Below are 114,301 nucleotides of genomic sequence, written 5' to 3'. Positions count from 1 at the left end.
GCCGGCTACGACACCAGGATCGACCCGGGCACCGCCCGCCTCTCCGGCGGCCAGCTCCAACGCCTCGCCATCGCCCGCGCGATCCTGCGCGACGCCCCGGTCCTGGTCCTCGACGAACCGACCACCGGCCTCGACGCGATCGCCGCCCGCCGGGTGGTGAAGCCCCTGCGCCGCCTGATGGCCGGCCGCACCACCATCATGATCACCCACGACCTCAACCTCGCCCCCGACGCCGACCGCATCCTGGTCGTCGACGGCGGCCGGATCGTGGAGACGGGCCGCCACGAGGAGCTGCTCGCGTGGGGCGGGGCGTACTCCCGTCTCCACCGTTCGCAGAACAACGCGGTGATGGACACAGGGGAGTTGAGGCTGCCGCTGTTCGCGCAGGAGCCGGTGCCCGTGCCAGTGCAGGCTGCCTACGGTGCCTACGGGTATGACGGGTACGCCGACTATGGAGTACCCGTGGGATACGAGTACGGGACGGTCCCGACCACCCTCTCCGACGGCCGCCCTCTATTCCGCGACGAGGTGCCCTGGCCCGGCATCTGATCATGAGGGCCGCGTCCAGCATTCAGGACAGTTCCATAATGGGTTTTCACGCCTGACGAGGTCCACTACCCTGGACTCGACAGTGCACCATGATGGACGTACCCCGAACTGCCGAGCCGAGCCCCAGGACCGCCCGTGACCACCCCCAGCACAGCCACCACCTCTTCCGCGCCCGCATCAGTGTCCGGCGAAGCGACCGCGCACCGCCGTGGCTCCCTCGGCCCCGTGGGCCTGGTGCTGGCGGGCGGTGTCTCCGTGCAGTTCGGGGCCGCGCTCGCGGTGAATCTGATGCCGAGGGCGGGCGCGCTCGGTGTAGTGACCCTGCGCCTGCTCGCGGCGGCCGTCGTCCTCCTCGTGATCTGCCGCCCCCGCCTGCGCGGCCACTCCCGCACCGACTGGGGCACGGTGATCGTCTTCGGCGTCACCATGGGCGCGATGAACGGCCTCTTCTACCAGGCCGCGGCCCGCATCCCGCTGGGCGCGGCGGTCACCCTCGAAGTCCTGGGCCCCCTGGCGCTGTCCGTCTTCGCCTCCCGCCGGGCGATCAACTTCGTCTGGGCCGGGCTGGCCCTGGCCGGCGTCTTCCTGCTGGGCGGCGGAGGCTTCGGCGACCTCGACCTGGCCGGAGTCGCCTTCGCGCTGGGCGCGGGCGCGATGTGGGCGACGTACATCATCTTCAGCGCACGGACGGGCCGACGGTTCCCGCAGGCGGACGGATTGGCGCTGGCCATGGGGGTGGCGGCGCTGCTGATGCTGCCGCTCGGGGTCGCGGAATCGGGGGCAAAACTCCTGGACCCGGTGACGATCGCGCTCGGCTCGGCGGTGGCGATCATGTCCTCGGTCCTCCCCTACACCCTCGAACTCCTCGCCCTCCGCCGCCTCCCCGCCTCCACCTTCGCCATCCTCATGAGCCTCGAACCGGCCCTCGCGGCCACGGCGGGATTCCTCATCCTGAACCAGGCGCTGTCCGCGGTGCAGGCGGCCGCGATCGCGCTGGTGGTGGTGGCGAGCATGGGGGCGGTGCGGACGCAGGTGGGGCGGCGGGGGAAGGTGCCGCTGCCGGTGGAGTAGGCCGCCCTCGGCGGGAGCCCGCCGGAATCAATCGGCGACCTTCTCCCACACCGACACATGCCGCCGGCTCTCACTCGTGAACGGCGTCCGCGCCCAGTCCTCCCACCGGTCCCGCAACCGCATCCCGGCCAGCCGGGCCATCAGATCCAACTCGGCGGGCCACACGTACCGGAACGGGACGGACAAGTAGGAGGCGCGCCCGTCCCCGTCGATCCTGACGTGGTGCGAACTCATCGCCTGGGTGCCGACGTCGTACGTGTCGAACCCGAGCCGGCGCTCGCCCACATGGAACGGCACCGTGTCCTGCCCGGGCGGCAGCCGCCGCAGATCGGGAACCATCACCTCTACGACGAAGCAGCCGCCCGGCACCAGATGCTCGGCGGCGTTGCGGAAGCAGTCCACCTGGGCGTCCTGGGTCGTCAGGTTCATGAGCGTGTTGAACACGAGGTAGGCGACCGCGAATTCGCCGTCCACGGTACTGGTCGCGAAGTCCCCGATCGTCACCCCGATCTCCGCGCCCCCGGGCTTCTCCCGCAGCCGCGCCACCATCGCCCGGGACAGATCGATCCCGTGCACCTCGACACCCCGCCGCGCCAACGGCAACGCGATACGGCCGGTCCCGACCCCGAACTCCAAGGCCCGCCCGCCCCCGGCCAGCCCCACCAGCACATCCACGGCCGGCTCCACCGTGTCCGCCTCGAACATCTCCGCCGACGACTCGTCGTACGCCGCCGCCACGGACTCCCCGAAGTAACCGTCGTCATAGACCATCGGGGGACGGTACTGCGGGGCAAGGCGGGGATGCGCGCGAATTTCGCGGCAGGGCCTGGCCGTTCAGCCCCGCGGTGCGACGCGGATACGGTTCCCGTCAGGATCGGCGGCGAGGAAGGTCAGCCCGAACCCCGCGTCATGCGGCTCGCGCAGGATCGTGACCCCCTTCGAATTCCACTGCTCGAAGATCGTGTTGAGCTCGTCGGGTCCACCGCCGATGGCCAGACACACCTCACTGGTGCGCGGGACGTCCGGTGACAGATCCTCGAACTGGCCGGACCACAGACCGAGGTCGGCGCCTGGCCCGAGGGCGAAGGTGATGTATCCCGACGTCTCGAACGAGGGGCTCATGCCGAGGAGTTCGCCGTAGAAGCGGGCTGCGGCGGGAGCGTCGTTCACGTAGACGATGGACACGACGGATCTGGTCATGGTTGTTCCTTCTCGCAGGTCGGAGGTATGCAGCCACCAGCCTGACCGGGATATGCGCCGCATCCTGTCGCGATTCCCGGAGAAAATCGGGGTGTGACCCCGGATCGCTTCTTCAGCCTGATGCTGCTCCTCGAATCGAGGGACGCCGTGACCACACAGGAACTCGCCTCGGCGCTCGGGGTGTCCCTTCGCACCATCACCCGAGACCTGAACTGGCTCCGCGACGCCGGTCTGCCGGTGACCGCACACCGGGGCCGCCTCGGAGGCGTGACCATGCTGCCGGGGTCCGGACTCGACCTCACGCGCCTCACTCCGGGCGAGCGTGATCACCTGTCGCTCACCGGGCTGGACGAGAAGCAGCGTGCGGAGCTCGACGCATCGGCCGAAACTCGCCGCGCGCTCGCCAAGATCGCCGCCGCACAGCCACGCCGAGTCCTTGAACTCCTGCCGCTCACCGACGTGGTGCACGTGGACAGCCGTCCCTGGCGTCAGACACGAGCTTCCGGCACGACCCCGGCTTCGCTGATCGGCCCGGTGCGGCGAGGCCGCCGGCTACGGATCGAGTACGACAGCCCACGCGAGCCACGCCCGCGCGACCTGGTCGTGGATCCCTACGGGCTGTTCGCCAAGGCCGGCAACTGGTACCTCGTCGCCGACCGTGCCCGAGTGCCACGGATGTACCGACTCGAACGGATCACGACGTGGAAGGAAGTCGACCAGCCACGACGGATCCGCGAGAACCAGACCCTGGCAACCGTCGCCGCAGCGCTCGTTGACCAGTGGGAGCGCAGCCATGCGATAGAGGTCAGCGCCACCATCGACCAGGCCCAGTTCGAGCGGGCGCAACGGATCTTCGGCCTACGACTCGTCCCGGACGACCAGGAAGAATCCGCCCCCGGCCGCAAGGTGACGATCCGCTTCCCGCATCTGGAGGACGTGCGAGCACTACTGCCGTTCGGAAGCGCCATCACCGTGCACGGCCCCACCGAAGCGAGGGCTCACCTCCGCGACCTCGCCACGGATCTTGCCCGTCACTATGCGCCGTCACCAACGTCCTGACGCATACCGCGAACGAAGGCGGTGAAGGCGACAGGGGTGAGGGCGAGGACCCCGGCCGAGGGGTTCTTGGAATCGCGGACGGCTATGTGGGGGGTGAGGTCGGCGACCTCGATGCACTGACCTCCGGTGTCTCCGCTGTAAGAGGACTTGTGCCAGGTGGCGGAGCCGAGGGGCGCGCACTCGACGCAGTCGCCCCCGGTGTCCCCGCTGTACGACGACTTACGCCAGGTCGCGCCCGTCAGGTTCCGGTTGGTTGCCATACCGCTCCTCCATCACACGGGCGATCAGAGCCGCCGAGTCGTCAACGGAGAGCGCGGCGGCCTGTAGATGATCGTAACGGACCGAACCCTCCTTGACGGCTTCCGGATTGGCCGTCATGTGCCCCTGCACGAAGTCCTCGGTGTAGACGATGTCGGGGTCGTTGGCGAAGCGCAGAAGGTTGAAGGAACCCATCAGGCCCGTGTGCGCTCCCGCGCTGAACGGGAGGATCTGGATCTCCAGCCACCGCCGCTTCTGCATCGCCAGGATGTGCGCCAGTTGCTCGCGCATGACCTCCCGGCCACCCACCCCCTGATGCAGCACCGCCTCACTCAACACCACCCACATCACGGGCGGTTCGTCCCGATCCAGGATCCGCTGGCGGTCCAGCCGAGCTGCGACCTTGCCGTCGATGTTGCCTTCGTCCCGCGTGCCGAGCACCGCGCGAGCGTACGCGGGTGTCTGGAGCAGGCCGTACACCAACTGGGCCTGAAAACTGGAGATGTAGGCCGCCTTCGCCTCCATGTCCGCATACGGCTGAAACCAGTTCGGCAACTGACTCCGCAGCACCAGCCCAACCAGCCGAGAGAACGTCCCGTCCGTCCCCAACCCCGCGTCAACCCGTTCGGAGAACTCCCGCGTAGGCACCTTCAGCGTCGTCTCGATCTGCCCGATCAGTGATCCCGAACAGAAGACGATCGAGCCCAGTTGCGCCAGCGTCAGCCCCGCCGCCTCCCGATGCCGGCGCAGCTCATACCCGTAGTAATCCAACGGCGACGCGCTGGGGTCGAGCTCCCGCATGTTGGCCACAGTCACCACCACCTCCCATCACCGAGCGTAGCCAAGACGTCGCGCACCGGTACTTGAGTTGTGGAAAATCAAATCAATACAAGCACGCTTGATTGTTTCTGGCGTCGCTGCCATGCTCCTCCCATGGCCGACCCCACGCCCGTCATCGACGACCTGCGCGCGGAGAGCGAGGAACTCGACGCGCTCGTGGCCGAGTTGCCCGCGGAACGCTGGGCGCTCGCGACCCCCGCCCCCGGCTGGACCGTCGCTCACCAGATCGCGCATCTCGCCTGGACCGATCACCACTCCGTGCTGGCCGTGACCGACCGGGAGGCCTTCTCCCGTGAGGTCGAGAAGGCCCTGGCCGAACCCGGCGACTTCGTCGACAACGGGGCGGAGGAGGGGGCCGGGAAGGCACCGGCGCAGTTGCTCGCGGACTGGCGGGCAGGGCGTGAGGCCTTGGACAACGCCTTGCGCGCCGCTCCCGACGGTGCCCGATTCCCCTGGTACGGGCCGCCCATGGCCACCGCCTCCATGGCCACCGCCCGCCTCATGGAGACCTGGGCCCATGGCGGAGATGTCGCCGAGGCGCTCGGTGTCGACCGCACCCCCACCGACCGGCTCCGGCACATCGTCCGGCTCGGCGTCCGGACTCGGGACTACGCGTTCGGCGTGAATGGAGCGCAGCCGCCGTTCGAGGAGTTCCGGATCGAACTCGTCGCGCCCTCGGGGGACTTGTGGGTCTACGGCCCCGAGGACGCCACCGACCGCGTCACCGGCCCCGCCCTCGACTTCTGCCTCCTCGTCACCCAGCGTGCCCACCGCACCGACCTCGCCCTGCACGCCGACGGCCCCGACGCCGACCGCTGGCTCGACCTCGCCCAGGCCTTCGCAGGGCCGCCAGGACCCGGCCGCGCCCCGAAGGGTTCCTCCCCGAAGGGAACCGGCCAGTGACTGCGCCTGAGGTTCGCCCTCTCCGCATAGGCAACGCCTCCGGCTTCTACGGCGACCGTTTCGACGCCCTGCGCGAGATGCTCACCGGCGGCGAACTGGACGTCCTCACCGGCGACTACCTCGCCGAACTGACCATGCTGATCCTGGGACGGGACCGGCTCAAGGACCCGTCCGGCGGCTACGCCCGTACCTTCCTGCGCCAGTTGGAGGAGTGCCTCGGCCTCGTCCACGAGCGCGGGGTGAAGATCGTCAGCAATGCCGGTGGGCTCAATCCGGCCGGACTCGCGGTCCGAGTAAGGGAGTTGGCCGACCGGCTCGGCATCCCCGTTCGTGTCGCCCACGTCGAGGGCGACGACCTCACCGCCGCCCACCCCGGCAGCCTCGCCGCCCACGCCTACCTCGGCGGCTTCGGTATCGCCGAGTGCCTGCGGCAGGGCGCGGACATCGTCGTCACCGGGCGTGTGACGGACGCGGCCCTGGTCACCGGTCCCGCCGCCGCCCACTTCGGCTGGCAGCCGGGGGAGTACGACCGCCTCGCGGGCGCCGTCGTCGCCGGGCACGTGCTGGAGTGCGGGACCCAGGCCACCGGCGGCAACTACGCCTTCTTCGCCGAGAAGTTCGCCAAGGCTCCCGGAGACCTCCGACGCCCCGGCTTCCCCCTCGCCGAGATCCACGAGGACGGCACCTGCGTCATCACGAAACACCCCGGCACCGGCGGCCTCGTCGACGTCGGCACGGTGACCGCCCAGTTGTTGTACGAGACCCAGGGCGCCCGGTACCTCGGCCCCGACGTCACCGCTCGTCTCGACACCATCTCCCTCACCCAGGACGGCCCGGACCGCGTCCGCGTCGACGGCGTGCGCGGCGAGGCCCCGCCGCCCACCCTCAAGGTCGGCCTCAACCGCCTCGGCGGCTTCCGCAACGAGGTCGCCTTCGTCCTCACCGGCCTCGACATCGAGGCCAAGGCCGCCCTCGTGCGCGAGCAGATGGAGCCCGCGCTCGCCAAAGTCGCCGACGCACGCTGGGAGTTGGCCCGCACCGACCGCCCCGACGCCGACACCGAGGAGACGGCCAGCGCACTGCTGCGGCTCGTCGTACGGGATCCGGAGGAGCGGGCGGTCGGACGTGCGCTGAGCGGGGCGGCGGTGGAACTGGCCCTCGCGAGCTACCCCGGCTTCCATGTCCTCGTCCCGCCCGGAAAGGGCTCGCCCTACGGGGTCTTCGAGGATGCGTACGTTCCCCAGGGCGACGTAGCCCACGTGGCGGTGCTCCCCGACGGGCGACGGATCCCGGTGGCACCGGCCCCCGAAACCGTCGTACTGGAAGAGCCGCCGCAGCCCCCGCTCCCCGAACCGCCGCCCCCGACCCCCACCCGCCGCGCCCCCCTCGGCCTCGTCGCCGGCGCCCGCAGTGGTGACAAGGGTGGGAACGCCAACGTCGGTGTGTGGGTGCGGACCGACGAGGCCTGGCAGTGGCTCGCGCACACCCTCACCGTCGAGCGGTTCCGCGAACTGCTGCCGGAGACCGCCGACTTGACCGTCGTGCGGCACCCGCTCCCCAATCTCCGCGCCCTGAACTTCGTCGTCGAGGGAATCCTCGGCGCGGGCGTCGCCGCCCAGCACCGCTTCGATCCGCAGGCCAAGGCCCTCGGCGAGTGGCTGCGCTCCCGCCACCTGGACATTCCGGAGGCCCTCCTGTGACGGTCATCGACTCCTCTCTGGACATCAACAGCCCCGACTACCGCGCCAATCGCGAGGCCCTCCTCGCCAAGCTCGCCGACCTCGACGCCGAGCACGCGAAGGCGTTGGCCGGTGGCGGGCCCAAGTACGTCGAACGGCACCGCAAGCGCGGCAAGTTGCTCGCGCGGGAGCGCATCGAGCTGCTGCTCGATCCGGACACGCCCTTCCTTGAGTTGTCGCCGTTGGCCGCCTGGGGCAGCGACTACGCCGTCGGCGCCTCGCTCGTCACCGGGATCGGGGTCGTCGAGGGCGTGGAGTGCCTGATCACCGCCAACGACCCGACCGTGCGCGGCGGAGCCAGCAATCCCTGGTCGCTGAAGAAGGCCCTCCGGGCGAACGACATCGCGCTCGCCAACCGGCTGCCCTGCATCAGCCTGGTGGAGTCCGGCGGGGCCGATCTGCCGTCCCAGAAGGAGATCTTCATCCCCGGGGGCGCCATCTTCCGTGATCTGACCCGGCTTTCGGCCGCCGGTATCCCGACCGTCGCCGTCGTCTTCGGGAACTCCACCGCCGGCGGCGCCTACATCCCCGGCATGTCCGACCACGTCATCATGGTCAAGGAGCGCGCCAAGGTCTTCCTCGGCGGCCCGCCCCTCGTCAAGATGGCGACCGGCGAGGAGAGCGACGACGAGTCGCTGGGCGGCGCCGAGATGCACGCGCGCGTGTCGGGGCTCGCGGACTACTTCGCCGTCGACGAGCAGGACGCGCTGCGCCAGGCACGGCGCGTGGTGGCCCGCCTCAACCACCGCAAGGCGTACGAGGATCCCGGTCCGGCCGCGCCGCCCAAGTACGACGAGGAAGAGCTGCTCGGCGTCGTACCGGGCGATCTGCGGGTCCCCTTCGACCCGCGCGAGGTCGTCGCCAGGATCGTCGACGGCTCGGACTTCGACGAGTTCAAGCCGCTGTACGGGACGAGCCTGGTGACCGGGTGGGCGACCCTGCACGGCTATCCCGTCGGCATCCTCGCCAACGCGCAGGGGGTGCTGTTCAGCCAGGAGTCCCAAAAGGCCGCGCAGTTCATCCAGTTGGCCAACCAGCGCGACATCCCGCTCCTCTTCCTGCACAACACCACCGGCTACATGGTCGGCAAGGAGTACGAGCAGGGCGGCATCATCAAGCATGGCGCGATGATGATCAACGCGGTCAGCAACAGCCGCGTACCGCATCTCTCCGTGCTGATGGGCGCCTCGTACGGGGCCGGGCACTACGGCATGTGCGGGCGGGCGTACGACCCGCGCTTCCTCTTCGCCTGGCCCAGCGCCAAGTCCGCCGTCATGGGCCCGCAGCAGCTCGCCGGCGTCCTGTCGATCGTCGCCCGCCAGTCCGCGGTCGCGAAGGGCCAGCCCTACGACGACGACGCGGACGCGGCCCTGCGCGCCATGGTCGAGCAGCAGATCGAGTCCGAGTCGCTGCCGATGTTCCTGTCCGGGCGGCTGTACGACGACGGCGTCATCGACCCGCGCGACACCCGAACCGTCCTCGGCCTGTGCCTGTCCGCCCTCCACACCGCGCCCTACGAGGGCGCGCGCGGTGGCTTCGGCGTCTTCCGGATGTGAGGTCCCAGTGAGTGATTCCATCGCTTCCGTCCTGGTGGCGAACCGGGGCGAGATCGCCTGCCGGATCTTCCGCACCTGCCGTGAACTCGGCATCCGCACGGTCGCCGTGCACTCCGACGCGGACGAGAACGCGCTCCACGCACGCGTGGCCGACGCGGCCGTACGGCTGCCGGGGTCCACACCCACGGAGACGTACCTGCGCGGCGAGTTGATCGTGAAGGCGGCCGTCGCGGCGGGCGCCGACGCCGTGCACCCCGGCTACGGCTTCCTCTCCGAGAACGCCGACTTCGCACGCGCCGTCCTGGACGCGGGACTTGTGTGGATCGGGCCGCCCCCCGAGGCCATCGAGGCGATGGCCTCCAAGACTCGCGCCAAGCAACTGATGGGCCTGGAGCCGCTCAAGGAGGTCACCGAGGCCGACCTGCCCGTCCTGGTCAAGGCGGCCGCGGGCGGTGGCGGACGCGGTATGCGGATCGTCCGCGAACTGGCCGCCCTGGACGAGGAGTTGGCCGCCGCCCGCGCGGAGGCCCTGAGCGCCTTCGGCGACGGTGAGGTCTTCGTCGAGCCCTACGTGGAGGACGGCCGCCACGTCGAGGTGCAGATCCTCGCCGACACCCACGGCACGGTGTGGGCCCTCGGTACCCGGGACTGCTCCCTCCAGCGCCGCCACCAGAAGGTGATCGAGGAGGCCCCGGCACCGGGCCTCTCCGAGGAACAGACGCGGGAACTGCACGAGTTGGCGGTACGCGCCGCCCGCGCGGTCGCCTACGAGGGCGCCGGAACGGTCGAGTTCCTGGTCGCTCCCGACGGCAAGGCCCACTTCCTGGAGATGAACACCCGCCTCCAGGTCGAACACCCGGTGACGGAGGCCGTGTTCGGAGTGGACCTGGTGGCCCTGCAACTACGAGTCGCCGAGGGCGAGCCCCTCGAAACCACCCCACCCCCCGCCCGCGGCCACGCCATCGAGGCCCGCCTCTACGCCGAGGACCCGGCCCACGACTGGACCCCGCAGACCGGCACCCTGCACCGCCTCGCCGTACCGGACTCCGTCCGCCTCGACACCGGCTACACCGACGGCGACGACATCGGCGTCCACTACGACCCCATGCTCGCCAAGGTCGTCGCCCACGCACCCACACGCACGGAGGCCGTCCGCAGACTCGCCGGCGCCCTGGAGAACACGGCCGTCCACGGCCCGGTCACCAACCGCGACCTCCTCGTACGCTCCCTGCGCCACAAGGAGTTCACGACCGCGCAGATGGACACGGGCTTCTACGACCGCCACCTCACGTCACTCACGGAGCCCACACCCGACCCGCACGCCCCTTTGGCCGCCGCCCTCGCCGACGCCCACGGCCGCTCCCGCTTCGGCGGCGGCTGGCGCAACCTCGCGTCACAGCCCCAGATCAAGCGATACGCGATGAACGGCACCGAGCACGAGGTCCACTACCGCCACACGAGGGAGGGCCTGAGCGCGGACGGGGTGCGGGTGGTACATGCCGACGCCGACCTCGTAGTCCTCGAAGTGGACGGTGTGCGGCGGAAGTTCGAGGTCGCGAGGTACGGCGACCAGGTCTACGTGAACACGACCGCGCTGACCGCTCTACCCCGCTTCCCCCTCCCGACCACCCAACTGGCCCCCGGCTCCCTGCTGGCCCCCATGCCGGGCACGGTGGTCAAGGTCGCCGAGGGGTTGGAGGTAGGGGCAACGGTCCAGGCGGGCGAGCCGATTCTGTGGCTGGAGGCAATGAAGATGCAGCACAAGATCGAGGCCCCGGTCACAGGAACACTGACGGCTCTACACGCCGTGACGGGCCAACAGGTAGAGCCAGGCTCTCTATTGGCAGTAGTGCAGCCAACTTAGGGGCGCGGGGAACTGCGCGACCAGCCACACACAACCCGCACCCCGAAGGAATCGGAATGACCCACATAGAATCCGAAGAACACAAGGCCCTCCGAAACGCCGTCGCCGCCTTCGGCAAACGCTACGGCCGCGACTACATGACGGACATCATCGACTCCGGCGGCTACCCCAAAGAACTCTGGCTGGAAGCAGCCAAGTTGGGCTACCTCGGCGTCAACCTCCCCGAGGAATACGGAGGCGGCGGCGGAGGCATAGCGGAACTCTCAATCGTCCTCGAAGAGCTCGGCACCGCAGGCGCCCCCCTCCTCATGATGATCGTCTCCCCGGCAATCTGCGGCACGGTGATCGCCCGCTTCGGCACAGCGGACCAAAAACAGGAGTGGCTCCCCGCGCTGGCGGACGGCACCCGCACCATGGCCTTCGGCATCACCGAACCCGACGCCGGCTCCAACAGCCACCGCATCACCACCACCGCCCGCCGCGACCCGGACACCGGCGACTGGTTCCTCACCGGCCGCAAGGTCTTCGTCTCGGGCGTCGACATCGCGGACGCGACCCTGATCGTCGGCCGGACGGAGGACGCCCGCACGGGCAACCTCAAGCCCTGCCTCTTCATCGTCCCGCGGGACGCGCCCGGCTTCACGCGCCGGAAGATCGACATGGAACTGCACGGCGCGGAGAAGCAGTTCGAGCTCGCCCTGGACGACGTACGACTGCCCGCCGAGGCGCTCGTCGGCGACGAGGACGCGGGCCTGCTGCAACTGTTCGCCGGGCTCAACCCCGAGCGGATCATGACCGCCGCGTTCGCGATCGGCATGGGCCGCTACGCCCTCGCACGTGCCGTCGAGTACGCGCGCGAGCGTGCCGTCTGGAAGACCCCCATCGGCGCCCACCAGGCCATCGCGCACCCCCTCGCCCAGGCGCACATCGATCTCGAACTCGCCCGCCTGATGATGCAGAAGGCCGCCCACCTCTACGACGCCGGGGACGACGTCGGCGCGGGGGAGGCCGCCAACATGGCGAAGTACGCGGCCGGAGAGGCCTGTGTGCGGGCGGTCGACCAGGCCGTGCACACCCTCGGCGGCAACGGCCTCACCCGTGAATTCGGGCTCGCCACATTGATAACCGCCTCGCGCGTGGCTCGTATTGCTCCGGTGAGCCGGGAGATGATTCTCAACTACGTCTCCCATCAGACCCTGGGCCTGCCCAAGTCGTACTGATCCGGCACGACGACGTGCGAGGAGGAACCGTGTTCCGCAGCGAGTACGCAGACGTAACCCCCGTAGAACTCCCCATCCACGAGGCGGTGTTGGGTGGGGCCACCGGGTTCGGTGACGCGCCCGCCCTGATCGACGGCACGGACGGCACCACGCTCTCGTACGAGCAACTGGACCGGTTCCACCGGCGGATCGCCGCCGCGCTCGTGGAGACGGGCGTGCGCAAGGGTGATGTGATCGCGCTGCACAGCCCGAACACGGTGGCCTTCCCGACCGCCTTCTACGGGGCCACGCGCGCGGGGGCGTCGGTCACCACCGTGCACCCGCTGTCCACGCCCGAGGAGTTCGGCAAGCAGCTGACGGACTCGGCGGCCCGCTGGATCATCACCGTGTCACCGCTCCTGGAGACCGCTCGCCGGGCCGCCGAACTCGCGGGCGGGGTCGAGGAGATCCTGGTCTGCGACAGCGCGCCCGGGCACCGCTCGCTCATCGACATGCTGGCGTCCACCGCCCCCGAGCCGGAGGTCGACATCGACCCGGTGCAGGACGTGGCCGCCCTCCCGTACTCCTCGGGGACGACCGGGATACCCAAGGGCGTCATGCTGACCCATCGTCAGATCGCCACGAATCTGGCCCAGATGGACCCGCTCGTCCCGACCGGGCCCGGCCAACGCATCCTCGCGGTTCTGCCGTTTTTCCACATCTACGGTTTGACCGCCCTCATGAACGCGCCCCTGCGCCGGGGCGCCACGGTCGTCGTGCTGCCCCGCTTCACCCTTGACAGCTTCCTCGCGGCGATCCAGAACCACCGCATCACCGGCCTGTACGTGGCCCCGCCGATCGTCCTGGCCCTGGCCAAGCACCCGTTGGTCGAGCAGTACGACCTGTCGTCGCTGCGGTACATCATCAGCGCCGCCGCCCCGCTGGACGCCAAGCTCGCCGCCGCCTGCGCGCAGCGGCTCGGCCTGCCGCCCGTCGGCCAGGCCTACGGCATGACCGAGCTGTCCCCGGGCACGCACATCGTCCCCCTCGACGCCATGCACGCGGCCCCGCCCGGCACGGTCGGCAAGCTCGTCGCCGGCACCGAGATGCGGATCGTCACCCTCGACGACCCCGACAAGGACCTCGACATCGGCGAGCCCGGCGAGATCCTCATCCGCGGCCCCCAGGTCATGAAGGGCTACCTCGGCCGCCCCGACGACACCGCCGCGATGATCGACGCGGACGGCTGGCTGCACACCGGCGACGTCGGCCATGTCGACGCCGACGGCTGGCTGTTCGTCGTCGACCGGGTCAAGGAGCTCATCAAGTACAAGGGCTTCCAGGTGGCACCCGCGGAACTGGAGGCCCTGCTGCTCACCCACCTCGGCATCGCCGACGCGGCGGTCGTCGGCCGCTACAACGACGACGGCAACGAGGTCCCGCACGCCTACGTCGTCCGCCAGGAAGCCGCCCTCGACCTCTCCGAAGGAGAGGTGATGATGTACGTCGCCGAACGCGTCGCCCCCTACAAGCGCGTCCGCAACGTCACCTTCATCAAGGAGGTCCCGCGGGCCGCCTCCGGCAAGATCCTGCGCCGCGAACTCAGGGAGCGCCTGTGACACTGATCGGACGGACACGCGCGCGTGGCGTCGAGACCCTCACGCTCGACTCCCCGGCCAACCGCAACGCCCTGTCGGCCGCCCTGGTGGGCGAGTTGGCGGACGCGCTGACGGACTGCGCCAAGGACGCCGAGGTGCGCGCGATCGTCCTCACCCACACCGGCAACACCTTCAGCGCGGGCGCCGACCTCAAGGACCCGCCGCACCCGGACGCCCTGGTGGGCCTGCTCCGGCAGCTCGTCGAGCTGCCCAAGCCGGTCGTGGCCAGGGTCACGGGACACGTGCGTGCGGGTGGCCTCGGCCTTCTCGGCGCCTGTGACATCGCGGCGGCCTCGACCGCGTCGACGTTCGCGTTCACCGAGGTGCGGATCGGCGTGGCCCCCGCGGTCATCTCCCTGCCGCTGCTGCCCCGCACCGACCCCCGCGCACTCGCCCGCTACTACCTGACCGGCGAGCGCTTCGACGCCCCCGAGGCCGCCCGCATCGGCCTGCTGACCGCGGCGGGCGAGGACGTGGACGTCGTACTGGAACCCGTCCTTGACGGTCTGCGGCGGTCCTCGCCGCAGGGTCTGGCCGAGACGAAACGGCTGCTCACGGCTAGGGTGCTGGAGACGTTCGACCGGGACGCGGCCGAGCTCACCGCGCTCTCGGCCCGGCTGTTCGCCTCCCCGCAGGCCCGCGAGGGGATGACGGCCTTCCTGGAACGACGGGATCCCGCGTGGGTGGATCCGGCATGGACGGATCCCGCGGGGACGGACTCCTCAGGGACGGTGTGAGCACGCGATGGGTGTGAGTACGGCGGAACGCGACCGCGCTCCCAAGCAGGACCGCAGCCGGGCCACCCGGCAGCGGCTCCTGGAGGCCGCCGTGGCCTGTCTCGCCGAGTACGGCTGGGCGGGCTCGACGGTCTCGGTGGTCGCCGAACGCGCCGGCGTCTCCCGCGGCGCCGCCCAGCACCACTTCCCGACTCGCGAGGACCTCTTCACGGCGGCCGTCGAGTACGTCGCAGAGGAACGCTCCACGGCCCTGCGCGCGCTGTTCCCGGAGGGCGCGGGCGAAGACCGGCGGGTGGTCGTGTCGGCCCTCGTCGACCTCTACACGGGCCCCCTCTTCCGGGCCGCCCTGCACCTGTGGGTCGCCGCCTCCGACGAGGAGCAGCTGCGCCCGCGGGTGACGGAGCTGGAGGCCCGCGTCGGCCGCGAGACCCACCGCATCGCCGTCGAGCTGCTGAACGCCGACGAGTCCAGGCCGGGCGTGCGCGAGACCGTCCAGGGCCTCCTCGACATGGCCCGCGGCCTGGGCCTGGCCAACCTGCTCACGGACGACGGGCCGCGCCGCGACCGCGTGGTGGCCCAGTGGGCGGCCCTGCTGGATGAGGCGCTGGGCTGAGCGGCCCTGCTGCCCGGTCCCGTTGTCAGTGGCGGGAGTTACGTTTCAGACATGTCGTCACGGACTGAGCCGCTCCACCCGCCAGCCGCCGGCCGGCTCGGCCGTGTACCGCAGCCGGTCGTGCAGCCGGTTCTCGCGGCCCTGCCAGAACTCCACCGACCGCGGGGCCACCCGGAAGCCGCCCCAGTCCGGCGGGACGGGCACCTGCTCGCCCTCGGGGTAGCGGGCGACGAGCTCGGCGTAGGAGGCGTCGAGCTCCGCGCGGGAGGCGATGACGCTGGACTGCGCGCTGGCCCAGGCACCGAGCTGGGAGCCGTGCGGGCGGGTGCGGAAGTACGCGGCTGTCTCGTCGCGGCCGGTGCGCCGGGCCACACCCGAGACGATGACCTGGCGGGCCATCGGATGCCACGGGAAGAGCAACGAGACGTACGGATTCTCGGCGAGGTCGGTCGCCTTGCGGGAGCCGTAGTTCGTGTAGAAGACGAAGCCCTGCTCGTCGAAGTGCTTGAGCAGCACCGTACGGGAGCCGATCCGGCCCCCGGCGTCCGCCGTGGAGACGACCATGGCGTTCGGTTCGAAGAGCTGCGCCTCGGTCGCGGCCTGCTGGAACCAGCGGGCGAACTGCTCCACCGGGGTGGCGGCCAGGTCGGCCTCGGCGATGCCCTCGGCGCGGTACTGCTTGCGCATCGTGGAGGGATCGAGGGGGACGGCGTCTCGGTCGGTCACCTTGTCATCCTGCCGTATCGCGGGTGCCGTCCGACGAGGTGTCCACGACAGTCGAGTGGCACTCAGTGCCGCAGGGGCTCCCCAAAGGTGGCACTCCGGGATATCGTGCTGATGCCGTTCCGGTTGGGTGACCACCAGCCGCACGGGGCATCACCAGGACGGCCACACGGGCCGCGAGTCGGGACCGACCGCGGATCCACCGGCCGAGTCGCAGTTTCCACCGTATGACACATGGTCTTCCCACCCCATAACACCATCTGTCGCACACATCACGAGGAGCCGCCTGATGTCCGACTTCGACACCTCCTTTGTGCCTGGACTTGAGGGAGTCGTCGCGTTCGAGACGGAGATCGCCGAACCGGACAAGGAGGGCGGCGCTCTGCGGTACCGGGGCGTCGACATCGAGGATCTGGTCGGCCACGTCTCGTTCGGCAACGTCTGGGGCCTGCTCGTCGACGGCGCCTTCAACCCCGGCCTGCCGCCCGCCGAGCCCTTCCCGATCCCCGTGCACTCCGGTGACATCCGGGTGGACGTCCAGTCCGCGCTGGCCATGCTCGCGCCCGTGTGGGGCCTCAAGCCGCTGCTCGACATCGACGAGCAGCAGGCCCGCGACGACCTCGCCAGGGCCGCCGTCATGGCCCTGTCCTACGTCGCCCAGTCGGCCCGCGGCCAGGGCCGGCCCATGGTGCCGCAGAGCGAGATCGACAAGGCGCAGTCCGTCGTGGAGCGGTTCATGATCCGCTGGCGGGGCGAGCCGGACCCCAAGCACGTGGCCGCCGTCGACGCCTACTGGACCTCCGCCGCCGAGCACGGCATGAACGCGTCCACCTTCACCGCCCGCGTGATCGCCTCCACCGGCGCCGACGTCGCCGCCGCCCTCTCCGGCGCCGTGGGCGCGATGTCCGGCCCGCTGCACGGCGGCGCCCCCTCCCGCGTCCTCGGCATGATCGAGGAGATCGAGCGGACCGGCGACGCCGAGGCGTACGTCAAGCAGGCCCTCGACAAGGGCGAGCGCCTGATGGGCTTCGGCCACCGCGTCTACCGCGCCGAGGACCCCCGCGCGCGCGTGCTGCGCCGCACCGCCCGTGAGCTGGGCGCCCCGCGCTTCGAGATCGCCGAGGCCCTGGAGAAGGCGGCCCTGGCCGAGCTGCACGCCCGCCGCCCGGACCGCGTCCTCGCCACCAACGTCGAGTTCTGGGCGGCCATCGTCCTGGACTTCGCGGAGGTCCCGGCCCACATGTTCACGTCGATGTTCACCTGCGCCCGCACCGCGGGCTGGTCGGCGCACATCCTGGAGCAGAAGCGCACCGGCCGCCTCGTACGGCCGTCCGCGCGGTACATCGGCCCCGGCACCCGCAATCCGCAGGAGATCGAGGGGTACGGCGACATCGCGAACTGACCGACACCGCAACGGAGTTCACGCGGGGGTCAGGAGCCCCGCGTGATGCCGTTCCGCCACCAGCGGGTGCGCCCGCAGCTTGCCCTTCAGCTCGTGGTGGCCGTACTCGGCGAAGAGCGGGTTCGCCGGGTCGGCGGTCACGCCCGGGGCGGCGGAGGCGTACGGGAACGGGAGCGGGTCGATGCGGGCGTCCAGGCGCGGGTTGTAGAAGAACGGCACGGAGAACCGCTCGGCGGCGCCGGGCGGAGACACCACCCGGTGGTCGGTGGCGATCAGATATCCGTCGGTCGCCACCTCCAGCAGCTCACCCAGGTTGACCACGAACGCCGGCTCCAGCGGCGGCACATCGTGGTTCTGCATCAGCAGGGTCAGAAAGCCGTGGTCCTTGTGGGCCCCCGCGCGACGCCCGACTCCGCCACTGCCCGGGTACCGGTACCGCACGAGCTTCAGATGCGGGTGCGCGTGCTCGCCGAGCACCGGGTCGTAGAAGTCGCCGGGCGCCCCGATCGCGGTGAGCAGTTCGCGCAGCAGCCGCCGGGCGACCCCACTCAGCCGGTCGATCCAGGCCAGCGCTGCGGTACGGAGTTCGGGGAGGGCGGCGGGCCACTGGTTTGGGCCCTGCAGCCACCAGTAGGCGGGCTCGCCCGTCACCGGCACGCGGACGGGCCGCTCGGCGCCTATGTCCAACCGGTCCCGCGTATAGCCGCGGAAGTGGGGCGAGTTGACCTTGTCGAGGGCGAGCCGGTCGGCCTCGGGCAGCCGGAAGAAGGCGCGCGTGGCCCGGAGGAGCGCGTCGGTCTCGGCGGCAGTGACCCCGTGCCCGACGAGCTGGAAGAAGCCCACGTCATGGGCGGCGCTGTGCAGTTGGGCGTGGAGCAGCGCCCGGGCCTGGGGGCCGCGATCGGCGGCGGAGAGGTCGATGATCGGGAGCTGGTCGTAGGACGGAGCCGTCGCGGGGTGCGTCATGAGAGGCGTCATGAGATGCGTCCGAAAGGAGAAGAACGAGCGAGCGGGGGCTGGGTCAGGCGGAGCGCCGACAGCCCGTACTGGTGACGCGCACGTAGTCCACGTGCCGACGTCGAACAAGTATCGGAAGCATTGGCCCAGACTACTGCGAGCCGAACGATCCGTACCCCGCGCGGACTTACCACCGGGGACTCCGTCAGGAACGCGGACGGACCCTGCGGACGAACCGTGTAGACGAACCGTCAGGAACGCAGACGACCCGCGAGCTCGGGTCCCCCGCCTGGCGGCGGAGGAGCCGGCCGGACGTACCGGCGAGCTCGCGGGTCGGGTGACTGCACTGGATTGGGCCGGCCGCGTGTATCTCGCACACGCTGGTCCGGCACCGCACAGGGTGGGGTGCTGGGCCGCTAGCCCGCAGCCACCTCGCGCGTCCGGGTTTCACTCATGTACCCGATCACCTCCTTTCATGCGTGGGCCACACACTAGGAACCGATCGAGGACCGTTCAACCGATTTAACGCAAAGGCGTGCGCCTACGATCACCGCATGAATCGAAGTGACCCATCGGGGCCGGTCGTGGCCGCGTACGCCGCCGTGTTCGAGAAGCTGTCCGCCGCCACCACGGGCCGCACACGCCGCGGCCCCGACGGGACGGTCCTGGCGGTCTCCGGTGCGCGGATCGCCTCACTGAACGCGATCATCAGCCCGTCCCCGGACCCGAGCGCCGACGAGATAGCCGCCCTGGCGGCCTCCGAGAGCCCCTGGGAGCTGCCCTGGAGCATCCACGTCCGCGGGGTGCCGACCCCGCCCGTCACCGCGCTGGCGGCCCGCCACGGCCTGACCCGCTTCACCCGGGAGCCCCTCATGGTGCGCCACCCCGACCAGGGCCTCCCGCCGGAGCCGGACATCGACTCCCTGGTCGTGCGGCCCGTGGCGGGCGACGAACTCGGTCTCTACGCCAGGACCCTCGCGGACGGCTTCGAGGTACCGCGCGACCTGTTCGACCTGCTCACCGACCCGGCGCTGGCGAAGGTCGACGGCATGACGTTCTACCTGGCGGAACTGGACGGCGTACCGGTGGGCACGGGCATGGCGGCCGTCTCCGGCGACCTGACGGGCCTCTTCAACATCACCACCCTCCCGGCCCACCGCAAGCGCGGCTACGGCCGGGCCATCACCCTGGCAATGGTCCGCGCGGGCTTCACCGCCGGAGCCACCACCGCCTACCTCTACGCCAGCGAGATGGGCGAGCCCGTGTACAAGGCCGCCGGCTTCCGCGCCGAGGAGTACCTGACGGTGATCACCGGTGAGTGATCTCCGTATCGAGACCGTGCGCGGCGACGCCATGCTGGAGCAGTGGCGGCACGTCCACAACGTGATCGTGCCGCCGGCCGCGATGGACCTGGCCGACGCGCGGGAGCGGTCGGAGCGGTATCTGCTGGAGAACGCCTACGTCGGGGACGTCCTCGTCGGGTGCTCCACCGTGCGGCCGCCGGAGGAGGCGGGCGGCACGGCGACCGTCATCGCGCGCGTGCTGCCCGAGCACCGGCGACGCGGCTACGGGACGGTCCTGTACGAGAAGGGACTGGCCCACGCGCGCGTGCTGGGCGCCGGGGCGGTCGAGACGTGTGTGCTCGCCGTGAACGAGGACGGGCTGCGGTTCGCCGCGGCGCGTGGTTTCGTCGAGTTGGAACAGTACGTACTGGATGGGATGTCGGATGTGTGGATCGACCTGAGACTGGGGTAGGCGCAGCCGGACAGCGGCGTACAACGATTCTCTCAATCTTGGGGAACTCGGTGTGGGCTGCGTCACGTTGAAGTTAGATGATTGCGAGTGAGCGAACCGGCGCGCCGTACGTGCGGACGCAGCTTGGCAGGGGGTCCAGGTGAGTGCTTCCCGGCGTAGTGGGGCCACCGACGAACTCGGGCCCGATGAGCCCGAGCGGGCCGGCCCCGTGGGCCCAGACGGCTCGGACCTGCTCGCGGCGCTGCTGGACGGCATGGACGCGGCACTCTGCGCCTTCGACGCGGACGGTGTCGTCACCCACTGGAACCGCGAGGCGGAGCGGATCCTGGGCTGGACCGCGGCCGAGGCCGTGGGCCGGCACGGGTTCGCCGGCTGGGCCGTGCGCAGCGCCGACGCCGAGGAGGTCGAGGCGCGGCTGATGTCCGCCATGGAGGCCCCGGGCCGCCAGGTGCACGAGTTCGCGCTGCTGACCAAGGACGGCGGGCGCGTGCTGGTGCGCACCCAGTCCGCCGCCGTGCGTGGCCCCGACGGGAAGCCCGCCGGGGTGTACTGCGCCTTCAGCGAGGTGCACACCCAGATCGACCTGGAGCGGTCCATCGCGCTCAGCGAGGCCCTCTTCGAGGACGCCTCCTGGGGCGTCGTGCTCGTCGACGCCGACCTGCGTCCCGCCGTGCTCAACGCGCACGCGGCCCGCTCGCTCGGCATCGGCCGCACCTCCGCGCTCGGCCGCCCCCTCGGCGAACTGCTCGCCCAGGGCGTCGAGGAGCTGGAGAGCGCCCTCACCCATGTGCTCGCGGAGGGCGCGCCGCCCGCGCCCGCCGAGATCTGGGTCGGCGTGCGCACCCCCGAGGGCGAGCAGCGCCGGTGCTGGCGCTGCGGCTTCGTCCGGCTGGCCTCGCCGCTCGCCGAGGAGCCGGTGCCGCTGGGCGTCGCCTGGCTCTTCCAGGACGTCACCGAGACCAAGCAGGGCGAACAGGAGGCGGCCCAACTGCGCTTCCGCACGAACCAGTTGCACCGCGCCGCCCGGGCCGCCGCCGAGTGCGAGGACCCCGCCGAGGCGGCCACCGTCCATCTCGACTTCGCGCTCGCCGGCTTCGCCGACCACGCCCTGATCGACCGGGTGGCGGGCGGTTCGCTCGCCGACGGCGAGACGGCGGCGGCCCTGCGCCTTGTCCGGGTCGCGGCCACGCCCTCCGGGGCGCCCGGGCCCAGCCTGCTGACCGGGCGGGCCGGGCTGCCGGTGCGGTACGCGCAGGGGCACCCCGCGCTGCAGTGCGTGGAGCGGACCGGGTCGGTGCGGGCCAGCGTGGGCGCGGTGCCGCCCGAGCAGGCCCGCGAGTGGGCGGCGGCCCGCCAGTGGCCCACGGACGCGGTGCACGCCCTGTGCGCGGTCCTGCGCAGCCGGGGCCGCACCCTGGGCGTCGTGACGTTCCTGCGCGGCGGCGCCCGCAGCCAGTTCGAGCGCGCGGACGCGGTGTACGCGGAGGACGTGGCGGTCCGGATCGCGGTGGCACTGGACCTGGCGGGGGCGACGGAGAAGACGTAGCGCGCGGGCCCCTGCCCCCAGACCCCGTATCCCCGAGACCCCGTACCCGCGGCCGCGTACCGCCTCTACCGCTGGTAGAAGATCCGGTCCGCGTACTCCTTGAAGACCCGCCCGTTCCACTCGTGGCCGCCGTCCACGTTGCCCGACCGCAGCAGCGGGGGTTCGATGCCGCGGTCGGCCAGGGTCGCGGCGGTGGTGGCCATGACGGACTGGAGGATCGCCGAGGTGACGACCGTGGAGGCGGGGGCGAAGGGCGCCGGGATGGTGTCGAGGGTGAGTTCCGCGTCGCCGATCGAGATCTTCGAGTCGAGCACGACATCGCAGTGGTCGCGCAGATAGGTGCCGGAGACGTGCCGGGACCGGGTCTCGGACGCGTACGCCACCGAGGTCAGGCCGATGACCTTCACACCGAGGGCGCGCGCGTTCATGGCCATCTCGACCGGGAGGGCGTTGCGCCCCGAGAGGGAGATGATCACCAGGGCGTCGCCCGCGCGGACCGGCGAGGTGTCCAGGACGGCGCTCGCGAGACCGTCCACCCGCTCCAGCGCGGAGCCCAGCGTGGCCGGCATCACGTCCACGCCGACCGCGCCCGGGACGGCGAGCAGGTTCATCAGGGCGAGCCCACCGGCCCGGTAGACGACGTCCTGCGCCGCGAGCGAGGAGTGCCCTGCGCCGAAAGCGAACAGGCGACCGCCCGTCGCGACGGTGTCGGCGAGCAGCGTGCCGGCCGCGGCGATGCTCTCCGCCTCCTCTTCCCGCACCCGTCGCAACAGGCCGATCGCGGCGTCGAGGAACTGGTCGGCCGGTGTGCCGTCGCTCATGCGGGTCCTTCCGGGGCGCCATGGGGCGGTCTGTGTCGCGGATCACGGTGCGGTCTGGACCAGTGCCCTGTCAATACGGCGGTGAGGCACCGGCGGGACGGTGGTGCAGCGCTCGTCGCCGCACAGGCGACGTACCTGTGCGAATGTCGACGCAGACACCGCGGTGCCCCGCGTAACGCCTTGGTTTCAACGGCGCGGCACGGTTGTCAGTGCTATGCGTCAGAATTGAATCCAGGGCCAGCGCACGCGCCGGGAAGCCGTGGCGCTTCCGGCAGATCTCATCGAGGGGCACGTATGTCCGGACTGATCGACACCACGGAGATGTATCTCCGCACCATCCTCGAGCTGGAGGAGGAAGGTGTGGTCCCCATGCGCGCCCGGATCGCCGAGCGGCTGGACCAGAGCGGACCGACCGTCAGCCAGACCGTGGCGCGCATGGAGCGTGACGGACTGGTGTCCGTCGCCACCGACCGCCACCTGGAGCTGACGGACGAGGGCCGCAGGCTGGCCACGCGCGTGATGCGCAAGCACCGGCTGGCGGAGTGTCTGCTGGTCGACGTGATCGGCCTGGAGTGGGAGCAGGTGCACGCCGAGGCCTGCCGCTGGGAGCACGTGATGAGCGAGGCGGTGGAGCGCCGCGTCCTGGAGCTGCTGCGCCACCCCACCGAGTCGCCGTACGGCAACCCGATCCCGGGCCTGGAGGAGCTGGGCGAGAAGGACGGCGCCGACCCGTTCCTGGACGAGGGCATGGTCTCGCTGGCCGACCTCGACCCCGGCCTGGACGGCAAGACGGTCGTGGTGCGCCGGATCGGCGAGCCCATCCAGACCGACGCCCAGCTCATGTACACGCTGCGTCGGGCGGGCGTGCAGCCCGGCTCGGTGGTGAGCGTGACGGAGTCGGCGGGCGGAGTGCTGGTGGGCAGCGGTGGAGAGGCCGCCGAACTGGAGGCGGACGTCGCCTCGCACGTGTTCGTCGCCAAGCGCTGAGCGAGCGCCGAGCAAGCGGCGAACAGGCACCGAGCGAGCGCCGAGAGCGTTTTCCCGCGTCAACTGCCGTGATACGGATGGCAGTTGCGAGGCTCCAAGATTCAGTCCGTCGAATCGCAGCGCTCGGACGTTTCGCGTGCAAGGCTGTCGCGTGAGGCATATGACCTGAGGGGGCGGGAAGATGTGCCGGAGACGTGCGGAGGGCCCCGGCGCCTTACGGCGCCGGGGCCTGTCCTCCCCTGTGCTGACCCGGAGCCCCGAGCTCCCAGGGTCAATCCCCTCGGACCGTTTTCCCCGAGTGGTCCGCCTCCCGCTCAAGATCTCCCCTCGGCAGCGGCGATCATTCCTTGAGGGGGGTCACTCAAACGAGGGGTGTTGCTCACGGAGAGAGTAATTTCGAATGCCCATTCGATACTCTGCGAGTGACGCGAAACGCGGAATGTGCGCTTCAGGAGTGAGCGCGGAAAGGCAGCTGCACGGCAAGGCAGGACACGGTGCACAGGGCCGACGGCTCGTTCGGTCCGAGCGGAGCTAGGGGGGTGCCAGGACCAATGGCGCGGCGCATCGACGTGACCGGAGCGGGCGGCGTACGCCTCGCGGCCTGGGAGTTCGGCGACCCTCCCAAGACCGACCCGGCCAAGCTCGTACCTGACCAGCCCGGCCCCCTGGACCGACCCGGTTTCCCGGAGCGGACCGGCGAGGCGGCCGGCGCCGAGGACACACCAGGCGTGCTCTTACTGCACGGCCTGATGGGCCGCGCCTCGCACTGGGCGTCCACCGCCCGCTGGCTCTCCGGACGCCATCGCGCCGTCGCGCTCGACCAGCGCGGCCACGGCCAGAGCGACAAGCCCCCACAGGCCTCCTTCACCCGCGAGGCATACGTCGAGGACGCGGAGGCCGCTCTCGAACAGCTCGGCCTCACCCCGGTCGTCCTGGTCGGCCACGCGATGGGCGCGCTGACCGCCTGGCAGCTCGCCGCCAAGCGGCCCGACCTGGTCCGGGGCGTGGTCATCTGCGACATGCGGGCCTCCGCACTCGGCGCGGCCTCGCAGCGGGAGTGGGCGGACTGGTTCAGGGCGTGGCCGATGCCGTTCGCCACGCTGGCCGACGTACGCAAGTGGTTCGGCGAGGACGACCCCTGGGTGGAGCGGCCCAATCCCGCGCGCGGCGAGTTCTACGCCGAGGTCATGCACGAGTGCGCCGACGGCTGGCGGCCCGTCTTCGACCCCGACCAGATGCTCAAGACCCGGGAGACCTGGGTGTACGACGCGCACTGGGAGGAGCTGGCGCAGGTGCGGTGTCCCGCGCTGGTCGTGCGCGGGCTGGACGGGGAGCTGGGCCGCGCCGAGGCGCAGGAGATGGTGCGGGTGCTGCCGCGCGGGGAGTACGCGGAGGTGGCCGACGCCGGGCATCTGGTCCACTACGACCAGCCCGAGGCCTGGCGGGCGGCCATCGAACCGTTCCTGGACGCGGTGCTCACCGTCTGAGACGGGACGCCCGGAGCAGGCGTCGGGAAACGGATACGCCCGCGATACGACCGCCCGTCTTCAATGAGGGCATGGACAACAGCACCTCCCTGCCGACCCGGGCTCCGCTCCCGGCCCCGGTCCCGCCCCGTCGTACGCGCGGGACGGTGATCGTCGCTCTCGCGGTCCTCGGCGTGGCGGCGCTCGCCGTGTTCGGCCCGCTGCGCGTGGTGCTGCGGATGCTGTCCATGCCGCTGCACTCACGGGAGTCGTTCGTCTGGTTCGGCACGTTCAACGGCATCGCCCTCATCACGGTGATCGCGCTGCCGCTCGCCGCGCTGACGGCGTGGGCGCTGGCCCACCGCCGCGCCGCCGCCGGCGTCCCGTCGCCGTGGCGGAAGTCGCTGGCCGAGGTCGGCATGGTCTACGGGACCGTGCCGTGGGTCTGGATGATCCTGCTGCCGGGCGACGAGAACGGCGCCGTCCTGAGCCTCGTACCGCTGCGGGACCTGGCCACGATGGACCGGGGCCAGATCATCGGCAACCTGCTGGTCTTCGCGGCCCTGGGCTTCCTCGCCCCGCTGCGGTTCACGGCACTCGCGTCGGTCTGGCGGGTCCTGGCGCTCGGGGCGGCCTGCTCGGTCCTGGTCGAGACCGCGCAGTACGTCCTGCGCCTGGACCGGGTGTCCTCCGTGGACGACGTGCTGCTCAACGCGGCCGGCGCCGGGCTGGCCGCGCTGGCGTCACGACCGTGGTGGCGTGCATGACCGTGGTGGCGTGTACGACCGCGGTGGCGTGTACGACCGCGGTGGCGCGCGACGCCCGAACCTTCGTAGAACTCAAGGACGTGCCGGGTTCGCATACGTCGGCGATATCCCGTACTGCCTAGGCTGCGGGTATGCGTGTGCTAGTCGTGGAGGACGAGCCCTACCTGGCCGAGGCCGTCCGTGACGGGCTCCGGCTGGAAGCGATCGCCGCGGACATCGCCGGCGACGGAGACCTGGCCCTGGAGCTGCTGAGCATCAACTCCTACGATCTCGCGGTCCTTGACCGGGACATCCCCGGGCCCTCCGGCGACGAGATCGCCCGCCGGATCGTCGCCTCCGGCAGCGGCATCCCGATCCTCATGCTGACCGCCGCCGACCGGATCGACGACAAGGCCTCCGGGTTCGAACTCGGCGCTGACGACTACCTCACCAAACCGTTCGAGCTGCGCGAACTCGTCATGCGGCTGCGGGCGTTGGACCGCCGGCGCGCGTACGCCCGGCCGCCGGTCAGCGAGATCGCGGGCCTGCGTCTCGACCCCTTCCGCCGGGAGGTCTCCCGCGACGGACGCCATGTCGCCCTCACCCGCAAGCAGTTCGCCGTGCTCGAAGTCCTCGTCGCCGCCGAGGGCGGTGTCATCAGCGCCGAGGAACTGCTGACCCGGGCCTGGGACGAGAACGCCAACCCCTTCACCAACGCCGTCCGCATCACCGTCTCCGCCCTGCGCAAACGACTCGGCGAACCCTGGCTCATCGCGACGGTGCCCGGCGTCGGCTACCGCATCGACACCGGCACGGACACACCCGAACACCCCGACGGCATCGACGAATAGCCCCCGGTCGGGTCAGCCCTTGCTCACCGCCGACAGGATCTCCGGCAGCCGGGCCGCCGTCCGAGGAGCCGCAAGCCGCAGACCCGACCACGTGAGGACCGCTCCGTAGACCGCGCCCAGCGGCAGCAGCACCCAGCTCCACCGGTCACCGCTCTCGATCACGTTCAGGGCGATGGTCGCGACGATGACGGGGGCGCACAGCAGCGCCGAGGCGATCATGCCGCCGAAGATGGAGATCCAGGCGATGCTGGACTGGCCGGGGGCCACGTTCTTGTAGCCGTCCTGCGGGATGGAGTACGGGAACCTGGCGGAGGTCCACGCGCCGGTCGCCAGCATCGCGCCGAGCAGCGCGAAGGACAGGCCCAGCACCTCGGGCAGCCGCGGCCAGTCGCCGAGCATCGCGGTCGTCACGACGGTCACGAGGGTGGCGTACGGCAGGGTGATCACCAGCAACGCCAGTGCCCGGGCGCGCAGTTCGTCGTAGGCGTCGCGCGCGGAGGAGATGGTCGTGGCGACCATCCAGAACGCGGACGTGTCCTGCCCGAACTGGTTGTACATCTGGATGCCGAGCATCCCCGCCGCGAAGCAGGCGAAGTAGATCGAGCCGGTGCCCTGCAGCGCGTTGAAGACCGGCACGATCAGCCCGATCGCCAGCGAAGTCACCCACGCGGCCTTGGTCTTGGGGTCCCGCCACACATACCGCAGACTGCGCTCCATGACCGTCCCGGTGCGCCCGGCGGGCAGCAGCCGGGCGAGGCCGCCGGAGGTGGTGCGCTCGCGGCTCACGGACTCGGCGGTCTGCAGGGTGGAGCCGTCGGGCGCGGTCATCAGCCGGGTCAGATGCCGCGACCAGACCCCGAGCAGCAGCACCAACGCGGCCGCGCTGAGCGCGAGTTGGGCGACCGCGACCCCGTACGAACCCTTGCTCACCGAGTCCACCGCGCCGATCGCCGACGCGGGCGGCACCCACCGCAGCACGTCGGCCACCGGGTCGAGCTGCGCGAGCCCGGACGAACCGAGCTGCTGCGCACCGAAGTTGACCAACTGCGCGCCGATCGCGATGACCAGCCCGCTCAGCACCGCCAGATCCCGGCCCTTGCGGCTGGTCAGCAGCCGGATGTTGGCGACGGCCACGGTCCGCGCGAGGGCCACGCAGACCAGCAGCGCGAGGCAGAGCGCGACCACCCCGACGACGTACGCCGCCGCGCCGTGCGCGACCGCGATCACCGAACCGGCCAGCAGACAGAGCGTGAACAGCGGCCCGATGCCGACCAGGGAGGCCGCGAGCAGCGCCCGCACCAACGGCCGGGGCCGCAGCGGCAGCATCACGAGCCGGGTCGGGTCGAGGGTCTCGTCGCCGCCGGGGAAGAACAGCGGCATCACCGCCCAGCCCAGCGCCAGTACGGCGATCAGCAGCACGACCAGCGACTCGGCGTGCGCGTGCCCGCGCAGCGCGATCAGCCCGATCAGTTGCAGCGCCCCGAAGAGCAGCACGACGACGGCGGACGCGATGTACGCGGCCCGCCGCCCACCGGACTGCCGCAGCCCGTTGCGCAACAGGGACAGCTTCAGCCGGACGAAGACGGGCGTGATGTCGACCGGTACGAGCGGAGCCGGTGCGGGCGCTGCCGGTGCGAGCGGGGCCGTCATCGCGCCCCGCCCCCCAGCCAGTCGAGGTCGGATCCCGCGTCCCGGCCACCCGCGCCGACGAGTTCGAGGAACGCCTCCTGCAACGAGGGGGCGTCGCCGCGGACCTCGGCGAGGGTGCCGTGCGCGCGGATGCGGCCTGCTGCCATCACGGCCACCCAGTCGCACAGGGACTCGACCAGCTCCATGACGTGGGAGGAGAAGACCACGGTGGCGCCGGAGCCCGTGTACCGCTCCAGGACCCGGCGGATGGTCTGCGCGGAGACCGGGTCGACGCCCTCGAACGGCTCGTCGAGAAAGAGCACTTCGGGGTTGTGGAGGAGCGCGGCGGCGAGCCCGATCTTCTTGCGCATACCGGTCGAGTAGTCGACGACGAGCTTGTGTTGCGCGCCCGCCAGGTCGAGCACGTCGAGGAGCTGCGTGGCCCGCTTGTCCACCTCACCACCGGGCAGCCCCCGCAACCGCCCGCTGTACGCCAGCAGTTCCCGCCCCGACAGCCGCTCGAACAGCCGCAACCCCTCGGGCAACACCCCGATCCGAGCCTTGACGGCGACGGGGTCGCGCCAGACGTCGTGGCCGACGACCTCGATACTGCCCTGGTCGGGCCGCAGCAACCCCGTGACCATGGACAGGGTCGTGGTCTTCCCGGCCCCGTTCGGCCCGACCAGCCCGATGAACTTCCCCGCGGGCAGCTCCAGATCAATCCCGGCAACAGCAACTTGCTGCCCGAACCGCTTCCAGAGCCCACGCACACTTACAGCCGACGTCATGAAGCCAACCTAGGGGGGCGCGGGGCTGTAACGATATGCGGCTCCGCCGCGTGGGCGCGCCCAGCCACATTCGATCTGTGGCCGCCAAACTACCGATCCCGCCCACACGCATAGGCGAGAGGCGACGCCAGTTCCTCGGCATCAGGCAGCCACCGATTAGCCGCCGTCGGCCGGCAGGCCCACTGCACGGCCCCCCGAGACCCGAACCGCGTAGGAGGCGCAGCCACATACGCCCCTTCCCCGAGCACCGTCAGATCAAGAGACGAGGGAGACCACCCGAGCTTGCGCAGCAGATCCGGAATCTTCACCGACGCCCCCGGCAGAACGAAGAACTGCATCCGACGATCAGGCGTCAACGTGACAGGACCCAGCGTCAACTCCATGCGCTCCATCCGGGCCAGCGCGAGAAACCCCGCGGTCTCCGGGACGGAAATCGCGTCGAAGGTCCGCCCCGTGGGCAGCAGGATCGAAGCCGTCGGCTGCTTCTGCCACATCCGCCGGGCGACGGTCGCGCTGCCCGTCGCCTGCGTCGCCCAGTCCTCACGCGCCGGATGCGCGCCGGGGGCGGCGCACGCCGCGTCGCCGCAGGAGCAGCGCTGCACCCCGTCGACGGCTTCCAGCCAGGCGCCGGGGAAGACGTCCCAGTGGCGCTCCTCGGCGTAGCGTACGGCGGTCTCCAGCAGCGATTCCCCGCGCTGCTTCGGAATCTGAGCGGCTTCGGTGCCCGCGATCGTCTCTTCCACGGTGAACACAACTCCCGCACCCACCTGGAGTTACGGGCGTAGCGCGCGCGGGGGAGGGGCATCGATTCCGCAACTGGGGCGCATGGATGCACGTGAGGGGGCGCGCGGGAGGAACCACGGCGTGGGCTGGGTAGCCAGGAGTGGGGGGTCGGCTGATGCCTTTACCCCGGCAATCCTCGCATGTCTCGCATTGTCGGTATGTCCGCGGGGCATTGATCTTCACGGCCGGATCTTTTCGCTCCAGAGGTTCGCAGGGGGTTACGCCATGGCCGCAAGGCCTCTCGTCGCGCGACAGCCGAACGAACGGTTGCAGGCGCTCATCCAGGAGGCGGGGTGCTCGAACGCCGGGCTCGCCCGCCGGGTCAACATGTGCGGCGCGGAGCACGGGCTCGACCTGCGCTACGACAAGACGTCCGTCGCCCGCTGGCTGCGCGGGCAGCAGCCGCGGGGCCGCGCGCCGGCGATCATCGCGGAGGCGCTGGGCCGCAAGCTCGGCCGTACGGTCACGATCGACGAGATCGGCATGGCCAACGGCAAGAACCTCGCGTCCGGCGTCGGGCTCCAGTTCTCCCCGACCGTCCTGGGCGCCATCGAGCAGGTCTGCGAGCTGTGGCGCAGTGACGTGGGCCGCCGGGACTTCCTGTCCGGCTCCTCGGTCGCCGCGTCCGCGCTGGTCGAGCCCAGCCGCGACTGGCTGATCTCCTCGCCGGACTCCCAGGTGGCCCGCTCGGCGGGACCTCGCGTGGGCCAGTCCGACGTGGCGGCCGTGCGCGCGATGACCCAGGCGCTGGTCGACCTCGACCACCAGTACGGCAGCGGGCATGTGCGCCCGGTCGTCGTGCACTACCTCAACAGCGTCGTCTCCGGGCTGCTCGCCGGGTCCTACCGGGAGGCGGTCGGGCGCGATCTGTTCGCCGCGGTGGCCCGACTGACCGAGCTGGCCGGGTACATGGCGATCGACACCGGCCAACCGGGCCTGGCCCAGCGGTACTACATCCAGGCACTGCGGCTCGCCCAGGCGGCGGGCGACCGCGGCTACGGCGGTTACGTCCTCGCCGCGTCCATGAGCCATCTCGCCGCGCAGCTCGGAAACCCGCGGGAGATCGCGCAGTTGGCGCGGGCGGCGCAGGAGGGGGCGCGTGGTCGGGTCACCCCGCGCGCGGAGGCGATGTTCTACGCGGCGGAGGCCCGTGGGCACGCGTTGATGGGCGACGCGCGGGCGGCCCAGGCGGCGTCCGGGCGGGCGGTCTCGGCGCTGGAGTCGGCGGATCCCGCGTCCGGCGACGACCCGGCGTGGATCACGCACTTCGACGAGGCGTACCTGGCCGACGAGTTGGCGCACTGCCACCGCGACCTCGGCCAGGCCGAGGCGGCGGCCCGGCGCGCGGAGGAAGCGCTGGCCGGCCTCCCGGAGACGAAGGCACGCCGACGGGCCATCGGCTACGTGTTGTTGGCCACCGCGCAGGTGCAGCAGCGGGAGATCGAACAGGCCTGCAACACCGGCCTGAAGGCCGTCGAGCTGCTCGAATCCGTCCGCTCCAACCGGGGCGCCGAGTACCTGGAGGACTTCCAGCAGCGCCTGGAGCCGTACCAAGAAGAGCCGGTGGTGCGGGAGTTCGGGGCCCGGATGGAGCTGCAGGCGGCGGCCTGAGCGAGGTTGACGCGGAACCGGCCGATGCGTGAATGCGCGGGGAACGGCCGGTTGACGCGCAGGAGTGAGCAGCGGGTGGACAGATGCCACGGCCTGTACAGGCCCGCTGTTAGTGCTGTCACAGGTAAGGAGGTTGAGGCCTGAGCTGCGTGGCACCCGGCTCGGGGGACCCGGTAGCGTGAGCCGATGATTCCGAAGGTCCCCCATTCGTAGGAGTCCCGGTGACGCAGAGTGGACAGGGCGAGGAGCCCTCGGCGCGGCAGCCGCGCGAAGGCATCGTGCTGCCCTCCGACGGCGGAGAGCCCTTGCTCCCGGGCATGGCGGGCATGGCGACCCCCATCCCACCGGGCCCACGCACCGGTTCCTACGGGGACCGCCAGGGCGGGACCTACGGCACCCAGCAGGACGGCTCCTACGGCGCTCAGCAGGGCAATTCCTACGGCGACCGGTCCGGCGGTTCCTACGGCGGCGACCAGCCGTCCGGCCCGTACGGCGACCGGCAGGGCGGCTCGTACCCCGGTCAGCAGCCCGGCCCGTACGGCGACCGCCAGGCCGGGACCTACGGCGACCAGCAGCCCGGGAGCTACGGCACCGAGCCGGGCGGTTCCTACGGCGAGCAGCAGGCCGGGAGTTACGGCGAGCAGCAGGCCAGGGCCTACGGAGACCAGCAGAGCGGCCCCTACCCGGGCCAGCAGCCCGGCCCGTACGGCGGTCAGCAGAACGGCTCCTACTCCGGTGGCCAGCAGCCGAACGGGCCGATACCGGCCTCGGCGCCGCCCAGCGGCCAGGCCTGGGGCACCCCTTGGGGCCCCGACCAGCACCAGCACCAGCCCCCGGCTCCGACGCAGGCGCAGGACCAGGGCTGGGCGACCCCGCCGGCCCAGACGTGGGGCTCCCCGGACCAGCACCAGCAGCCGACCCCCGACCCCTGGGGCACGCAGGACCAGACACCCGGCGCGCAGCCCCTCCCGGAGGCCGACGCCCCGAACCCGTCCTACGGCACCCCCGCCCCGGACGCCTACGGCTACGGCACCTCGAACCCGAGCGCGCCCCTGCCCCCGGCCGCGGGCGGCCCGTACGGCGCTCCGGAGCCCGGCTCCGCCGTGGTCCCGTCCGCTCCCGGCGCCTTCGCCGCGCCCCTCCCGCCCGCCGTCGACGAGGGAGCCACCCAGCTCATCCCGCCGGTGCCCGCCGCGGGCACCCCCGGTGGGGACGAGGGGGCCACACAGTTCATCCCGCCCGTACCGGCCGCGCCCCTGAACAACGAAGGGGCGACCCAGCTCCTGCCCCCGGTGGGGCCGGGAGCGCTGCCGCCCGAGGTGGGCGGGCCCGGACAGGGCGAGGAGACCCGGTTCCTGGGACGGCCGCCGCAGGCGCAGGCCGGGGCCGGGCCGTTGCCGCCCGCCGCCGATCCCGACGCGCAGGCCACGCAGTACATCCCGCCGGTCACCGACCAGCACCCCGGCGCCGCGTACGGCGAGCGGCAGCCGCCCGCCGAGTTCGACAACCTCTTCCGCAGCGGACCCGGCGGTGCGCAGCCCGCGCCGGCCACGCAGCACCTGCCGCGCTTCACCCAGCCCCAGGCGCAGCCGCCGAGGTCCCCGGCACAGCCGTATGCGCAGCCCGGCGGTCCGGGTTACGGCCAGCAGCCGCCCCAGAACGGGTACGACCAGAACTCCTACGAACCGCAGGAGCCGGGCCGCGGCGGGCGTTCGCGCTCCCGTGTGCCGCTCATCGCCGCCGTGGGCATCGGCATCGTCGTGCTCGGCGTCGGCGCGGGCGCGCTGCTCGGGGGCGGCGGGGGCGACGACTCCAAGGACAAGAACCAGACCGTCTCGGCGACGGCGCCCGTGACCGACGACGGTTCCGGCTCACCGGCTGCCGATCCGGCGAAGGCGCAGGCGGTGGCCCTGGACAAGCTGCTGTCCGACAGCGGCGACAGCCGGGCCTCGGTGATCAAGGCCGTGGCCGACGTGAAGGGCTGCGACAACCTGGGCCAGGCCGCCTCGAACCTGCGGGACGCGGCCAAGCAGCGCACCCAGCTGGTCACCCGGCTCTCCGGTCTGTCTGTCGACAAGCTGGCCGGCCACAGCGAACTGACCACCGCCCTCACTCAGGCCTGGCAGGCGTCCGCGTCGGCGGACAACCACTACGCGGCCTGGGCCGACCAGGCCGCCGGCAAGAAGGGCTGCCGCAAGGGCCAGGCCCGCACCACCGGCCAGACCGCGGCGGGCAACCGCGCGAGCGGCACCGCCAGCGCCCAGAAGGCCAAGGCCGCGCAGCTGTGGAACGCGATCGCGAAGACGTACGGCCTGACCCAGCGCCAGCCGACCCAGCTGTAACAACAGGCAACCCCGGAGGGTCAGTTCACCTCGGCGGTCTGCAGGGTCTTCGTGACGTCGAGGAAGCCCTTGCGGGCCGCGACGAGCTGGCCCTTGCGGACCACCTGGAGGGTCACGTCGGCGTTGACCATCCGGGAGAAGCCGATCGTGGCCAGCTTGCCCTGGAAGCCCCACTTCAGCGTCGGCGTGAGCCCGCCGGTCTCCACCTTCAGCCCGTTGTTCAGAGCCCGGCGGATGGTTTCTGCGCTCACCTCGCCGCCGTCCAGAGACTCCACGACGGCCTTGAGGACGGTGTACGCGATCCAGGTCGTCTGCACCCCGGCGTCCGCCGCGTCGATGCGGTTGTCGCCGAAGGCCTCCTCGCTGATGACCTTCTTCATCGGGTCCCAGAGCTTGTCGGTGGCCGCCGGGTACCAGCTGGTGATGTACGACCCCTCGTACGGACTCGACGCGCCACCCGACTCGTTGATCACCGTCTGGTCGACGTTGCCGAGCGTGGCCGCGGTGCTCACGGCGGGGTACTGGTCGCGGGAGCGCCGGTAGGAGTCCATGAAGGTGCCGGTCCGGTCGCCGAGCGTGGGTATCACGCACCCCTTCTTCTCGGGGTCGTCGCTCGCCGATTCCAGGGCCCGCTCGGCCGGCGTCGAGTACTCGGTGGTGTCGTCCGCCGCGCGCTGGTCGATCGCGACCGCGTGCTTGTTCCACGTCAGGCCCGAGTCGAGCATGGGGGCCAGTTCGTCGCCCGCGATGGTGTCGGGGCGTACGAGCACCACGGGACCGCAGCCGGCGGCCAGTTCCTTGCCGAGACCGGCGAGCAGGGCCGGCTGGCCGCCGTTGACCGGGTAGGACAGCGGGCTGGTGAACTCCGCGTTGGTGATGCCGTAGCCGCCTATGTAGGGGATTCCGGCGCCTTCGAGGGTGGGGAGGTAGGAGTCGCCGTACTGGCTGTAGGAGCCGACGACCGCGACGACGTTCCGCTTGACGGCGACCCGGGCGCACTTCGCGGCGGCCACGCTGTCGTTGTGCTCGTTGCAGGTGAGGACCTTGAGCTTGCGGCCATTGATCCCGCCCTTGGAGTTGATCCAGCGGGCGTAGGCCTGCGCGAAGGCGGGCATGCCGGGCTTGTTGGTCGCCTTGGTGTCGGAGGGCGCCCAGGTCATGACGGTGATCGAGTCGTCCCCGGCCGCCGCGGTGCCGGGGATGACCCCGCAGCCGACGGCGAGCGACGCACACGCGACCAGGGCCCCCGCCACGCGGGCGGTTCTCGTGCCGGCCCCGTTGAACCTGGGGAGGAAGGTGCTGCGGTTGCGTCGACTGCCGGTCATGTCGCACACGCTTCCGGGACCCCGCCAATGCCCGGGTGACCCAGGGTTAGCGAGTGGTGACCTGGAGGTGAATTACGGGGGTCGGTGAGGGGCCGCGCGGTAAGAACGTACGATCGGTGACCGTGCAAGGTTCGGAGAACTCTTCCCGTCGCGGCCGTCGCTCATCCACCATGGGCGACATGCCACAGAACGACATGCCGTGGTGGCGCTGGCGCAGCAATGTGCGTTCCGCGCTGCACATGCTCTCCGATCCGGCCTTCCAGCAGAACGTCTGGCTCGCCGGCGTCGACGGATACGGTGACGTCACCGACGCCGTGTACCGCCTGGTCGAGGACACCTGGCTGGACAACTGGTCCGCCGAGAAATACGTCGGCACGATCTTCCGGGACTCCCAGGAGGCGGCCCTCGTCGACACCGCCGTGCTCCGGGTGCTGCGGATCATGCACCAGGTCGGCCCGGACGCCCACGTCTCGGCGTACGTCGAGCACCAGGCCTGGCCGGACGCGGTACGGGCGGCACGGGACGCGCACGTACGGCTGGCGATGGCCGACGGCGACGACCCGGACGTACCACCGCGCACGCTGGAGGTACTGCGGATCATGACGAGGTCCGCGTAGCGGACAGCTCGACTGGGCGCCGGGCCGGGTGTGGGACCCTGTCCTGCATGAATGAGCAGTCCAGCCGAGCCGCGGTCGCGTCCGACCAGTACGTCCTCACCCTCTCGTGCCCCGACAAACAGGGCATCGTGCACGCCGTGTCGAGCTATCTCTTCATGACCGGCTGCAACATCGAGGACAGTCAGCAGTTCGGCGACCACGACACGGGTCTGTTCTTCATGCGCGTCCACTTCTCGGCCGAGGCTCCGGTGACCGTGGAGAAGCTGCGGGCCAGTTTCGCCGCGATCGGCGACTCCTTCCACATGGACTGGCAGCTCAACCGGGCCGACGAGAAGATGCGCATCGTCCTCATGGTCAGCAAGTTCGGGCACTGCCTGAACGACCTGCTGTTCCGCGCCCGTACGGGGGCCCTGCCGGTGGAGATCGCGGCGGTCGTCTCCAACCACACGGACTTCGCGGAGCTGGTGGGGTCGTACAACATCCCCTTCCACCACATCCCCGTCACCAAGGACACCAAGGCGGACGCGGAGGCGCGGCTGCTGGCTCTGGTGCGTGAGCAGAACGTCGAACTGGTGGTGCTGGCCCGCTATATGCAGGTGTTGTCGGACGACCTCTGCAAGCAGCTCAACGGCCAGATCATCAACATCCACCACTCCTTCCTGCCGAGCTTCAAGGGCGCGAAGCCGTATCACCAGGCGCATGCGCGGGGCGTGAAGCTGATCGGGGCGACGGCGCATTACGTGACCGCGGATCTTGATGAGGGACCGATCATCGAGCAGGAAGTCGAGCGGGTCGGGCATGAGGTGACGCCGGATCAGTTGGTGGCGGTGGGGCGGGATGTGGAGTGCGGCGCGTTGGCACGGGCCGTCAAGTGGCATGCGGAACGCCGGATTCTGCTCAACGGGCGTCGGACGGTGGTCTTCGCCTAGTGGGGTGGGCGGTTCTGGTGGATGGGCGGCTGCGGGTGGTTCGTGGCTGGTCGCGCAGTTCCCCGCGCCCCTTAAAAGCAGGTCGGTTCGCTGCACGTCCCTGTTTTTAGGGGCGCGGGGAACTGCGCGACCAGCCCCCACGCACCCGCAGCCGCCCCCCTACATCCGGCTCAACGACGCGGCAGCGAACAGCACATCCCTGATCGCCTCACGATCCCCGAGCTGCCCAGCCGCCGCCTCCGCCGGAGGCACATGCCCCGCCGCGAGGTGGCAGAACTCCACCCCGTCCAACGCGATATGAGCCACCTCCTCCCCGGCGGAGCCAGCCGCGGAGCCAGTCGCGGAGCCGACCGGGCCGTCCAGCGGGATCAACCACTCCCCACCCCCCGACCCCTCGATCTCCAACCTCAACGTCCGGCCGACCTTCCCCGCGCCGCCCGAGGGACGCCTCGCTGCGAGGGCAACCGGCAGCATCCGCGCCGCAAGGTCGATCATCCGGTTCAGGTGCCGCCCGGACGGCGGCCCGTACGGATAGTCCACCGCCTCCGCGATGTCCTCCGCATGGACCCAGCACTCAAACGCCCGGTCGAGCATCGCGTCATGCAGCGGCAGCGCGAAGTCCCCGTAGGAGACGGCGAGTTTGGCCGAACCGGAGTCCGAGCCGCCGGCGAAGGACACCGTGCGGACCAGGTCGTGGCTCTGCTCCCGCCACGGTGTCCGGACGGACCGCGTCGGCGGGAAGTGCGAGGTCTGCCAGTACGTCTCCGTACGGGCGGCCGGCGCGCGCGTGGTCGTCTTCACGTCGGCCAGCGGGTCGTCGAGGCCGAGCGCGAGGGCGACCAGGCCGTCGACGGACAGCAGGTGGGCGATGACTCCGGCGACGGTCGTACGACGGCTCGCCGGGCCCTCCCCGTCGAACCAGCGCAGCCGTACCGGCGCGTGCCATTCGGCGTCCCCTATGTCCTGGAGCAGTGCGTCCAGCCGGGCCGTCTCGGCGTCGTACGGGGCCGCCCACTCCGGCACCGGGATGCGCGGCGGGCGCCGGTCCAGGCAGCCCTCCAGGACGCGGGTGCGCAGGGCCGGGTCCAGGTCGAGGCTCTCCGGCGGATGCAGCAGCCCGACCGCCTCGCGCAGCCGCAGCGCCTCCTCCGCGCAGCTTCCGCAGTCGCCGAGGTGTTCCTCGACGGCCGTGGCCTCCGCGGTCGAGCACGCGGCCAGCGCCCACGCCCCGAGCAGCGACTTCAGCACGGGGTGGGCCAGTACGAGCGCCGCCGGGACGGGCGGGTTCTCCTCGGCGGACAGGGTCGGCAGGGGCCGCTCGCCGTCCTCGACGGAGGCGCGGGGCGTGGGTATGCGGGGCGACGGGGCGGGCGAGGGGGACCGGTCGGCGCCGGTGCCGCCGGGGCCGTTCCCGCCGGTCGGGCCGCCCCGGCCGGGCTGTCGGTCATCCTCCGGCCGCTCCTCCTCGTCCCCGTCGTCGGAACGGAACGCGTCGCTCACACCGCACCCCCGTACTCCGGCGGAGCCGCGGCCGTGCCGGCGTCGTGGGCGGTGGACAGGAGCTGGAGGCCCAGGCGGAGCCGGCGGCGGGCCTCGTCCTCGGTGACGCCGAGGTCGACGGCGGTCTGGCGGTAGTCCCGGCGCTGGAAATAGGCCAGGTCCAGGGCGGCGCGCAGCGGGGCGGGCATGGACGTGACGATGTAGTCGGCGCGGGCGGCGACGGCCGCGCGGCGCACCTTGCGCTCCAGCTCCTCGGTCGAGCCACCGCCGCCCTCGGCCAGCGCCGCGGTCTCGGTGGCGCGCAGCCGCTGCACGGCGAGGCGGTGGGTGAGGGCGGCGACCCAGGAGCGCAGGGGGCCCTGCTTGGGGTCGTAGGACTCGGGGTGTTCCCAGACGTGGGCGAAGACCTCGCGGGTGATGCCGTCGGCCGCGACCTCGTCGCCGAGGACCCGGTGGGCGAGGCCGTGCACGAGGGAGGCGAACCGGTCGTAGAGCTCGCCGAGGGCGGCCGCCTCACCGCGTGCGAGCCGCTGCTGCATCTTGCGGTCCCAGCGGGGCGGTGCGTCCTTCTTCGTCATGCGGCCCCCTCACCTGACCGTGTGTGTGCCCAGCCTGCGTCCACTGCCACCTCGAATGTAGTCGGCACGTCTGAGAGCGCACGCCCCTTTGATGCAATGCGCGCCCCCTGAGGGGTCGCAGGTGGTAGTGGACCTTCGTCTTCCGTTCCACATCCGATCGAACAGGATCGAAGTCGACAAAAACAAGCCTCTTTCGTTCGCTTCCCGTTTCTTCTGCCGTGTTTCAGGGAACGGCCGGTGGGCAGCCGCGCTGCAGGGAAGCGAAGGTGTGGCTTCCGTTTGCGGGGGGTACGGCGAGCGAAAGGCGTGGTGGTGGCGTTCTACGTGATCGACGACGAGCAGGGCGACTGGACCGTGCTCCAGGTCTCCGGCGAACTGGACCTGGTGACCTCGCCCGCGCTGCGCCAGCGGGTGCACGACGCGGTGGCCGAGGGCCGGCACAGCCTGGTCCTGGACCTCTCCGAGGTGTTCTTCTGCGACTCCAGCGGCGTCGGCGTGCTGATCGCCGCCCGCCGTCTCATCCGCTCCTGCCAGGGCCGGCTGCGGCTGATACTGCCCGCTCGCGGGGCGGCCGACGGCTCGCACGTCAACCGCGTCCTGGGCGCCCTCGGCGTCCGCCGGCTCTTCGACGTGTACGTCGACGTGGAGGCGGCCGTCACCGCGGAGGCGGACCCCCTGTCGGCGTGACCCGGCTCACCCGCGGCCCGCACTTTGCCACATCGTTGTCCCAAAATTCCCCCGGTCTTGGCACAAGCGCCGCTTTCCCGCTCCCCGGGACACCTTGCCGTCGTACGCTCCGTACCGATGCACCCGACGTGACGTGAGGCGGCACGAAAAGACATGGTCAGCAGCGAGTACGAGCGCAGGATCGCCGCCCGGTTCGCCGTCTTCGACCAGGACGGCAACGGCTACATCGACCGAGCGGACTTCAGTACGGCGGCCAAGGCGCTGCTCGCCGAGTTCGGCACGGCGGCCCGGTCCGACAAGGGCCAGGACCTGTACGCCGGCGCGGAGGCGTTCTGGCAGGGCATGGCCGGCATAGCGGACCGGGACGGCGACCAGCGCATCACGCGCGACGAGTTCGTGAACGGCGCGGTCAAGCGCCTGCGCGACACCCCCGACCGCTTCGCCGAGATCGCCCGCCCCTTCCTGCACGCGGCCCTCGCGGTCGCCGACACGGACGGCGACGGCGCGGTCACGGTCGACGACACCGCGCGCGTACTTCGGGTCCTCGGGGCGAGCGAGGACATCGCCCAGGTCGCCGCCGCCAGCCTCGACACCGACGGCGACGGCAAGATCGGCGAGGCCGAGATCGTGCCCGCCTTCGCCCGCTACTTCACGGTCCCCGAATAGCGTTCTCGGAGCTTGTACTTGAGGACCTTGCGCAGGGTCTCGTTGCGCGGAAGGGCGTCCACGATCTCCAGCTGCTCCGGCAGCTTGTGCACGGACAACCCTTCCGCGCGCAGATAGGCCGTCACAGCGGACAAGGTCAACTCACCTGCCCCCGGCGGCTGTTCGACCACCGCGCAGACCCGCTCCCCGCGCTCGGCGTCCGGCAGCCCTACGACGGCCACGTCCCCGACGTCCGGATGCGCGGCCAGCAGATCCTCGATCTCCTTCGCGGAGATGTTCTCGCCCTTGCGGATGATCACGTCCTTGAGCCGCCCGGTGAGGATCAGATGCCCGCTGTCGGTCACGGTCCCCAGGTCCCCGGTGCGGAGAAACCCGTCCGCGTCGAAGGCCTCCGCGGTCTGCGCCGGGTCCAAGTACCCCTGGCACACCGCCTCCCCGCGCAGCCGCACCTCCCCGCCCTCGGCGATCCGTATCTCCATCCCCTCCGGCGGCCGTCCCTCGGTCGTGGCGAGGTTCTCGGTCGTGTCCTCCGGGTCGCCCATGGTGATCATCGGAACCTCGGTCATGCCGTATCCGTGGGTGAGTTGGACGCCCATCTCCCGTACGACGGAGTGGTAGACCTCCGGCGGCTTGGGAGCGCCACCGCCCGCGAGCAGCCGTAGCGAAGGGATGACCTTCGTCTCCGGCTGTTTGCGCTGCTCGGCGAGGAACATGGAGTAGAAGGCCGTCGACCCGCCGGCCACCGTCACCCCGTGCTTGCGGTAGCCCTCCAGCGCGTCCGGCAGCGCGAACTGCTCGAACATGACGGCCGGGAAGCCGTACAGCAGCAGCATCACCGTGTAGTCGGGCCCCGCGATGTGCGCGAAGGGGAAGGCCATCGAGCCCACGTCGTCCGTCGTCAGGCGCAGCGCGTGCGCGAGGCACGAGCCGCCCGCGATCAGTGAACGGTCCGTGTGCAGCACGCCTTTGGGATCGGAGGTGGTGCCGGAGGTCCAGTAGATCCAGCGCACGGTGGTGCCGTCGGCGGGCGGCGGGGGGAGCACGTCCGGCTCGCCGTCCGGGAGTTGGGCATCGTCGTACGCCTCGAAGATCCCCTTGGCGCCGAGTCGCCGTGCCAGCGCGGTGTGGTCGTAGCCGCGCCAGGTGCCCGGCACGGCGAAGAACTCCGCCTTCGACTCCCGTAGCGCGAAGGCGACTTCGCGGTCCCGGTAGAACGGGATGATCGGCGTCTGCACGGCTCCCAGGCGGGCCAGCGCGAAGGAGAGCAGGGCCGTCTCGATCCGGGTCGGCAGCTGCCAGGCGACCACCGTGCCGGGGCGTACGCCCATGTCGTACAGCCCGGCCGCCACCCGCTCGGAACGGTCGCGCAACTCGCCGAAGGTCAGGGCGCGGTCGTCCTGGAGGAAGACCGGGCGGTCGGGGGTCAAGTCGGCGCGGCGGGAGACCAGTTCCCACAGGGTGCGGGAGGAACTCAGGGCGTGTGGCGTCTCGTTCATGGTCCCCCTCCTTGGCTGACGACTCGTCAGGTGACATGCTATCTGACGGGTCATCAGATAAGTACCGTCCCGGCGGAGGGGAACCCATGACCACCGAACTGCCCCGCATCATCAGCGTCGACGATCACGTGATCGAACCCGCGCACCTCTTCGAGACCTGGCTGCCGCAGAAGTACCGGGACCGCGGCCCCCAGCCGCTCACCGCGGGCATCGGCGAACTCGCCTACGTGGCGGGCAAGTACCAGATCACGATGGACCCGGACGGACCGCCCACCGACTGGTGGATCTACGAGGACCTCAAGTTCCCGTACAAGCGCAACATCGCCGCCGTCGGGTTCGACCGGGACGAGATGACCCTGGAAGGCATCACCCGCGAGGAGATGCGGCGCGGCTGCTGGGACCCCAAGGCGCGGCTCGCGGACATGGACCTCAACCACGTCGAGGGCTCCCTCTGCTTCCCGACCTTCCCCCGCTTCTGCGGCCAGACCTTCGCCGAGGCGCACGACAAGGAGGTCGCGCTCGCCTGCGTGCGCGCCTACAACGACTGGATGGTCGAGGAGTGGTGCGGCGACAGCGGCGGCCGGCTCATCCCGCTCTGTCTGATCCCGTTGTGGGACGTGGAGTTGGCGGTCGAGGAGATCCGCCGCAACGCGGCCCGCGGGGTCCGTGCGGTCACCTTCTCCGAGATCCCCACCTACCTCGGGCTGCCGTCCATCCACTCCGGCTACTGGGACCCGTTCTTCGCGGTCTGCCAGGAGACGGGGACGGTCGTCAACATGCACATCGGCAGCAGCTCCCAGATGCCCGCAGCCTCGCCGGACGCGCCTCCCGCCGTACAGGCCTCGCTCTCCTTCAACAACGCGATGGCCTCGATGATGGACTTCCTCTTCAGCGGGGTCCTGGTGAAATTCCCGACCCTCAAACTCGCCTACAGCGAAGGGCAGATGGGCTGGATCCCGTACGCCCTGGAGCGCGCCGACGACGTGTGGGAGGAACACCGCGCGTGGGGCGGGGTGCGGGACATCGTCCCCGATCCGCCGTCGACGTACTACTACCGGCAGATGTTCTGCTGCTTCTTCCGCGACAAGCACGGGGTCGCTTCGCTGGACGTGGTGGGGCGGGACAACGCGACCTTCGAGACCGACTACCCGCACGTCGACTCGACCTTCCCGCACACCAAGGAGGTCGCCCTCGACCACGTCAAGGGCCTCGACGACGAGACGGTCTACAAGCTGATGCGGGGGAACGCGATCCGCATGCTGGGCCTGGACCTCGACCGCTGATGGACCTCTCGTACACGCCCGAGGAGGAGGACTTCCGGGCCCGGCTGCGGGAGTGGCTGGCGAAGGTCCTGCCGACGCTCGGCCCGAAGCCGTCCCCGGACGACTGGCCCGGCCGCCGCGCCTACGACCTCGGCTGGCAGCGGATGTTGTACGACGCCGGGTACGCGGACGTCCACTGGGACGCGTCCCCTACCACCCGGCTGATCTTCCTGGAGGAGACCGAGCAGGCGGGCGCGCCCTACGTGGGCGCCAACTTCGTCGGCCTGCTGCACGCCGGGCCGACCATCGCCGCGGAGGGGACGCCCGAGCAGCGGGAGCGCTGGCTGCCGCCGGTGCTGCGCGGCGAGGAGGTCTGGTGCCAGGGCTTCAGCGAACCGGGCGCCGGCTCCGACCTCGCGTCCCTGCGTACGCGTGCGGTGCGGGACGGCGACGAGTACGTGGTGACCGGCTCCAAGATCTGGACCTCGCACGCCGAAGTCGCCGACTGGTGCGAGCTGTTGGTGCGGACGGATGCGGAGGCGCCGAAGCATCGGGGGATCAGCTGGCTTGCGATGCCGATGGACGCGGCGGGGATCACGGTACGGCCGTTGCGGACGCTTGCCGGGTCTGCCGAGTTCGCCGAGGTGTTCCTCGACGAGGTGCGGGTGCCTGTCGGCAACCGGGTGGGGGACGAGAACGACGGGTGGCGCGTGACGATGGTGACGCTGTCGTTCGAGCGCGGGACGGCTTTTGTGGGTGAGGTCGTTGCCTGTCGGCGGGTGTTGGGGGAGTTGGCTCGCGAGGCGCGGCGGAATGGGCGTTGGGATGATCCCGTACTTCGGCGGCAACTGGGGCGGTTGAACGCCGAGTTCCGGGCGTTGTGGAGGTTGACGCAGTGGAATGTCAGTGAGTCGGAGGCGAGTGGGGGAGTGCCGGGGGTCGGGGGGTCGGTCTTCAAGTTGCGGTACTCGCATGCGCGTCAGGAGTTGTACGACGTGGCGGCGGAGGTTTTGGGGGTGGAGTCGCTGGATCTGGAGCGGGGTTGGGTGCTGGATCGGTTGTCGTCGTTGTCGTACACGATCGCGGCCGGGACCTCGCAGATTCAGCGGAGCATCGTGGCTGAGCGGATTCTTGGGTTGCCGAAGGGGAGGTGAGTGGTGCGGTTTCAACTGACCGTTGAGCAGCGGGCATTGCAGGCTGCTGTGCGGGATGTGGTCGGTCGTTCGTCGTCTGCGGGTGTGTGGGGGCTGGTCGCGCCCCGCGGCGGAGCCGCTGATGTACACAGCCCCGCGCCCCTAGAAGCTCCTCGACTGGACCGGGGTTTCTGGCGCGCCCTCGGTGACCTTGGGTTGTTCTCTCTGCGGTTGGCCGAAGCTGACGGTGGTGCCGGACTCGGGCTGCCCGAAGCCGTGTTGGCGTTCGAAGAGGTCGGGTCGGCGCTGGTGCCTGGGCCGTTGATCGCCACGCATCTTGCTGCCGGGGTGGTGCCTGGGGCCGCCACCGGAGAGACCGTGGTCGCCGCTGCTGATGGGCGGCTCGTGGAGTGGCTCGACGAGGCCGATGTCGTGCGGGCGGGGGCCGAGGGGGCCGTGGCGTTGCGGTCGGTGGATCCGTTGACGCCGTTGCATCGGGTGCCGGCTCCGGCGCGTACCGATCCCGTCGCCGTGCTGCTCACCGCCGCCGAGCAGCTCGGTACCGCCACGCGTGTGTGTGAGCTGGCGGTGCAACACGCCCGGACCCGGGAGCAGTTCGGGCAGCCCATCGGTGCGTTCCAGGCCGTCAAGCATCTGTGCGCGGGGCTGCTGGTGCGGGCCGAGGTGGCCCGGGCGGCGGTCTACGCGGCGGCGGTGACCGCCGACCGGGGCGACATCGCCGCGGCCCGGCTGCTCGCCGACGAGGCCGCCGTGCAGGGCGGCCGAGACTGCCTTCAGGTGCACGGCGGTATGGGCTTCACCTGGGAGTCGGAGGTGCACCTGCATCTGAAGCGGGCGTGGGTGCGGGCCCAGCGTGGTGGCGGGGGAAGCGAGAGCGAGGAGTTGCTCGCGGCGGAGCTGGTGGCCTGAGGGGTGCCGGCCCGCGAAGTCCGCGGGACCGCTCCCATTCCTGTCGCGGATCGTGGCACCCGAGGATCACGGATCGAATCACAGAGCGTTGATATCGGGTTGTGTCCTATGTGTGACTCGTCACGGCCCGGAGTCGGGTGTCAGCTCCGGTACCTTGTGTGAGATGCGAGTGGTTCCGAGCATGAGCCATGCCGGTGTTGCCTCTGGGGCGACTCCGGACCAGGCGGTGCGCGCCGCTGCTCGCGAGGCGGGAGAGGCCGACACCCCCGCCTGTTCGACTTCCCATGGCGAGCGTCGCACAGTATGCCGCACGGGTACTCCTTCGCGCTGGAATATGCCCGAAGCGCTTGTTGGGGTGACGGAACGTCAACCATGCTGTCTCGCAAGGGATTCACGTTCCGTGACCCTTGCTCTGGCCACTGTTCTGGCCATTGTTCTGGCCATGCAGAAAATGGCTACGATCGTGGCCCTCGTCGCGGCGCGTGCGTGGCGTGGGGTCATGTGTCCGCCGGTTCGGATGGTGTGAGCGGTGCAGGTGCTTCAAGTGCAGCTGGAGATCCGGCCCGACCCCGCCGAGGTGGGGCGCGCCCGGCGCTGGGCACGTTCCCGCCTGGCGGGGTCCGGCATAGCGGCCGACGAGTCGCTCGCCGAGACGTTGATCCTGCTCGTCTCCGAGCTGGTCACCAACGCCGTGGTGCACACCGGCTGTCCGGCCGTCCTGCGGCTGTCGCTGCCCCTGGCCGCGGCCGACTCGGCCACCGTCCGCCTGGAGGTGGCCGACGCCAGCGACCGGGCCCCGGTGCCCCGCTGCGTGGACGGCGACGCGACCGGCGGCCGGGGCCTGGCCCTCGTCGACGGACTCGCCGACCGCTGGGGCTGGAGCCCCGAGGGCGGTGGCAAGCGCATCTGGTGCGAGCTCGACCGATGTACCGAGCCCCGGGAGACCGCGACGGCGTACGGCGGTGGCGTGTCGACGTACGAGGTGCTGGCTTTCGACGTCGTGTGATCCCCCGGGGTGAGGCGATGCGCCGGGACGTGCTTCTGTGCGCGCCCACGGCAAAGAGGGCGTAAGTGACATATCCCCTAAGGGCTGTTGACGCGTCGTGACCGTCTGATCACGCTGGTGGTCAGCGATTCGCCGCGAGGGGACGGCGAGGGTTTCGTGACGGGGAGCCCTCGGCGAGTGTGGGTCGTGGTGCGGCGTCGGGCGGGAGCGCCGGAGTCGGGCCGGCGGCGCGATCGAGGGGTGGGGGGAAGACGCGCCGCCGGCCGATGGCTCTCCCGTGGTTCTTCGGCGGTTCTCCCGTGGTCCTTTCGCGGCTCTTCGGAGTCGTTCACAGGATGGCGACCGGTGCCACCGGAGTGCCCGTCGCGCCGACGAAGGGCTCCGGCATCGCGGACAGCAGGAACGCGTACCGGCCCGCTTCTCCACAGGCTGTGGACAACTCTTCGAGATTCCAGTTCTGGCCCTGCAACATGCCCATCTCCACCAGGTCCAGCGCGTGCACGGGCAGCCACAGGTCCTCGATCTCGGGCGGAAAGATCTCGAACGTCAGCGTGTCATTGGCGACGGCGGCGACATCCCGCGCATGGAACCACTCCGGCGTACGGACCGACAGACCGGGCGAGGGATAGCCGTACGCCTCCTTGTTCCCGGCGAGATAGACCTGCACCTGCCCGGTGCGTACGAGGACGATGTCGCCGGCGCGCACGCGGGTGCCGGCGAGTTCCTCGGCGGCCTCCAGATCCTCCGGCGTGACCGCGTGCCCGCCCTCCAGTCGGCGCACCCCGCGTGCGCGGGCCACGTCGAGGAGCACGCCCCGCGAGACGATGTGCCGCGCCTTGTCGATGCCGCTGAACTCGGCGCCGCCGTGCGGGGTGATGGTGGCGGCGGGGCGGCCGTTGTAGAGCCGGCCCGAGTGCGAGGCGTGGGTCAGCGCGTCCCAGTGGGTGCCCGCCTGCAGGCCCATCGTCACGGCGTCGTCGCTGCACGCGATCGTGCCGGGGCCGAACAGTTCCTGGTTGATCTGCACCATCGCGTGCAGCGGGTTGACCCGGCCCGGGATCATGCCGGTCTGTATGCCGTCCTGCTTGAGGGGGAGGGCGAGGGGGACGCGGCGGCCGGTGCGGACCGTTGCGGCGGCCTCCCGTACGACCTCGTCGGTGATCAGGTTGAGGGTGCCGATCTCGTCGTCCTGGCCCCAACGGCCCCAGTTGTTCACGCGCTTGGCTATGTCGTGGAACTCGGCCGGCAGTGACATCCGGTTCCTCCCGGGGCTTGTGTCCGTGCGTCCGACGCGACATAAAATCTAACGGTCCGTCAGAAACCGCGGGAAGGGGCCGGCGTGGGGAACTTCTTGGCAGGCAAGGTCGTCGCCGTGACCGGCGCCGGACGGGGCATCGGGCGGGCGGTCGCGCTGGCCGCGGCGGCCGAGGGCGCGAAGGTCGTCGTCAACGACTACGGCGTCTCCGTGGACGGCGCGTCCCCCGCGAGCGAGATCGCCTCGGCGGTGGTGAAGGAGATCGAGGCGGCGGGCGGCGAGGCCGTCGCGGTCGCCGACGACATCTCCACGATGGCGGGCGGGCAGCGGGTCGTGGACGTCGCGCTGGCGTCGTACGGGCGGATCGACGGGGTCGTGTGCGTCGCCGGGATTCTGCGGGAGCGGATGCTCTTCAACATGTCCGAGGAGGAGTGGGATCCGGTGATCGCCACGCATCTGAAGGGCACGTTCACTGTTTTCCGGGCGGCTTCCGCGGTGATGCGGCAGCAGCGGGCGGGGGTGCTGATCGGGTTCACCAGCGGGAATCATCAGGGGTCCGTTTCGCAGGCGAATTACAGCGCGGCGAAGGGCGGGATCATTTCGCTGGTGCGGAGCGCTGCGCTTGGGCTGCACAAGTATGGGGTGCGGGCCAATGCGGTGGCCCCTGTCGCGCGTACGCGGATGTCTGCCAACGTTCCTATGGAATTGGCGGAGATGGGGGAGCCGGAGGATGTGGCCGCGCTTGTTGTTTATCTGCTGTCGGAGCGGGCTGAAGGTGTGACCGGGCAGGTTTATACGGTGGCGGGGGCGAAGATTGCGGTGTGGGCGCAGCCGCGGGAGCTTCGCGCTGCGTATGCCTCCGGCGGGTGGACGCCGGAAAAGATTGCGGAGTTTCTGCCTGGGTCTGTGGGGGTGGATCCGATGCCGATGCTTTTGCGGTTGGAGGAGATGGAGAGGGCTGCGCGGGATGGGGCTCGGCCTAACGCCTGATAGCTCGGGGGGTGTTGTGGGTTTTGCGGGTGCGGGTGGAGTGTGGCTGGTCGCGCAGTTCCCCGCGCCCCTAAGTAGGCATAGGCAACCGGCGTCTTGAGGAGAACCTCGTGGAGTTCGGGTTCAGTGGTGAGGATGAGGCGTTTCGGGTTGAGGCCCGGGCTTGGCTTGCTGAGCATGTCGATGTCGGGCAGGAGCGTCGAGACTGGGAACGGGAACTCGGTAAGGCCGGGTGGATTGGGCTCGGTTGGTCTGAGTCCGGGTATGGGAATCGGGTTGCCAGTCTGACTCAGCAGGTTGCTTGGGCTGAGGAGTATGCGCGGTCGGGGGCCGCGCCTCGGTCTGGGCATATTGGGGAGAATTTGTTGGGGCCGACTCTGCTTGCTCATGGCAGTGAGGAGCAGAAGGGGCGGTTTTTGCCGGCCGTGGCGGCCGGGGACGAGTTGTGGTGTCAGGGGTACAGCGAGCCGGGGGCCGGGTCGGATCTGGCCGGGGTGCGGACTCGGGGGGAGCGGGACGGGAGTGGGGGATTTCGCGTCACCGGGCAGAAGATCTGGACCTCGCTCGCGCATGAAGCCGACTGGTGTTTTGTGCTGGCGCGGACTGAGGTGGGGTCCACGCGGCATCACGGGCTGACTTTTCTGCTCGTGCCCATGGATCAGCCGGGGCGGATCGAGGTGCGGCCCATTCGGCAGATGACCGGGACGAGTGAGTTCAATGAGGTGTTTTTTGATGGGGCGGTGGCTCGGGCCGAGCATGTTGTGGGGGGTGAGGGGGGTGGGTGGAAAGTCGCCATGAGTCTGCTCGGGTTCGAGCGGGGGGTTTCCACGCTCGCCCAACAGGTCGGATTTGCCGAGGAGTTGGGGCGGGTGGTGCGGGAGGCCGTGGCTAGTGGGGCGGTGCGGGATGCCGTCGTGCGGGAGCGGTTGCTGCGGCTGTGGGGTGAGTTGCGGGTGATGCGGTGGAACGCCCTGCGGACGCTGGGGAGTTCGGGGGACGCCGGGGCGCCCAGCGTGGCCAAGCTGTTGTGGGCGGGGTGGCATCAGCGGCTGGGGGAGGTCGCGATGCTCGTACGGGGGGCCGGGGCGACGGTCGGACCGGGGGACTGGTCGGCGGCGGTGCCGTACGAACTCGACGTCTCGCAGCGGCAGTTCCTCTTCTCGCGGGCCGACACGATCTACGGCGGCTCGGATCAGATTCAGCGCACCATCATCGCCGAGCGGGTGCTCGGTCTGCCGAGAGAGCCCAAGGGGGTCGTGTGATGCGCGGTGTGGTGTTCGACGGCAAGCAGGTGGAGGTCGTGGACGACCTCGCCGTACGGGATCCGGGGCCCGGCGAGGTGCTGGTCGCGATCTCGGCGGCGGGGTTGTGCCACAGCGATCTGTCCGTGGTGGACGGGACCATCCCCTTTCCGGTGCCCGTGGTGCTTGGGCATGAAGGGGCCGGAGTGGTCGAGGCCGTGGGGGCCGGGGTCACGCATGTGGCGCCCGGCGATCATGTGTCCCTGTCGACGCTGGCCAACTGCGGTACCTGCGCCGAGTGCGACCGGGGGCGGCCGACCATGTGCCGGCAGGCGATCGGGCGGCCGGGGAAGCCGTTCACGCAGGGCGGGCGGTCGGTGTACCAGTTCGCGTCCAACTCGGCCTTCGCGGAACGGACCGTGGTGAAGGCCGTACAGGTGGTCCGTATCCCCAAGGACATTCCGCTGCCGTCCGCCGCGTTGATCGGGTGCGGGGTGCTGACCGGCGTGGGGGCCGTGCTCAATCGGGCCAAGGTGGACCGGGGCGAGTCGGTGCTCGTCATCGGGACCGGTGGGATCGGGCTCAATGTCATCCAAGGCGCCCGGATCGCGGGGGCGTTGCGGATCGTGGCGGTGGACGCGAACCCGGCGAAGGAGGCGGTGGCACGGCAGTTCGGGGCGACGGACTTCCTGACGTCCACGGAGGGTGTGAAGGATCTGCTGCCGACCGGGGCCGACCATGCCTTCGAGTGCGTCGGGCGGGTGGAGCTGATCCGCCAGGCGATCGACCTGCTGGACCGGCACGGGCAGGCGGTGCTGCTGGGGGTGCCACCGGCGAGCGCCGAGGCGTCCTTCCTCGTCTCGTCGATGTACCTGGACAAGTCCATCCTCGGCTGCCGGTACGGGTCTTCGCGGCCGCAGCGGGACATCGCGCTGTACGCCGAGCTGTACCGGGCCGGGCGGTTGCTGCTGGACGAACTGGTGACGGAGACGTATCCGGTCGAGGACTTCGAGAAGGCGCGGGCCGATGCGGAGGCGGGGCGGGTGGCTCGGGGGGTGCTCACGTTTTAGCGAAGTGGTGTGCGGCGGCGCGGAGTTGGCGGTGATTCTTACGAAGCCCGGACGTCGGGCCCTTCGTGGGTTATTTGCCCCCTTATATTCCTTGGGTGCGGCCTAGCGTTGCAGTCGTCCGGCGATGAGCGTGCCGGCTTCTGCTTTCGCATTTCGCACCGAGGAGTACTCACTCATGACTCTCGCCAAGGCTCGTGCTGCCCGCATCGTCCGCACGACAGGTGTGGGCGCTGTCGCCATCGCCGCCGCCGCTCTCTTCGCCGCTCCCTCCGCCAGTGCCGCCAGTGCCGCCGGAGGTTCCACCGTGTTCGTGCAGACCGACGACACGACCGCGAACACCGTCGTCGCCTACGAGCGCGCCGCCGACGGCACCCTCGACCAGAAGGGCGTCTTCCGCACCGGGGGCAAGGGCGGTGTGCTGGCCGGTACCGTCGTGGACCACCTGGCCTCGCAGGGGTCGCTCGCCTACGACCGGCGCCACCAGTTGCTCTACGCCGTCAACGCGGGCAGCGACACCGTGACCGTCTTCGCCGTGCACGGCACCCATCTGCGGCGGGTCCAGGAGATCTCCAGCGGTGGGAAGTTCCCGGTCAGCGTCACCTTCCACGGCAACCAGGTCTATGTCGCCAACGCGCTCGGCGGCGGTTCCGTGCAGGGCTTCGTGCGGACCGGCGAGCGGCTGGTCAAGGTGCCCTCCTGGCACCGTGAGCTCGGACTGGACGCGGCTGCCTCGGCCGTCGGGCAGATCTCCTTCACGCCCGACGGTTCCAAGCTCGTGGTCACCACCAAGGCCTCGGGGCAGAGCATCGACGTCTTCCCGGTCGGCGGGCGCGGCAGTCATGGTGGGCCGTCCGCGAAGCCCGTGGTGACCTCGCTGCCGGGGGCCGTGCCGTTCGGCTTCGACTTCGACTCCGCCGGGCGGATCCATGTGACGGAGGCCGGGACGAACTCGGTCGGCACCTTCGTCGTCGGCCGGGACGGGAAGTTGACGGCGAAGGGAACGGTGCCGACGGGCCAGACCGCCACCTGCTGGGCGGTCACCGCCGGAGGCTACGTGTACGCGTCCAACGCGGCCAGCGGCACGCTGTCCGGCTACCGGGTGGGCCCCCAGGGCAAGTTGACCGCGCTGGGCAACACGGCCACCGACGCCGGCACGGTGGACGCGGCGGCTTCCTCGGACGGCCGGTACCTCTACGTCCAGACCGGCGCCAAGGGCATCGTGGACGAGTTCCGGGTGAACGGGAACGGGTCGCTCACCGCGATCGGGTCGGTCGTGGTGCCGGGTGCCGTGGGCGGCGAGGGGATCGTCGCGGGCTGACGCAGGGGGACGGCGGCCGGGGCACGGGTCCGTTGGGGCGCGGGTTCGTTCAGGGTGCGGCGCCGACATCGCCGTAACTCTCGGACCCGCTGCCCTGGCTGCCCGTGCCCGTGCCGGTGCGGAATGTCCGGCGGTACGTCGTCGGTGTGACGCCGAGTGCCGCCTGGAGGTGCTGTCGCATGGACTGGGCCGTGCCGAAGCCCGCGTCCGTGGCGACCTGGTCGATGGACAGGTCGCTGGATTCCAGCAGGTGACGGGCGCGTTCGACGCGCTGCTGGGTGAGCCACTGGCCGGGGCTGACGCCGACCTCCTCGCGGAAGCGGCGGGTGAAGGTGCGTACCGACATCGCCTCCTGGTCCGCCATGTCGCGCAGTTGGATCGGCTCGTGCAGCCGGCCCAGCGCCCAGGCCCGGGCGGCCGTCGTGGTCGCCAACTGCGGGTCGGGGACCGGGCGGTGGATGTACTGCGCCTGACCGCCGTCGCGATGCGGCGGTACGACGGTGCGGCGGGCCACGTCGTTGGCGACCGCCGTGCCGAAGTCCCGGCGGACCATGTGCAGGCACAGGTCGATGCCGGCCGCGACGCCCGCCGAGGTCAGCACGTCGCCGTCGTCGATGAACAGCACGTCCGCGTCGACCTCGATCTGCGGGAAGAGGCGCTGGAAGCGGTCGGCGTCGGCCCAGTGCGTGGTCGCGGGGCGGCCGTCGAGGCGGCCGGCGGCGGCGAGGACGTACACACCCGTGCAGATCGAGGCGAGGCGGGTGCCGGGGCGGATGTGGGCGAGGGCGGCGGCCAGCTCCGGGGTGAGGACGCCCTCCTCGAAGACCGGGCCGAGCTCGTACGACGCCGGGACGATCACCGTGTCCGCGGTGGCCAGGGCCTCCGGTCCGTTCGGGACGTGGATGGCGAAGTCGGCGTCGGTGTCGACCGGGCCCGGCGGCCGGATCGAGCAGGTGACGACCTCGTACAGCAGTCGCCCCTCGGCGTCCCGGGGGCGGCCGAAGATGCGGTGCGGGATGCCCAGCTCGAAGGGGAGCAGGCCGTCGAGGGCGAGCACGACGACGCGGTGCGGGCGGAAGTCCGCTTCCTGGCGATACTCCGGTTCGGGTTGGGTCCCCGGGTCCCGGTGGTTCTCCGGCTGCTGGCTCATGGCCCGATCCTAGCGAATGCTGTCCCTCGGGCCAGTCGTCCGGAGCGGGCGGAGGCCGGAAGCTGTATGTCGTGACCCAGACAACCGAGGCGGGCGCCGCCGCAGAGGACACCCGACCGGGCAAGCCGATCAAGAAGCGCAACCGCATCCATCGTGCATGGTTCGTGGCGGCCGTCACCTTCGTGACGATCATCGGTGCCGCCGCGTTCCGTTCGCTCCCCGGCCTGCTCATCGACCCGCTGCACCAGGAGTTCGGCTGGTCGCGCGGCACGATCGGCGCGGCGGTCTCCGTGAACCTCGCGCTGTACGGACTCACCGCGCCGTTCGCCGCGGCGCTGATGGACCGCTTCGGCATCCGCCGGGTCGTCGCCGTGGCCCTGAGCGTGATCGCGCTCGGCGCCGGGCTGACCGTGTGGATGACGGCGGCCTGGCAACTCATGCTGTGCTGGGGCCTGTTGGTGGGACTCGGCTCGGGCTCGATGGCGCTCGCCTTCGCGGCCACGGTCACCAACCGCTGGTTCACCGAACGCCGGGGCCTGGTCACCGGCATCCTCACCGCCGCGTCCGCCTCCGGCCAACTGATCTTCCTGCCGGTGCTGTCGTGGATCGTGGAGAAGCACAGCTGGCGCCCGGCGGCGGTGACGGTCGCCCTCGCCGCCCTCGCGGTCGTCCCCTTCGTCTGGCTGCTGCTGCGCGACCACCCGGCCGACGTGGGCCAGAAGCCGTACGGCGCAACGGAGTTCGTGCCGAAGCCGGCGCCGGTGCAGGGCGCGGCCCGGCGCACGATCAACGTCCTGTTCTCGGCGTCCCGCACCGGTACCTTCTGGCTGCTCGCCGGCACCTTCGCGATCTGCGGCGCCTCCACCAACGGCCTGATCCAGACCCACTTCGTGCCGGCCGCCCACGACCACGGCATGCCCGTCACGGCGGCGGCCTCGCTGCTCGCGGTGATCGGCGTCTTCGACGTGGTCGGCACGATCGCCTCCGGCTGGTTCACCGACCGCTTCGAGCCGCGCCGCCTGCTCGCCGTCTACTACGCCCTGCGCGGCATCTCGCTCCTCTTCCTCCCCATGCTCCTGGCCCCCTCGGTCCACCCGCCGATGCTCTTCTTCATCGTCTTCTACGGCCTCGACTGGGTCGCCACCGTCCCGCCCACCGTCGCCCTGTGCCGCGAGCAGTACGGCGAGGACAGCGCGATCGTCTTCGGCTGGGTCCTCGCCTCCCACCAGGTCGGCGCCGCCCTGGTCGCCTTCCTCGGCGGAGTCGCCCGCGACGCCTTCGGCTCCTACGACATGGTCTGGTACGCCTCCGGAGCGCTGTGCGCGGTGGCGGCGCTGATGGCGTTGGTGATTCGACGGAGGCCGGTGAGGGTGGCGGTGGCCGTCGCCTAGGGCCGGCCTCTCAGAGGAAGCGCCCCTTGTGGAACAACAGCGGCTCGACGTCGGTGTCCCTGCCCGTCCCCAGCGCCTCCACCCGCCCCACCACGATCAGGTGGTCGCCCCCGGTGTGCACCGCGTGGATCGTGCAGTCGATCCACGCGACGGTGCCCGTCAGGCGGGGTGAGCCGGAGATCGGGGACGTGTCGTACGCCACGCCCGCGAACTTGTCCGCGCCGCGTACCGCGAAGCCGCGGCACAACTCGCCCTGGTCGGCGGCCAGTACGTTGACGCAGAAGGCGCCGGCGCGGGCGATGCGGGGCCAGGTGGTGGACGTACGGCCGACCATGAAGGCGATCAGGGGCGGGTCGAGGGAGAGGGAGGAGAAGGACTGGCAGGCGAAGCCCGCCGGGCCGGTCTCGGTGTTGGTGTTGGTCGCGGAGGCGGCGGCGGTCGCGGTTGCGGTGATGACCGTGACGCCCGTCGCGAAGTGGCCGAGGACGCGGCGGAATTCGGTCGCGTCCAGCGGCGCGCGCTCGTCCTCGCCGACGCACCGCAACTCCGGTCGTGGCAGCGCCTCCACGCCGGCCGGGGTCCCGGCCGACCTGAGGTAGCGGACGGCTGCGGCCGCCGCCCCTGCGTGTCCCATCACGAGTCCATCACCGTTCCCATTAGAGCTGACGGTTCGTCAGTGCGAAAGGGCTAGCGGCCCTTGTAGTCCGGAGTCCTGCGCTCCACGAAGCTCCGTACCCCTTCCCGCGCGTCCTCCGTCGTCATGTTGATCTCCTGCGCCGCCGCCTCCGCGGCGAACGCCGTGGCCCGATCGGAGTCCAGGGAGGCGTTGACCAGCTGTTTGGTGAGGGCGAGGGCGCGGGTGGGGCCGGTGGCGAGACGGGTTGCCCACTCGTGCGCCGTCTTCGCCAACTCCTCGTCTGGGACCACCCGGTTGACCAGTCCCAGGCGTTCCGCGTCCGGCGCGCTCAGTGCGTCGCCGAAGAACATCAGTTCCTTCGCCCGCTGCACCCCCACCAGCCTCGGCAGCAGGTACGCGCCGCCGCCGTCGGGAACCAGGCCCCGGCGCACGAACACCTCTATGAACCTTGCCGACTCCGCGGCCAGTACGAGGTCGCAGGCGAGGGCGAGATGCGCGCCCAGGCCCGCCGCCGTGCCGTTGACCGCCGCGATCACCGGCTTCTCGCAGTCCAGGACGGCCGCGATCAGGCGTTGGGCGCCGAGGCGGATCGTACGGGCCACGTCTCCCGCCACCCGTTCGCCGGTCGTCGCCCCGCCTGCCCGCAGGTCCGCGCCCGCGCAGAAGCCCCGCCCGGTGCCGGTGAGGACCACCGCCCGTACGGACGGGTCGGCCGACGCCTCCGCCAACAGGCCGATCAGCCGGTCCCGTTGGTCCGGGGTGAGGGCGTTCAGGGCCTCGGGGCGGTTGAGGGTGAGGTACGTGACGTGGTCCGCGACCGTGTGGACGAGGTCGGGCGGCGGCTCGGTCGTCGGCTGATTCGTCGGCCGGGTCATCGGCACACCGCCAGCGCGTCCAGCGCCACCGCGCCCTGTCCCCGGGGCAGCACCATCAGCGGGTTGATGTCCAACTCCGCGAGATCGTCGCCGAGTTCGAGTGCCATGCGCTGCACCCGCAGGATCACCTCGACGAGCGCGTCGAGGTCGGCCGGCGGCCGCCCCCGCACCCCGTCGAGCAGGGCCCGTCCGCGCAGCTCCGCGAGCATGTCCCGGGTCTGCTCCTCACCGAAGGGCGGCACGCGTACGGCCGCGTCGTGCAGGACCTCGACCAGTACCCCGCCGAGCCCGGCCGTGACCGTCGGTCCGAACAGCTCGTCGTGCGTGACGCCGACGAACATCTCGACGCCCCGCTCGACCATCTGGCAGACCAGGACGCCGTCCAGCGAGACGCCTTCGTAGCGGGCGATGTCGGTCAACTCGCGGTAGGCGTCCCGTACTTGGCTGGCCGAGGTGAGGCCGATCTTCACCAGGCCCAGCTCGGTCTTGTGGGCGATCTGCGCGCCGGAGGCCTTCATCACCACCGGGTAGCCGACCAGGCCGGCCGCACGGACGGCCGCCGCCGCGCTGGTCACGAGTTGCTCGCGCGGCACGCGGATGCCGTAGGCGCGCAGCAGTTGCTTGGCCGCGTGCTCGCTCAGCTGCTGGCCCGGGCGCATCAGGGCCTGGGCCTTGCGGAAGGAGGGGGAGTGGGAGCGGGGGGCCTCGTCGAAGGGGGAGCGGTAGCGGGCGGTGAAGCGGTGGTGGTCGAGGTAGGCGCGGACGGCGGTGACGCAGTTGCCGACCGTGCGGAAGGTGGCGACCCGGGAGGAGCCCAACAGCACCTCGCGGTAGGCCGGTTCGGTGCCGACGGGGGAGCCCCAGACCACGCAGACCAGCTTGTCGGTCTGCTCGGCCGCGTCCACCAGGTCCCGTACGAGCCGGTCGCTGAGCGGCGGGAACGGGCCGGTGATCGGACAGATCAGAACCCCGACCGCCGGGTCGTCGAGGATCGCGTCGATGATTTTGCGGCCGCGATGGTCGCCGACCGGGTGGCCGCCGTTGTCGACGGGGTTGGCCACGCTCAGGAACTCCGGTATCCACTGGTGCAGTTCGGCCTGCTTGGCCTCGGACAGCACCGGCAGGGACAGCCCCGCCCCGGTCGCCAGGTCGGCGAAGTGGGCGCCCGTGCCGCCGGAGATGGAGTAGACGACCACGCCGTCAGCCTGGGGTGGACGGGCGCGGGCCAACAGGGCTGCGGTGTCCTGGAGTTCGTCGAGTCCGTCGACCCGGATCACCCCGAACTGCCGCATCGCCGCGTCCACCACCGTGTCCGCGCCGGTCAGTTTGCCGGTGTGGGAGGCGGCCGTGCGGGCGCCGGTCTCGGTGCGGCCGACCTTGACGGCGACGACCGGGACCCCGCGCCGGGCCGCCCGGTCGGCGGCGAGCAGGAAGGAACGCCCGTCCTTCAGCCCCTCCACATAACAGGCGATGGCGCCGACCTCGGGCCGCTCCGCGAAGTAGGAGAGGAAGTCGGCGGTCTCCAGATCGGCCTCGTTGCCGGTCGGCGCCCAGTGCGAGAGGCGGATGCCGAGCTCCTGGAGCGCGAAGACGGGCCGCCCCTGGTGCCCGGACTGGGTGATCAGCGCGATCGCGGGACCGTCGAGGTCGTCCCGGAACTGCTCGAAGGCGTTGAGGTTGGTGTTCGGCCCCAGCAGCCGCATCCCAGACCGCCGTACGGCGGCCGCGAGTCGGGCCTGCGCCGCCGCCCCCTCCGCGCCGGTCTCCGCGAACCCGGAGGCGAAGACGACCGCGAACTTCACCTTGGCCTCGGCGAGTTCCTCGATCACGGGCAGCGGCTCGGCGACCAACAGGACGGCGAGATCGACCTGTTCGGGCAGATCGGCGACGGACGGGACGCAGGGCAGCCCGAAGACGGACGTACGCGTGGGATGCACGGGGTGCAGCCGCGCCCCGACCCGCTCCGCCCAGGCCACCAACTGCCGGGTGACACCGGTGTTCGGCCGCCCCTCCGCGTCCGAGGCGCCGATCACGGCGACGGACTCGGGCCGGAAGAACCGGTCCAGATCGGGTACGCCCGCGTACAGCGGCCGTCCGCCGACATCGAGGTCGTCCACCTCGGCGGGCCTGCCGTGCACGGCAGGCGCGGGTTGCTCGCCGCAGGCGATGACCCGGGCCCGGCGGGAGTCGGTGGTGAGAGTGCCGTGGGTTGATCCAAGCATCGTCCGCCCGCTCCTGTGAGACAGCCAAAATAACTGACGCACTGTCAGATTACTGAACTGACGCGGTGTCAGGAACGGGCGTGCGTGCAAAGTTGAACTAAGTGGTGTGGGTCAGCGCCTCCGAAGGCTCTCGCGACGGCTCACGTGACCGGGTCACGCGACGACTCCCGCCGAGGCAGGCATGCCGACTCACAGCGCCGCGAGCACCTCCTTAGCCGCCCGCTCCCCGGAGCGCACCGCCCCGTCCATGAACCCGTTCCAGTACGTCGACGTCTCCGTGCCGGCCCAGTGGATGCCGTCCACCGGCGTCCGCAGAGCCGTGCCGTACTCGGTGAGGACGCCCGGTGGGGCGTACGCGACCGGGCCGCCTCGGGTGAAGCCCTCGTTGTCCCAGCGTTGGAGGACGAAGGAGGTCGGGGTCTTGGCCTTGTCGCCGAAGTACGTGGCGTAGTCCTTGAGGACGGCCGCCTTCACGTCGGCGACCGACGCGGCGTCGTACTCGCGCATCTCGTCCGCCTCGATGAAGCCCATCAGGGCGCCGTAGGAGGCGTCCGGCGGGGAGTTGTCGAAGGTGGAGCGGACGGCGCCGGTGTCGCTGACGACCTGGCCGTTGAGGCCGTCGGCGCGCCAGAACGGGGTGTCGTAGACGGCGATGGCCTTGCCGATGGAGCCCATCGGGAGGCGTTGGCCCAACTGGTCGCGGGCGGCGGGGAGGAGGGGGTCGAAGGTGATGCGGCCGGCCAGCGGGGGCGGCACCGCGACCACGACCTTCTTCGCCGTCACCGTCACGCCGTCCGCCGTCACCACGTACTTGGCGCCGGACTTCGTGATCGAGCGCACCGGCGCGCTCAGCACCACGCGGTCGCCGAGGGTGGCCGCGAGCTTGATCGGCACCTGCTGGGAGCCGCCGACGAAGCGGGACTCCTGGGCGCCGTTCGCGGTGTCGGTGAGGCGCTCCAGGGTGCCGGGGGTGGACTCGTTGCCTGCGGCGGCGATGTAGAACAGCACGAAGAGCAGGGAGAGTTCGCGGGGTTGGGCCGAGAAGATGGACGTGGTGGCCACGTCCAGCAGGAACTTCGCCGACGGCACGATCGCGTTGGCGTTCAGCCAGCTCTCGAAGGTCTGCTTGTCCCACTCGGCGGCCTTCGCCGCGGTCCAGGGCGCGTTGACCGGCACCTGCTTGGCCATGTCGTCCAAAGACGCCTGCACGATCGCGGCGTTGGCCAGGCCCGCCACGTCGATCGGCGGGACCGAGCCGAGGAGGCCGTCGGTGGCGTACGGCGTCTTCTTGCCGTCCTTGTAGAGCAGGTTCTTGCCGGTGTTGTACGTCGTGAAGGTCGCGACGCCGAGCGAGTCGGCCAGCGCCTTGATGCGGTCCTGGGTGGGGCCGATGAACTCGCCGCCGCCCTCGGTGACCCCGCCGTTCGCCAGCGCCAGGTTCACCACCCGGCCGCCGACGCGGTCCCGGGCCTCCAGGACGGCCACGGTCTTGCCGGCGGCCACCAGGTCGCGGGCCGTCGTCAGCCCCGCGAGCCCGCCGCCGACGATGGCGACGTCCACGTCACGGGAGGCGGCGGCGGCCGGTCCCGCGGCGGTGCCGGTGAGGGCGACGGCTCCGGCGGTGGCGGCCGCGCCGCCGATCAGGGAGCGTCGGGAGAGCGAGAGCTGTCTTTCACGTGCCACGTGCGTCCTCCGTCGATGAGCGAGAGGTGAGCGAAGCTGAAAGATGCGCACCGGGTGGGGGAACGGGCGCGAAAAGCTGAGCAGCGCTCACATTCTGGACCCATGTCAGGGCGCGGTACAGCTCCTTGGCCACATCCGTCTCGGACGTAACAGGAGGCGCAGGTGGGGGAGTTGGAAGAGGCGCTACCCGCGGCGGCGCTGCCGGTCCTTCACGACCGCCTTCGCGATCTTCTCCGCGTCGATGGCCATCTCACGGAACATGCCGCTGATGGGGTTCGTGAAGCCGGTGAAGTACAGGCCGGGCGCCTGGCTCGGGGTGCGCGAGCCGTGCGCGACGGGCTTGCCGCGCTCGTCCAGTACGTCGAGATGGCCCACGAGGTCTTCGAGGCCGCGGGCGTAACCGGTGGCCGCGACGATCGCGTCCGGCGAGAGCAGGCTCCCGTCGGCGAGCACGACCTTGCCGTCCTCGAAACCGGCGACGGCGGCCACGATCTCGACCCTGCCCTTGCGTACGGCGTCGATCAGACCGACGTCCAGGATCGGCACGGAGCCCTCCTTGACCCGGGTGTAGAGCCCGGTGTCCGGTCTGGGCAGCCCCTGCGCGGACAGGTCCGGGACGGCGAGCTTCGCCATCGGCCGGGCCAGCCGGTCGACCAGGCGGACCGGCAGCCGTCGTACGAGAACGCTCGTGTACTGGGCGGCCCAGCCGGCCGTCGAGCGGCGCACGATGTGCGGGGTGGTGCGCACGGCGAGCCGCACGCGCGCGGCCCCGCCCTCGACCAGGTCCACGGCGATCTCGGCGCCGGTGTTGCCGACACCGACGACCAGGACGTCACGGTCGGCGTACGGCTCGGCGTTGCGGTACGCGCCCGCGTGCCGGAAATCGCCCTTGTACGTGTCGAGGCCGGGCCAGTCCGGGATGTTCGGGGTGTGGTTGTAGCCGGTGGCGACGACCACGGCGGCGCCGGTCAGTTCGCGGCCGCCGGTGGCGTGCAGCAGCCAGCCGTCGCCGTCCGCGGAACGCTCGACGCGGGACACCTCCACGCCGGTGACGATCTCCAGCTCGTGGTGCTCGGCGTACTTCTCCAGGTACCGCACCACGTCGTCCCGCGAGACCCACCGCCCGAACCGGCGCGGCATCTTCAGCCCCGGCAGCGACGACAGGCGCCGGGTGGTGTGCAGGTGCAGCCGGTCGTAGTGCCGCCGCCAGGACGCGCCGACCCGGTCGGACTTCTCCAGGACGACCGCGCGCATGCCCCGCGCGCGCAACGCGTACGCGACCGCCAGGCCGCCGGGTCCGCCCCCGATGACGTATACGGGGCGGTTCGTGTGCGTGGGCGCGGCGGCTTGTGCGGACGCTGTGGAGTCGGCCATGAGCGCGAGCGTAATCACACGCCCCGTTGATGGGTCTCGGTCAAGAGGGGAATTGGTTGCGGATTGATCACGGGTGTAGGAGGAGTGGGTGGGATTTGTGGCGTAGGACAGTCGGCTAGGGGCGGCCGGTCACGGCGGCGAGGGTGGGGGCGGGGCAGGGCTTGGCGCGACCGCTCGGCCAGAGGAGGCCGTCGGGGGTGCGGACGACCACCCATTGGCCGGGGGCGGGGAGGCCGATGACCTCGACGGGGGTCGGGGACTTCGTGCTGAAGGGCGGGTCTCCCCTTTTGACGCGGTCGGCGTAGAAGGAGTGCGGGAACGCCAGGCTCAAGTCCTCGGACCAGAGCACGGTGCTCGGCTTCACATGGACGGTCACCGGTCCGTTGTCGTCCTCGCCCGTGATCGGGGGCGGGTCATGGACCTTCAGCAGCATGGGGGTGATCGGCAGCGCGGGGAGCCGGAGGAACCGGCGCAGGCGGAGGAAGATCCAGGCGACGTCGGCGGAGGCGATCAGGAGTGGCAGGGAGACGAACGCGAGGATGAACAGGACGGCCAACGCGGTGGCCCGCCACACACCGTTCCCGCCCGCGGTCAGCAGCCACCCGAACAGGCCCACCGACACCGCGCAGCCGAGCAGTGCGGTCAGCACGTACCACGCCTCGCGCGTGAGCCTGCGGTAGACGCGGTCACGGGACTTGAGGACGGCGTGGGTGTGCTCGGTCCTGGTGGGCCGCACCGCGGTGGGCCAGTTCCCGGCGGTCCGCGCACGCTCGAAGTCGGCCAGCTGCCGTGCCGACCAGACCACTGTTCCCGCACCGTCGGGCAGGGAGAACCGCACGTCCCCGGCCGGTGTCACCGAAGCAACCGGCCGGACCTGCATCCGACGGATCCTGAGCCGCTCCTCGGCGAACCACCAACCCTGAGCCGGTTCGTCCCGGTGGACGGTGAGAGTCCCCGCCGGTTCGGTCAGCAGGACGTGCAGCACCCCGCTGAAGTGGGCCTCGACCGACGGACGTTCGCTCACGCCGTGGGGGTTCGTGAACACGGGGCGCAGATCCAGGGCGGGAGGCCGCCCATACGTCTGCTCAGCCGGCGTCCGCTCGACCGCCCCCGCCCGCCGCGCGAGCGCCACATGCCCCGCCCGCCCCTCCGTCTTCATCTCCGGGTGCTGACCAGACCCACGCATACGGTCGTCCACGTACCGATAGACGTCCTCGACCGTCACGTACCCGTCCGCGCCCGTCGCCCCGTGCCGCAACCCCGCCACCAACGCGGCGGTGAACGGGCTCGGTTCGTCCTCCCCGGACGCGTCCGCCGCCGTCTCCAGCAACCCGCACCCCGTCATCACGAAGCGCCCCCGCCCGGCGAACCGGGCCGCCGCCTCACCCCCCTTGGCCGTGGCCGCCCGTCCGCTGAAGCAGCAGTCCAGGACGACGACGATCGCGCGGGCCGCGCAGTCGTCCATCAGCTCGTTGACGTACGACTGCCGGACCGCGCGGGTGCGCAGCCAGTCGAGGGTGGTGTCCTGGGTGCACAGGTGCAGCCGGTTGTGCAGGTCGAGTCGGCCGTGGCCGCTGTAGTAGAGGAGCAACTGCTCGCGTGCGGTGGCCCGGTGGAAGAAGGTGAACAGCGCCTCCTGGACCTGCTGGGCGGTGCCGTTCAGTACCGAGGTCACCTCCCAGGGGAGTCCGATCTCCGGGTCGGTGAGCGCGGTACGCAGTTCCGCGAGGTCGTTCGCCGGGCCGCGCAGCCGCTCCAGTGCCGGTTCGTCGGGGAACTCGGCGTTGCCGATCAGCAGGGCGCGGTACGCGACGGGGGCCTCAGCCAACGGAGGTGCCGTCCGGCTCCGAGCCCCCTGACGCGCCGGGCTCCGCCGACTCGGCCACCGCCCCCGCATCCGTCCCCGCCGCGGCCCGCAAACCGTGCTCCAGTGCCGCCTGCAACGTGGCGTTGTCCGCGGTGGACGCCGTCGCCGTGAACTCGCCCTTCCGACCGTTCACTTCCCAGGCGAGGTGGACCGTGCGGTCGCGGTCGCGCACCAGCCAGGCCTTCACCACCGCCACCACACCGGCGACCACGGCCGGGCTGAGCAGCACGGCCACGTCCGGCAGCCAGCCGCCCTTGGTGCCGGGCCGGACCGCCACCGGCCGCCCGGTCACCAACGGAGTCTCCCGCCCCAAGTCCTCGTGCAGCAGCCGTACTTGGGACAGCCATCTGTCGTCATCGACGGCGAAGCGATCGCTCGTCGCCGTGACCGACACCCGCAGTTCCTCCACTTGTGCACCACCCCCATCGGGAGAGTACTAGGGGAGGCGGAGCGGGGGAGACGGAGCGCGGAAGGGCTACTTCTTCGCGCCCCGGTGCCCCGTCACCTGGGCGATCCACTTGATGAAGTCGCCGGGGTCGGTGTTCGCGCCGTGGCCCTCGTCCCAGTAGTAGAGGTGGTTCACGTCGTCGCCGAGGTTGTCCAGGCGGGCGGCCAGGTTCGCGGAGACCGTCAGTGAGGTGTCCGAGTCCTTGGTGCCGAGGCGGATCCACCAGTGCTTGGAGCGCTTGGAGTTGACCTTCTCCACCAGGTGGTACATCGGGTTCATGAGGTGCAGCAGCTCGGGGATGTCGCTCGCGACCCGCTTGCTGCTCAGGCCCGTCGAGTCGTTCTTCGCGCCGTACGCCGTGAAGTGCCGCGCGAGGGTGGTGCCCGCGCCGAACTCGTTGTTCTCGCCGGCCGACAGGTCGAAGGCGTCGAAGGCCGGGGCGTCCTTCTTGCGCGCGCCGACATGGGTGAGGAAGTCGGCCCAGGTGAAGGTCGCCTTGCCGCCGGCCCAGGTGATGAAGGTGTTGGCGGCGAGATAGGTCTCGCGGGCCGAGTCGGACAGGGCCGCGAGGTAGGTGGTCGCCGACGGCTCCAGGTACTGCTCGACCAGGTACTCGTCGAGGTTGCGGGCGTTCAGCGGCCCGAAGCCGCCGAGGCCGCGCAGCTTCAACGAGGCCTGGTACTTGGCGAATTGGGCCTTCAGCGCCTTGGACACCGTCTGGTCGACCTGCTTGCCGGTGCTGAGGTCGTTGGTGCCCCAGTTCCACTCGTAGGAGCCGTCGGCGTGCTCCAGGTCGGTGATCGGGCACCAGGCGCCGGTCGCGAAGATCGCGTCGGAGGCGTCGGCCGCGCCGAGCTCCTTGAGGTACTTGTCGTAGATCGGGCTGTCACCGGACGCGCCGAGCAGCGAGGACAGGGCCCCACCGGCGCTCGTACCGGCGGAGACGATCCGCTCGACGTTGCCGGGGATGCGCCCCTTGTTGGCCCGCACGTACCGGACCGCGGCCTTGAGGTCGACGATCGCGGCGGGGGCGGTGCCGTAGTACTCGCCGCTGGAGTTCTTGAGGGTACGGCCGCGGGCGCCGGGCTCGATCACGACGTAACCGGCGGCCAGCGCGAGGAGTTGGTTGCTGGAGGTCGCGCCGCCGGTGGCGTTGGTGTTGCCGTTGGCGCCGGGCGCCGAGGCGCTCGCGGAAGCCGACGAACTGGGCGCGCCGCTGGGTGCCGCGCCGCCCCCGCCCATCGCCGAACCCCCGCCGCCGACTTCGGTCGCGTCCGCCACGGAGGCGGGCAGATAGCCGCCGATGGAGTTCGCGAGCAGAATCGGGGCGTTTGCGGGATCGACCGTCTCGCCGTCGATCTCGACCGGGGCGCTGACGACGAGCGACTGGTAGGTGGCGTCCACCGGGCTGGCGACGTACGTGATCGCCTTCCAGAAGTGGTAGACGACCGTGTGCTCGTCGCCGTCGGTGTCCGTGACGGTCTTGGTCAGCTTCGTGTAGGCGTCCGGGTCGAAGACCAGGGCGTCCGAGGAGGAGGACGAGGATGACGACGAGGACTTCGCGTCGCTCGCGTTCGCGCTGAGCGCGATGCCGCCGACCGCCGCGACACCGGCGGTGGCGCCGAGTCCCATGACCACTGTCCTGCGCTTGACTGCCCTGTGCTTCACCTTGCTGCCTCTCGCCGCTCCGACTTCATGGCCTGACTTCATGGCCTTGCGCTTGCGAACGTAGGCGAGCGCGAACAAAATCGTCAACAATCTGCGACGACCTCATAGGGCCTCCACAGCCCCCTCCTGGACTCACAGGTTTTTCCGACGCTCCCCTCGGCTTCCGCACATGTCTGACGTACCGTCAGATGCCATGGACACGATCTGGCTCGGCGGGGCGGAATGGCTCGCGGTCCTGCGCATAGGACTCGGCCTGTGGTGGCTGGAGAGCTGGCGGCACAAGGACAAGAAAGGCTGGTTCGAGCGCGGGACCGGGATCGAGTGGGCGGCGGGCGTGGCGGCCAAACACCGCTGGAACGCGGTCCGTTCGGGCTTCGACGTCGTCGTCCGCCCACGCCCGCGGACGATGGCGTACGTCGTCGTCTACGCCGAACTCGCCCTGGGCCTCGGCCTGGTGGCCGGCTTCCTGACCCCCGTCGCCCTGATCGGCGGCCTGCTCCTCAACGTCCTCTACTTCACCCTGATGATCCACGACTGGGCCGAGCAGGGGCAGAACGCGATGATGGCGCTGATCTCCCTGGTCGCCCTGTTCGGGATGGCCTGGCAGACCTGGTCGGTGGACAGCGCGCTGGGATGGTTCGGCGGATGACGACGACCGAGCCCCCGCGCGGCTTCGACGTCCCGGAACCGGACGCGTTCACCCGCACCTACTGGGAGGCGGCAGCACAGGGCCGCCTCCTCATCCGCCGCTGCGCGACCTGCGCCCGCGCCCACCACTACCCCCGCGAGTTCTGCCCGCACTGCTGGAGCGAGGACGTGACCTGGGAGCCGGCGACCGGCCGGGCGACCTTGTACACCTGGTCGACCGTCCACCGGAACGACCTCCCGCCCTTCGCCACCCGCACCCCGTACACCGCCGCCGTGGTCGACCTGGAGGAGGGGCCGCGGATGATGACGGAGATCGTGGAGTGCGGGGAGGGCGAACTGCGGGCGGGCATGGCCCTGACGGCGACCTTCCCGGACGGCGTCCCGAAATTCAGGCCGCACGCCACGGCCCCGACGGCTTGAATGTCCGGATGGCCCACGCAGACGCCCACCACGTGACAGACCCAGCCGACTCTCCGTCCCCGTCCCCGTCCGCCTTCCCTTTCCCCGACCTGCGAGGTCAAGGCCTTCTCCTACGCCCGTGGGACGCGGACTCGGACGCCGACGCCGAGGACTGGCTGCGCGGGGTCACGGACCCGGACTTCCAGCGCTGGAACACACCCCTCACGCTGATCACCGACCTGGACGGCGCCCGCACGGTGCTGCGCGACCGGGTCCGGCAGCAGACGGAGGGCACGACAGCGTCGTACTGCATCACCGACGAGTCGAGCGGTACGACGCTGGGGCACATCAGCGTCAACTCCATCAGCCACATCTTCAGCAACGGCCACGTCGGCTACTGGGTACTGCCCGAGGCCCGCGGCCAGGGCGTCGCCACCCGTGCCCTGCGTCTCGTCGCCCACTGGGCGCTGACCGACCTAGGCCTGCACCGCCTCGACCTGGGCCACGCCCTCGGCCACGACGCCTCCTGCCACATCGCCGAACGCTGCGGCTTCCGCTACGAGGGCACCCTGCGCGGCGCGATGTTCGAGGCGGGCCGGCACGACGCGTTCCGGGACAACCATCTGCACGGGCGGTTGGCGACGGATCTCCAGGGACCCTAATTCGGAGGTGGGGGCCGCCCGCCCGCAGGATCATGAGGCATGCGGCCCGAAGACTGGCACTCCACCGACGACCTCGACGCCTTCCTCTCCCATGCCGGGGACTTCCTGCGCTCGCGCCCCGACCTGCACACCCTCGTCCTGACCGTGACGGAAGGCCTGCGCACCCGCGGACCGCGCGCGTACGGCAGTCAGGCCCCCTTCTTCGGTGCGCTGGAGCGGGACGGGACCGTGCGCGTGGCCTATTTCCAGACCCCGCCCCACCCGCTGCGCGTCACCCGCCTCACCGCCGAGGAGGCCGACTCGCTCGCCGTGCACCTCGTCGGGCTTGGCCGCCCGGTCCCCGGTGTCGGCGCGGAACGCGACAGCGCCGCCGCCTTCGTCGAGGCCTGGCGGCGGCACACGGGCGCGACGGCCCTGCTGCACGAGCGGCACCGGCTGTACCGGCTCGGCACGCTGACAGTGCCCGAGCCCGTGCCGGAGGGACGACCGAGGGTCGCCGGCGAGCGGGACCGTGAGCTACTGGCGCGCTGGTACGGCGAGTTCACCGAGGCCGTCGGACACCGGGGCGGCCAGGACCCCGGCGCCTGGGTCGACACACGCCTCGCCTACGACGGCGTCACACTCTGGGAGGCCCTCGACGGCACCCCCCTCGCCATGGCGGGCCACACCCCCCTCGTCGCCGGCCAGATCCGGGTGGCGCCCGTGTACACCCCGGCCCATCTGCGCGGCCGGGGTTACGCCGGTGCCGTCACCGCGGAGATCAGCCGGACCGTGCGGGCGCGGGGCGCCGACGAGGTGTTGCTCTTCACGGACCTGGCCAACCCGACGAGCAACGCGCTCTACCAGCGGATCGGGTACCGGCCGGTGGCCGACTTCGAGGTGTACGACTTCACGGCGTGAGCTCTACGGCCACAACAACTCGCGCTCCCAAGTCCCCTCCGCGCGGCGGTAGTTCACCCGCACATGCCGTCGCCGCTCGTCCCCCTGGAAGAACTCCACCGTGTCCGGCCGCAGTCGGTACAGCGTCCAGGACGGCACCGGGGCGTCCGGCTCCCGCTCGGCCTGGTCCCACGCGGCCTGGGACGCGCTCGCCAACTCCTCCAGTGAGCCCAGGACTTCGCTCTGGCGGCCGGTCAGGGCGGCTGCCAGGGCGCCGGTGGAGCGGGCGTGGAGGTCGGCCTGGGCGTCCGGGGACGGGGCCGCGGTCACCGGGCCGCGGACGCGGACCTGGCGGCCCAGCAGGGGCCAGTAGAAGGCGAGCGCGGCGTACGGGCGGGCGGTCAGGTGGGTGCCCTTGCGGCTGGTGGCGTGGGTCGCGAAGGTCCAGCCGTCCTCGTCCGCGCCGTGCAGCATGACGATCCGCACGTCCGGGTGGCCGGCGGTGTCCACGGTGGCCAGGGACATGGTGTGCGGCTCCGGCTGGCCCGCCGCGACCGCCTCCGCGAACCACGCCGTGAAGAGGGCGAGCGGGGTCGCGGGGGCCGTCGCCGGGTCGAAGGGCGGCAGCGAGGTGACCTCCGGGTCCCACACCCGCAGTGACCTCAGCAGCTCGTGAAGATCCGTTCCCATACGGCGATTGTCCCGCGGATCACCGTGTCGGACCGACCCCGGCGGCGAACGGACGCCGGTGTCAGACCGATCCGAGGTCCGACGACAGCCACCGCTCCGGCCGCATCCGGACGAGCACCTGGTCGCCGTGGTTCTTCGCGGCGAACTCGACGTAGCCGTCGACCTTGTCGGCGGGCAGATAGCGCGCGCTGATCTCCCGCAGCTGGTCGATCGTGGCGGGCTCGGTCGCGATCACCGGACCCTCCACCGACACGTACCGGATCGTGGGTTCGAGCCGGTCGATCATCAGGGAGAAACGCCCCGCCGCCTGAATCAGCTCGTTCTTACGGGAGTTGAGCGCCGTCATGATCCAGACGGTGCCGTCGGACTCGTACTGGTACCAGATCGGCACGGTGAGGGGCGCCCGCCCGGCTCCCCCGTCCACCGCCAGCGCGGCGACATGCGGCTCGGCCAGGAACTGTTCGCGCTCTTCGCGGTTGAGGGCCATGCGGTATTCCTCCAGCGGCTCGGCGGCGTCGAAGTACATCCATCGACATCCATACAACGAGGGGCGAGCAGGCCCGTGTTCCCTCCGCCGTGTCCTCCTGCGTGTCGCTCCTCCGTGTCGCCCTACTGGCGCCGCCGGCCCAGGACGCAGAATTCCTTTTCCGAATGGGTGACGACCACCAGCAAACCCCTGGTCGGCACGAACAGAAGGGGCGGCAGAAGTCCAAGCCCACTTTTGGGCTGTGGCAGAAATGGGCGGACGCGCTGGACGTCCGCATGGCCGAGTTGGAGATCCGTGAAGAGGCCGAACCGCAATGCGGCGTGACCCCGCGGGCCGCACGTTCCCGGACGAGTCGGAGATCGCAGACATGGTGGGTCGACGAGCCATGCCCATTGAAACGGGGGTGCAGCTGGATATACGACTTGGTTCCTGTGGTGGATGCCGGAAGCCGGATACGCCCCGCGTGGACGCAGAGTTCCCCGGTTTAAGTCCGGCGGCTGGCACGCCACAGCGAGTGGCTCGATGCCCTTCGGCACGTTGTGCCTGGGCGCAGGCATGTTGCCTTTCGGGTCGCTCGCGCAGACAGACCACGACGACGAACAGGGGTGACCATGTGGGGTGTCGACGCGCGGAGCCCGCCATCCACCGAGGCCGCTGCGAGGGTCGCCGCCAGGTCTACGAACGGGGTGATTCGGTGCGTGCGCGGCGGGTCCGTCGCGCGGTGCTGGTCCGGGTGTTCTCGGGTGGCCTCTCGGCTCCGTGCTCTGGTCAGTGCCCGTGGTGGTGCCCGGTGCGCGCGGTGAGGGGCGCTCGTCCTCGCGGCCGGGGTGGACGTGGACCACGTGCTGCAGACCGATATCCAGTGGGAGCACCTTCCCCCCAGGAGCTCGGCTTCGACTGGTCCCGCTGCGTAGTCGACTCCTCCCATGTCAGGGTCCTAAAAGGGGGCGCCACACGAGCCCCTCACCGGTCGACAGGGGTCGGGCAGGATCCAGGCATCACCTGATCACCGACGGCCAGGCCGGACTCTCTGTTCGCTGACCGGGGCTACGACCGCGACATCTGCCGCGTCCAGTTCCGCGCGCGGCATCATCCCTACCTTTGCTCGCCGAAGCACCCGCCATGACAGCGGGCTTGGCGTATGTCGGTGGGTGGTGAAGAGGACCTTTGCCAGGCTCCGCGGCTTCGACGACTCCGCGTCCGCTGGGAATGCCGACCCGACATCCACGAAGCCTTCCTCAAACTGGCCTGCCGGCTCATCACCCACCGGCAACTCCAGTCATCGTGTTAGCCCTTCCTAGCCCCTGTCGGAAGGTTCGCTCCCAGCTTCTCCGCTGTCTCGGGTTTGCCACAGGTCGCCTCCCTCGTACTTGCTCCGGAGCAGGGGAATCACCCCGCTGGGAATGCGGAACCCCTTCGCCCAGGACGGGTCGACGGCGTGGCCGTAGACGGTGGTGAGCAGGAAAGGCTCCCCTCCTGTCAGCACACCTACCGCTTGCAGATCCCTCGACAGGGTGCCGATCGGTTGGGTGAAGCCACGGAGACTGCGTGTCTCGTCGTAGCCGGCAAGCTCGTACACCGTCTCCCGGTCCACGAACCCGCCGTTTGCCGCAGCTGCAACGATTGCTTTGACTCGGGATGGGTAGCGCCTCATCAGCTCGTCCATGAACGCCGCCAGCGACTCCGCTGTCCAGGCTCCATCTTCGGAGTCTTTGTCGGCCGATGCTTCGTCCAGTTGCTCCAGATCGCGGACCGAGCCCTCGTCCACGTTCAGTTCGAGGAGTTCCTTGGCCCAGCGGAGCAGTTCGCTTGGAGTGAGCATGTAGAGTCCCACTCCCGCCTGCTCCCGCAGTTCCTGGAGGAGTTCGGCACGGGGGCGAGGCGGGATGTCGTATCCGCGGTTGGTCCACCAGTCCTTCTTCATGTCCCCCGTGACCAGTAGAACGTCGCACCCGCGGTGCCGGGCCTCCGCCATGAGCTGTACCCACACGAGGTAGTCACCGGCAGCTAGTTCGGGTTCCTTGGTGCGGAAGTCCTCGTGCCCCGGCGGTATCCCCTCGTCGGCGCGCTCCTGCGCCTCTTTCACGGCCTGGTCGTATTCGTCCGACGGCAGCGGCTCGCCGACCCGACCGTGCAGAAGCGGTTCGAGGGCGTTGAGCACCGGGTCAGTGTGAGTGGTGGCAGTCTCCTTGAGTGCGTCGCACTCGGCCTGCGCCCGGATGAACTTCTTGAGGCTGCCGGCTGCATTGGCGAGCTCGGTCAGGTCTCGGTCAGTCCGCCCTACAGCCTCTTCGTTGTCCTTGAGTTGGACAGCGGTCAGCCAAGTGGTCACTACTGTCCGGGCCGCGTTGACCGCCTTGTCGAGCGCGGCGCTCGCCTCATTGGCCTTCGTCGCGTGGTGATGGCGTACGGTCGGCGACTCGCGGTTACGCCAGAACTCCGTGAGCACCTGGTGTGGAATCCACAGGCGTTCGCGAAGCCTGGCGAGGGCGGCAAGGGTGTCCCGACGGGTGCTCTCGTTCGAGCGGTAGAGATTGAGCAGCACATTGGTGTCAAGCACGACCAGACCGGAATCGAAGATCCGCTTGTAGTCGGAGCTGAGCGGGCTGCGATGGGCCTCGTCGCAGTCGAAGACGCCCCGGACTTGCGGCTGGTCGGACGTGGTGTGCGCTGCTGCCATGAAACGCTCCCCTGGAATCGTAAGGCGCATCAGCCCTCCCCGGCTGAGTGCGCGGGGAAAGTCTAGGACCGGACCGAGCCACTGCAACCGAGGAAACAGCGACGGTTCCGACACCCCGGGACGTCTGCCGACCACCGACCGTCAGGCCTGGTCATCCGACACGATCCAGGGCGAAGTACCCATGGCCCGGACAACGTCCAACTGACCTGTCGGGCACGGCCATCAGGAGCGATGAGAGCTTGAATGACGCGCTGACCGCGATTCATCTGCGTCGCAGCCACTGACAGTACGGCGGCAGTTGTGGAGACGAAAGCGCGCCGGTCTACGGATGGCGCCTTCCCCTGCTGAGCTTTTCTCTGGGAGTCAATTGCGATCTCATCGCTCGACTGTATTAGATTTCCGCTGCTTTGCCACGGGCGCGCCGCTAAGCCAAGCATGCCACCGGGGATTCCAAACCCATCGGCAACGTGCTCAATGACTTCAGACCCGCGGATTCCCCTGACGCCACGAATGATGTCGCTGACTCGAGAACTGGGAATCCTTCCGATGGCCGCTGCCGTCACAGCGTGACTTGAGCCAGTGCGGCGATTCATGAGACGGAAGATTTCTTGGAAGTTCCGTGCGGCGCAGGCTTGCCGCATGGCATCGCTGTTGAGAAGCGTGTCAGGGATTTTCAGCGGATATCCGCTCCGCTGAGCCGCACGGTCATCCATGTAGCCGCCTAACGGGAACTGAAGTGATCTAGACCCAGCGTAGCTCCAGGACTTCAGACGGGAACCCCAAACGAGTTGGAACGGGGTTCCCCAATTGGGCTTGCGGGGTTCCCCGTTCGCGGTTCCCGGAGGTGCCTTGTCCGGCTGAAGCTCTTCAGGCGGCGCGACCCACGTGCCGAACGGTCAGACCCCCGCGACGCGGCGAACGTTCGGGGCGTGGCCACCAACCGGTAGGAGGTTGACGGCAGTGCCCAAAGCTACAACCAGGCTTCTCGGAAGTCCCCAGTGCACAGAGGCCGACACCGACGCGAAACAGGATGAGTACACGACCTATGCGCCCTCAGGGGAGACGTGCCCCGATTGCACTCAGCGGATCAATTCGCTTGAACCCTGCCGCCGGGTTGAGCTTCGGCGAGCCTTACTCAGTCCGGCCGTTCGATACCGGCACTTGGAGTGCCCCCAGTGACCGCCCCCGCCAAGCGGGCCTGCGTTCGCGTGAGCGAGCCGCCGCTGATGCTCTTGGGCGCAGACCTCAGAACCCCTCGCGCTGACCGAGACTTCCTGGCGCCCACCGGCGAACTCACGGGTACGGTCGGGGACGACGTGCTGACCGTTCACAAGCTCAGCGAGGGGAAGCCGGCTTGCGGCCAAACCGGCAGGGTCACCGAGCGGCAGCGAGCAGCCACATGCCCTGAGTGTCTGGAGACAGACCAGGACTGATGTCCTGAGGTACTCACCAGACAAGCCCCGCTCGAAAACGCCCCTCCGCGTCCCCTCCCTGCCCGCCCTACTGGCTCCGCCGGCCCAGCACGCAGAACTCGTTGCCCTCCGGGTCCGCCAGGACGACCCATGACTGCTCGCCCTGGCCGATGTCCACGCGCCGTGCCCCGTGCGCCTCCAGGCGGGCCACCTCCGCGGCCTGGTCGTCGGGCCGGAAGTCGAGGTGCAGCCGGCTCTTGGCCTGCTTGGCCTCCTCGACCCGTACGAAATCCAGCCCCGGCAGCCGGTCCGGCTCCGGACGGATCTCGAACTCGTCGTCGGACGAGTACACGACGACCCAACCGAGAGCGTCGGCCCACCACTGTCCCAGAGCCGCCGGATCCACCGAGTGGACGATTACCTGTTCCCATTCCAAGGTCATCCGGAGAGCTTAAACGGGCCGCCCTCACCCCCTTGTCGACCCTGCCTCCTCACCGGCCCAGCACCACCGTCCCCGCCGAGCAGAACCACCCCCCGGTCCCGCTCGCCAGCCCCAGCCGAGCCACCTCCCCGTCCCGCCCCCGTACCTGCCGCGCCCCCGCCTCCCCGCGCAACTGCCGGACCGCCTCCACCAACAGGAACAGCCCCCGCATTCCCGGGTGTTGGGCCGACAGGCCGCCCCCGTCGGTGTTCACCGGCAGCTCCCCGCCCACCACCCGCAGCCGCCCCTTCTCCACGAACGCCCCGCCCTCGCCCTTCGCGCAGAAGCCGAGGTCCTCCAGCGTCACCAGGGTCATGTAGGTGAAGGCGTCGTAGAGCTGGGCGAAGTCCATCTCGGCCGGTGCGACCCCGGCCCGCTCGAAGGCGAGGCGGCCGCTCACCGCCGCCGGGGACACCGTGAAGTCCGGCCACTCGGACATCGCGGAGTGCGAGACGTGCTCCCCGGTGCCGAGCACCCACACGGGCGCGGTACGGCAGTCCCGTACGTACTCCTCGGCCGCCAGCAGCACCGCCGCGCCGCCGTCGGAGCGGATGCAGCAGTGCAGCTTGGTGAAGGGGTCGGCGATCATCGGGCCGGCGAGGACGTCGTCGACCGTGATCGGCGCGCGGAACATGGCGTCCGGGTTCAGCGCCGCGTTCGCCCGGGCCTGGACCGCGACCTCCGCCAACTGCTCGATCGTCGTACCGAATTCGATCATGTGGCGGCGGGCCGCCATCGCGTACTTGGCGATCAGCGTGTGGCCGTAGGGGACCTCGAACTGGAGCGGGCCGCGCGCTCCGAAGGAGAGGTTGCCGGTGCGGCGGCCCGCCTTGATGTCCGCGCGGGCCGTGGAGCCGTAGACGAGGAGCACGGCGTTCGCGTGGCCCGCGGCGATCGCGTCCGTCGCGTGGGCCGCCATGACCTCCCAGGTGGAGCCGCCGACCGCCGTCGAGTCGACCCAGGTGGGGCGGAGCCCGAGGTACTCGGCCACCTCGACCGGCGGGAGCGTGCCCAGGCCCGCCGAGGCGAAGCCGTCGACGTGCCGGCGCTCCAGGCCCGCGTCCGCCAGCGCGCGCCGGGCCGCCTGGGCGTGCAGCGCGTACGGGGTCGCCTCGTCGACCCGGCCGCAGTCGGACAGGGCCACGCCGACCACGGCGACCTTCCGGCCTCCCCGTGTCCCGGCCGGTGTCACGGCTGCTGTGCCGACCGATGTGCCGACCGGTGTCATGAGGGGCCCGCCTTCCTCTGTGCATATCGTTCCCGGACTCCTAATATGACGGACCGTCAGATCCGGAGGGAAGTGCCATGGACGCGAGCTTCACCGCCGAACAGGACGAGATCCGCCGCACCCTGCGCGAACTCCTCAACAAGCGCTGTGGCTACGAGGAGTTGCGGGCCGCCGTCGACCTGCCCCGCGGGCACGACCCCGCCCTGTGGACCGCGCTCGCCCGCCAACTCGGCCTGCCCGGGCTCGCCCTGCCCGAGGCGTACGGCGGTGTCGGCTGCTCGGCCACCGAACTCGCCCTCGCCTGCGAGGAGACGGGCCGGGCGCTCGCACCCTCGCCGCTGCTGGCGACCGCCGTGCTCGCCGCGCCCCTCGTCCTCGCCCTCGGCACCGACGCCCAGCGCGCAGACCTGCTGCCCCGCCTCGCCTCGGGCGACCTCACCGCCGCCCTCGCCGTCCCCGGCACCGCCCTGGCCGCCGCCCTCGCCCTGACCGGCGACAACGGCGGCGAGTGGGCCGGCGGCGGGCGCGCGGGCGGGGTGCAGGCGCGGCGGGTGGGGGAGGGGTGGCGGTTGTACGGGCAGGCCGACCAGGTGCTGGACGGGCACAGCGCGCGGCTGCTGCTGGTCGCCGCGCACACCGGGGGGTTCGCCCGGTCCCGGACGCTGTTCTTCCTGGTGGAGGGGGAGGCGGACGGGGTGGTGCGGGCGCGGCAGACCACCCTGGACGCCACCCGGCCGCAGGCCCGCGTCCAACTGCGGGACGTCGAAGCCGAGTTGCTGGGGGAGGAGGACGGGCACGGTGTTCTCGCCGCGCTCTCCTCCGTCGGCGACCGGGCCGCCGCCGCGCTCGCCTGCGAGGCGGTGGGGGCGGCCGACCGGGCGTTGGAGCGGACCGTCGAGTACGTGAAGCAGCGGGAGCAGTTCGGGCGGGCGATCGGGTCCTTCCAGGCCGTCAAGCATCGGCTCGCCGATGTGTATGTGCAGGTCCAGGCGGCGCGTTCGGCCGCCTACTACGCGGCCTGGGCGACCGTGCACGGGGAACGGGTGGGCGGGGTCGCCCTCGCGCAGGCACTGGAGGCGCTGCGGGACTCGGCCGCCGAGGGGATCCAGCTGCACGGCGGCATCGGGTTCACCTGGGAGCACGAGGCGCATCTGTACTTCAAGCGGGCCTGCGGCGACGAGCTGCTGTTCGGTCCGGCGCACCGGCTGCGGGCGCACGCGGCGGAGGCGGCGCGGCTCTTCGAGGGACGGGAGGTGGCGGTGTGATCGGCGTCCGGGTGGTGCAGAAGGTCTCGTCGACGCGGGGGTTCGCGAAGGTCGCCCCGCATGTGATCCCCGCGCTCGACCGTGCTGTGCACCGGCTGACGCGGGGGAAGGTCCTGCTCAGCGCGCAGATGCTGCCGGGGGTGATCCTCACCGCGACCGGCGCCAGGAGCGGGCAGGTCCGGCGTACCCCGCTGGCCTGCATGCCGGAGGAGGACGGTCGCACCTGGATCCTCATCGGTTCCAACTTCGGCCGCACGGGCCACCCGGCCTGGACCGCCAACCTCCTCGCCCATCCCGATGCCGAGATCAACTGGCGGGGCAGGGACATCCCGGTCACGGCCCGCTTGCTGGAGGGGGAGGAACGCGCGGCGGTCTGGAAGAAGCTGCTCGTGTTCTGGCCGCCGTACGCGACGTATCAGGAACGCGTCGAGCGGGAGATCCGGATCTTCAGGATCGTACGAAAGTGATCGTCCGCGCCGAAGGCGCCGTCACGCGCGGCAGGCGGTGGTCCACCGGGGTGAACCACCGCCTGTCAGACAGGACTTGAGCCGGAGTACTGGTCGAGTACTACTTCGTCGGCTTCTTTCCGGTCACGCCGAGGTGCACCAACAGCGCCAGGTTCGGCTTGAGTTCGGCCTGCTTGACGCCCCAGGTCTGGAAGCCCTTCTGGTGCGAGGCCACGGCCGCGAGCATCGCGACGATCGAACCGGCCATCGCGGCGGGGCTGACGTCCTTGTCGACCTTGCCCTTGGCCTGCAGATCCGTGACCGCGTCCGCGAGGGAGTTGTTCACCGAGTTGAGGATCTTCATGCGGAGTTTGTAGAAGCGCTTGTCGCCCTCGGCCGCGCCGAGGTCGACGACGCGCAGGATCGCGTCGTTCTTTCGCCAGAACTCCAGGAAACCGTCCACGAGTTCCTGCGAGGTGGCCCATCCGGCCTTGCCGACCCACGACCGGCCGTCGAGCAGCGCCGTCAACTGGCTGCCCTCCGTGGCCATTTGCTCGGCGATCTCCAGGACGGCGCCTTCGACGTCCGGGAAGTACTGGTAGAAGGTCGCGGGTGAAGTCCCCGCCTTCCGGGCGACATCGATGACTTTGACGTCCCGGTAGGGGGAAGAGCTGAGCATCTCGCTAAGGCAGTCGAGCAGCTTCTGCCGGGTCGCCTGCCCACGCCGGCCGGCCACGCGGCCGTCGACGGTACGCACTTGTCCTGTCATGCCGTCAGCTTACCGAGGGGTGATCGGAGCGCGATTCGGCCGACTGCAAATGGGGTGCACGGGTGCTCAGAGGCGGGTGTGCCTGGTCTGCGGGGTGCGTGAGTCGCCGTTAGCTTGGCGGTATGGCCGAAAACAGGGCATCCGCGTACGGAGAGGGCGTCCCCTGCTGGGTGGACGCGCAGCTTCCGGACGTCGAGGCGGGCAAGCGGTTCTACGGTGGGCTCTTCGGGTGGACCTTCGAAGCGGCGTACGGCGGCTCCGTGTGGGCCAGCCAGGACGGGGAGCCCGTCGCTGCGCTCGCGCACAAGACGGACGGGCGGATGCCCACCGTATGGACGGTGTACTTCGCCACCCCGGACGCGGAGGCGCTGGCCGACCGGGTCTGGGCGGCCGGCGGTCAGGTCGTCACCGCACCCCTGCCGGTCGCCGAGCTGGGCACGACGGCCCTGGTCACGGACCCGGAGGGGGCCGTCTTCGGGCTCTGGGAACCGGCCGGGCACCCCGGCTTCGGGCGCCGCCACGAGCCGGGCACCTTCGCCTGGGCCGAGCTGTACGCCCGGGACACCGAGGCCGCGAACGACTTCTACGGCGGCCTCTTCCACGACGCCCTGTTCGGCCCGGACGCCAAGCCCGACTTCGGCCGCGCGGCCGTCTCCGACGTCTTCCCGGCCGAGATGCCCCCGCATTTCCTGGTCCACTTCGCCGTCGAGGACTGCGCCGCCGTGATCGAGGTCGTACGGCGGCTCGGCGGGCGGGTGCAGGCTCCGCCATTCGAGACGTCGTACGGAAAAGTGGCGGTCGTCACGGACAATCAAGGGGCGTCGTTCGCGCTCCTGGAGCGGCTTCAGGGGTAGTCGGGGGTCGATCGGGGCGGAATCGGGGTGGGATCCGGGGTGCATCGGTGATGGATCATGCCGTTTTGGCGTGGGACATCCCGATATGTTCCCGGGTTCGCAACCTCGGGCCCGGACAGGAAGAATCAGGGTGCGTGCCGCCAGGGCGGTGCGGTGGTGAGACGCTGCACGGGGTCGCGTACATATGTGGGTGGCGCGGCCCGTACGGGGAGGTGGCAGGCAAGTGGTGGATCAGCTGACGCAGCACGATCCGCGGCGGATCGGTCCGTTCGAGGTGCTGGGACGGCTGGGTGCGGGCGGCATGGGGCTGGTCTATCTCGCGCGCTCGGCGTCCGGCCGGCGCGTGGCGATCAAGACGGTCCGCACGGAGCTCGCCGAGGACCAGCTCTTCCGGGTCCGCTTCACGCGTGAGGTGGAGGCGGCCCGGGCGGTCTCCGGCTTCTACACGGCGGCCGTGGTCGACGCCGATCCCCGCGCGGCCGTGCCGTGGCTGGCCACCGCGTACGTCCCCGCGCCCTCCCTCGAAGAGATAGTGAACGAGTGCGGGCCGATGCCGGCCCAGGCGGTGCGCTGGCTCGCGGCCGGTGTCGCCGAGGCGCTGCAGTCCATCCACGGCGCCGGGCTCGTGCACCGGGACCTGAAACCCTCCAACGTCCTCGTCGTCGAGGACGGCCCCCGGGTGATCGACTTCGGTATCGCCTCCGGTGTGTCGAACACGCGTTTGACGATGACGAACGTGGCGGTGGGCACGCCCGCCTACATGTCTCCCGAGCAGGCGAAGGACTCGCGCAGCGTCACCGGCGCGAGTGACGTCTTCTCGCTCGGCTCGATGCTGGTCTTCGCCGCCACCGGGCATCCGCCCTTCCACGGGGCCAACCCGGTCGAGACGGTCTTCATGCTGCTGCGCGAGGGCCCGGACCTGGAGGGCCTGCCCGCCGAGCTGCGCCCGCTGATCGAGTCCTGCATGCAGATGGAGGCCACCGGCCGGCCCAACCCCGCCGACCTCCAGTCCCAGCTCGCCCCGCACCTCTTCGGCTCCGGCTCCGACGACAGCGGCACCGCCTCCGCCTGGCTGCCCGAGCGGGCCGTCAGCCTGATCGAGGCCCGCCGCAACGGACGCCCGCCCGCCAAGCCGGGCGCCGGCGGTCCCGGCGGCGGCCGCAGCGGCGGACGCGGCGCCCTGCCGCCCCCGCCCCCGCACGACCCGGTGGTCCCGGCCCCGGTCGGCGCCCCCGACATCGGCCCGGTCCGGCTGGCCGGCGGCCAGGTGCCCATCGGCCCCGGGCCCCGCGTCTCCGACGTGCGCGCCGCCGCCGTACAGGCCCCGCGCCCCGAGACCGCCCTGGCCGCCTCCTGGGCCAAGGCCCGCCCCGGCGTCAACGGCGCCGACCCCGGTGTGGGCGTACCCGCCCTGCCGCCCGTTCCGCCGGAGACCGCCAGCGGCTGGCGCCCCTGGCGGTTCCGTATGTCGAACGACGTCTGGGGCACCCCCTCCGTCTCCGACGCGCTCGTCTACGTCACCTCCTTCGAGGTGCACGCCCTGGACGTGGCCACCGGCCGGCGCAGCTTCAAGACGCGGGACGTGGCCTGGTCGATGGCGGTCGCGGACGGCCGCATCCACGCCTCCGACGGGCCCACGCTGTACGCCCTGGACGCCCGCGAGGGCGCCGATCTGTGGCGCCTGTCCCTCGACGCCTGGGTGTACTCCCTCAAGGCCGACCGGGGCACGGTCGTCACCGGCACCCGCGGCGGCGGCGTCCAGGCCTGGGAGGCCTCCAACGGCCAGAAACTCTGGGAGCTCACCGGCTGTCAGACCGACTTCGAGTCCCCGGAGGCCGGCCCCGCCGTCCACGAGGGCACGGTGTTCCTCTGGCAGGACGCCCGGCTGCGCGCCCTGGACGCCCGCACCGGCGAGGAGCGCTGGTCCTACCCGATCGGCGACGCGGCCTCCTGCGGCGGGGTCCCGATCCGGCTGACGTACGCGCCCGACGGTTTCGTGTACGCCAGTGCCGGCACCCGCGTGCTGGCCATCGACGTGGCGAGCGGCCGGGTGAAGTGGCACTTCGAGGCCCCCGCGGCCTTCCTGTGCGCGCCCACCTTCGCGCCGGGCCCGGCCGTCACCGGCGGCGGCATCTACCTCGCCGACTATCTCGGCACGGTCTACGCCCTCGACGCCACCGACGGCCGCGACCGCTGGCGCATCGCCACCGAGTCCCGGGCCTCCATCGAGCCGGTGCTGGTGGCCGCGGGCCATGTCCACGTGGGCAGCGGCAAGGGTCTCTACACCCTGGACGCGGTCACCGGGACACCCAAATGGCGGTTCCAGGCGGGCGGCGACATCGTGGGCGCCCCGGCGGTCGCCGAGGGCCGGATCCACTTCGGCTCCACCGACCACCTCCTCTACACCCTCAAGGCCGACGACGGCCGCCTGCGCTGGAAACTCGCCACCGGCGGCGAGATCACCGGCTCCCCGGTGGTCAAGGACGGCGTGGTGTACGCGTGCAGCAAGGACCGCTGCGTGTACGCACTGGACGCGGAGAAGGGCACGGGGACGGCGCGGACGTCGTAGCGGGCGTCAGCGGATTCATGGCGGGGGTCGGCGGATCCGCGCGGGGGCAGCGAATCCATGGCGGGGGTCAGCGGATACGGAACTCCCGCCCCCGGTGGGCGAACAGCTCCGCCTGCCGTTCGTCCGGCAGGTTCCCCAGCGAGACCAGGTGCGGTGCCTGCGCGAACCCGGCGGCGACCGCGCTCTCCCGCGCGGCCCACAGCGCCCGCACGGTCCCCTGGACGCCCTCGGGCGGATACCCGGCGAGCACGGTCGCGCACGCCGTCGCCGCCGCCAACGCCCCTCCGGGCTCGGTGAGTTCGGAGACCAGGCCGATCTCGTACGCCCGTTGCGCCCCGATCCGCTCGGCGGTCCCCATCAGCATCATCCGGGCGACCTCCCCGTACGGCATCCGCTGCGCCATCAGCACCGACTCGTAGGCGCTGACCATGCCGTACGTGGTGTGCGGATCGAAGAAGCTCGCGCTCGGCTCGGCGATCAGGAACTCCGACTCCCCGAGCAGATAGAACGCGCCTCCGCAGGCCATGCCCCGCACGGCGGCGACGACCGGCTTCCACAGGTCGTTGGCCTTCGGGCCGACCCGCAGCAGCGGATCGTCCGCCATGTAGGGGGAGTTGGGCTGGGGGACGTCCGCGTCCCGGTCGAGCCCGGTGCAGAAGGCGCGCTCCCCGCTGCCGGTGAGCACGACGGCCCGCACCGAGTCGTCGAACCGCAACTCACCCCAGACCTCCTGGAGTTCGTCCCGCATGGCCAGATCGATGGCGTTGAGCCGCTCGGGCCGGTCGAGGGTGACGACGGCGACCCCGGTGTCCTTGTCGGCGCTCACCCGCACGGTGCTCATGCCCGCTCCAGAACCCACTGCGGCAACCCGGAATCGTCGAAGACGACCTGCACCTTCGCCCCGATCCGGATCCGCTCCGGCGGTACCGAGTCAAGGCGCGCCCCCGCCTCCGTGACCAGGTTGCCGACCAGCCGGATCCTTGGATGCTCGGCGAGTTCGACGACGATCACGTTGTACGGGGCCTGCTCGGCGTAGTCCGGCAGGAGCGGGGGGTGGGGGACGACGTAGGACCAGACGCGGCCGCGGCCCGAGACGCGGCGCCACTCGCTCGCGAAGGACTGGCAGTGCGGGCAGCAGGGGCGGGGCGGGAAGCGGGGTTCGGCGCACTCTGCGCAGGTCTGGACGCGGAGTTCGCCCTGGGCCGCGTACTGCCAGAAGGGGGCGCCGTCGGCGTCGGTGACCGGACTCAGCATGGGTCAGCTCCTGTTGGTGAGCAGCAGCGCGGAGGTCGGGACGCCCTCGCCGGCGGTGACGAGACAGGTCGCGGCGCCCGGGACCTGGGCGGTGCTGGTGCCGCGGAGCTGTTTGACGCCCTCGTTGATGAGGTTGAAGCCGTGCACATAGGCCTCGCTGAGGCCGCCGCCGCCCGTGTTGAGCGGCAGCCGGCCGCCGATCTCCAGGGCGCCCTGCTCGGTGAACGCGCCGCCCTCGCCGCGCCCGCAGAAGCCGTAGCCCTCAAGGGAGAGCGGGACCAGCGCGCTGAACGCGTCGTAGATCTGGGCCACATCGACGTCCTGCGGCGTGAAGTCGGCGTGTTTCCACAGGTGTCGGGCGGCGCTCCAGGCGGGTCCGGTGAGCGGGTCGTCGTTCCAGTAGTTGACCATGCCGTGGTGCTGGGCGGGCAGGCCCTGGGCGGCGGAGTGGATGAGGACGGGCCGCTGCCGGCAGTCCCGCGCCCGGTCGGCGCTGACCACCACGCAGGCCAACGCCCCGTCCGTCTCAAGGCAGTTGTCGAAGAGGCAGAGGGGCTCGCTGATCCAGCGGGAGGTCATGTACATCTCGCGGGTCAGCGGGCGCTCGTACATGATCGCGGCCGGGTTCTGGTTGGCGCGGTTGCGGCAGGCGAGGGCGACGTTGAAGAGGTGGTCGCGGGTCGCGCCGTACTCGTGGAGGTAGCGGCGGGTGAGCATGGCGATCTCGTCGGCGGGGCGGAGCAGGCCGAAGGGGCGGGTCCACTGGCCGGGGGTGGGGAGTTGGCGGGTGGTGTTGGACCAGGGGCGCGGTCCGCTGCCGCGTTTGCGGGAGCGCCAGGCGACGCCGACCGTGGCCTGGCCGGTGGCGATCGCGGCGGCCAGGTGGGCGACCGTGGCGCACGAACCGCCGCCGCCGAAGCCGACCTTGCTGAAGAAGGTGAGGTCGCCGAAGCCCACGGCCTTGGCCAGTTCGACCTCGTCGGTCTCCTCCATCGTGTACGAGGCGAGCGCGTCCACCTCGCCCGGGGCGATGCCGGCGTCGTCGAGCGCGGCGAGCACGGCCCGGCAGGCCAGGGTCCGTTCGTCGTCCGCGAGGTGTTTCGCGAACGGGGTCTGGCCGATGCCGACGATCGCCGTGGCGTCCTTGAGGGTCACGCTGCACGCACCTCCGCACCTTGTGAGGCCTGCTGACAGCCCGTCAGGCTACAGCTAATCTGACGGGTAGTCAGCTAATGCGTCGGACGTTGGAAGTTCAGGTGCGGGGAGGCCGATTGTGGAGTGGCGCAGCATCCCGGAGCTGGTCCGTGCGGCGGCGGAGCGGTACGCGGACACCGAGGCGGTGGTGGACGGGCGGACCCGCGTCTCGTACGCCGAGCTGGGCGCGCGGGTGGAGCGGGCGGCGGCGGCCTGTGTCGCGAACGGCGTGATGCCGGGCGACCGGGTCGGCATCTGGGCGCCCAACTCCCTTGACTGGATGGTCGCGGCGCTGGGCGCGGTCTCGGCCGGCGGGGTGCTGGTCCCGCTCAACACCCGCTTCAAGGGCACGGAGGCGACGGACGTGCTGCGCCGCAGCGGGACGCGGCTGCTGTTCGTGACCGGCACGTTCCTGGGGACCTCGTACGTGGCGGCGCTGCGGCGGGCGGCCGGGGAGGGCGCGGGGGACGGGCCCCTGCCGGGGCTGCCGGCCCTTGAGCAGGTGGTGGTGCTCTCGGACGACGCACCGGCCGACTTCCGGTCCTGGAAGGACTTCCTGGCGAGCGGGGACAAGGTGCCGGAGGCCGAAGTCGCCGCCCGTGCCGCGGCGTTGGACGGCTCGACGCCGTCGGACATCGTCTTCACGTCCGGCACCACGGGCCGCCCCAAGGGCGCGGTGATCACCCACGCGCAGACGCTGCGGGGCTACGAGATCTGGAGCGAGCTGGCGGGTCTGCGGCACGGCGACCGCTATCTGATCGTGAACCCGTTCTTCCACACCTTCGGTTACAAGGCAGGAGTGATCGCCTGCCTCATGCGGGGCGCGACGATGATCCCGCAGCCGGTCTTCGACATCGACACGGTGCTGGCGAACATCGCGGCGGAACGGGTGTCGGTCCTCCCGGGCCCGCCCACCCTCCACCAGTCCCTCCTGGACCACCCGGCCCGTGACACCCACGACCTGTCGGCCCTGCGCCTGGTGGTGACCGGCGCGGCCGTCGTCCCCCTCCGCCTGGTGGAACGCCTGCGCGGCGAACTCGGCGTGGGCACCGTCCTCACCGCCTACGGTCTCTCCGAAGCGAGCGGCATCGTCACGATGTGCCGCCGCGGCGACCCGCCCGAGGTGATCGCCTCGACCTCGGGCCGCGCGATCCCGGGCACGGAGGTGAAGGTGGACGCGCCCCCCGGACAGCCCGGCGAGATCCTGGTCCGCGGCTTCAACGTCATGCGCGGCTACTACGAGGACGAGGTGGCGACCGCCGAGGCGGTGACGCCGGACGGCTGGCTGCGCACGGGCGATGTCGGCGTCCTGGACGGCGCCGGCAACCTCCGTATCACCGACCGGATCAAGGACATGTTCATCGTCGGCGGCTTCAACGCGTACCCGGCAGAGATAGAGCAACTCCTCGGCCTGCACCCGGATGTGGCCGACGTGGCGGTGATCGGCACCCCGGACGCGCGGCTCGGCGAGGTCGGCAAGGCGTACGTGGTGCGGCGCGCGGGCGCGGTCACCACGGGCGAGGACCTGATCGCGTGGGCGCGGCGGGAGATGGCGAACTACAAGGTGCCGCGGTCGGTGGAGTTCGTGGCCGGCCTGCCGCGGAACGCGAGCGGGAAGGTGCTCAAGCGGGAGCTGCGGGCGCGCTAGGCGGGTGTTCCGGCCGGGCCCCGGACATGCCTCGGCCGCGGTGGCTCCCCCTCGGTGCCACCGCGGCCGGGTCCCCCGTCGGGACGTCGTCGGTACCGGGTCAGACGGTCTCGTCCGATGCGTGGTTGTCCAGGAGACGGGCTTCCTCGCTGGAGGCGTGGTTGTCCAGCGTGGTCACCTGCCCCGGGGTCTGGGCCGTGACCTCCGGCGCCTTGTCCTTCGCGGCCGTGATGAGGTTCTCCTCCACCAGGGAGGCGTGGTTGTCGAGCGGCTTGACGACGTCGTCGTTCTTCTCGGGCTGGGTCATGATCATCAACTCCTGCGAGACGGTGCACGAAATCTGAGCGGCCCGTCCGACTGCTCCCCCGGGGGCTGTCGGACGGGCCGTCGCGGGCCGTTCACCCTAGTGGGGCGCCCTCATCGAGATCCGTCTGCCCCCCGACGCGACGGATCGACTGAGGCAAGACTGGCGCGCGCCGATAAACGAACGATGAACGCGCCAGGGCCCGCGGCGCCGGGCTGATCCAAACGGCAGACCCTAGGCCGCGGCCTTCGACGCCAGCAGTGCGCGGACCTCGACGGCCTCGTCCGAGTCCAGCCGCTCGTAGATGGCGAGGGCTTCCCGCCAGCAGGCCTGTGCGCGGTCGGACTGGCCGAGCCGGGACAGGGCCCTGCCCAGGACGGTGAGGACCGTTCCGCGCCGCCACTCGCCGCCGATGCCGCGCAGCGCGATCGCCTGTTCCGCGTGGCCGGCGGCGAGGGTGGGCTGCTGGGCCGCCAGGTGCACCTCGGCGATCCGGAAGTGGGTGACGCCCTCCCACAGCGGCTGGCGGTGCTCGTGGAACAACGCCAGTGCCTCGGTCAGCTGGTGGAGCGCCTCGGGCAGCCGCATGGCCTCGGTCAGCGCGATGCCCAGGGCGTAACGGCCGTTGGCCAGGCGCAGGGTGAGGCCCATCCGGTCGTAGATGTCGATGCCCTGCTGAGCGAGTTCGATGGCGCTCGCGGTACGGCCCATGGCGAGCCGGATCCGGGAGAGGTTGCACAGCGCGCTGGCCTCGCCGACATCGCTGCCGTCGGCCCGGAAGTTGTCGATCGCCAGTTGCAGATAGCGCTCGCCGTCGGCGTGCCGGTTCTCGTAGAGGGCGATGATGCCCCGGTCGTTGGGGGCCCAGCAGCTCGGCAGCGGGTCGTTCGCGTCGGCCGCCAGGGCCATGGCGAGCTGGGCCTCTTCGTCGGCCTCCTTGAAGCGGCCGGCGATGAGGTGGACGGTCGTCAGCACCGTGCGGGCGCGGCCCTCCGCGTGGGCGTTGCCGACCTCGTGCGCGGCGTCCCGGACGGTCAGCGCGGCCAGTTCGTACACGCGGGCGTTGGCGCCCGACTCGGCCAGGTCCTTGGTGGCCCACAGGAGATCGACGGCCCGCCGCAGACTCCGGTCGTGGGCGGACTGCCGTACGCAGGCCATCAGGCAGTTGGCCTCGGAGTAGAGCCAGTCCTGCGCGGCGCGCGCGGAGTCGAAGGTGAGACCCGGATAGGCGGTCCGCTCCAGGTGGTGCACCAGGCGGTCGCCGGGCCGCTCGATCGCGTAGACGCCCGCGGCGGTCGCGAGATAGAAGTCCAGCAGCCGGGACATGGCCGCCTCCCGCTCGGCGGGCGGCAACTCGTCCCGCTCCGCGCAAGAACGCGCGTAGAGGCGTACGAGGTCGTGGTAGCGGTAGCGGCCCGGCGCCGCCGACTCCACCAGGGAGGTGTCGACGAGGGACTCCAGCAGGTCCTCCGTCGCCTCCACCGGGAGATCCAGTACGGCCGCCGCTGCCGCGAGCGAGATGTCCGGGCCGTCGGCCAGGCCGAGCAGCCGGAAGGCGCGGGCCTGGGCCGGCTCCAGCTGGCCGTAGCCGAGTTCGAAGGTCGCCTTCACCGCCAGGTCACCGGCCTGGAGTTCGTCGAGCCGGCGCCGCTCGTCCGCCAGCTTGGCCGCCAGCACCGACACCGTCCAGGTCCGGCGCGCCGCCAGCCGGGAGGCCGCGATGCGCAGGGCCAGCGGCAGGAACCCGCAGGCAGCGACCACGTCCAGAGCCGCCTCCCGCTCCGCGGCCACCCGCTCCTCGCCCACGATCTTCGTGAACAGCGACAGCGCCTCGTCCGGGGACATCACGTCCAGGTCGACGAGATGGGCTCCCGCGAGATCGACCATCCGCACCCGGGCCGTGACCAGCGCCGCGCAGCCGGCCGTGCCCGGCAGCAGCGGACGGACCTGCGCCGCGTCCCGCGCGTTGTCCAGCAGCACCAGCACCCGGCGCCCGTCCAGGACGGACCGGTACAGCGCCGAGCGCTCCGCCAGGGTGGCCGGTATCGCCGAGTCGGCCGTGCCCAGGGCGCGCAGGAAGGAGCCGAGCACCGTCTCCGGTTCGGCGGGCCGGGGTCCGGCGCCCTGGAGGTCCACGTAGAGCTGTCCGTCCGGGAAGGCGGCCCGTGCCTCGTGGGCCACGTGCACGGCGAGGGTCGTCTTGCCGACACCGCCGATGCCCGCGAGCGCGGACACCGCCATGACCCGGCCCTCCGCCGAGGCGAGCACCTGGCCGAGCTCGGCGACGAAGGCCGAACGGCCGGTGAAGTCCGGCACGGTGGCCGGGAGTTGGGCCGGGCGGACCGATGCCGTGGCGGGCTCCGCCTGCGGGGCCGAGGGCTCCGCGAGGCCGGGGTCGGCCTGGAGGATCCGGTGCTGGAGCTCGCGCAGGCCGGGGCGCGGGTCGACGCCGAGTTCCTCGGCCAGCAGGCGGCGCGTGTCCGCGTACACCGCGAGGGCCTCCGCCTGGCGGCCGCTGCGGTACAGGGCGAGCATCAGCAGCTCGCGCAGCCGTTCCCGCAGCGGGTGCGCCGCGGTCAGCGCGGTCAACTCCGAGACCGCCTCCGCGTGGCAGCCCTGCTCCAGGTCCATGTCCAGCCGCGTCTCGGTGAGTTGCAGCCGCCACTCCTCCAACCGGACCCGCTGCGCCTCCGCGTACGGCCCCGGCACTCCCGCCAGCGCCTCTCCGTCCCACAGCGCCAGCGCGCGCCCCAGCACCTCCCGGGCATGGCAGAGGTCGCCGGCGTTCTTCGCCTTCTCCGCCTCCGCCGCCAACTCCTGTGCCACCGCGAGGTCCAGCGCGCCCTCGTCAAGACCGCGCACCGCGTACCCGCCGGACTCGCTGACCAGGACCCCGGCGCCCAGCACCTTCCGCAGCCGGGAGGCGTACGTGCGCAGCGCGGCCAGCGCCTGCGACGGCGGCTCGTCGCCCCACAGGGCGTCGATCAGCTCGGCCGCGGTCGCCATCCGGCCCTCGCGCAGCAACAGGGCCGCCAGCAGGGCGCGTTGCTGCGGGGAGCCGGTGCTCAGCTGTTCCTCGCCGCGCCGGGCGCGCACCGGACCGAGCACCCCGAAGGCCAGCGCCTCCGGGTCGGCGACATCGCGGCGCCTCTGCTCCGGTACTCGCGGTACGTCCATGGCCGTCCCCCTGGAGTCTGTCTTCAACCCCGTCAGTTTGCCTTGTTCATGGCGGATGCGTCAGCTGTGGAGGGCACGGTCACAGGCGGCCGCGCGGGATATCACAAAGCCCTCACACGCTCCGTGCATACATCTGCGCGGAGCGGAGCGCCAAAAGCCGCCATCCACGTAGCTGACGACCCGTCAGATCGGCGCTACCGTGGCCGCCATGGACACCCACGACACCGCCCAGGCCGAGTTCCCCCTGATCATCTCCGTGGACGACCACACCGTGGAGCCCGCGGACGTCTGGCAGGACCGCCTCCCGAAGAAGTACCTCGACACCGGCCCCCGCATAGTCCGCGCCCCGCTGAAGGAAATGACCTTCCTCGGCGGCCGGTTCGCCCCCGTCATGGGCGAGCCGGGAGACGACGGACCCATCGGCGACTGGTGGGTCTACGAGGATCTGCACCGCCCCCTGACCCGCCTCGACACCGCCGTCGGCTACAGCAGGGACGAGATCAAGCTCGAAGTCATCACCTACGAGCAGATGCGCCCCGGCTCCTTCGACGTGCCCCAGCGCCTGACCGACATGGACGTCAACCACGTCCAGTCCGCCGTCTGCTTCCCGACCTTCCCGCGCTTCTGCGGCCAGACCTTCACCGAGGCCGCCGACCACGAGCTGGGCCTGCTCTGCGTCCAGGCCTACAACGACTGGATGGTGGAGGAGTGGTGCGGCCCCGCCGCCCGGGGCCGCCTGATCCCGCTGACCCTGATCCCGCTCTGGGACCCGGAGTTGGCCGCCGCCGAGGTCCGCCGCAACGCGGCCCGGGGCGTGCGTGCCGTCGCGTTCTCCGAGATACCTCCGCACCTGGGCCTGCCGTCCATCCACACCGACGACTGGGACCCCTTCCTCGCCGCCTGCGACGAGACCGGCACGGTCGTCTCCATGCACATCGGCTCCAGCAGCCGGATGCCCTCCACCTCCAAGGACGCGCCGCCCGCGGTCGGTTCGACGATCACCTTCGCCAACTGCTGCTTCTCGATGGTCGACTGGCTGATGAGCGGCAAGTTCGAGCGCTTCCCGAACCTCAAGGTCATGTACGCGGAGGGCCAGATCGGCTGGATCCCCTACATCCTGGAGCGCGCCGACGTGGTCTGGGAGGAGAACCGCGCCTGGGGCGGCGTCGCCGACAAGGTCCACCGCCCGCCGTCCGAGCTGTTCGCCGAGCACGTCTACGGCTGCTTCTTCGACGACGCCTTCGGCCTGAAGAACCTCGACTCCATCGGCGTCGCCAACGTCCTCTACGAGACCGACTACCCCCACTCCGACTCCACCTGGCCCAAGTCCCGCGAGGTCGGCGAGGCCCAGATGGGCCACCTGGCCCCGGACGTGGTGGAACGGATCGTGCGCGGCAACGCCATCGACCTGCTCGGCCTCACCCCCGAGGGACTGTGGCGGTGACCGCCCCGGCGTACGGCATCCAACTCCCGATCCAGTCCCAGAGCACGATCTACGCCGAGCCGTGGGAGGCCGCGGCCGGCGTGACCGACCTGGTCGAGATCGCCCGCGCCGCCGACCGGGCGGGCTTCGCCTACATTGCGGGCTGCGACCACGTCGGCGTCCCGCGCCGCCTGGCCGCCGCGATGGGCACGACCTGGTACGACCCGGTGGCCACCCTCTCCTTCCTGGCCGGAGTGACCGAGCGCGTACGGCTGTTGAGCCACGTGGCGGTGGTCGGCCTGCGCCACCCCCTGGCCACCGCCAAGCAGTACGCCACCCTCGACCACCTCAGCGGCGGCCGGCTGATCCTCGGGGTCGGCGCCGGACACGTACGCGAGGAGTTCGAGGCGCTGGGCGTCGACTTCGACCGGCGCGGCCCGGTCCTGGACGAGTGCGTGGACGCCCTGCGCGAGGCGCTCGGCCCGGAGGAGTTCCCCGAACACCACGGCAAGCTCTACGACTTCGAGGGCCTGGGCCAGCGCCCCCGCCCCGCACAGGCACGCGTCCCCCTCTGGGTCGGCGGCTCCTCGCCCGCCGCCGTCCGCCGCGCCGCGCTCAAGGGCGACGGCTGGCTGCCCCAGGGCGACCCCCGCGACCGCCTCCCCGCCCAGTTCGCCCGCATCCGCGAACTGCGCGAACGAGCGGGTATCGAGGGCCCGTTCACGAACGGCGCGATCACCGAGCCGCTCTACGTCGGCACCCCCGCGTGGGAGGTCGGCCGCCGCACGCTCACCGGCCCGCCGGACGCTCTCGCCGAGTCCCTGCGGGCGTACGCGGCGATGGGCGTGCACCAGATCCAGGTCCGCTTCCGCTGCCGCGACCGCACCGAACTCACCGACCAGATCACCGCGTTCGGCAGCGAGGTGGCGCCGCTGCTCTGATCACCCCCTGTTTGAACATGGTCACGCCGAGCCGCGTATGTACGGACGTACGGACGTAATGGCTCCGGCGGAAGGACCCCGAAGTGCGATCCCTCCAGCGGCTCTCCGTCGTACTGGCCTGCACGGGGGACAGCTGGCCGTACGACGACTGGCCGGCCCCGGACGACGCGTTCGTCGGCAGTCTGCTGCGCGTTCTCCCGCCCTACGCCGGGCTGCGCGAGACCACGGCGGACGTCGTGCTGCTGCGCTGCGAGGATCCGGCGGAGACCTTTCCGGGACTGCTGGCGCACCTCGGCACCCGGGGCGTTCCGGTGGTCGTCATCAGCCCGCGCCAGGACACCGGGACGGTGGTCGAGGTGTTCCGCAGCGGGGCGGGCTATCTGGTCGAGGGCGACTACTGCGACCAGGTGCTGTCCTCGGCTGCCATGGCCGCCTCCGTCGGGCACACCTACCTCTCGCCGTCCGCGTCCGCCGCCCTGCGGGAGGGGGCCCGGCGGATGGCCGCGACCGACGGCGCGATGCAGCGGCTGCGCGGCCTGCTCTCACCGCGCGAGCAGCAGATCATGGAGCTGCTCTCGACCGGCCTGGGCGCCCGGCAGATCGGCCTGCGGCTGCGGCTGAGCGAGAAGACCGTCCGCAACAACCTCAGCAACATCTACGCCAAGCTGGACGCCCGCAGCGGCACGGACGCGGTCCTGCGCTGGCTGGGGACCACACCCGTGCTTCGCACCTGAGAACCGGTCACCGCGGGGATCAGGGCGCCGGGACCTCCGTCAGCGGTATTTCCACGTCGGTGACATTGCCGCCGCCCTGACCGAATCCGGGTTCCGAGCGGACCGCCTTCGTGGAGTTCTGGACTCCGCTCGCCTCGGCGGTCCCGCATTTCACATTCCGCAGCCAAAGTCGCCCGTCGGGCGTTCCGTTGTTCAGGATCTGCGGATAGAAGACGTGCACGGTCGCGGCGCCCTCGCTCGGCGAGAAGAACACCGTCTGCCCGTCCTGCGGCTCCTTGTACGTGGCTTTCAGGAATCCGCTCACATCGGTGCGCTTGGCGGACCACATGAAGAAGGCGATGCTGTCCGCCTGCACGGTGTCCGTCCGGCTGAAGGCGAGGGTGGTCGTCTTGTCGTCACGCGTGATGTTGATGGTCGACGTGCTGAACTCCAGACCGACCTCGAAGAACGAGTTCCCGAGTTTTGTCCCGGCCTCGGTGGTGGACCCGTTCTCCAGCTGAATGGTCCGGGTCACCGACGCGCTCACATTGAAGGTCTTCGACGCGGTACCCGTGGCACCGCAGTTGTCGGTCACCGCGGAGACGCGTTCGTTGGGCCCGAGGCTGTTCGCCTTGAACTGGACGTCGACGAACTCGCAGTCCGCCAGCTTGTCGGAGTCCGAGGCGCAGTCGGCGGTCACTTCGGACGGGGTGGCGGCACCCGCCTGGTTCATCAGCGGGACGATCACCGCGAGCGCCGCCACGGGCGCCAGGGCGAGGGTGACGCGCTTCTTCCTGCTCCGGTGGCTTCTGGCGCGGCCGGTCCGGGTCATGGGTGTCTCCTGTGGGGGTGAAGTGGGGATGAAGGGGGTGTGAGCTGCGGTTTCTCGGCGACCGGCCGGCGGTTCAGCAGTCCTCCAGGACCGCCTTGGAGGTGCCGTCCACGACACCGGGGGCGCCGGCCGCACCGGGCAGGACCACGGGTCCCTCGACCACGTCCGGCGCCACGAAGTTCTGCTCGGGGGAGGGGTTCACGGCGAAGCTGCCGGGGTTCGCGTCGATACGCACCCGCCACTCGCCGGTCATGCGCTGGAGCTTCGGCGTGAACTCCATGTGGAGCACCTTGCCGACCGGCACGTCCCGCGTCTCCGTGTCCCCGGCCGTCGCCGACTTCACGGTCATGTCGAGGGTGCCCTTGTGCTTGACCCAGGACCCGCTGAGAAACCCGAAGAGGCCCCCGCCGCCCCCTTGTTGAGTGGAGACGTACTTGCCCTGCCCCTGGGCCACGGTCGACGACCAGGTGAGGGACACCTTGGCCGGTTCGGTGGCGTTGGGCTCGCAGTTGGGGAAGTCGATGGAGGCCTTCTCGGTGGGCCCGTCGAAGGTCTCGAAATTCGTCTCGACGAACTCGCAGTTGTCGGCCTGGAAACCGTCCGCGAAGGCGCCCCCGAAATCCTCCACCGTCCGTTTCTCGCCGTTGACCACCGCGGACCGCTCGCACATGGTCATGATCTGGTCCGCCGTCTTCTCCTCGGCCGCGTTCGCCGACGGAAGCAGGGCGACGACCACCCCGCCGGTGGCGAGTGCCGCGCCGATCGCCACGTACCTGACTTTCCTGTTGCGTAATCTCCGCTTTGCCATACCCGGCATTGTTGGAGCCGAGCAGAGGTATGGCCAGGGTCAAATATCCCTACCCGTAGGTCACTTGATGTGTGCTTGTGCAAGGGTCGGATGACTGTCTGACGATCCGTCAGATCCGGCGCTACGATGCCGGTATCCACCGATGCGAAGGAGTGCGCCATGGGCAAGCTCGACGGACGCGTCGTCCTCGTCACCGGGGCGGCGCGCGGACAGGGGGAGCAGGAGGCGCGGCTGTTCGCGGCCGAGGGTGCGAGCGTGGTCGTGGCGGACGTGCTGGACGATCAAGGGAAGGCGCTGGCCGAGGAGTTGGGTGCGCTGTACGTCCATCTCGATGTCGGTGAGGAGGAGAACTGGGGTGCCGCCGTGGCTGCGGTCAAGGAGGCCCACGGGCGGATCGACGGGCTGATCAACAACGCCGGGATCCTGCGTTTCAACTCCCTGGTCGACACGCCCCTCGACGAGTTCATGCAGGTCGTGCGGGTGAACCAGGTCGGCTGCTTCCTCGGCATCAAGACCGTGGCGCCGGCCATGGAGGACGGCGGCACGATCGTCAACACGGCCTCGTACACGGCGGTGACGGGTATGGCGGCCGTCGGCACGTACGCCGCCACCAAGCACGCCATCCTGGGCCTCACCCGCGTCGCCGCCCTCGAACTGGCGCAGCGGCACATCCGGGTCAACGCGATATGCCCCGGCGCGATCGACACCGCGATGTCCAACCCGGCCCAGCTGGACCCGGGCGCGGACGTCGAGGGGATGTCCAGGGCCCTCGACGAGCTGTACCGCAAGCTCGTACCGCTCGGCCGGATCGGGCGCCCGGAGGAAGTGGCCCGCCTCGCGCTCTTCCTCACCTCCGACGACTCCTCCTACATCACCGGGCAGCCCTTCGTGATCGACGGGGGATGGCTCGCCGGGGTCTCCGTCATCTGACTCCACGTCAGGTATTGACCCTCCATGCGCGTGGTGCAACAGTCGGGCCAACTGAGCTGACGGATCGTCAGAAACCGTGGACACCAGAACCGGGGACGGTGAACCTCCTTGGAATTCGGGCTCTTTGTACAGGGATATGTGGGCAAGCGCGCCGAGACCGACCCGCTCGCCGAGCACAAGGCGCTGATGGAGGAGACCGAGTACGTCATCCAGGCGGACAAGTCCGGCTTCAAGTACGCCTGGGCGTCCGAGCACCACTTCCTGGAGGAGTACTCGCACCTCTCCGCCAACGACGTCTTCCTCGGCTACCTCGCCCATGCGACCGACCGCATCCACCTCGGCTCGGGCATCTTCAACCCGCTGGCCCAGGTCAACCACCCCGTGAAGGTGGCCGAGAAGGTCGCCATGCTCGACCATCTCACCGAGAACCGCTTCGAGTTCGGCTCGGGGCGTGGGGCGGGCTCGCACGAGATCCTCGGGTTCATACCGGGTGTGACCGACATGAACTACACCAAGGAGATCTGGGAGGAGACGATCGCCGAGTTCCCCAAGATGTGGCTCCAGGACGAGTACGTCGGCTTCCAGGGCAAGCACTGGCAGCTGCCGCCGCGGAAGATCCTGCCGAAGCCGTACGGGAAGTCGCACCCGGCGATGTGGTACGCGGCGGGCTCCCCTCCGTCGTACGCCATGGCCGCGCGCAAGGGGCTCGGGGTCCTCGGCTTCAGCATCCAGAAGGTCTCCGACATGGAGTGGGTGCTGGAGCAGTACAAGACGGCGGTCGTGAACGCGGAGCCGATCGGTGACTTCGTCAACGACAACGTGATGGTGACGACGACGGCGATCTGCGCGCCGACGCACGCCGAGGCGATCGAGGTCGCCGTGAACGGCGGGCTGCACTATCTGCCCTCGCTGGTGTTCCGGTACCACGACACGTTTCCTCGTCCCGAGGGGTTCCCGGTGTGGCCGGAGACGCTGCCCGAGTACAACGCGGAGTTCGTGGAGCTGCTGATCGAGGAGGAGTTGCTGATCTGCGGCGACCCGGACGAGGTGCTCACGCAGTGCAAGCGGTGGGAGCAGGCCGGGGCGGACCAGTTGAGCTTCGGGTTGCCGGTGGGGGTGCCGAAGGAGGAGACGTTGCGGACGATCCGGTTGATCGGGGAGCACGTGATTCCGAAGATCGACACGGATCCTGTTCATCGGACTTCGCGGTTCCGGGCTGCCGTGTGACGTCCGTCGGCGGGTGCGGGTTCGTTGTGGCTGGTCGCGCAGTTCCCCGCGCCCCTAGGTGGGGACGCGCGCCCGGAGTTCGAGGAGGCAAGGCTCATGCTCGATCACGTCATTAAAGGCGCCACCGTTGTGGACGGCACGGGTGCGCCTGCCCGTGCCGCCGATGTGGGGATTCGGGACGGTCGGATTGCCCAGGTAGGCGCAATCACCGAAGAATCCCGGACCGTTGAGGACGCCACCGGACTCGTTCTCGCGCCCGGGTTCGTCGATCCCCATACCCACTACGACGCCCAGCTGTTCTGGGACCCGTACGCCACCCCCTCCCTCAACCACGGCGTGACGACGGTCGCGGCCGGGAACTGTGGGTTCACCCTCGCCCCCCTCAATCCCTCCCGGCCCGCCGACGCCGACTACACCCGCCGCATGATGTCCAAGGTCGAGGGGATGTCGTTGGTGGCGTTGGAGGAGGGGGCGCCGTGGAGTTGGAGTTCCTTCGGGGAGTATCTCGATGCTCTTGAGGGGCGGATCGCTGTCAACGCCGGTTTCATGGTGGGGCATTGTGCGCTGCGCCGGCATGTGATGGGGCCGGAGGCGGTCGGGGGGCAGCCCAGTGACGAGCAACTGGGCGAGATCGTGCGGCTGTTGCATGAAGCCATGGACGCCGGAGCCTGGGGTTTCTCCACCACCCAGTCCTCCACGCACTCCGACGGGGACGGACAGCCCGTCGCCTCCCGGCATGCCAAGCCCGCCGAACTGATCGCTCTCTCCAAGGCCGTTGGGGAGCACGAGGGGACGCAGATCGAGGCGATCGTGGCCGGGTGTCTCGATCAGTTCAGTGATGCCGAGATCGAGTTGTTCGCGGAGATGAGCGCGGCGGCCGGCCGGCCCCTGAACTGGAACGTGCTGACCATCGACTCGTCCGTCCCCGAGCGCGTGCCCCGGCAGCTCTTCGCGAGTGAACGGGCGCGGAAGGCCGGAGGACGGGTGGTCGCGCTGACCATGCCCATCCTCACGCCGATGAACATGTCGCTCGGCACCTTCTGCGCGCTGAACCTGATACCCGGCTGGGGCCCGATCCTCAGCCTCCCCGTGCCGGAGCGGATCGAGCGGCTGCGGGACGCGGACGTGCGCGCGGAGATGCTGCGGCACGCGTCGTCCAAGGAGGCCGGCGTCTTCCGGCGGCTCGCGAACTTCGGGCGGTACGTCATCGGCGACACGTACAGCGAGGCGAACGAGGGCCTGACCGGTCGGGTCGTCGAGGACATCGCGGCGGAACGCGGGCAGGACCCCTTCCACACGCTGGTCGAGATCTGCGCCGCCGACGAGTTGCGTACGGTCCTGTGGCCCATGCCGACCGACAACGACCCGGCGTCCTGGGCGCTGCGCGCCGAGACCTGGCAGCACGAGGACGTCATGCTCGGCGGCTCCGACGCCGGCGCGCACCTGGACCGCATGTGCGGAGCCCCGTACACCACGCGGTTCATCGGTGACTGTCTGCGCGGGCGGAAGCTGGTGGGTCTGGAGCAGGCGGTGAAGATGCTGACCGACGATCCGGCGCGGCTGTTCGGGCTGCGCGAGCGGGGACGGGTGGCGGAGGGCTTCCATGCGGACCTGGTGCTCTTCGACCCGGAGCGGATCGACGCCGGCAAGGCCACCCTGGTGCACGACCTGCCGGGTGACAGCCCGCGCCTCGACGCCAAGGCGATCGGGATACGGGCCGTGTGGGTCAACGGGGTCGAGGCGATCCGGGACGACGTGGTGAGCGGGTCGGTGCCCGGGAAGGTGCTGCGGTCGGGGCGGGACACCAGGACGGTGAGCACCAGGTGAGCCAGGTGACTCCGGGCCAAGTGGCCGACGGGCAGCGGCTGTTCGTCGGCGGCGCCTGGGTCGAGCCGGACGGCGGGCACTACGAGGTCGTCGACCCGGCGACCGAGGAGACCGTCGGCTGGGCGCCGGAGGCCTCGCGGGATCAGGTGCACGCGGCCTGCGCCGCGGCCCGCGAGGCCTTCGGGCCGTGGTCGCGGACCTCGCCCCAGGAACGGGCGGCGGTGCTGGGGAGGGCCGCGGACATCATCGCGAGCCGGTTCGTGCCGTACGCCGAACTGGCCCGCGCGGAGACCGGCGCCACGACCGGGACTGCGCGCGCGATGCAGGTCGGGGTGGGCGTCGCCCGGTTCCGGCGGTACGCGCGCGTGGAGAGCGCCGAGTGGGCGATCCCGCCGCAGATCAACGAGGCCGGGCCGATGGGGAAGGCGGGCGTCATGGGCGCGCTCGCCGTGCGCCAGCCGGTCGGGGTGGTCACGTGCATCACCTCGTACAACAACCCGTGGGCCAATCCGGCAGGCAAGGTCGCGCCCGCCCTCGCCATGGGCAACACGGTGGTGGTGAAACCGGCCCCGCAGGACCCGCTCTCGGTCTACCGGATGGCCGAGGCGCTGGAGGCGGCCGGGGTGCCGCCGGGCGTGGTGAACGTCGTCTCCGGCGGCTCGGTCGGGGTCGGCGAGGCGGCCGTCTCCTCACCCGACGTCGACATGGTCAGCTTCACCGGCTCCACGGCGGTCGGACAGCGGATCGCCGAGGCGTGCGGCCGGGACATGAAACGCCAGTTGATGGAGCTGGGCGGCAAGGGCGCGGCGGTGGTCCTGGACGACGCGGACGTGGCGTCGGCGGTGGCCGGCATCGGCACGACCTTCTCCTTCTACAGCGGCCAGATCTGCACGGCACCGACACGCGTGCTGGCCCAACGGGGCGTGTACGGCCGCCTGGTGGAGCAACTGGCCCTGTACGCGGGCCGATTGAAGGTGGGCAACCCCCAGGAACCCGACACGATCGTCGGCCCGGTGATCTCAGCCCCCCACCGCGACCGCGTCGAGTCCTACATCGAACTGGGCCGCAAGGAAGGCGCGGTGGTGATGGCGGGCGGCGAACGCCCGTCCCTCGACCGCGGGTTCTACGTCCCCCCGACCCTCCTCGCCGAATGCACCAACGACATGCGGGTCGCCCGCGAGGAGATCTTCGGCCCGGTGGTCGTCGTCATCCCCTTCGACGACGAGGAAGAGGGCATCGCCCTTGCCAACGACACCGACTACGGCCTCATCGACTACGTCTGGTCCGCCGACGTCGCCAAGGCCTTCCGCGTCGCCCGCCGCCTCCGCGCCGGCGGCGTAGGCATCAACACCGTGGGCCGCAACATGGAGGCCCCGTTCGGCGGCTTCAAGAGAAGCGGGGTGGGCCGGGACGTGGGCTCGTACGCGCTGCACGCGTACAGCGAGGTACAGGCGATCGTCTGGCCGGGGTGAGAGAAGGGGCGAGAGAAGAGGCGAGAGAAGAGGTATTCACCCCTCCAGATCCACCCGTACGGTCAGCAACCCCGCCCCGATGGCCCGCACCGACCTGCTGTTCATCCGCGGCAGCGTGCGCAGGCGGGCCGTCGTGTCGTCCTCCGGCATCAAGTGCGCCGTACCGGTGTGCCACCGCCCACGGAGCCGCACGCGCACCCTCGGGTCGGCCTTGATGTTGCGGATGTAGTGGGAGCGTTCGCCGAACTCGGAGACCAGCCAGAAGGTGTCGCCGATGCGGCGGCCGCCCACGGGGGTCGGGCGGGGGAGGCCGGAGGTGCGGCCGGTGGTCTCCAGGACCGTTTGGAGGGGTACGCGGCGCATGATCGGGTTGAGGAGGCGCTGGAAGGAACGCGCCTTCCGGTACTTGTTCTCGGCGTTGCTGGACATGGCCGCTGAGACTCCTGTCTCGTGTCGTCTCTTTTGTGGTCCGATTCCCGGCGGGCGCCGGTGGCAGCGGCTTCAATGGTCCCAGCGTCCGCGGCAGGCAGGTGAAGGGGTGTCGGCGATGCGCGTGATGACCTGGAACCTGTGGTGGCGGTTCGGCCCCTGGGCGGAGCGGCAGAAGGCGATCCTGGCCGTGCTGCGGGAGACCGGCGCGGACGTCGTCGGCCTGCAGGAGGTGTGGGCCGCCGACGGCGAGAACCTCGCCGAGTGGCTGGCCGGTGAACTGGGCCTGCACTGGACCTGGGCCCCCTCCCTCGCCTCCGACCGCTGGCAGCGCCGGATCGGCCGCCCAGGCGTCGAGGTCGGCAACGCGGTACTGAGCCGCTGGCCCGTCGTGGAGCAGGACGTGCTCCGACTGCCCGCCCCCGAGGAGGCCGACGACGGCCGACTCGCCCTCTACGCGCGCGTGGACGCCCCCGGCCACCAACTGCCCTTCTTCACCGTCCACCTCAGCTCCCAGCTCCACTTCTCCGCCCTGCGCGGCCGCCAGGTCACCGCCCTCGCCGAGTTCGTCGCCGCCCACCGCGCCGGCACCGACTTCCCGCCCGTCGTCACCGGCGACTTCAACGCCCCGCCCGACTCGGACGAGATCCGCCGCTTTTCCGGCACGAAGACAGCACCCGTCGTACCGAGACAGGTGTTCTTCGACGCCTGGGACTACGCCGACCCATCGGCCCCGTCGACCACCTGGGACCACACGAACCCGTACGTCCACCCGGGCCTCGGCCCCAGCACCCGCATCGACTACATCCACGTCGGCGCCCCGGCAGGCCCGGGCGGCATCGGCACGGTACGGGCCGTACGACGGACCGGGCACGGTCCGGTCGACGGGGTCTGGCCCTCCGACCACGCGGCGGTTGTCGCCGACCTGCAGTCGGTCAGCGACGACCCGGAGACGCCGAGTTCCTGAACGCCACCCTCACGCCCGCCCCAGAAACACCGGATTCGTGAACGCCGCCATCACCCCGGGCAGGGGCCCGACCGCCGTCTCGTGGCGCAGTTCCGCCCGTACGTAGGCCGCGTGGCCGGCGGTCGTGTGCCACTCCGCCGTACCGGAGCCGGAGACCGGCAGTGGGTCGGCGGTGAACAGTACGCCCTGGTCGGTCACGAAGCGGATCGTGCAGCGCGGGGCGCCCGAGGCCGTCAGGCGTACGGTGACCGGGGTGTCGGGGTCGGTCTCCAGCCGTTCGCCGATGCCCGCGACCTGCCCGTCGGCGGACGCGGTGAAGTCCAGGGACACGGACCGCGACTCGGCGACGTACGACCGCCCCGCCCGCAGCCCCTCCAGGATCGCCTCCCGGCTCAGTTCCTCGGCGTGGACGACCGTCTGCGGCAGCCCGACCACGTCCGGATCGCGGTGCGCGTCACTGTTGCCCATGGCCGGCAGCCGGCCCCGCCCCAGCCTGCCGTCCCACTCCGCCAGCGCCACCTCGTCGTCCGGCGTCCAGGGCCCGTTCCACACCTCGACGGCGTCCGCCTCCCCGAACCCGAACTTCCAGGCGCAGCCGATGCAGTCGGCGTGCGGATGGGCCGGCACGACGAGCCCACCGGCCTCGCGGATCCGCCGCGCGAACCCCTGCCAGCGGCCGCCGCGCGCCCGGTACCGCCAGTCGACCCAGGTGCCGGGCTCGATCCCCAACGCCAGCACGTGCCCGTTCCTGGTCGTCACCTCCTCGCCGAGCAGGATCAACAGGTCATCGCCCGCCTCGGCGGCCCAATGGGCGTGCGCGGAAGGCGTGTTGTGGTCGGTCGAGGCGATGAAGTCCAGCCCGGCCGCCCGCGCCCGCGCCGCGATCTCGGCCGGGGTGCGGCGCCCGTCGGAGTACCAGGAGTGGAGGTGACAGTCGCCCCGGTACCAGCCGGCACCCCGCCCGACGACCCGACCGGGCGGAAACGCCGGCTCCGGCACCGCGTCCCCGGGTTCCCCGTACGTGAACGTCACCGCGATCTCGTACGACAGCCCCTGCGGCGCGACCGTGTACGGCCCCAGCGCGACATGCCAGGTGCCGGGGCGGACGGGCCCCGGCAGATACCCGGGCGTGGCAGCGTCCGCCCGCACGAAGAACTCGCTCCGGGCCCCGCCCGACCATCCCCGGAAGCCCTCCCCACCCACCTCGATGCCGCGCTCGTCGAAGAGACCGATGTCGAGAGCGTTGCCAGGGGTGCCGGGGGAGCCAGGGGCGCCGGGTGGGACGTTCGGCCGGTCGTAGGAGTACGAGACCCACAACTCCCTTACACCGTCCGGGACTTCGACGGGAACGTAGACATAGTCCGGCGCCCCGGAGGGAAGGGTGCCGCTGAAGGTTCTCGTTTCCTGGCCCTGGTCGGGGGTCACGCCTCCACCGTAAATCCCGGAGTGGTCTTCGTCACCGCCGCGGATGAGGCCGACCGGTCGGTATGGACATCTGAGGGCGCGGCCGGTACAGATGGGGCATGCGCATCGCCGTAACGATCTTCCTCACGGACGAGACGATCGCCCCGACCCGGCTCGCTCGGGAGCTGGAGCAGCGCGGGTTCGCCGGCCTGTACCTGCCCGAGCACACGCACATCCCGGTCGAGCGGACGACCCCGTACCCGATGGGCGGCGAACTGCCGCCCGAGTACGGCCGCACCCTCGACCCCTTCGTCGCCCTCGCGCAGGCCGCCGCGGTGACCGAACGGCTCGACCTCGGCACCGGCATCACCCTGGTCGCCCAGCACGACCCGATCGACCTCGCCAAGCAGATCGCCACCCTCGACCACCTCTCCGGCGGCCGTTTCACCCTCGGCCTCGGCTTCGGCTGGAACGTCGAGGAGGCCGCGGACCACGGCGTGACCTGGCGGACGCGACGGGAACTGAGCCGGGACCGGATGGGCCTGATGCGAGCCCTCTGGTCCACCGAACCCACCGCCTACGACGGGGAGTTCGGCAGCGTACGCGCCAGCTACGCGTACCCCAAGCCGGCCCAGAAACCCCGCGGCCCGGTCATCGGCCCCCGCACCCTCATCGGCGGAGCGGCCGGCCCGAAGCTGTTCGCCCACATCACGGAGTACGCCGACGGCTGGATGCCGATCGGGGGGCGGGGCCTGACGGAGACCTTGCCGGTACTGAGGGGAGTGTGGGCGGACGCGGGCCGAGATCCGGCGGCCCTCCAGGTCGTCCCGTACGCGATCTACCCGAGCGCGGGCAAGCTCGCCCACTATGCGGGCTTGGGTATCGAGGAGGTAGTGGTCCAACTGCCACCGGCGGGAGAGCCGGAGGTACTGCGGGTGCTGGACGATTACGCCGAGTACTTGTAGCCGAGGGTGCGCTGCCTACCCAGGGGCGCGGGGAACTGCGCGACCAGCCACGATGGACCGGCACTCCGCAACGCACAGCAGCCCCCCACAACCCCCCGACCCCACTGAACTGTCGGAACCCCTCCGTATGCTCGAAGGATGACGACTTCCGCGACCTCCGGAACGGGCCCCACCGACAACTCCATGCGCCGCGCCCTCAAACGCGCCCGTGACGGCGTCGCCCTAGACGTCACCGAAGCCGCCGTCCTCCTGCAGGCCCGGGGCGATGCCCTCACCGACCTCACCGCATCCGCAGCCCGCGTGCGCAACGCAGGCCTGGAAGCCGCCGGCCGCCCGGGCGTCATCACGTACTCGAAGAGCGTCTTCATCCCCCTCACCCGCCTCTGCCGCGACAAATGCCACTACTGCACCTTCGTCACCGTCCCCGGCAAACTCCGCCGAGCCGGCCACGGCATGTTCATGTCCCCGGACGAGGTGCTGGACATCGCCCGCAAGGGCGCGGCCCTCGGGTGCAAGGAAGCCCTGATCACCCTCGGCGACAAGCCCGAGGACCGCTGGCCCGAGGCGCGCGAGTGGCTCGACGCGCACGGTTACGACGACACGATCGCCTACGTCCGCGCCATCTCCATCCGCATCCTGGAGGAGACGGGCCTGCTGCCCCACCTCAACCCGGGCGTCATGAGCTGGACCGACTTCCAGCGGCTCAAGCCGGTCGCGCCGAGCATGGGCATGATGCTGGAGACGACCGCGACCCGGCTCTGGTCCGAGCCCGGCGGCCCCCACTACGGCTCCCCGGACAAGGAACCCGCCGTACGCCTGCGGGTGTTGGAGGACGCGGGCCGCTCGTCCGTCCCCTTCACGAGCGGCCTGCTCATCGGCATCGGCGAGACGTACGAGGAGCGCGCGGAGTCCCTGTTCGCACTGCGCAAGATCTCCCGGTCGTACCACTCGATCCAGGAACTGATCATCCAGAACTTCCGCGCCAAGCCGGACACCGCGATGCGCGGCATGCCGGACGCGGAACTCGACGAACTGATCGCCACGGTCGCCGTCGCCCGGCACATCATGGGCCCCGGCGCCAACATCCAGGCCCCGCCGAACCTGGTCGACAGCGAGTACGAGCGGCTGCTCGGCGCCGGCATCGACGACTGGGGCGGGGTCTCCCCGCTGACCATCGACCACGTCAACCCGGAACGCCCCTGGCCGCAGATCGAGGAGCTCACGGAACGCTCCGCGGCGGCCGGTTTCGAACTGCGGGAACGTCTCTGCGTATACCCGGAGTTCGTCCAGCGCGGCGAGCCCTGGCTGGACCCGCGCCTGCGCCCGCACGTGGCCGCGCTGGCCGACCCGGAGACGGGCCTGGCCCGCCCGGACGCGGTGGTCGAGGGCCACGCCTGGCAGGAACCGGAGGAGGCCTTCACCTCCTCCGGCCGTACGGATCTGCACACCACGATCGACACCGAGGGCCGTACGTCCGACCGTCGTGACGACTTCGACGAGGTGTACGGCGACTGGGGCGCCCTGCGCGAGGCGGCGGTGCCCGGCATGGTCCCGGAGCGCATCGACACGGACGTACGGCAGGCGCTGGCGACGGCAGCGGACGACCCGACGAAGCTGACCGACGCGGAGGCCCTCGCCCTGCTGCACGCGGACGGTCCGGCGCTGGACGCGCTGACACGGATCGCGGACGACGTGCGCAAGTCGGTGGTCGGCGACGACGTGACGTACATCGTCACGCGGAACATCAACTTCACCAACGTCTGCTACACGGGCTGCCGGTTCTGCGCCTTCGCCCAGCGCCGTACGGACGCGGACGCCTACACGTTGTCGTTGGACCAGGTGGCGGACCGCGCCCAACAGGCGTGGGAAGTCGGGGCGGTCGAGGTCTGCATGCAGGGCGGGATCCATCCCGACCTGCCCGGGACGGCGTACTTCGACATCGCGAAGGCGGTCAAGGAGCGCGTGCCCGGGATGCACGTCCACGCCTTCTCGCCCATGGAGGTCGTCAACGGCGCGACGCGGACCGGCCTTTCGATCCGCGAGTGGCTGAGCGCGGCGAAGGAGGCGGGCCTGGACACCATCCCCGGCACCGCCGCCGAGATCCTCGACGACGAGGTCCGCTGGATCCTCACCAAGGGCAAGCTGCCGGCGGCGACGTGGATCGAAGTCGTCACGACGGCCCATGAGTTGGGCATCCGGTCGAGCTCGACGATGATGTACGGCCATGTGGACCAGCCGCGGCACTGGCTGGGCCACCTGAGGACGTTGGCGGGCATCCAGCAACGGACCGGCGGTTTCACGGAGTTCGTGACGCTCCCCTTCATCCACACCAACGCGCCGGTGTACCTGGCGGGGATCGCGCGGCCGGGCCCGACGATGCGGGACAACCGGGCGGTGACGGCGATGGCTCGTCTCCTCCTGCACCCGTACATCCCCAATATCCAGACGAGCTGGGTGAAGCTGGGGACGGAGGGTGCGGCGGAGATGCTCCGCTCCGGCGCGAACGACCTCGGCGGCACGCTGATGGAGGAGACGATCTCCCGCATGGCCGGCTCCTCCTACGGCTCGTACAAGTCGGTGAAGGACCTGATCGCGGTGGCGGAGGCGGCGGGCCGTCCGGCGCGGGCACGTACGACGCTGTACGGCGAGGTGTCGGAGGAACGGCAGCGGGCGGCGGCGGCCTCGGACGGGCACTTGCCGGAGTTGCTGCCGGTGCTGGACTGAGGGGGCGAAGGCCGAGGGCTGGGCGGGCGGAGGGTTCGGCTGGGCGGCCAGAGGCTTTCTGCTGGGCGGGCGGAGGCTTCGGCTGGGCGGGCGTCGAGGTCGGGGCCGGTACGATGATCCGACGCCCGTTCTCCGTTCGGCGGAGTTCGGGATCCTTAATCGAGGAGATGCGAGCCGTGCCAGCCCCGAAGGTCTGGGTTACCGGTCTGACGGTGGGAGCGATCGCCGCTGTCGTCGTCCTGGCCGTGCAGGCCGACAAGGGAACGAAGCCGCAGGCGGCCACCGCCCGTCCGAGCGCGTCCGCGTCGGCGCATCCCAAGCCCACGAAGACGGCGGCGCCGGCCGCCGTGCCGGACGGTTCGGGCACCGGACGCCGGATCGTGTTCTCCCTAGGCCAGAAACGGGTCTGGCTGGTCGGCGCGACCGACACCGCGAGCCGCACCTTCGCCGTCTGGCCGGGGACGGTCACCCCGGACGCCGGTACCTACACGGTCGGCCAGCGCACGGAGGGCCCGCTCACCGGCTCCGACGGCGTACGGATCGAGCACGTCCTCTACTTCACCGTGAAGTCGGGCGTCAACGTCGCCTTCTCCAACGCGGTCGACGGCTCCTCCCCACCGCCCGCCTCCGGCGTCCAGACCGGTGGCATCCGGATGGGCACGGCGGACGGCGACGCGGTGTGGACGTTCGGCTCGGCGGGCACGAAGGTAGCGGTCGTCGACTAGCGGTCGTCGATTGGCGGTCATCACCCGGCGTCGGGCGCGGCCCCGGGCAGATGGATCACCAACAGCACCACGCCACTCATCACAAACACCCGGATCGCCGCCTCAAGGCCGTTCCAGTCCTCCGACTGCCACATCGCGAACCACTCGCCGCCGACGCCGATGAACCCGGCCCCGAACAACACCATCAACATCAACAGCCCGTACGTGGACACCTGCCGGGCCCGCCCGTACTCCCGCCGCCCCCAGAACCAGGTCCCGCCGATCAACACCACCGCGGCGACGACCTCCCACGCGATGATCACGACGTACGCGGCGTCCTGCAGCCCATGACTGGTGACCGCCCGCCACATCAGGTCGTCGTCCTTGAACGTCGTGTCCATCGCCAGCACATGCCGCACGAACTGCTGATTGCTGTCGAAGTCGGTGATGTTCCCGAACGCGACGAGGGCGATGTAGAGCGCGACGGTCGCCGTGAGAAGCGTCGCGGCGAGGGGAAGGGCGCGCGGGGCGCGTGAGGTGGGAGTGGTGGTCATGGGGGATGTCCTTCCCCTCACGACGGGTTGATCCGCGTCGGGTTTGAGCCAGAGTGTTCAGCGCCGCGCGGTGAGCACCGGCTGGTAGTACCCGCTGGAGTCCGGACCGTGCCAGGTGATGTCGGTGAAGCTGGCCTCGGCCACGAACTCGGTCAACTGCGGGCGCGTCAGCGCCCAGTAGGTGCCCCGGCGGACCCGGACCCGCCAGGTGCCGTCCGCGGGGACGAGCTGAAAGTGCTCCAGGTCGTAGCGCTCGCCGTCTTCGTGCCAGTGCCACAGCTGGAAGGTGATCACCTGGCCGTCGCGTGTCTCCGAGACCTGCGGAGGTGTCGCCGTGGGCCTGGTCCGGCGAGCCTCGTCATAGTCCCGGACGGTGATCATCAGCAGCCCGTCGTCCCGGAGCACCCGCCTCATCCCGAGGAGCGCCGCCCGCAGATCCTGCCCGGAGAGCAGATGCGGGAGGGAGTTGTCCGCACAGAGAACGACATCGAACAACGCCTCCCCGAACGGCAGTTGGCGCATGTCGGCCGCGACGACCGGAAGCCGGCACCCCCTCGCCACCGCCTCGGCCGCAGCACGCGCGGCGGCGACCGGACTCACATCACTGCCGACGACCCGGTGCCCGGCCAGGGCCAACCCGATGGCCTGGGTACCGATCCCGCACGAACAGTCCAGAACGGCGTGCGCCCCCGCCCCGAGAGATCGACGGAGCAACCCGCCCAACACCTCGGCCTGGTAAGCCATGCTCGCGTCCCAGTCCCGGAACATCAGGTGGTAGTCGCGGGCCAGATCGTCGTAGAACTCCCGCACGGAGGGCTCGGGCATGTGTCCCACGGTAGTGCGTGACCGACGGGTGGCCGGGGGCTGCTCAAGCTTGGTCGGGCGGGTGGTGGCTGTCCGTCACCTCACCGTGGTCTTCGTCCGGCAGCCGGCGAGTGAGCTGTGCGGTGAGTTCGGGGTCGGCGAGCACACGCGCCGTCGCGCGCCATTCGACGACGACGCGATGGAGATGGCCGTGTCCATCCACCTGCGTCACGTCGCATGCGGCCTCGAAGAGCTCGGCGACGAACTCCCCCAGCTCGTCCGCCGACAGATGACGGACCCACGGGAACACCAAGGGGAGCGCCCGCACCACCAGCGTACGAGCTTCACCAGCAGCTCCGTGCCCTGGAGGTCCGCCAGTACCACTTCCGCGCCGGCCTGCCGCAGGGCTGCTTCGTCGCTGCGCGACAATGACCCCACCCAGCCCCAAGAACAACCCCCCGACAAGGGAGCGAAAGCGTGGCGCAGGCTCGGCCGTCGATGCAGGAGCTCGTCCGGCGGCGTCGGCGGGCCGGATTTGTCGGGCGGGGGGTTGAACGGGCCGTCTTTCGGGGGAACTTCGACATTCCGCCCGAGGACGAGCGGCATCGGTTTCTGTTTCATGTGCACGGCAACGCGGGGGTCGGGAAGACCTTTCTCGTACGGGAGTTGGAGCAGATCGCCCGGGAGAAGGGCGCGCTCACCGCGTACGTCGATGAAGGTGCCGGCAGTGTGCCGGAGGCCATGGCGGTCGTCGCGCGCCAATTCGCCTCCCAGGGCCGTCGGTTGAAGGAGGTCGAACGGCTGCTCGCCGCGCAGCGGGCGCGGCGGCACGAGGCCGAGGCCACCCTCGCGATCGAGGGGGAGGAGGGCGGGCCGTCCCTCGGGAGTGTGGTGGCGGCTCGGGCCGGGCTGGTCGGGTTGGGGATGGTGCCTGGGGTGGGGGCCTTCGCCGGGGCTCTTGACGCCTCCCAACTCGCCCAGGGGGCCGAGCGGTTGAGAGCCGGGCTCAGTGCGCGCTTCCGTAGTCAGGAGGACGTGCAACTGGTGCTGGCGCCGGAGAGGGTGCTTACGCCCGTGCTGCTCAGCGAGCTCAACGAGGCTGCCTCGGCGGTTCCTTGGGTGGTCCTGTTCTTCGATACGTATGAACGGGTCGGGGTTTTTGTCGACGAGTGGCTGCACGAACTGATGGACAGCGATCGGTACGGGACCCTCGCCGCCAACATCGTCGTCGTGACCTCCGGGCAACGGCCCTTCGACACCGCCCGCTGGGGCGCCTTCGCCGACTTCATGACGGACCTGCCGCTGGGGCCGTTCACCGACGCGGAGGCCCGGGGGCTGTTGGCGGGCAAGGGAGTTGTGGACGAGCCCGTGGTGGAAGAGGTGCTGCGGCTCAGCGGCGGGCTCCCGGTGCTGGTGTCCACCCTGGCCGAGCAGCACCCCGCCGACCCGGACGACGTGGGCGACCCCAGCGCCACGGCGGTCGAGCGGTTCCTGAAGTGGGAGCAGGACCCGGTGCGCCGAGCCGTGGCGCTCGCGTGCGCGCTGCCCCGCAGCCTGGACATGGACGTGTTCCGGGCCGCCGCCGCATGCCCGGACGAGGAGGCGGACGCGCTCTTCGCGTGGCTGCGCGGGCTGCCGTTCGTGGACGACCGGGGTGGCGATCGCCTCCGCTACCACGACCTCGTGCGCGAGCCGATGCTCCGCCTGCAACGCCGCCGCTCCCCACGCGGCTGGGCCGAACGGCAGACACAGCTCGCCGAGGTCTTCGGACGGTGGCGGGCAGAGGCCGAACAGGGCCGGGAGCCCGAGGAGTTCAGGGCCGACGAGGAGTGGCGCGCGCTGCGGCTCGCCGAGTCGTACCACTCCCTGTGCGCCCGGCCCCGGACCGCGCAGACCACACTCCCCGCCGACCTCGTCGCCGCCTGCTCGGACGGGGACGACGTGGTGGGGCGGTGGGTGCGGCTGGTCGCGGAGGCGGGGGAGGACACGGACGCCGAGACCGTACGGACGTACGGGCGGGCCCTGACGGACGCGTTCGCGGACGGCGGGGTGGCCGGGCTGCTGCGGCTGTTGCTGAGCCGCGCGCGAGGGGACGAGCCCTGGCGGGCGGAGGCGTGGGCGCACCAGGGCGACGCCCTGGCCCGGACCGGTGACTTCGAGCGGGCGCTGGAGAGTTGGGACCACGCGCTCGCCCTTGAACCGGACCTCGTACGCGCCCTGCGGGCCAAGGCCGTGACCCTGGGCGGGATGCGGGACTACCGGGCGGCGCTCCACGCGCTCGACCGGGTGGTGGCGCTGGAGCCGGCCAACGGCTACCACCACATCCTGCGCGGCGAGCACCACCGTATGGCGGGCCATCCGGACGAGGCGGTCCGTGACCTGGACGAGGGCCTGCGCCTGGACCCGAGCAGCGACTTCGGCTGGGCCTCCCGAGGCACCGCCCACTTCGTCCGGGGCGAACTCGACCTGGCCCTCGCCGACTTGAACCGCGCGCTGGACCTCAAGCCCGCCTACGCCTGGGCGCTCGTCCGCCGGGCCCGGGTGTGGCGCGACCTCGGCGACCCCGAGCGTCGGCTGGCCGACCTCGACCGCGCCGTCCAGCTGCAACCCGACTGGGCCTGGAGCTACTGCGAACGCGGCGACGCCCTCCGCACCGCCGGCCGCGACCAGGAGGCCCTCGCCGACTACGACCGGGCCCTCGCCCTCGACCCCGACTACGCGTCGGCGTACGCCAGCCGGGGCGCGAGCCTGGCAAACCTGGGACGTGAGGAGGAGGCCTTGATCGACCTGGACCGTTCCCTGGAGCTCAACCCCTCCTCCGCCTGGGCCCAGGAGCAGCGCGCGACCGTGCGAGAGCGGCTCGGCGCGCGCCCCTGGGCCGGTGACTGAGCCGGGAGCGGCGAGAATGGCGGCGGCAAGCCGGTGCGTGGAGGGTGTGGAGTGGGACTTCGAGAGATCAAGATGGAGCGGACCCGTCAGCTGATCGCGGACACGGCCATCGCGCTCTTCGACGAGCAGGGCTTCGACGCCACGACCGTCGAGCAGATCGCCGCCGCGGCGGAGGTCGGGCCCCGGACGGTGTACCGCTACTACCCGACCAAGGAAGCGCTCGTCGTCCGCTTCACCGAGGAGGCCCTGCACACCGCGCTGGCGGAACTGCGCGGCCTGCCCGCCGAAGTCCCGCTGCCGCAGGCCCTGTTCCAGGTGGTCGACAGTGTCCGGCGCACCATCGAGGACGACGCGGAACGGCGCAAGGCCGTCTACCGGATCATCGTCCGCACCCGGTCCCTGCACGCGGAGCTGCGGGCGGTGAACTGGCTGTGGCGCGAGAGCCTCGCGGAGGAGATCCGCCGACGCACCGGAGGCCGTACGACGGAGACGGTCGCCGCGCTCGCCGCCGCGAACGTCGCGGCCGTCGTCGAGATCGCGGTCGCGGAATGGGCGCGCAGCGACGAGCCCGCGGCCCTGAGTCTGGCCGTCGAGCAGGCGCTCGCCCTTCTCCGCACCGGCGAGGTCCCCATTCCGACCTCTGCGTGACCATCACTGCCTCATGGCAGTCCGGGCCTAGTGGCAGCTACTGCCACGACATGCGTACACTGGCGCAGCGAAACGGCTTCGTTTCGTTTTCCGTCTTCGCTCCCGGAGAGTCCCATGTCCAAATCCCCCAAGCCCCTGACCGAGGACGTGGCCGCGCCCCCGCCCCAGGCCCCCCTTGCGGTCGCAGATACGGACGCCCCCGACCGCCGCCGCTGGTGGGTCCTGATCGTGATCGCGATCGCCCAGCTGATGGTCGTCCTCGATGTCACGATCGTGAACATCGCGATGCCGTCCGCCCAGCGCGACCTGGGTTTCAGTGACGGCAGCCGGCAGTGGATCGTCACGGCGTACGCCCTGGCCTTCGGCAGTCTGCTGCTGCTCGGCGGCAGACTGGCCGACCTCTTCGGCCGGAAGATCGTCTTCCTGGTCGGCATCGCGGGCTTCGCCGGCGCCTCCGCGCTGGCCGGCGCGGCGCCGAACTTCGAGGTGCTGGTCACCGGCCGGGTCCTCCAGGGAATCTTCGGCGCACTGCTCGCCCCGGCCGCCCTGGCCGTGCTCAACGTCACCTTCACCACCGCCGAGGACCGGGCCCGCGCCTTCGGCGTCTTCGGTGCCATCGGCGGCGCGGGCGGCGCCTTCGGACTGCTGCTGGGCGGACTGCTCACCGAGCACCTGAGCTGGCGCTGGACCCTCTACGTCAACCTGGGCTTCGCCGTCGTCGCGTTCATCGGCGGACTCGTCCTGATGCGCAAGGGCGCCCCGGCCGTACGGCCCCGGCTCGACCTCCCCGGCACGGTCCTCGGCTCGGCCGGTCTCTTCGGCCTGGTCTACGGCTTCGCCAACGCCGAGACGTACGACTGGTCCTCGCCGCTGACCTGGGGCACCCTCACCGCCGCCGTGCTGCTCCTTGCCGTCTTCGCCTGGTGGCAGACCCGCGCCGCGCATCCCCTGCTGCCCCTGCGCGTCCTGGCCGACCGCACCCGGGGCGCGTCCTTCCTCGTGATGGCCATCGCCAGCGCCGGACTCTTCGGCGTCTCCCTCTTCCTGACCTACTACCTCCAGGCCTCCCTCGCCTTCACGCCCGTCAGGACCGGCCTCGCGTTCCTGCCGATGATGGGCAGCCTGATGGTCGTCGCCCAGCTCTCCATCAGTGTGCTGCTGCCGAGGATCGGCCCCAAGATCCTCGTACCCCTGGGCCTGTTGACCTCGGCCGCGGGCCTCGCCCTGCTGACCGCGCTCGACCTGGACAGCGGGTACGCCTCCGGGGTGCTGCCCGGGCTGCTGCTGATCGGTTCCGGCATCGGGCTGTCGCTGCCGCCCGCGATGAGCCTGTCCATCCACGGGGTCAGGGTCGAGGACGCGGGGGTCGCCTCCGCGGCGGTCAACACCATGCAGCAGGTCGGCGGCGCCATCGGCACCGCCCTGCTCAACACCCTCGCCGCGAGCGCCGCGACCGCCTACCTCGTCGGCAGGGCGGCCACTCCGGCGACCGTCGCCCAGGCCCGGCTGCACAGCTACTCGACCGCCTACTGGTGGTCCGCCGGCCTCTTCACCGCCGGCGCCGTGATCGCCGCCCTCATGTTCCACAAGGGCCGCCCCGAGAGCGGCGAACCGAGCGCGCCGATCGTCCACATGTGACCGATATCTGACCGTTCCTGTCCACTCGGGTTCGCACGCAGCACACACCCCGCACCCTCCCGCCCCCTCAACCCACCGTCCCCGTTCGATTACAGTGCTGTGCTGTCGTGCGTAGAGGTGGTGCCGTCGGGGAGGTCTTGGTGGGTGCGACAGCCGGGGCCGTCTGGGGCCGTGCCGAGCAGCAGGACTTCCGCAGCCGGGTGCGCGGGACACTCCTCGGGGTGTCCGTCGGGGACGCGCTGGGCGCACCCGTCGACGAGCTGGACCTGGAGGAGATCCGGGAGGCGTACGGCGCGGAAGGCGTCGCCGATCTGGTCTTCGCCTACGGCCGGCGCGGCGCGGTCACCCATCTCACGCAGCTCACGCTGTTCTCCGTGGACGGGCTGATACGCGCCCAGGTACGCCGTGACACGGGCGCCTGGCACCCGCCGACCGATCTGCACCGGGCGTATCTGCGCTGGGCCTCCACCCAGCGGGACTGGGGGCCCGACGAGCGCCGCAAGGACGACGGCTGGCTGGCCCGCGAGGAGTGGCTGTACGCCCGGCGCGAGCCGACCCGCGCGCTGCTCATCGGGTTCGGCGACGACACCATGGGCACGCTGGAGTCCCCCAAGAGCCCGGCCGAGCTCGGTCCGGAGGCGACCGCCCGCTCGGCGCCCTTCGGGCTGCTCGTCGGCTGGGAGCCGCAGCTGGTCGTCCAGCTCGCCGTGGAGTGCGCCGCGCAGACCCACGGACATCCCACGGCGTACCTGTCGGCGGGGGCGTACGCCGTCATCGTGCACGGGCTCGCACGCGGGGAGAGCCTCGACGCGGCCGTGCAGCGGGCGCTGGGGCTGCTGGCGGCGCGGCCGGGGCACGAGCACGTCTCCGACGCCCTGCAGCACGCCCTGGGCGCCGTCCGGCAGGGCATGCCCACGCCGGCGCGGGTGGAGGAGCTGGCGGCGGACGGCTCGGCGGACGGGGTGCTGGCGGCCGCCGTGTACTGCGCCCTGGTCGGCGAGGACGTCCGGCACGGGCTGTGCCTCGCGGTCAACCACGACGGCCCCTCGGGCGCGACCGGCGCCCTCACCGGCGGCCTGCTTGGCGCCCTGCACGGCGAAACGGCCCTCCCGCCGGCCTGGCTGGCCGAGCTGGAGGGCCGTCCCACACTCCTGGAACTGGCGGACGACTTCGCGATGGAGATGACCCAGGGCCCGGCGCTGCACGGTCCCGGGGGCTCGTCCCCGGGGTGGCTGGTGCGCTACCCGCGGGCCTGAGCGGTCGGTCCCTGGTCGGTGACGTCGGTCAGTCCTTGGACGGTGACGTGGCGACCGTGTCCTCGACCGGGCCGGCCGGGGCCGGCACGGCGACCGCGGTGCTGTCGTCGTCCGTGTTGATGGTCTCGATGACCGCGAGGCGCTCCGGGGTGTCCTCCGGCTTCAGATAGCCGATGAGGATGTACAGGACCAGCGACACGGCCAGCGGGATCGACACCTGGTACTGGAGCGGGACGCCGCCGTCGACGTTCCAGTTGATCGGGTAGTTGACCAGCCAGAAGGCGAGCAGACCCATGGACCAGCTGGTGAGCGCCGCCGTCGGGCCGGAGCGGCGGAACGGGCGGAGCAGACCCAGCATCATCGGGATCGCGATCGGGCCCATGAGACCGGCGACCCACTTGATCACGACGGTGATGATGTCCTTGAAGGCGGGGGAGTTGACCTGGGTGGCCACCGCCATGGACAGGCCGAGGAAGAGCACGGTGGTCACGCGCGCCGCGATCAGTCCGGACCGCTCGCTCCAGGACCGCGCCTGCTTCGACACCACCGGCGCCACGTCCCGGGTGAAGACGGCCGCGATCGCGTTGGCGTCGGAGGAGCACATGGCCATGGTGTGCGAGAAGAAGCCGACGATGACGAGGCCCAACAGACCGTGGGGGAGGAGCTGTTCGGTCATCAGGGCGTACGAGTCGGAGCCGTCCGGCTTCTTCGCGGTCACCAGCAGCGGCGACATCCACATCGGGAAGAACAGGACCACCGGCCAGACCAGCCACAGGGCCGCCGACAGCCGGGCCGAGCGCTCGGCCTCGCGCGGGCTGCCCGTGGCCATGTAGCGCTGGGCCTGATTGAGCATGCCGCCGTTGTACTCGAAGAGCTTGATGAAGAGGAAGGCGATGAGGAAGACCGTGCCGTACTGACCGACCAGCGGCTTGCCGTGGCCCTGGAGCGCCGGCTCGTCCCAGGCGCCGAGGAAGCCGATGCCCTTGTCGTTCAGCTTCAGGACGACGGCGACGAACATCGCGACGCCGGCCAGCAACTGGATGACGAACTGGCCCAGTTCGGTCAGCGCGTCGGCCCACAGGCCGCCGATCGTGCAGTAGACCGCCGTGATGGCGCCGGTGATGAGGAT

101 protein-coding genes and 1 pseudogene (2 of these 102 only partly in view) are annotated in these 114,301 nt (G+C 70.9%); 59 read left to right on the top strand and 43 right to left on the bottom strand.

Annotated elements, in window-relative coordinates; translation table 11 throughout:
* Together ACWDR3_RS03195 and ACWDR3_RS03190 are read left to right on the top strand one after the other, a co-directional pair.
* On the top strand, window positions 1–549 hold the 3' end of the coding sequence (locus ACWDR3_RS03195) for an ABC transporter ATP-binding protein (protein WP_450350343.1). It extends 1,446 nt beyond the left edge of the window; 549 of the gene's 1,995 nt are visible here — the last part of the coding sequence; the start codon falls outside the window, past its left edge; it ends in the stop codon at window positions 547–549.
* 135 nt (window positions 550–684) lie between these two features.
* A complete protein-coding gene (locus ACWDR3_RS03190; protein ID WP_450350341.1) occupies window positions 685–1,620 on the top strand; it encodes an EamA family transporter in 936 nt (311 codons plus the stop codon).
* Between the two features lie 27 nt (window positions 1,621–1,647).
* Here ACWDR3_RS03190 and ACWDR3_RS03185 read toward each other — a convergent pair whose 3' ends face one another.
* Together ACWDR3_RS03185 and ACWDR3_RS03180 are read right to left on the bottom strand one after the other, a co-directional pair.
* Entirely contained in the window at window positions 1,648–2,391 is a 744-nt protein-coding gene (locus ACWDR3_RS03185) for a class I SAM-dependent DNA methyltransferase (RefSeq protein WP_450350340.1), read from the bottom strand.
* A gap of 63 nt (window positions 2,392–2,454) precedes the next feature.
* Complete coding sequence (locus ACWDR3_RS03180; protein WP_450350339.1) at window positions 2,455–2,820, bottom strand: VOC family protein; 366 nt, start codon at window positions 2,818–2,820, stop codon at window positions 2,455–2,457.
* 93 nt (window positions 2,821–2,913) lie between these two features.
* Here ACWDR3_RS03180 and ACWDR3_RS03175 point away from each other — a divergent pair, with 93 nt between their 5' ends.
* Window positions 2,914–3,879, top strand: coding sequence for a helix-turn-helix transcriptional regulator (locus tag ACWDR3_RS03175; RefSeq protein WP_450350337.1), 966 nt, complete (start codon window positions 2,914–2,916; stop codon window positions 3,877–3,879).
* Here ACWDR3_RS03175 and ACWDR3_RS03170 read toward each other — a convergent pair.
* The gene (locus tag ACWDR3_RS03170; protein WP_450350336.1) at window positions 3,855–4,139 is read right to left on the bottom strand and encodes a DUF397 domain-containing protein; all 285 of its coding nucleotides are present in this window, start codon (window positions 4,137–4,139) and stop codon (window positions 3,855–3,857) included. The two genes, ACWDR3_RS03175 and ACWDR3_RS03170, sit on opposite strands and share 25 nt — an antisense overlap.
* On the bottom strand, window positions 4,099–4,947 hold the full coding sequence (locus ACWDR3_RS03165) for a helix-turn-helix domain-containing protein (RefSeq protein ID WP_450350367.1): 849 nt from the start codon (window positions 4,945–4,947) through the stop codon (window positions 4,099–4,101). Before ACWDR3_RS03165 ends, ACWDR3_RS03170 begins: the two co-directional genes overlap by 41 nt.
* Before the next feature lie 123 nt (window positions 4,948–5,070).
* Between ACWDR3_RS03165 and ACWDR3_RS03160 the strand changes: the two genes are divergently transcribed.
* Genes ACWDR3_RS03160 through ACWDR3_RS03125 form a run of 8 tightly spaced genes read left to right on the top strand, consistent with a single transcriptional unit; the run spans window position 5,071 to window position 15,246 of the window.
* Window positions 5,071–5,880: a TIGR03084 family metal-binding protein gene (locus tag ACWDR3_RS03160; protein ID WP_450350334.1), complete on the top strand. Its 810-nt coding sequence runs from the start codon at window positions 5,071–5,073 to the stop codon at window positions 5,878–5,880.
* Entirely contained in the window at window positions 5,877–7,580 is a 1,704-nt protein-coding gene (locus ACWDR3_RS03155; RefSeq protein ID WP_450350333.1) for an acyclic terpene utilization AtuA family protein, read from the top strand. Before ACWDR3_RS03160 ends, ACWDR3_RS03155 begins: the two co-directional genes overlap by 4 nt.
* Window positions 7,577–9,175: an acyl-CoA carboxylase subunit beta gene (locus ACWDR3_RS03150; RefSeq protein ID WP_450350331.1), complete on the top strand. Its 1,599-nt coding sequence runs from the start codon at window positions 7,577–7,579 to the stop codon at window positions 9,173–9,175. The genes ACWDR3_RS03155 and ACWDR3_RS03150 overlap by 4 nt, the downstream gene beginning before the upstream one ends.
* Window positions 9,176–9,182: 7 nt before the next feature.
* The gene (locus ACWDR3_RS03145; protein WP_450350329.1) at window positions 9,183–11,039 is read left to right on the top strand and encodes an acetyl/propionyl/methylcrotonyl-CoA carboxylase subunit alpha; all 1,857 of its coding nucleotides are present in this window, start codon (window positions 9,183–9,185) and stop codon (window positions 11,037–11,039) included.
* A 56-nt stretch (window positions 11,040–11,095) separates the two neighbouring features.
* Window positions 11,096–12,259 (top strand): acyl-CoA dehydrogenase family protein, encoded by a 1,164-nt coding sequence (locus tag ACWDR3_RS03140; RefSeq protein ID WP_450350327.1) that lies wholly within the window; start codon window positions 11,096–11,098, stop codon window positions 12,257–12,259.
* A gap of 29 nt (window positions 12,260–12,288) precedes the next feature.
* On the top strand, window positions 12,289–13,857 hold the full coding sequence (locus ACWDR3_RS03135; protein WP_450350325.1) for a 4-coumarate--CoA ligase family protein: 1,569 nt from the start codon (window positions 12,289–12,291) through the stop codon (window positions 13,855–13,857).
* Entirely contained in the window at window positions 13,854–14,633 is a 780-nt protein-coding gene (locus ACWDR3_RS03130; RefSeq protein ID WP_450350323.1) for an enoyl-CoA hydratase family protein, read from the top strand. Before ACWDR3_RS03135 ends, ACWDR3_RS03130 begins: the two co-directional genes overlap by 4 nt.
* A gap of 7 nt (window positions 14,634–14,640) precedes the next feature.
* Entirely contained in the window at window positions 14,641–15,246 is a 606-nt protein-coding gene (locus ACWDR3_RS03125) for a TetR/AcrR family transcriptional regulator (protein WP_450350322.1), read from the top strand.
* A gap of 57 nt (window positions 15,247–15,303) precedes the next feature.
* On the opposite strand, the gene pdxH is transcribed toward ACWDR3_RS03125, so the two are convergent.
* Complete coding sequence (gene pdxH / locus ACWDR3_RS03120; protein ID WP_450350320.1) at window positions 15,304–15,972, bottom strand: pyridoxamine 5'-phosphate oxidase; 669 nt, start codon at window positions 15,970–15,972, stop codon at window positions 15,304–15,306.
* 286 nt (window positions 15,973–16,258) lie between these two features.
* On the opposite strand from pdxH, the gene ACWDR3_RS03115 reads away from it, so the two are divergent.
* Window positions 16,259–17,371 (top strand): citrate synthase 2, encoded by a 1,113-nt coding sequence (locus ACWDR3_RS03115; protein ID WP_450350318.1) that lies wholly within the window; start codon window positions 16,259–16,261, stop codon window positions 17,369–17,371.
* A gap of 18 nt (window positions 17,372–17,389) precedes the next feature.
* Here the strand turns inward: ACWDR3_RS03115 and ACWDR3_RS03110 are convergent, their stop codons facing one another.
* Window positions 17,390–18,337, bottom strand: a complete 948-nt coding sequence (locus ACWDR3_RS03110; protein ID WP_450350316.1) for an isopenicillin N synthase family dioxygenase — start codon at window positions 18,335–18,337, stop codon at window positions 17,390–17,392.
* A 545-nt stretch (window positions 18,338–18,882) separates the two neighbouring features.
* Here ACWDR3_RS03110 and ACWDR3_RS03105 point away from each other — a divergent pair.
* From ACWDR3_RS03105 to ACWDR3_RS03095, 3 genes are all read left to right on the top strand, one after another.
* The gene (locus tag ACWDR3_RS03105; RefSeq protein WP_450350315.1) at window positions 18,883–19,650 is read left to right on the top strand and encodes a GNAT family N-acetyltransferase; all 768 of its coding nucleotides are present in this window, start codon (window positions 18,883–18,885) and stop codon (window positions 19,648–19,650) included.
* Window positions 19,643–20,083 carry a GNAT family N-acetyltransferase gene (locus tag ACWDR3_RS03100; RefSeq protein WP_450350314.1) on the top strand — a complete coding sequence of 147 codons (441 nt, stop codon included), beginning with the start codon at window positions 19,643–19,645 and terminating at the stop codon, window positions 20,081–20,083. The genes ACWDR3_RS03105 and ACWDR3_RS03100 overlap by 8 nt, the downstream gene beginning before the upstream one ends.
* A gap of 139 nt (window positions 20,084–20,222) precedes the next feature.
* Window positions 20,223–21,629 (top strand): PAS domain-containing protein, encoded by a 1,407-nt coding sequence (locus ACWDR3_RS03095; protein WP_450350313.1) that lies wholly within the window; start codon window positions 20,223–20,225, stop codon window positions 21,627–21,629.
* A 65-nt stretch (window positions 21,630–21,694) separates the two neighbouring features.
* Here the strand turns inward: ACWDR3_RS03095 and ACWDR3_RS03090 are convergent, their stop codons facing one another.
* Window positions 21,695–22,450, bottom strand: coding sequence for an SIS domain-containing protein (locus ACWDR3_RS03090; RefSeq protein WP_450350311.1), 756 nt, complete (start codon window positions 22,448–22,450; stop codon window positions 21,695–21,697).
* 294 nt (window positions 22,451–22,744) lie between these two features.
* On the opposite strand from ACWDR3_RS03090, the gene ACWDR3_RS03085 reads away from it, so the two are divergent.
* The 4 genes from ACWDR3_RS03085 to ACWDR3_RS03070 all read left to right on the top strand — a co-directional run bounded on the left by ACWDR3_RS03085 (window position 22,745) and on the right by ACWDR3_RS03070 (window position 26,500).
* Window positions 22,745–23,437 (top strand): metal-dependent transcriptional regulator, encoded by a 693-nt coding sequence (locus tag ACWDR3_RS03085; RefSeq protein ID WP_124004016.1) that lies wholly within the window; start codon window positions 22,745–22,747, stop codon window positions 23,435–23,437.
* A gap of 551 nt (window positions 23,438–23,988) precedes the next feature.
* Window positions 23,989–24,924 (top strand): alpha/beta fold hydrolase, encoded by a 936-nt coding sequence (locus ACWDR3_RS03080; RefSeq protein WP_450350309.1) that lies wholly within the window; start codon window positions 23,989–23,991, stop codon window positions 24,922–24,924.
* 71 nt (window positions 24,925–24,995) lie between these two features.
* Complete coding sequence (locus ACWDR3_RS03075; protein WP_450350308.1) at window positions 24,996–25,670, top strand: VanZ family protein; 675 nt, start codon at window positions 24,996–24,998, stop codon at window positions 25,668–25,670.
* A gap of 131 nt (window positions 25,671–25,801) precedes the next feature.
* Entirely contained in the window at window positions 25,802–26,500 is a 699-nt protein-coding gene (locus ACWDR3_RS03070) for a response regulator transcription factor (protein WP_450350306.1), read from the top strand.
* Window positions 26,501–26,512: 12 nt separating this feature from the next.
* On the opposite strand, the gene ACWDR3_RS03065 is transcribed toward ACWDR3_RS03070, so the two are convergent.
* The 3 genes from ACWDR3_RS03065 to ACWDR3_RS03055 all read right to left on the bottom strand — a co-directional run bounded on the left by ACWDR3_RS03065 (window position 26,513) and on the right by ACWDR3_RS03055 (window position 29,669).
* Window positions 26,513–28,150, bottom strand: a complete 1,638-nt coding sequence (locus tag ACWDR3_RS03065) for a transporter (protein ID WP_450350304.1) — start codon at window positions 28,148–28,150, stop codon at window positions 26,513–26,515.
* Window positions 28,147–28,917 (bottom strand): ABC transporter ATP-binding protein, encoded by a 771-nt coding sequence (locus ACWDR3_RS03060; RefSeq protein WP_450350302.1) that lies wholly within the window; start codon window positions 28,915–28,917, stop codon window positions 28,147–28,149. The genes ACWDR3_RS03065 and ACWDR3_RS03060 overlap by 4 nt, the downstream gene beginning before the upstream one ends.
* Window positions 28,918–29,006: 89 nt before the next feature.
* On the bottom strand, window positions 29,007–29,669 hold the full coding sequence (locus tag ACWDR3_RS03055; RefSeq protein WP_450350301.1) for a bifunctional DNA primase/polymerase: 663 nt from the start codon (window positions 29,667–29,669) through the stop codon (window positions 29,007–29,009).
* A gap of 256 nt (window positions 29,670–29,925) precedes the next feature.
* Here ACWDR3_RS03055 and ACWDR3_RS03050 point away from each other — a divergent pair, with 256 nt between their 5' ends.
* On the top strand, window positions 29,926–31,311 hold the full coding sequence (locus ACWDR3_RS03050; protein WP_450350299.1) for a transcriptional regulator: 1,386 nt from the start codon (window positions 29,926–29,928) through the stop codon (window positions 31,309–31,311).
* 758 nt (window positions 31,312–32,069) lie between these two features.
* The gene (locus ACWDR3_RS03045) at window positions 32,070–33,653 is read left to right on the top strand and encodes a hypothetical protein (protein ID WP_450350365.1); all 1,584 of its coding nucleotides are present in this window, start codon (window positions 32,070–32,072) and stop codon (window positions 33,651–33,653) included.
* Window positions 33,654–33,673: 20 nt separating this feature from the next.
* Here ACWDR3_RS03045 and ACWDR3_RS03040 read toward each other — a convergent pair whose 3' ends face one another.
* Complete coding sequence (locus tag ACWDR3_RS03040; RefSeq protein ID WP_450350298.1) at window positions 33,674–34,978, bottom strand: ABC transporter substrate-binding protein; 1,305 nt, start codon at window positions 34,976–34,978, stop codon at window positions 33,674–33,676.
* 116 nt (window positions 34,979–35,094) lie between these two features.
* On the opposite strand from ACWDR3_RS03040, the gene ACWDR3_RS03035 reads away from it, so the two are divergent.
* Both ACWDR3_RS03035 and purU read left to right on the top strand, forming a co-directional pair.
* Window positions 35,095–35,595, top strand: coding sequence for an SCO4402 family protein (locus tag ACWDR3_RS03035; protein WP_450350297.1), 501 nt, complete (start codon window positions 35,095–35,097; stop codon window positions 35,593–35,595).
* Between the two features lie 47 nt (window positions 35,596–35,642).
* Window positions 35,643–36,524 carry a formyltetrahydrofolate deformylase gene (gene purU, locus ACWDR3_RS03030; RefSeq protein WP_450350296.1) on the top strand — a complete coding sequence of 294 codons (882 nt, stop codon included), beginning with the start codon at window positions 35,643–35,645 and terminating at the stop codon, window positions 36,522–36,524.
* 159 nt (window positions 36,525–36,683) lie between these two features.
* Here the strand turns inward: purU and ACWDR3_RS03025 are convergent, their stop codons facing one another.
* The gene (locus ACWDR3_RS03025; RefSeq protein WP_450350294.1) at window positions 36,684–38,024 is read right to left on the bottom strand and encodes an MDMPI N domain containing protein; all 1,341 of its coding nucleotides are present in this window, start codon (window positions 38,022–38,024) and stop codon (window positions 36,684–36,686) included.
* Window positions 38,021–38,602 carry a sigma-70 family RNA polymerase sigma factor gene (locus ACWDR3_RS03020; protein WP_450350293.1) on the bottom strand — a complete coding sequence of 194 codons (582 nt, stop codon included), beginning with the start codon at window positions 38,600–38,602 and terminating at the stop codon, window positions 38,021–38,023. The genes ACWDR3_RS03025 and ACWDR3_RS03020 overlap by 4 nt, the downstream gene beginning before the upstream one ends.
* A gap of 306 nt (window positions 38,603–38,908) precedes the next feature.
* Between ACWDR3_RS03020 and ACWDR3_RS03015 the strand changes: the two genes are divergently transcribed.
* Together ACWDR3_RS03015 and ACWDR3_RS03010 are read left to right on the top strand one after the other, a co-directional pair.
* Window positions 38,909–39,289, top strand: a complete 381-nt coding sequence (locus ACWDR3_RS03015) for an STAS domain-containing protein (RefSeq protein WP_450350291.1) — start codon at window positions 38,909–38,911, stop codon at window positions 39,287–39,289.
* Between the two features lie 153 nt (window positions 39,290–39,442).
* Window positions 39,443–39,955 (top strand): EF-hand domain-containing protein, encoded by a 513-nt coding sequence (locus ACWDR3_RS03010; protein WP_450350289.1) that lies wholly within the window; start codon window positions 39,443–39,445, stop codon window positions 39,953–39,955.
* On the opposite strand, the gene ACWDR3_RS03005 is transcribed toward ACWDR3_RS03010, so the two are convergent.
* A complete protein-coding gene (locus ACWDR3_RS03005) occupies window positions 39,934–41,451 on the bottom strand; it encodes a class I adenylate-forming enzyme family protein (protein ID WP_450350288.1) in 1,518 nt (505 codons plus the stop codon). The genes ACWDR3_RS03010 and ACWDR3_RS03005 overlap by 22 nt on opposite strands.
* A gap of 86 nt (window positions 41,452–41,537) precedes the next feature.
* On the opposite strand from ACWDR3_RS03005, the gene ACWDR3_RS03000 reads away from it, so the two are divergent.
* The 4 genes from ACWDR3_RS03000 to ACWDR3_RS02985 all read left to right on the top strand — a co-directional run bounded on the left by ACWDR3_RS03000 (window position 41,538) and on the right by ACWDR3_RS02985 (window position 45,782).
* Complete coding sequence (locus ACWDR3_RS03000) at window positions 41,538–42,734, top strand: amidohydrolase family protein (RefSeq protein WP_450350286.1); 1,197 nt, start codon at window positions 41,538–41,540, stop codon at window positions 42,732–42,734.
* Window positions 42,734–43,867, top strand: coding sequence for an acyl-CoA dehydrogenase family protein (locus tag ACWDR3_RS02995; RefSeq protein WP_450350285.1), 1,134 nt, complete (start codon window positions 42,734–42,736; stop codon window positions 43,865–43,867). Before ACWDR3_RS03000 ends, ACWDR3_RS02995 begins: the two co-directional genes overlap by 1 nt.
* Before the next feature lie 3 nt (window positions 43,868–43,870).
* Entirely contained in the window at window positions 43,871–44,776 is a 906-nt protein-coding gene (locus ACWDR3_RS02990; RefSeq protein WP_450350283.1) for an acyl-CoA dehydrogenase family protein, read from the top strand.
* Between the two features lie 544 nt (window positions 44,777–45,320).
* Window positions 45,321–45,782 carry an ATP-binding protein gene (locus tag ACWDR3_RS02985; protein WP_450350363.1) on the top strand — a complete coding sequence of 154 codons (462 nt, stop codon included), beginning with the start codon at window positions 45,321–45,323 and terminating at the stop codon, window positions 45,780–45,782.
* Window positions 45,783–46,110: 328 nt separating this feature from the next.
* On the opposite strand, the gene ACWDR3_RS02980 is transcribed toward ACWDR3_RS02985, so the two are convergent.
* Complete coding sequence (locus tag ACWDR3_RS02980; RefSeq protein ID WP_450350281.1) at window positions 46,111–47,037, bottom strand: cyclase family protein; 927 nt, start codon at window positions 47,035–47,037, stop codon at window positions 46,111–46,113.
* 84 nt (window positions 47,038–47,121) lie between these two features.
* On the opposite strand from ACWDR3_RS02980, the gene ACWDR3_RS02975 reads away from it, so the two are divergent.
* The 4 genes from ACWDR3_RS02975 (at window position 47,122) to ACWDR3_RS02960 (ending at window position 51,656) form a co-directional block, all read left to right on the top strand.
* A complete protein-coding gene (locus tag ACWDR3_RS02975; RefSeq protein ID WP_450350279.1) occupies window positions 47,122–48,027 on the top strand; it encodes an SDR family oxidoreductase in 906 nt (301 codons plus the stop codon).
* A gap of 110 nt (window positions 48,028–48,137) precedes the next feature.
* The gene (locus tag ACWDR3_RS02970; RefSeq protein WP_450350278.1) at window positions 48,138–49,289 is read left to right on the top strand and encodes an acyl-CoA dehydrogenase family protein; all 1,152 of its coding nucleotides are present in this window, start codon (window positions 48,138–48,140) and stop codon (window positions 49,287–49,289) included.
* Complete coding sequence (locus ACWDR3_RS02965; RefSeq protein ID WP_450350276.1) at window positions 49,289–50,338, top strand: Zn-dependent alcohol dehydrogenase; 1,050 nt, start codon at window positions 49,289–49,291, stop codon at window positions 50,336–50,338. Before ACWDR3_RS02970 ends, ACWDR3_RS02965 begins: the two co-directional genes overlap by 1 nt.
* Window positions 50,339–50,513: 175 nt before the next feature.
* Window positions 50,514–51,656 carry a lactonase family protein gene (locus ACWDR3_RS02960; RefSeq protein ID WP_450350275.1) on the top strand — a complete coding sequence of 381 codons (1,143 nt, stop codon included), beginning with the start codon at window positions 50,514–50,516 and terminating at the stop codon, window positions 51,654–51,656.
* 49 nt (window positions 51,657–51,705) lie between these two features.
* Here ACWDR3_RS02960 and ACWDR3_RS02955 read toward each other — a convergent pair whose 3' ends face one another.
* On the bottom strand, window positions 51,706–52,806 hold the full coding sequence (locus tag ACWDR3_RS02955; RefSeq protein ID WP_450350273.1) for a GlxA family transcriptional regulator: 1,101 nt from the start codon (window positions 52,804–52,806) through the stop codon (window positions 51,706–51,708).
* Between the two features lie 71 nt (window positions 52,807–52,877).
* On the opposite strand from ACWDR3_RS02955, the gene ACWDR3_RS02950 reads away from it, so the two are divergent.
* Window positions 52,878–54,197, top strand: coding sequence for an MFS transporter (locus ACWDR3_RS02950; RefSeq protein ID WP_450350272.1), 1,320 nt, complete (start codon window positions 52,878–52,880; stop codon window positions 54,195–54,197).
* Between the two features lie 10 nt (window positions 54,198–54,207).
* On the opposite strand, the gene ACWDR3_RS02945 is transcribed toward ACWDR3_RS02950, so the two are convergent.
* From ACWDR3_RS02945 to ACWDR3_RS02910, 8 genes are all read right to left on the bottom strand, one after another.
* Window positions 54,208–54,831: a flavin reductase family protein gene (locus ACWDR3_RS02945; protein WP_450350271.1), complete on the bottom strand. Its 624-nt coding sequence runs from the start codon at window positions 54,829–54,831 to the stop codon at window positions 54,208–54,210.
* A gap of 53 nt (window positions 54,832–54,884) precedes the next feature.
* Window positions 54,885–55,709 (bottom strand): enoyl-CoA hydratase/isomerase family protein, encoded by an 825-nt coding sequence (locus ACWDR3_RS02940; RefSeq protein WP_450350269.1) that lies wholly within the window; start codon window positions 55,707–55,709, stop codon window positions 54,885–54,887.
* Entirely contained in the window at window positions 55,706–57,931 is a 2,226-nt protein-coding gene (locus ACWDR3_RS02935; RefSeq protein ID WP_450350267.1) for an acetate--CoA ligase family protein, read from the bottom strand. Before ACWDR3_RS02935 ends, ACWDR3_RS02940 begins: the two co-directional genes overlap by 4 nt.
* A gap of 189 nt (window positions 57,932–58,120) precedes the next feature.
* A complete protein-coding gene (locus tag ACWDR3_RS02930; RefSeq protein ID WP_450350265.1) occupies window positions 58,121–59,614 on the bottom strand; it encodes a flavin monoamine oxidase family protein in 1,494 nt (497 codons plus the stop codon).
* Between the two features lie 183 nt (window positions 59,615–59,797).
* The gene (locus ACWDR3_RS02925; RefSeq protein WP_450350264.1) at window positions 59,798–60,988 is read right to left on the bottom strand and encodes a flavin-containing monooxygenase; all 1,191 of its coding nucleotides are present in this window, start codon (window positions 60,986–60,988) and stop codon (window positions 59,798–59,800) included.
* A 115-nt stretch (window positions 60,989–61,103) separates the two neighbouring features.
* Window positions 61,104–62,816 carry a caspase family protein gene (locus tag ACWDR3_RS02920; RefSeq protein WP_450350263.1) on the bottom strand — a complete coding sequence of 571 codons (1,713 nt, stop codon included), beginning with the start codon at window positions 62,814–62,816 and terminating at the stop codon, window positions 61,104–61,106.
* Window positions 62,809–63,264 (bottom strand): effector-associated constant component EACC1, encoded by a 456-nt coding sequence (locus ACWDR3_RS02915; protein WP_450350261.1) that lies wholly within the window; start codon window positions 63,262–63,264, stop codon window positions 62,809–62,811. Before ACWDR3_RS02915 ends, ACWDR3_RS02920 begins: the two co-directional genes overlap by 8 nt.
* 66 nt (window positions 63,265–63,330) lie before the next feature.
* Window positions 63,331–64,935 carry a subtype B tannase gene (locus ACWDR3_RS02910; protein ID WP_450350260.1) on the bottom strand — a complete coding sequence of 535 codons (1,605 nt, stop codon included), beginning with the start codon at window positions 64,933–64,935 and terminating at the stop codon, window positions 63,331–63,333.
* Window positions 64,936–65,164: 229 nt separating this feature from the next.
* Between ACWDR3_RS02910 and ACWDR3_RS02905 the strand changes: the two genes are divergently transcribed.
* The 4 genes from ACWDR3_RS02905 to ACWDR3_RS02890 are packed head-to-tail and all read left to right on the top strand — an operon-like array spanning window position 65,165 to window position 67,580.
* On the top strand, window positions 65,165–65,620 hold the full coding sequence (locus ACWDR3_RS02905; RefSeq protein WP_450350259.1) for a DoxX family protein: 456 nt from the start codon (window positions 65,165–65,167) through the stop codon (window positions 65,618–65,620).
* A complete protein-coding gene (locus ACWDR3_RS02900; protein WP_450350257.1) occupies window positions 65,617–66,039 on the top strand; it encodes a Zn-ribbon domain-containing OB-fold protein in 423 nt (140 codons plus the stop codon). The genes ACWDR3_RS02905 and ACWDR3_RS02900 overlap by 4 nt, the downstream gene beginning before the upstream one ends.
* 8 nt (window positions 66,040–66,047) lie before the next feature.
* A complete protein-coding gene (locus tag ACWDR3_RS02895; protein WP_450350255.1) occupies window positions 66,048–66,680 on the top strand; it encodes a GNAT family N-acetyltransferase in 633 nt (210 codons plus the stop codon).
* A gap of 39 nt (window positions 66,681–66,719) precedes the next feature.
* Window positions 66,720–67,580 (top strand): GNAT family N-acetyltransferase, encoded by an 861-nt coding sequence (locus tag ACWDR3_RS02890; RefSeq protein WP_450350253.1) that lies wholly within the window; start codon window positions 66,720–66,722, stop codon window positions 67,578–67,580.
* Between the two features lie 3 nt (window positions 67,581–67,583).
* Here ACWDR3_RS02890 and ACWDR3_RS02885 read toward each other — a convergent pair whose 3' ends face one another.
* Window positions 67,584–68,249, bottom strand: coding sequence for a pyridoxine/pyridoxamine 5'-phosphate oxidase (locus tag ACWDR3_RS02885; RefSeq protein WP_450350252.1), 666 nt, complete (start codon window positions 68,247–68,249; stop codon window positions 67,584–67,586).
* Window positions 68,250–68,310: 61 nt separating this feature from the next.
* Window positions 68,311–68,736, bottom strand: a complete 426-nt coding sequence (locus tag ACWDR3_RS02880; RefSeq protein ID WP_450350361.1) for a pyridoxamine 5'-phosphate oxidase family protein — start codon at window positions 68,734–68,736, stop codon at window positions 68,311–68,313.
* An 895-nt stretch (window positions 68,737–69,631) separates the two neighbouring features.
* Between ACWDR3_RS02880 and ACWDR3_RS02875 the strand changes: the two are divergent.
* A pseudogene (locus tag ACWDR3_RS02875) lies at window positions 69,632–70,027 on the top strand (IS5/IS1182 family transposase); the annotation flags it as partial.
* Window positions 70,028–70,033: 6 nt separating this feature from the next.
* Here the strand turns inward: ACWDR3_RS02875 and ACWDR3_RS02870 are convergent.
* From ACWDR3_RS02870 to ACWDR3_RS02860, 3 genes are all read right to left on the bottom strand, one after another.
* Entirely contained in the window at window positions 70,034–71,416 is a 1,383-nt protein-coding gene (locus ACWDR3_RS02870) for a PIN-like domain-containing protein (protein WP_450350250.1), read from the bottom strand.
* 1,500 nt (window positions 71,417–72,916) lie between these two features.
* Complete coding sequence (locus ACWDR3_RS02865; protein ID WP_450350248.1) at window positions 72,917–73,270, bottom strand: VOC family protein; 354 nt, start codon at window positions 73,268–73,270, stop codon at window positions 72,917–72,919.
* Between the two features lie 49 nt (window positions 73,271–73,319).
* Window positions 73,320–74,537, bottom strand: coding sequence for a thiolase C-terminal domain-containing protein (locus ACWDR3_RS02860; RefSeq protein WP_450350246.1), 1,218 nt, complete (start codon window positions 74,535–74,537; stop codon window positions 73,320–73,322).
* Between the two features lie 77 nt (window positions 74,538–74,614).
* On the opposite strand from ACWDR3_RS02860, the gene ACWDR3_RS02855 reads away from it, so the two are divergent.
* Both ACWDR3_RS02855 and ACWDR3_RS02850 read left to right on the top strand, forming a co-directional pair.
* Window positions 74,615–75,802 carry an acyl-CoA dehydrogenase family protein gene (locus tag ACWDR3_RS02855; RefSeq protein ID WP_450350244.1) on the top strand — a complete coding sequence of 396 codons (1,188 nt, stop codon included), beginning with the start codon at window positions 74,615–74,617 and terminating at the stop codon, window positions 75,800–75,802.
* Complete coding sequence (locus ACWDR3_RS02850) at window positions 75,799–76,269, top strand: nitroreductase/quinone reductase family protein (RefSeq protein ID WP_450350243.1); 471 nt, start codon at window positions 75,799–75,801, stop codon at window positions 76,267–76,269. The genes ACWDR3_RS02855 and ACWDR3_RS02850 overlap by 4 nt, the downstream gene beginning before the upstream one ends.
* Window positions 76,270–76,369: 100 nt before the next feature.
* On the opposite strand, the gene ACWDR3_RS02845 is transcribed toward ACWDR3_RS02850, so the two are convergent.
* The gene (locus tag ACWDR3_RS02845; protein WP_450350241.1) at window positions 76,370–77,017 is read right to left on the bottom strand and encodes a TetR family transcriptional regulator; all 648 of its coding nucleotides are present in this window, start codon (window positions 77,015–77,017) and stop codon (window positions 76,370–76,372) included.
* A 122-nt stretch (window positions 77,018–77,139) separates the two neighbouring features.
* Between ACWDR3_RS02845 and ACWDR3_RS02840 the strand changes: the two genes are divergently transcribed.
* The gene (locus ACWDR3_RS02840) at window positions 77,140–77,871 is read left to right on the top strand and encodes a VOC family protein (RefSeq protein WP_450350239.1); all 732 of its coding nucleotides are present in this window, start codon (window positions 77,140–77,142) and stop codon (window positions 77,869–77,871) included.
* A gap of 223 nt (window positions 77,872–78,094) precedes the next feature.
* Entirely contained in the window at window positions 78,095–80,440 is a 2,346-nt protein-coding gene (locus tag ACWDR3_RS02835; RefSeq protein ID WP_450350237.1) for an outer membrane protein assembly factor BamB family protein, read from the top strand.
* Between the two features lie 67 nt (window positions 80,441–80,507).
* Here the strand turns inward: ACWDR3_RS02835 and ACWDR3_RS02830 are convergent, their stop codons facing one another.
* Genes ACWDR3_RS02830 through ACWDR3_RS02820 form a run of 3 tightly spaced genes read right to left on the bottom strand, consistent with a single transcriptional unit; the run spans window position 80,508 to window position 82,849 of the window.
* Entirely contained in the window at window positions 80,508–81,281 is a 774-nt protein-coding gene (locus ACWDR3_RS02830; RefSeq protein ID WP_450350235.1) for an enoyl-CoA hydratase/isomerase family protein, read from the bottom strand.
* Window positions 81,278–81,694: a Zn-ribbon domain-containing OB-fold protein gene (locus ACWDR3_RS02825; protein ID WP_450350233.1), complete on the bottom strand. Its 417-nt coding sequence runs from the start codon at window positions 81,692–81,694 to the stop codon at window positions 81,278–81,280. Before ACWDR3_RS02825 ends, ACWDR3_RS02830 begins: the two co-directional genes overlap by 4 nt.
* Before the next feature lie 3 nt (window positions 81,695–81,697).
* Window positions 81,698–82,849 carry a lipid-transfer protein gene (locus ACWDR3_RS02820; RefSeq protein ID WP_450350232.1) on the bottom strand — a complete coding sequence of 384 codons (1,152 nt, stop codon included), beginning with the start codon at window positions 82,847–82,849 and terminating at the stop codon, window positions 81,698–81,700.
* A 118-nt stretch (window positions 82,850–82,967) separates the two neighbouring features.
* Between ACWDR3_RS02820 and ACWDR3_RS02815 the strand changes: the two genes are divergently transcribed.
* Entirely contained in the window at window positions 82,968–84,536 is a 1,569-nt protein-coding gene (locus tag ACWDR3_RS02815; protein WP_450350231.1) for a FadD3 family acyl-CoA ligase, read from the top strand.
* A gap of 100 nt (window positions 84,537–84,636) precedes the next feature.
* Here ACWDR3_RS02815 and ACWDR3_RS02810 read toward each other — a convergent pair whose 3' ends face one another.
* On the bottom strand, window positions 84,637–84,843 hold the full coding sequence (locus ACWDR3_RS02810; protein ID WP_450350229.1) for a hypothetical protein: 207 nt from the start codon (window positions 84,841–84,843) through the stop codon (window positions 84,637–84,639).
* A gap of 231 nt (window positions 84,844–85,074) precedes the next feature.
* Window positions 85,075–88,017: a BTAD domain-containing putative transcriptional regulator gene (locus ACWDR3_RS02805; RefSeq protein WP_450350228.1), complete on the bottom strand. Its 2,943-nt coding sequence runs from the start codon at window positions 88,015–88,017 to the stop codon at window positions 85,075–85,077.
* A gap of 208 nt (window positions 88,018–88,225) precedes the next feature.
* Between ACWDR3_RS02805 and ACWDR3_RS02800 the strand changes: the two genes are divergently transcribed.
* The 3 genes from ACWDR3_RS02800 (at window position 88,226) to ACWDR3_RS02790 (ending at window position 91,115) form a co-directional block, all read left to right on the top strand.
* A complete protein-coding gene (locus ACWDR3_RS02800) occupies window positions 88,226–89,461 on the top strand; it encodes an amidohydrolase family protein (protein ID WP_450350226.1) in 1,236 nt (411 codons plus the stop codon).
* Window positions 89,458–90,381: an LLM class F420-dependent oxidoreductase gene (locus tag ACWDR3_RS02795; protein WP_450350224.1), complete on the top strand. Its 924-nt coding sequence runs from the start codon at window positions 89,458–89,460 to the stop codon at window positions 90,379–90,381. The genes ACWDR3_RS02800 and ACWDR3_RS02795 overlap by 4 nt, the downstream gene beginning before the upstream one ends.
* Before the next feature lie 83 nt (window positions 90,382–90,464).
* Window positions 90,465–91,115, top strand: coding sequence for a response regulator transcription factor (locus ACWDR3_RS02790; RefSeq protein WP_450350223.1), 651 nt, complete (start codon window positions 90,465–90,467; stop codon window positions 91,113–91,115).
* Window positions 91,116–91,134: 19 nt separating this feature from the next.
* Here the strand turns inward: ACWDR3_RS02790 and ACWDR3_RS02785 are convergent, their stop codons facing one another.
* Window positions 91,135–91,926: a hypothetical protein gene (locus ACWDR3_RS02785; protein ID WP_450350221.1), complete on the bottom strand. Its 792-nt coding sequence runs from the start codon at window positions 91,924–91,926 to the stop codon at window positions 91,135–91,137.
* A gap of 73 nt (window positions 91,927–91,999) precedes the next feature.
* On the bottom strand, window positions 92,000–92,734 hold the full coding sequence (locus ACWDR3_RS02780) for a hypothetical protein (protein ID WP_450350220.1): 735 nt from the start codon (window positions 92,732–92,734) through the stop codon (window positions 92,000–92,002).
* Between the two features lie 159 nt (window positions 92,735–92,893).
* Here ACWDR3_RS02780 and ACWDR3_RS02775 point away from each other — a divergent pair, with 159 nt between their 5' ends.
* The 4 genes from ACWDR3_RS02775 (at window position 92,894) to ACWDR3_RS02760 (ending at window position 98,190) form a co-directional block, all read left to right on the top strand.
* Window positions 92,894–93,664: an SDR family NAD(P)-dependent oxidoreductase gene (locus ACWDR3_RS02775; RefSeq protein WP_450350219.1), complete on the top strand. Its 771-nt coding sequence runs from the start codon at window positions 92,894–92,896 to the stop codon at window positions 93,662–93,664.
* A gap of 108 nt (window positions 93,665–93,772) precedes the next feature.
* Complete coding sequence (locus ACWDR3_RS02770) at window positions 93,773–94,891, top strand: LLM class flavin-dependent oxidoreductase (RefSeq protein WP_124003957.1); 1,119 nt, start codon at window positions 93,773–93,775, stop codon at window positions 94,889–94,891.
* Between the two features lie 96 nt (window positions 94,892–94,987).
* Window positions 94,988–96,718 (top strand): N-acyl-D-amino-acid deacylase family protein, encoded by a 1,731-nt coding sequence (locus ACWDR3_RS02765; protein ID WP_450350217.1) that lies wholly within the window; start codon window positions 94,988–94,990, stop codon window positions 96,716–96,718.
* On the top strand, window positions 96,715–98,190 hold the full coding sequence (locus ACWDR3_RS02760; protein ID WP_450350215.1) for an aldehyde dehydrogenase family protein: 1,476 nt from the start codon (window positions 96,715–96,717) through the stop codon (window positions 98,188–98,190). The genes ACWDR3_RS02765 and ACWDR3_RS02760 overlap by 4 nt, the downstream gene beginning before the upstream one ends.
* 36 nt (window positions 98,191–98,226) lie before the next feature.
* On the opposite strand, the gene ACWDR3_RS02755 is transcribed toward ACWDR3_RS02760, so the two are convergent.
* The gene (locus tag ACWDR3_RS02755; RefSeq protein WP_450350213.1) at window positions 98,227–98,619 is read right to left on the bottom strand and encodes a nitroreductase/quinone reductase family protein; all 393 of its coding nucleotides are present in this window, start codon (window positions 98,617–98,619) and stop codon (window positions 98,227–98,229) included.
* A 118-nt stretch (window positions 98,620–98,737) separates the two neighbouring features.
* On the opposite strand from ACWDR3_RS02755, the gene ACWDR3_RS02750 reads away from it, so the two are divergent.
* Complete coding sequence (locus tag ACWDR3_RS02750; protein ID WP_450350211.1) at window positions 98,738–99,586, top strand: endonuclease/exonuclease/phosphatase family protein; 849 nt, start codon at window positions 98,738–98,740, stop codon at window positions 99,584–99,586.
* Window positions 99,587–99,595: 9 nt separating this feature from the next.
* Here ACWDR3_RS02750 and ACWDR3_RS02745 read toward each other — a convergent pair whose 3' ends face one another.
* A complete protein-coding gene (locus ACWDR3_RS02745) occupies window positions 99,596–101,011 on the bottom strand; it encodes a CehA/McbA family metallohydrolase (protein ID WP_450350210.1) in 1,416 nt (471 codons plus the stop codon).
* A gap of 98 nt (window positions 101,012–101,109) precedes the next feature.
* Between ACWDR3_RS02745 and ACWDR3_RS02740 the strand changes: the two genes are divergently transcribed.
* From ACWDR3_RS02740 to ACWDR3_RS02730, 3 genes are all read left to right on the top strand, one after another.
* Window positions 101,110–101,955, top strand: coding sequence for an LLM class F420-dependent oxidoreductase (locus tag ACWDR3_RS02740; RefSeq protein ID WP_450350209.1), 846 nt, complete (start codon window positions 101,110–101,112; stop codon window positions 101,953–101,955).
* A 138-nt stretch (window positions 101,956–102,093) separates the two neighbouring features.
* Window positions 102,094–104,679: a bifunctional FO biosynthesis protein CofGH gene (locus ACWDR3_RS02735; RefSeq protein WP_450350208.1), complete on the top strand. Its 2,586-nt coding sequence runs from the start codon at window positions 102,094–102,096 to the stop codon at window positions 104,677–104,679.
* Between the two features lie 167 nt (window positions 104,680–104,846).
* Window positions 104,847–105,404 carry a hypothetical protein gene (locus ACWDR3_RS02730; RefSeq protein WP_450350206.1) on the top strand — a complete coding sequence of 186 codons (558 nt, stop codon included), beginning with the start codon at window positions 104,847–104,849 and terminating at the stop codon, window positions 105,402–105,404.
* A gap of 20 nt (window positions 105,405–105,424) precedes the next feature.
* Here ACWDR3_RS02730 and ACWDR3_RS02725 read toward each other — a convergent pair whose 3' ends face one another.
* Genes ACWDR3_RS02725 through ACWDR3_RS02715 form a run of 3 tightly spaced genes read right to left on the bottom strand, consistent with a single transcriptional unit; the run spans window position 105,425 to window position 107,069 of the window.
* On the bottom strand, window positions 105,425–105,937 hold the full coding sequence (locus ACWDR3_RS02725; RefSeq protein ID WP_450350205.1) for a DUF2165 domain-containing protein: 513 nt from the start codon (window positions 105,935–105,937) through the stop codon (window positions 105,425–105,427).
* Between the two features lie 57 nt (window positions 105,938–105,994).
* Window positions 105,995–106,762, bottom strand: a complete 768-nt coding sequence (locus ACWDR3_RS02720; protein ID WP_450350204.1) for a class I SAM-dependent methyltransferase — start codon at window positions 106,760–106,762, stop codon at window positions 105,995–105,997.
* Between the two features lie 43 nt (window positions 106,763–106,805).
* A complete protein-coding gene (locus ACWDR3_RS02715; protein ID WP_450350202.1) occupies window positions 106,806–107,069 on the bottom strand; it encodes a hypothetical protein in 264 nt (87 codons plus the stop codon).
* Between the two features lie 170 nt (window positions 107,070–107,239).
* Here ACWDR3_RS02715 and ACWDR3_RS02710 point away from each other — a divergent pair, with 170 nt between their 5' ends.
* The 4 genes from ACWDR3_RS02710 (at window position 107,240) to ACWDR3_RS02695 (ending at window position 113,172) form a co-directional block, all read left to right on the top strand.
* Window positions 107,240–109,630, top strand: a complete 2,391-nt coding sequence (locus ACWDR3_RS02710; protein ID WP_450350359.1) for a tetratricopeptide repeat protein — start codon at window positions 107,240–107,242, stop codon at window positions 109,628–109,630.
* Window positions 109,631–109,681: 51 nt separating this feature from the next.
* Complete coding sequence (locus tag ACWDR3_RS02705) at window positions 109,682–110,278, top strand: TetR/AcrR family transcriptional regulator (RefSeq protein ID WP_450350200.1); 597 nt, start codon at window positions 109,682–109,684, stop codon at window positions 110,276–110,278.
* Between the two features lie 114 nt (window positions 110,279–110,392).
* Window positions 110,393–111,916, top strand: coding sequence for an MFS transporter (locus ACWDR3_RS02700; RefSeq protein ID WP_450350198.1), 1,524 nt, complete (start codon window positions 110,393–110,395; stop codon window positions 111,914–111,916).
* Window positions 111,917–112,056: 140 nt separating this feature from the next.
* Entirely contained in the window at window positions 112,057–113,172 is a 1,116-nt protein-coding gene (locus ACWDR3_RS02695; RefSeq protein ID WP_450350196.1) for an ADP-ribosylglycohydrolase family protein, read from the top strand.
* Between the two features lie 28 nt (window positions 113,173–113,200).
* Here the strand turns inward: ACWDR3_RS02695 and ACWDR3_RS02690 are convergent, their stop codons facing one another.
* Window positions 113,201–114,301, bottom strand: partial view of a sodium:solute symporter family protein gene (locus tag ACWDR3_RS02690; protein ID WP_450350194.1) — the 3' portion only. The gene runs 474 nt beyond the window's last position; the window shows 1,101 of its 1,575 coding nt (coding positions 475–1,575); its start codon lies beyond the right edge, outside the window — the gene reads right to left on this strand; the stop codon is at window positions 113,201–113,203.

The organism is Streptomyces sp. NPDC001002, from assembly GCF_053599215.1.
This window is presented reverse-complemented; position numbering and strand designations above follow the sequence as displayed.

Coding starts and splice junctions, on each gene's coding strand:
- ACWDR3_RS02935 (WP_450350267.1), bottom strand. CDS start 57,931: ATGCTTGGATCAACCCACGGCACTCTCACCACCGACTCCCGCCGGGCC.
- ACWDR3_RS03090 (WP_450350311.1), bottom strand. CDS start 22,450: ATGAGCGACGGCACACCGGCCGACCAGTTCCTCGACGCCGCGATCGGC.
- ACWDR3_RS02945 (WP_450350271.1), bottom strand. CDS start 54,831: ATGGGACACGCAGGGGCGGCGGCCGCAGCCGTCCGCTACCTCAGGTCG.
- ACWDR3_RS03070 (WP_450350306.1), top strand. CDS start 25,802: ATGCGTGTGCTAGTCGTGGAGGACGAGCCCTACCTGGCCGAGGCCGTC.
- ACWDR3_RS02900 (WP_450350257.1), top strand. CDS start 65,617: ATGACGACGACCGAGCCCCCGCGCGGCTTCGACGTCCCGGAACCGGAC.
- ACWDR3_RS02830 (WP_450350235.1), bottom strand. CDS start 81,281: ATGAGCACCGTGCGGGTGAGCGCCGACAAGGACACCGGGGTCGCCGTC.
- ACWDR3_RS02845 (WP_450350241.1), bottom strand. CDS start 77,017: ATGACAGGACAAGTGCGTACCGTCGACGGCCGCGTGGCCGGCCGGCGT.
- ACWDR3_RS02965 (WP_450350276.1), top strand. CDS start 49,289: ATGCGCGGTGTGGTGTTCGACGGCAAGCAGGTGGAGGTCGTGGACGAC.
- ACWDR3_RS03000 (WP_450350286.1), top strand. CDS start 41,538: ATGACCACCGAACTGCCCCGCATCATCAGCGTCGACGATCACGTGATC.
- ACWDR3_RS03085 (WP_124004016.1), top strand. CDS start 22,745: ATGTCCGGACTGATCGACACCACGGAGATGTATCTCCGCACCATCCTC.
- ACWDR3_RS03040 (WP_450350298.1), bottom strand. CDS start 34,978: ATGACCGGCAGTCGACGCAACCGCAGCACCTTCCTCCCCAGGTTCAAC.
- ACWDR3_RS02720 (WP_450350204.1), bottom strand. CDS start 106,762: ATGCCCGAGCCCTCCGTGCGGGAGTTCTACGACGATCTGGCCCGCGAC.
- ACWDR3_RS02870 (WP_450350250.1), bottom strand. CDS start 71,416: ATGGCAGCAGCGCACACCACGTCCGACCAGCCGCAAGTCCGGGGCGTC.
- ACWDR3_RS02725 (WP_450350205.1), bottom strand. CDS start 105,937: ATGACCACCACTCCCACCTCACGCGCCCCGCGCGCCCTTCCCCTCGCC.
- ACWDR3_RS02755 (WP_450350213.1), bottom strand. CDS start 98,619: ATGTCCAGCAACGCCGAGAACAAGTACCGGAAGGCGCGTTCCTTCCAG.
- ACWDR3_RS02840 (WP_450350239.1), top strand. CDS start 77,140: ATGGCCGAAAACAGGGCATCCGCGTACGGAGAGGGCGTCCCCTGCTGG.
- ACWDR3_RS03125 (WP_450350322.1), top strand. CDS start 14,641: ATGGGTGTGAGTACGGCGGAACGCGACCGCGCTCCCAAGCAGGACCGC.
- ACWDR3_RS03020 (WP_450350293.1), bottom strand. CDS start 38,602: ATGACGAAGAAGGACGCACCGCCCCGCTGGGACCGCAAGATGCAGCAG.
- ACWDR3_RS03065 (WP_450350304.1), bottom strand. CDS start 28,150: ATGACGGCCCCGCTCGCACCGGCAGCGCCCGCACCGGCTCCGCTCGTA.
- ACWDR3_RS03170 (WP_450350336.1), bottom strand. CDS start 4,139: ATGGCAACCAACCGGAACCTGACGGGCGCGACCTGGCGTAAGTCGTCG.
- ACWDR3_RS02730 (WP_450350206.1), top strand. CDS start 104,847: ATGCGAGCCGTGCCAGCCCCGAAGGTCTGGGTTACCGGTCTGACGGTG.
- ACWDR3_RS02700 (WP_450350198.1), top strand. CDS start 110,393: ATGTCCAAATCCCCCAAGCCCCTGACCGAGGACGTGGCCGCGCCCCCG.
- ACWDR3_RS02925 (WP_450350264.1), bottom strand. CDS start 60,988: ATGGCCGACTCCACAGCGTCCGCACAAGCCGCCGCGCCCACGCACACG.
- ACWDR3_RS02865 (WP_450350248.1), bottom strand. CDS start 73,270: ATGACCTTGGAATGGGAACAGGTAATCGTCCACTCGGTGGATCCGGCG.
- purU (WP_450350296.1), top strand. CDS start 35,643: ATGAATGAGCAGTCCAGCCGAGCCGCGGTCGCGTCCGACCAGTACGTC.
- ACWDR3_RS03140 (WP_450350327.1), top strand. CDS start 11,096: ATGACCCACATAGAATCCGAAGAACACAAGGCCCTCCGAAACGCCGTC.
- ACWDR3_RS03075 (WP_450350308.1), top strand. CDS start 24,996: ATGGACAACAGCACCTCCCTGCCGACCCGGGCTCCGCTCCCGGCCCCG.
- ACWDR3_RS03110 (WP_450350316.1), bottom strand. CDS start 18,337: ATGACGCACCCCGCGACGGCTCCGTCCTACGACCAGCTCCCGATCATC.
- ACWDR3_RS02800 (WP_450350226.1), top strand. CDS start 88,226: ATGGACACCCACGACACCGCCCAGGCCGAGTTCCCCCTGATCATCTCC.
- ACWDR3_RS02955 (WP_450350273.1), bottom strand. CDS start 52,806: ATGAGCCAGCAGCCGGAGAACCACCGGGACCCGGGGACCCAACCCGAA.
- ACWDR3_RS03010 (WP_450350289.1), top strand. CDS start 39,443: ATGGTCAGCAGCGAGTACGAGCGCAGGATCGCCGCCCGGTTCGCCGTC.
- ACWDR3_RS02890 (WP_450350253.1), top strand. CDS start 66,720: ATGCGGCCCGAAGACTGGCACTCCACCGACGACCTCGACGCCTTCCTC.
- ACWDR3_RS02905 (WP_450350259.1), top strand. CDS start 65,165: ATGGACACGATCTGGCTCGGCGGGGCGGAATGGCTCGCGGTCCTGCGC.
- ACWDR3_RS02860 (WP_450350246.1), bottom strand. CDS start 74,537: ATGACACCGGTCGGCACATCGGTCGGCACAGCAGCCGTGACACCGGCC.
- ACWDR3_RS02775 (WP_450350219.1), top strand. CDS start 92,894: ATGGGCAAGCTCGACGGACGCGTCGTCCTCGTCACCGGGGCGGCGCGC.
- ACWDR3_RS02785 (WP_450350221.1), bottom strand. CDS start 91,926: ATGACCCGGACCGGCCGCGCCAGAAGCCACCGGAGCAGGAAGAAGCGC.
- ACWDR3_RS03185 (WP_450350340.1), bottom strand. CDS start 2,391: ATGGTCTATGACGACGGTTACTTCGGGGAGTCCGTGGCGGCGGCGTAC.
- ACWDR3_RS02750 (WP_450350211.1), top strand. CDS start 98,738: ATGCGCGTGATGACCTGGAACCTGTGGTGGCGGTTCGGCCCCTGGGCG.
- ACWDR3_RS02995 (WP_450350285.1), top strand. CDS start 42,734: ATGGACCTCTCGTACACGCCCGAGGAGGAGGACTTCCGGGCCCGGCTG.
- ACWDR3_RS03115 (WP_450350318.1), top strand. CDS start 16,259: ATGTCCGACTTCGACACCTCCTTTGTGCCTGGACTTGAGGGAGTCGTC.
- ACWDR3_RS02980 (WP_450350281.1), bottom strand. CDS start 47,037: ATGTCACTGCCGGCCGAGTTCCACGACATAGCCAAGCGCGTGAACAAC.
- ACWDR3_RS03050 (WP_450350299.1), top strand. CDS start 29,926: ATGGCCGCAAGGCCTCTCGTCGCGCGACAGCCGAACGAACGGTTGCAG.
- ACWDR3_RS03005 (WP_450350288.1), bottom strand. CDS start 41,451: ATGAACGAGACGCCACACGCCCTGAGTTCCTCCCGCACCCTGTGGGAA.
- ACWDR3_RS02910 (WP_450350260.1), bottom strand. CDS start 64,935: ATGGGACTCGGCGCCACCGCCGGTGTCGCGGCGGTCGGCGGCATCGCG.
- ACWDR3_RS02735 (WP_450350208.1), top strand. CDS start 102,094: ATGACGACTTCCGCGACCTCCGGAACGGGCCCCACCGACAACTCCATG.
- ACWDR3_RS02765 (WP_450350217.1), top strand. CDS start 94,988: ATGCTCGATCACGTCATTAAAGGCGCCACCGTTGTGGACGGCACGGGT.
- ACWDR3_RS02880 (WP_450350361.1), bottom strand. CDS start 68,736: ATGGCCCTCAACCGCGAAGAGCGCGAACAGTTCCTGGCCGAGCCGCAT.
- ACWDR3_RS03060 (WP_450350302.1), bottom strand. CDS start 28,917: ATGACGTCGGCTGTAAGTGTGCGTGGGCTCTGGAAGCGGTTCGGGCAG.
- ACWDR3_RS02895 (WP_450350255.1), top strand. CDS start 66,048: ATGGCCCACGCAGACGCCCACCACGTGACAGACCCAGCCGACTCTCCG.
- ACWDR3_RS02780 (WP_450350220.1), bottom strand. CDS start 92,734: ATGGCAAAGCGGAGATTACGCAACAGGAAAGTCAGGTACGTGGCGATC.
- ACWDR3_RS02885 (WP_450350252.1), bottom strand. CDS start 68,249: ATGGGAACGGATCTTCACGAGCTGCTGAGGTCACTGCGGGTGTGGGAC.
- ACWDR3_RS02805 (WP_450350228.1), bottom strand. CDS start 88,017: ATGGACGTACCGCGAGTACCGGAGCAGAGGCGCCGCGATGTCGCCGAC.
- ACWDR3_RS02960 (WP_450350275.1), top strand. CDS start 50,514: ATGACTCTCGCCAAGGCTCGTGCTGCCCGCATCGTCCGCACGACAGGT.
- ACWDR3_RS02810 (WP_450350229.1), bottom strand. CDS start 84,843: ATGACCCAGCCCGAGAAGAACGACGACGTCGTCAAGCCGCTCGACAAC.
- ACWDR3_RS02710 (WP_450350359.1), top strand. CDS start 107,240: ATGCAGGAGCTCGTCCGGCGGCGTCGGCGGGCCGGATTTGTCGGGCGG.
- ACWDR3_RS03080 (WP_450350309.1), top strand. CDS start 23,989: ATGGCGCGGCGCATCGACGTGACCGGAGCGGGCGGCGTACGCCTCGCG.
- ACWDR3_RS02825 (WP_450350233.1), bottom strand. CDS start 81,694: ATGCTGAGTCCGGTCACCGACGCCGACGGCGCCCCCTTCTGGCAGTAC.
- ACWDR3_RS02740 (WP_450350209.1), top strand. CDS start 101,110: ATGCGCATCGCCGTAACGATCTTCCTCACGGACGAGACGATCGCCCCG.
- ACWDR3_RS03160 (WP_450350334.1), top strand. CDS start 5,071: ATGGCCGACCCCACGCCCGTCATCGACGACCTGCGCGCGGAGAGCGAG.
- ACWDR3_RS03105 (WP_450350315.1), top strand. CDS start 18,883: ATGAATCGAAGTGACCCATCGGGGCCGGTCGTGGCCGCGTACGCCGCC.
- ACWDR3_RS02940 (WP_450350269.1), bottom strand. CDS start 55,709: ATGACCCGGCCGACGAATCAGCCGACGACCGAGCCGCCGCCCGACCTC.
- ACWDR3_RS03180 (WP_450350339.1), bottom strand. CDS start 2,820: ATGACCAGATCCGTCGTGTCCATCGTCTACGTGAACGACGCTCCCGCC.
- ACWDR3_RS02855 (WP_450350244.1), top strand. CDS start 74,615: ATGGACGCGAGCTTCACCGCCGAACAGGACGAGATCCGCCGCACCCTG.